Raw genomic sequence first — 115,343 nt, 5'->3', positions numbered from 1 at the left:
GAATTTATACTTCATCCAGCTATCGACATTGTGACAGTTTGCACATTGATTCTGTCCCATAAATTTATTGGAGATCTCCTGTCCGTGGATGTTCTGGTGACAGCTCGCACATTCAATACTCTCTTTTTTAAACTTCCACTCTTTGTTTGTGTAGTGGCAGCTCTGACACGATTGTGCCCTGTGTGAGCCGAGGAGCGGGAATCTGGTTTCCTGGTGCTGTGAAAAAGTGTAGAGTGACGGAGCGAAGCCATCAACGGTGTGACAGTTTGTGCAATCCTTCGGTTTCCCTTCCACAGCAAACTCGCCCTTGTGATAATCTTTGTGGCAACTGGTGCAGTTTTCGTGAGCAGGTTTGGAATTAAGGTCGGTACCGTGACAACCACCACACTTAACCACCCGGTGCTGTCCGAGAAGTTTATAGCCGGTCTTGTCATGGTCAAATCCGTTTAGTTTTATATTTTTGAAGTTGTCGGTCGAGTGGCAATCGGTACAGTTGTTCCCGAATTTTCCGTCATGAACATCCTTGTGGCAGTTTGTGCAAGAAGCGAATTGAATTCCTTTGAAGACCTTGAATTCCTTGCCGTTTCTTACCGTCGTGGTGTGGCATCTGTAACAGTCAACCCTTGTGTGAGCTCCCGTCAATTTAAATTGTGCGGATGCATGGTTGAATCCCGAGGCGGGTTTAAAAGCATATTGCGAGTGACAACCGGTACAACTGTTTCCAAGAGTACCCTGATGATAATCTGTGTGACAGCCGAGGCAGTTTTGTTCGAGACCGAGAAAGGTTCTTCCCGCTCTTTTTGCAGCTTTTCCTTTAATAAATTTTGCCTGATGACAGCCGGCACAAGAGAGTTGTTTGTGTTTCCCTTGCAATTCGTATCCTGCACGGGAGTGGTCAAAACCGTTTTGAACGAAGTTGATTATTTTGTAGCCTCTGCCATGGTGTTCGCTGTGGCATGCATAACACATCTTTCCTCTGGCTTCACGGGCATGGAGACCCCTGCCGGCATTTCCGAGTGCGGAAATCTCTGTGTGGCATGTCAGACACTTGGTGTTCGTGACCTCGTCTCCTGAAGTGTGGCAACTGTTACAGTTGCTCATTCCTTCAAGATTTGAATGGGCTGTGGTGAGGTCACCCGGTGAAAACTGTGCGTACCCCGTGGATACGAGCAGAAATATTAAAATACAATAACGGGACAAGGCAGTCCCTTTCACATAGATCGCTTAATCGTGACTTAGAATAGCTTCGCCAAATTTCTTGGTTATCTTTACTCCGGCTTTTTCCAGGAATTTCGTCGGAAGTTCACCTCCGGCAAATATGTAAACAAGATCGTTTTCAATTTCGAAAAGATCTTCCGGATTTCCTCCCCGGTTCAATACCACGGAGGAGTCTTTGATTTCAACAACATTGGTACTGAAAAGCATCGTTATCTTTCCATTGCCAGTGTATGTATTTATGTTATCAAGATTTTTTGGTTTGATCCTCGAAAAAGAATCAGACCGGTATGACAAGCTGACTTTATTTGTGCCTTGGGCGAGGAGTATTGCTGACTCAATGGCTGAGTCGCCACCACCTACTACAAGTATTTTTTTGTTCTCAATATGCTCGGGTTCAAGGAGTCTGTAGAAAACCTTTTCCTTGTTTTCACCTGCAACCCCGAGTTTTCTGGGAGAACCTCTTCTTCCAATTGCCAAAATTACGGAAAAAGAAGTATACTCGCCCCTGACGGTTGTCACTTTAAATATCTCTCCCTCTTTCGAGATCGATTCCACCTTCTCATTTTCATCTATTTTTATATTATTTTTTTTGATCACATCGTGCCAAAGGGTTATCAACTGATCCTTGTTTGTCTCGGTCAGTTTTACTTTTCCTTTCAAAGGGAGATCCATCGGCGAGGTCATCACTATTTTAGCTCTGGGGAAACTGTAAACTGTGCCACCAACGGTATCCTGCTCGAGGGTTTTATATTTTAACCCCAGTTCGGCACTCCTGAGGGTTGCGGAAATGCCGGCAGGACCGGATCCGATAACAATTACATCAAATTCTGCTTTATGGTCTTTTTTCATCTTCTTGCCAAGATACGAAACCGCCTGTTTTCCCTGTTCAACTGCATTTCTTATCAGTCCCATGCCTCCCAGTTCGCCGGCTATAAAAAGCATCGGTACATTGGTTTCAAATTCCTGACTGACATGAGGAAGGTCAACACCCCGTTTTTCGGTTCCGATGTAAAGGGCAATAGCCTGAACAGGACATGCATGAAAACAGGCACCGTGACCTACACACCGTGAAGCATTTACCGTGGTTGCCTGGCCGTTAACAATGCAAAGGATATCTTTCTCGGGACATGCCTCGATGCAGGCACCACTTCCGATGCAGATGTTGGAATTTACAAAAGGATGGAGTGAGACGGGCTCATAAAGACCGAGGTTTTTTGCATCCTCAATCTTTTTAACATTTTTCTTTGAGGTTTTGCTTTTACTTCTGAGGTAAAAGAAAGTAACGAAAAAGATAAGAAGAAGGGCGAAAAGGTATCCGCCCGTTTCTTCGAGAAATACTTCGTTCAACTTACTTTTTAAGTTCTTCGGTTGCCAGAGCCGCGCCCGAACTTCCGGGGAAATCTTTTATCAGTTTTTCCCAGATCTGTTTGGCTTTGGCTTTGTTACCTGTCCCGTTTTCAACAAATCCCAGGTAAAAAATCGCTTCTGTGTTCTTAGGATCGAGAGCAACCGCCTTGTTGATTGTCGCAAGGGAGTTTGTAAAATCCTTCTTTTGGAAGTAGAGACTGCTTAGGGCAACCAGCACTTCAACATTTTTCGGATTTATTTTCAGGTACCGGGTGTAACCGTCAATGGCTTTGTCAGGCTTGTGTGCCATTCCCATGAACTCTGCATACTCGAGAAGTTTTGTTGTGTCATTCGGGTTCTCATTGGCAGCTTTTTCGAGATCAGCCATTTTCTGCTTAATCTCGTCTTTTACATTTCCTGCACCCGGGTTACCTGCACTGCCATCACCCATCCCCTTGTGGAGATCATCTCCGGGAACAGGGGTTCCTTCCGAAAGGGCGGGTGCCTCTTTTGTTTTTTTACCCGACAGTGAGGAAAAAATAACGACTCCTGCAACTGCAAAAACCAAAAGTAAAATGTAAACATACATCTTGTTAAATTTCATACCATTCTCCTAAAATATCCAGGTGGCACCATAATATATGGTGACACCGACATGGATCAACATGATTACAAACATTGCTATCGCAAAGGGCAAATGAAAAATATGCCAGTATCTAAAAAGCCTGTGCATCGATCTGAGAACTCTGGTCTTCCTGTCGAGCGCTATCTTTTCTTTTGCCGTTGCCAGAATTTGTTTCACCAATCCGGGATCTGTAACACCCGAATTTTTCAATCTTTGTTTCAACAAAGTTAGTGATTTTTTTATAATGAAATAATCTTTCATTACGGTAATTATGCTTGACCAGGTACCCGGTTCCTCTTTTTTACCCTCAAAACCATATTTCTCTATCTCATCAATAAGGTCTTCATTCAGATTATGTTCTTCTTTGAGCTTGAGACTGTACTCTTTTTGCAGCCTGGCAATTTCCATCGAATCGAGTTCGTTGCCTTTTATTGAACGGGGTATCTTTGTATAAATGAACCTTCCGGCAACTCCGGAGAGTACCACTGCAGTCATCGACCAAAATGAGATTGAGACTATTCCCCCGAATTTAAATGCGGTATGATACAGCACGAAGACCGGACCCACTACGCATAGAAAAATGTGAAACTCGAGCCAGTGTTTCAGCAGACCCCAACGGAAGAATGCCCTGACTCTTTTCCGAATCATATAAATCGAAACTCCGAATATCATCATCAATGTGCCCGCTATTCCAAGGGCGTGACCCAGATATCCCTTCGGCTCCAGAACGATGTGAGCATCACTGTGATAGCCGACCTTCTTTTTGTACTTCGGAATTTCGTCAATTGCCGACGGCCTCCACAACAGCTTTGCATCCGTCTGCGGTCGCAACTCCTGAGGAGAGGAGTAGTAATCCTTGCCGTTAAAATACAAAAGTGTGGTCGAAGTGATCCCGATTATGAAAAACAGGGCTATGTAAACAGAATGTGTGAGTTTGCTCATTATTCAGACAATTTATTAACTGTTAAATTTCGACTTCCGTTAAAGTTCTTGATTTTGTCGATTTTGCTATCTTCAGCGATTCCAGTTTCCTGTTCAAAATGCTGATTCTTTCATCACCGGCATCATCAAATTCATCGAATGCCTCCTCTGATGCAAATTCGAATATTTCACGGAATTTATTCGCTTTTCCCTTTTCCTCGAGCAATGTGTACTTCGACAGTCCTGCTCCTGAAATCAGTGATTTATACTCTTTTATTGAATCGAGATACTCTTCCCTCTTCTTTGGATCGATATCATAGGAAACATAAAAAACTATTTTTGCCATCTTTTCTCCTTGTTTATTTAAGTTCAACTGTACCGTGAAAATTGATTTCCGCGGGACCCGTCAAACTCAGGTTTTCTAATTTGTTATCAATTATTTCAAAATTTATTGTGAGTGTGTCGCCGCTTTTAGTCTTCAGATTCACGGGCGGTTCACACTTTCCGAGAGCATAAAAGACAATTGCTGCCGCTGTGGAACCGGTGCCGCATGCGTCTGTCTCATCTTCCACGCCCCGTTCGAATGTCCTGATCTCAAGCGAATTTTTATCGATGTACCTGACAAAATTTACATTTACACCACCCGGTGCAAAATCGTTGTGATGCCTGATTTCTCTTCCAAGGTCTAAAACAGGAAAACTGTCGAGTTCCGAAAACCCTGTAAATGGATTTTTTGGGTCGAGTGGTACATCTTCAATATTTATTATCACATGAGGTGAGCCGGTATCACAATAATGAGAGGTTATCAGACTGCCACGGGCTTTTATCCTGAAACCGGTTTTTAATTTTGCAGGTCGTGCCATAAAAAACACAGGCTGTCCGCTTTCATCGATTCTGCCCGAATAGACCTTTTCACCAAACTTGAAACGGAGCTCTCCTCCAGAAAAAAGGTCCTTCCCGCTACAGTAACGGATTACACACCGGGCACCATTTCCACAGAGTGATCCTCTTTTCCCGTCGGAATTGTAAAAATCGACTGAAACCGGGGTTTCTTCTCCTCTGTTAAGGATCAATATACCGTCTGCTCCCACCCCTTTTTTTCGGTCGCAAAGTGATATAATATCCTCGGAAGAAAGAGCAGGCAGGTTACCTTCAAGAGCATCGACAACTATAAAATCGTTGCCGGCACCGTCCATTTTGGAAAAATTAAAAAATCTCATTGCTTTAATTTATAATTAATGTGAATGATAGACAATAAATCCGGACAATTTTAAGCTTAAAATTTAATTGAACTTTTTTAATAATTGGAAATGTTTTTAATTAGAGATTGTTTATTGCCCTTTTTTTAATAGATTTACGCTTCATTTCGATACGATTTTAAAAAATACATTTATTTAACAACTAAACAGAGGTAGACCATGAGGAAAGCAACTCTCATGTTGGTCTTGTTGGCAATTGTTTTTGCCGGCTCAGCAGCTCAGGCTCAGAGCTTAAGTACAAAAGTACATTTTGGTATTGAAGGCAATGCCATCTTGCCACAGAATGAATTCACAGAAAAATCGATCAACGGAGGCTTCAGAGGCTTCTTCAGATACGGTTTTAACGACACATGGCGTGTGGAATTCGGTGCCGGATATCTTAAGTATGCCGGTAAGGATTTCGTTTCCGCCGACTATGAAACCGATGTCATTCCGATAGACCTGAGACTTCTTTGGTTCCCCTTCGGATTTGAAAGACTTTCACCTTATGCCTATGTAGGTGCAGGTGCTCTTCATTTCAACAACATCAAAGTTCCAAGATCGTTCAGCATCCAGTTCCCGCAAAAAGGTGTTGAAAAAACTGGTTGGACAGGTGTTTTCCCTGCCGGTCTCGGTGTTGATTATGCTGTGAGTGAAAATATTCAGATCGGTGCAACTGCCGGTTTCAACTACACACTCTCCGATGATTTGAACCACTATATCGATGGCAGCCCGAAAGATGTTTACTTCAATGGCGGTCTCCACCTGATCTTCGGCGGAACTAACATCAATAAAGATTCCGACGGCGACGGACTCCTCGACAAAGATGAAATCTACATCTACAAAACCGACCCGATGAAAGCTGACACCGATGGTGACGGACTTAATGACGGCGATGAAGTTCTTAAACATAAAACCAATCCGCTCGTAGCTGATACTGATGGTGACGGATTAAAAGATGGTGAAGAAGTTCTTAAATACAACACCAACCCTCTGAAAGCTGACACCGATGGTGACGGATTAAAAGATGGTGAAGAAGTTCTTAAACACAAAACCGATCCATTAAAAGCTGATACAGATGGTGACAAACTGAATGACTTCGACGAAGTTACCAAATACAACACCAATCCGCTTAAAGTTGATACCGATGGCGATACCCTCTCAGATTATGATGAGGTTATGACACACAAAACCAATCCGCTTAAAGCTGATACCGACGGTGATGGTCTCAATGACGCTGAAGAACTCAATCAGTACAAAACCAATCCACTTAAAGCTGACACAGACGGTGACAAACTTGAAGACGGCAAGGAAATCAGCCAGTTCAAAACCGATCCTCTTAAGATGGATACCGATGGTGACGGACTCAACGACTTCGACGAGTTGATGACATACAAAACCAATCCATTAAAAGCTGACACCGATGGTGGAACAGTTAATGATAAAGTTGAAGTTGACAGAGGAACAGATCCTCTCGATGCCAGCGATGATATCATCAAAATGAATGTTCCTATGGTTCTTGAAGGAATCGTTTTTGAAACCGGAAGTGCCAAGATTTCACCTGCATCAGAAACAACCCTCAACAAAGCTCTCAAAACTTTGACTGCTTACCAGGACATTTCTGTTGAAATCCAGGGACATACTGATAATGTTGGTTCGAAACCTTTCAACCAGAAACTTTCTCAGGACAGAGCAGAGTCAGTTATGAACTGGCTTATCTCCAAAGGCGTTGACGCCAAGAGAATGACTGCAAAAGGCTTCGGTCCCGACAAACCACTCGTTCCAAACGATTCTGATGCCAACAGACAGAAAAACAGAAGAATTGAGTTCGTAAGAACCAAGTAGGTATTAGGTATGAGTTATGAGTTATAACTTATCCTGATAAAATTGAAAAGGCTGCTCAAATCGGGCAGCCTTTTTTTATGTTTGAAGTTTGATGGTTTGAAGTCAGAAGTTTGAAAAACCCGTAAGGGCGACATATGGGTAGAAATGTGGCACCCAAGATTAAAGAGCCCTTGCGGCGACATATGGGTGAGCCAGTACTACAACTGTGGATTTTAAAAAATCATAACTAATAACTCATAACTCACAACTAAAACCTAGCCCCTTCTTTTCTGAATCGCGTGCTCATACATCTTTTCATACTGGCGGGCTGACTGTTTCCACGAATAATTGCTGATCATACCATTGTGGACTATCTGATTCCAGATCGATTTTTGGTGGTAGCACTTCAGGGCTCTTTCCACACTGGAGACGAGAGCCTGACCGGTGTAGTCGTAGAAGCTGAATCCGTTCCCCGCAAATGAACCGTGATGCCTGCTTTCGTCCCAGTCGAAAACGGTGTCTGCAAGTCCTCCCGTTCTTCTCACGATGGGAACCGTTCCATATTTCAGACTGTAAATCTGGTTCAATCCGCAAGGCTCATACTTTGAGGGCATCAGAAATATATCGCTTGCAGCTTCGATGAGATGTGCCGCCCTCTCGTCTTTTGCATTCAGGAATGAGAATTTGTGCGGATATGTCTGTGCCAAAAACCTGAAAAGCTCTTCAAAGCGGTATTCTCCATTTCCGAGTACCACCCACTGGGCGTTGAATGACATAAGCTCATTTATAGAGTCCGCAATAAGATCAAATCCTTTCTGACTGACGAGACGGGAGATAATTCCAATCAGCGGGACATTGGGGTGATATTCCTGTCCGAGTTTCGAGAGGAGATATTTTTTGTTCTCATATTTCCCCGAAAGATCGTCTTTTGTAAATTCATATGGGATCAGATCGTCTTTTTCCGGGTTCCACACACTGTAGTCTACACCATTGAGGATTCCCCAGAAATCATTGATTCTGTAGTGAAGCACTCCCTCCAGACCCTCGCCGTATTCTGAAGTGGTGATTTCCATTGCGTATGTGGGGCTTACGGTATTTATCGAATCAGCATACATCAGTCCGGCTTTCAGAAAACAGATGGAGCCCCATACTTCTATCGGACTGTTGTCGAAGAAAAGGTCTTTTCTAATTTCCGCTTTGTGCATCGTCTCTTTTGGGAACCGCCCCTGATATCCAATATTATGGATTGAAATAACGGTGGCGACACGATCATAAAAACGATCCCAACTGTAATTATCTTTCATGAGAAGGGGCAAAAGTGCTGTGGGCCAGTCGTTTACATTTATTACATCAGGCGCCCACTGCATCCTTTGAAGAGCTTCGATTACAGATTTTGTAAAATGGATGAATCTCTCGTCTTCATCAGGATGATCAGTATAGATTACCGGCTTCCCCTCGTGGTTCTTTCTGTCGTAGTACCATGGGCAGTCAACAAAATATACTTCCACACGGGAGCCCTCCATAATCGTTTTGAAAAGCCTCGTATTATATACTTTGCCGGCAACTCTTATCGGCATTTCGCCAACCTGTTCGGTATATTCGAGGTCAATCCCGTCGAAATTTATCGCGGAGTAGCGGGGAAGGAAAACTTTAACCGAGTGACCAAGTTTTTGAAGTGCCTTCGGAAGTGCACCCGATACATCACCAAGTCCGCCAACTTTTGCGTAAGGAAAAACTTCAGGTGAGACAAAAGCTATTCGCATATTTTAATCCGTTGAATTTTAGGGTTATTGCAAAATGCGGGAGACCCGCTCTGCTGTTCTGTAAGAATGGAGGATTGAATCGCCAATGGATACACCACCTGTAAAATTGCCCGAAATAAACAAACCCCTGTGCTCATTTTCGAATTCTGTAATACTTTTCATCAGACTCAAATGATCCGTATTATATTGTGGAACCGCCTTTTTCCAGCTTTTTACCGAGATAAAAACGGGTTTGTCCTTCGCCTTAAAAATCTCCGACACCATTGTGATCGCCTTTTTCTTCACTTCCACAGGGTCAAGATTTAAGATATCCTTCCCGCGGCTTCCGCCCATCATCACCGAAAAAAGCCTTCTCTCTTCGGGACACCTGCCGGGCAGAAGATCGGAAACAAGCGCAATATTCAAAACATCTTTCTTTTCAGTAGCCGGAATCAGAACTGTGTAACCTTTTGTGGTCATCTCGAGGTCCTGTTTCAGAAATGCCATATAAACCTGAGTCAGGGGGACATATTCAACCCTGTCGAGAATACCGGCGAGTTTTTCCGACATCTCTTTTACTGAATCCGAGACCACAAAAGCCGGAAGTGCCGTCACCACAACATCAAACTTCTGGTTCTTTATATCCCCTTTTTTGTTGATTACCAGATTAAAGGAATCTTCAGACTTCTCAATTTTTAATATGTCATGCAGGTAATTGATTCTGATCCCAAGAGACTTAGCCAGGGCATCAGTAAGCTGTCCCATCCCTTTTTCGAATCCGAAAAGCTTGCCGCTTCCTGCGAATTCATCTTTCTCATCTTTTTGAAATGGTGCCTTCCTGAATCCCTTGATTATGCTGCCATATTTCTGTTCCAGATCGAAAAGTTTAGGATATGCGGCTTCAATACTCAATCTCTCCGGATCACCGGCATACACTTCCGAAGAAAAAGGCTCAATAACATATTTCAGGAATTCCTCTCCCAGCCGCCTCCTGATGAAGGGGGCAACTGCCAGTCCCGCCCCCCTTTTTGACCGGGGAATAAACGGCTCCAGAAAAAACTTCAATTTAGTTTTGAAACTGAAAAGGGGGAATTTCAGCAAATTGTTTGGATTCATCGAGAGGTCATACAACTCACTGCCGATATATGCCTGCTTCAGGTTCCCTTTTTCCCCTGCATAAAAAAAGGAATCCTCCAGCTTCAGTTCCTTCACAAGTTCAGGTATCAGGCTGTTGGTCTCGATACCGGCGATGGTTCCCTTGTCAAGAAGATAATCACCTTTTAGCTCCGTCTCGATTTGACCGCCGGGTCTGTCGGTTTTTTCGTAAATTGTTACATCATATCCCTTTTTTTTCAGGTACCAGGCTGTTGTTAATCCGGAAATTCCGGCTCCTAAAATCGCAATTTTTTTGTCGTGCATCAGTTTCGGGGATTTTATCGATGAAATTAAAACTTAAATAGTTCTTTTTTCTCTTGTTTAAAAAAATTTATATTTCTAATTTAGAAAACTTAATCCATAATATTTTTACATCGTTCTTTAAAAATAAAGAAAAGTGGAATGCCTTACCATAATAATGAAAACATTGGCGAACAATGGCTGACACGCTTTGAAAAAAGCGACTATACGGCCACCCCGTCCTACGCCGAGACGGTTGAATATTTCCGCATGTTGGCGGATAAATCCCCCTACGCTAAAATTCTGAATTTTGGCGTTTCTCACCAGAACAGAAACATCATCTGTCTGGTTGTTTCTGAAACAAAGGAGTTTACTCCAAAGAGGACCCGCAAGAGCCCGAAATCGATTGTGCTCATCAACAACGGTCTCCACCCGGGTGAAATTGATGGCAAGGATGCCTCAATGATGCTCCTAAGGGATGTCCTCATCACTCAGGAGAAAGAGTACCTTCTCGAAAACATCACTTTCCTCGTTGTCCCCGTGCTTAATGTCGATGGTCACGAACGGATGAGCCCGTTTAACAGGCCCAACCAGAACGGACCGATCACTCAAGGCTGGAGAACCAATGCCCTGAACCTCAATCTGAACCGTGACTTTATGAAAGCCGACAGTGCTGAAATAAAATCATTCCTCAGATTATACGCTGCATGGGCTCCCGATCTCCTCATAGATACACATGTTACCAACGGCATGGACTATCAGTATCACCTGACCTATGGGCTGGAAAAGCATCAAAACCTCGAAAGACGACTCTCGATCTGGGGTAATGAAGTTTTCCTTCCCAATGTTATCGATGCTGTTGAAAGAGAAGGTTACCTCACTGCACCATACATCGAAACCGTAACTGACAATATAGAAGACGGCATCAAAACCTGGTCATACGAACCAAGATACTCTACAGGATATGCTGCTCTTCAAAACAGACTTGCACTTCTTGTCGAATCTCACTCCCTCAAACCATACAAAGAGAGAGTTTTCGCGACCAAAACGATGATCCTCGAGTCCCTCGAGTTCATCAACAACAACCATAAAGAATTAAAAGATCTGAGCCGCTTCGCAGACAGAAGAACCATTCAGAAATTCTTCATTGAAAAGAAAAGATATCCCATTCTGCTCGCAGGAAACGAGGAATCGGAACCATTTACATTTAAAGGTTTTAAAACCGAAGTTCGTGAAAGCGAAATCACCGGCAGCGAGATAATCACATATACTGATGAAAAAGTTGAAATTGAAATTCAACACTTCAACAAAATGGAGATTGCAAAAACCGTTAAGGTTCCCGATGCATATCTGATTCCAGCAGAACATAAATGGCTGCCGAGAATTCTGAAGCTCCATGGAATTATCTTCAAGCACCTCGACAAAGGTCTTGAACTCGAAGTCGAGAAGTATAAATTCTCTAATGTGAAGTTTGCTGACAGTGTCTATGAGGGCAAGTTCAGAGCCTCTTTCGATGTTACTCCGTTTATCGAGACCGTTACCGTTCCCCCCGGAACTTTCTTCATCCCCGTTAACCAGAGAACTCTTAGAGTAATACTGAACCTCCTTGAACCGCTCGCTCCCGATTCAATAGCAAGCTGGGGCTATTTCAATGCTCTCTTCGAGACCAAGGAATACATCGAAGACTTCGTTTTTGAGCCAATAGCTGCAAAAATGATGGAAGAAGACCCCCGTCTTAGAGAAGATTTCTACTTCAACCTCGAAGAAGATGAAGAATTCAGAAACGACCCTCAAGCCAGACTTGAGTTCTTCTACAAGAAATCACCCTATTACGAAAACAACGAAATGATCTATCCCGTCATGAAAGTTTATGACGGAAAAAGATACTTCAACTACTTCGACCGGTTCAAATAACTGTTGCTCCCCTTATTGTAAAAAAGCTGCTCCCGGAGATGGGGGCAGCTTTTTTTTATAAAGTCAATAAGTCTCACTACCTCTTTACCCCACCAACCTCTTTATTTTCTCTGAATTAACTTTGTCCGCCCGGTACTTTACGACAATTCTGTCATCTTCGTACTTCAGGTCGTTTACTTTTGCAAGATTGTGGATGGATGAAACGAGCCCCGACTGTGCATAATCGAGTTCGATCACCTCATCGCCAAATTTTTCCTCGATGATATTTGTCACCATCGATTTTAACTCCTCAATCTGGAATCCCCGTTTTGCGGAAACAATTACGGTGTTTTCATATTTCCTGTTCACATACTCAATTCGGTCGCGTTCTTCAAGAATATCCACCTTGTTGAATACATGAATCAGTACCTTGTCTTCGAAGTGGAGGTCTTTAAGCGTCTGATTGACCACACTTATATGATCTTCGTAAAACGGATGAGTTATATCAATGATGTGCAGCAAAATATCTGCATCCCGCACTTCATTAAGCGTACTCTTAAAAGATGCAACAAGATGTGCAGGCAGTTTTCTGATGAAACCAACCGTATCACTCAAAAGTGTGGTATGGGTTTTATCCACCTGAAACACTCTCGTGGTTGAATCGAGCGTGGCGAACAGCTTATCCTCTGCAAAAACATCCGACTCTGTCAGGAGATTAAAAATTGTTGATTTTCCCGCATTTGTATAACCAACAAGCGAGACTTTCACCATTTCCTTCCGGTTTTTGGTTTGGGTTTCACGATTCGACTCAATTTCTTTCAACTTGTCGGTCAGCATCGCAATACGGTCACGGATAATACGGCGGTCAGTCTCAATCTGTGTTTCACCCGGTCCTTTGGTACCAATTCCACCATACTGCTTCGAAAGGTGAGTCCATGCCCTTGTCAGCCGGGGGAGCATATACTTCAATTGTGCAAGCTCCACCTGCGTTTTGGCTTCCTTTGTACGGGCTCTCGAGGCAAAAATATCCAGGATGAGTCCGCTTCTGTCCACAACTTTTTTATTGAACAGATTACTCAGATTTCTTACCTGAACAGTCGAAAGATCATCATCGAAAATGATCAGATCAATCTCGTTTGGCTCGATCAAGTCAAGTATTTCATATGCTTTTCCTTTGCCGACATAGTAAGCCACATCGAGCCGTTGCCGCTCCTGTGTTATCTTGATGATTGCATCACCACCGGCTGTTGCGAGAAGCTCTTCAAGTTCATCTATGTGCTCCTGAACCGTCTCGCGGGGTGTCTGACCGACCCGGACACCGACTAATATGGCCCGTTCAGTCTTTTTTACTTTTATATCTATCAATTTCTTCTTTCTTAATTCTTTTTATGAACCACAGAGGCTTTTGAGGGGACGCAGATGAACGCAGATTTCACAGAGTTTCGCGGATAAATTTTAAAATCCTCTCTGCGTTAATCCGTTTAATCTGCGTGTATCTGCGTCCTCTTCCCATATATCGCCGCAAGGATTATTTCGGGGTCAGCTCATAGTTCATAGATCATAGTTAATCGCTATTTTATGAGCACCATTTTTCCTGTTGCCGTCTTTCCCATTCCCTGAAGCCTGTAGAAATAGACTCCAGAAGTGTATCCATTCCCTGAAAACTGAGCGGAACATTTTCCCGGCCCAAATTCTCCGTTCAAAAGGGTTGCCACTTCTTCACCATTGGCGTTAAAAACGGTAAGAGTGTAGTTCCCCCGTGATGCCACAGAAAATTCAATCTTTGTGGATGGATTAAAGGGATTGGGGTAGTTCCCTTTCAACTCAAAACTGACAGGGTTTGTTCCTTTTTCTTCAATACCGGTAAGAACCGAAACATCCAGAGCGAAAATAGACCTGCCGTGTGTTCCCGCGTATAACATTTGAGTCGGTGCATGATACACAATATCAAAAACAGGGGAATTGGGCAAACCCGTTCCCGCAACATACCAGTTTGCACCAAGATTCTTTGTAAAAAACACACCGACATCGGTACCGATAAACAAAACGGAATCCCTCTGCTGATCTATTATCAGTGAATTCACCGGCACATCGGGGAGATTTCCCGAGATATCCGTCCAGGTTTCTCCAAAATTTGTTGACATAAAAACATGCGGGTTGGTCAAATCCCTGTTGTAACCGCTGAGTGTAACGAATATTCTTTTCGGTTGCACTTTATCAACCACAACATCTGTAACATATCTGTTGGGAAGTGTACCTGTTCTGTCAGTCCATGTACCTCCATCATTGGTGGAAACAGAAACTTTTCCGTCGTTCGCACCTGTGACGAGTACCCTCGAACCGATATAAGGGGCTGCAGAAACCGCTGTGATCGTTCCGAGGACACCATTTGCACCTTTAGTCAGGTCAGGACTGATCGTAGTCCAGGTGTCTCCCTTGTTGGTCGATTTGTGCAGTTTGTAGCTTCCGAAATAAACTGTCTGCGGTGTCACTGGATCGAGAATATAAGGTGAAGACCAGTTGCTCCTGCTAAGATCGAGTCCACTCGTAATTCCCGAGAAGAAATTCCCGCCATCGTCACTTCTGCCCAAACCGCCATTCTGGTAGCATGCATAAATCACCATCGAGTTCGTGGGGTCAACTTTACAGTGGAAACCGTCACCACCGTAAATCTCTTCCCAGTTGTCGATGCCACCACTTCGGGTCATGATAGTGCCATTATCCTGAGTACCACCAAGAACTCTGGCGGGATTCAGATAATCAACTTCTATCGCATAAAACTGCGAAATCGGCAGGTCCTTAAGCTTATACCATCTGTCTCTTCCTTGCCAGGTCTTGAATACTCCGCCGTCATTTCCCACAATGATGTTGTTTGAATTGAAGGGATTGATCCAAAGTGTGTGGTGATCGGGATGCTGTTCGTCCCAGGTTGTAGATGAATAAGAGTTTGTAATGTTCTCCCACGACGATCCACCGTTTGCAGTATAGAGCACATCAACCTCACCAAGATATACTTTGTTCGGATCAACCGGTGAGACATCAAGCTGACCAAAATACCAGCCGAAACCGGAAAATTCACCCGGAAGTATACCGTCGGGCATCCTGCTGAAAGATACCCCGCGGTTGGTCGATTTGTAGAATCCGTAAAAATTGTGGTCGTTTCCGTTGGGATTGGTCGACGATTTATAAAGGGCATATACAAAATTTGGGTCGGATGGTGCAACAGCGATGCTTATCCGCCCCAGCCTGTTGTTATTGACTGGCAAACCGGTAATACTCTTTGTCCATGTGGCACCACCGTCACTTGACCTGTAAAGTGCGGTGCTTGCTCCCGCTGCTTTTCTATATGAAGGGCTTCTCAATCTCTCCCACATGGCTGCGTAAACTATATTTACATCGTCGGGATCGACCTCAACATCTATTGCAGAAGTGGAGTCGGAGACATAAAGCACTTTCTCCCAGCTTGCGCCTGCATTGGTCGAGCGGTAAACCCCTCTGTCCGGCGATTTTGAATAAAGCCCGCCACTGACTGCCGCAAAAACAAGATTCGAATTGGATGGGTGCACCTTGATTTCACCAATATGCCTTGAGTTTTCGAGACCCGACATAAACCAGGTATCCCCTTTGTCAGTCGATTTCAGCATCCCGAATCCTGCATATGAATCGGTACTGATATTCGCTTCGCCCGTTCCGCAGTATATGATGTTTGGATTGTTCGGATCCATCGCCATCGCACCGATTGAAAGCGATTTCCACTGGTCGGTCTTCGGAGTCCAACTCGCTCCTCCATTTGTACTCTTAAATATCCCGCCCGCTGCAGCACCCAAAACTATCGTGTTTGTGTCTGCCGGATCGATTACCAAAGCGGTGATTCTGCCTCCAATATTGGATGGTCCCACCGCTTCCCACGCAGCAGAGGAAATGGCGTCAGACGACACTTCCATACTCTCTTTTGCCTGCAGAGCCTTATGGTAACTTTCAAGAGGGAAATCAGCATTTGGATAAGATCTTTGGCTGTGAAACCACTCGGATGGTCTAAAATCAAAATTTTTCTTGAACCTGGGACTCAAATCCTGTAAAATTGTGATCACAGGAAGCAGAATTATAGCGGAAAAAACAAAAGTTTTTATATTTTTCATTGACTTTTTAATTTATTTGTTATCAAACAGCAATTTAGCTTTTTTCTCACTCACCGGGAACGGCAAAATGAATACTCAAATTGATGATTTATTCAATGACCTCAAAGAATTATTGAACGATTCGATTAAGATCGTGAATGAACATTTTATCGGCTTAAGCGAAACTCAAATCAACTGGAAGCCCGAGAAAAAGAAGTGGAGCATTGCTGAATGTCTCGACCATATCGCTATTGCCTACAGAAGCTATGGTAAAGAACTAGACCGGGTTTTTGCCGACCCGAAACCCTCGACGGGGCATCTGATGTTCCGGACTTCCCTCACCGGTGGAATTTTTATTAAAACAATGCACCCCGAATCACCCGTAAAGGTGCCAAATCCTTCAGCTTCCAACCCCACACAAGGAACACTTACACGAAAAGTCTTCGATGATTTCCTCACCGCTCACAACGGTCTCGCAGAACTGGTGGAAAAAAGCAAAACCCTCGACCTCCATGGCAATAAAATCACTTCACCATTCTCATCTCTGATGAAATTCTCTCTCGGCGAAGTGCTGCTCGTTCTCACCTATCACGAGAAGCGGCATATACTCCAGGCAAAAAGAGTAATGGCGAATCCGGGGTTCCCGATTTAAACCAAGGCTGAATCTCCGAAGGCTGAAGGCTGAATTTTCCAAGTTTGAAGTCAGAAGTTTGAAGTTTGAATCTGTGAAATCTGTGGAACTATAACCACACCTTTGCGATCTTTGCGGCTTTTGCGGTTTCAAAACTCTACAAGAAAACTTCAACAACTCTGGAGGCAGCGCGACCATCCCACAAATCCGGGATTTGCCCTCGCTTTATCTTCCCTGCCATCAAGTCATCCAAAGTCGAGAAGACATTTTTGAAATCTGTCCCTGCAAGTATATTCGTTCCAACTTCCACAGTTATGGGCCGTTCCGTATTATCCCTGACAGTAATACAAGGCACACCGAGATAAGTTGTCTCTTCCTGTACGCCACCGCTGTCGGTAATCACTGCCTTTGCATGTCGCATCATATGAAGAAACTCAAGATATCCGAGCGGTTCGGTTAAAATCAAATTTGGATTGTCGATGGTGATACCAAACTTCTCCATGTTTGTTCTTGTTCGGGGATGAATCGGGAAGACAATCCTGTTATCCGCTCCGTATCGCTCAACAAACTCTTTCAGGCTGATAAAAAACTCTTTAGTATCAACATTCGCAGGACGGTGGAAAGTCAGGAGGAGATATTCGCCCGTCACTACACCAAGTTTTGCAGAGGTGGCGGCTTTTTCAACCTCGGGAAGAAAACTTACCAGTGTATCGATCATGCAATTTCCAGTAAAAAATATTTTCTCTTCAGGAACTCCCTCATTTCTGAGGTTCTCCATACCGCTTTTTTCGGTTACAAAGAGATAATCGGATATAGCATCTGTAAGAAGGCGATTCACCTCCTCGGGCATAGCGCGGTCGAAACTCCTCAGACCTGCTTCAATATGTCCAAGTTTTATGCCAAGCTTTACGGCAACAAGTCCGCATGCAATCGTTGAGTTCACATCACCTGCAACCAGCACCACATCAGGCACCATTTCCAAACAAACTTTTTCAAATTCTATCATGATATTCGCGGTCTGAACCGCATGGGACCCACTTCCAACACCCAGATAATAATCGGGTTCGGGTATCCCCAACTGCTGAAAAAAGACATCCGACATTTTCACATCATAATGCTGACCCGTATGACACAGCCGCACATCAATTTTCTCAGGATGCTTCTTAAATTCTTTATATACGGGCGCCACCTTCATAAAATTCGGTCTGGCACCAACAACAAGCAGTATCTTCTTCATTTAGTCCTTTGTTAAATTTTTACCACAAACAATACCTCACCCCTAACCCCTCTCCTACAAGGAGAGGGGAACTTAGGCAATGATTATCCAACACCTACAAACAGTTTAGGAAACTGCTGCTTTCGCCACCGGGGAAATTGCACATTGATTAACCAACCCTTCCCTCTCATTGTAAGAATGGGGAACCTGCAAAAACATTCACTATTCTCCCCTCTCCTTGTAGGAGAGGGGCCGGGGGTGAGGTACTTCGTGGTTTATTCCATTTTCAAAAACTGCAGCAAACTCCCATCCCCCACAAGATGCCCGGCACCCACCACAACAAGAAATTTTTTCTTTTGCTTCGAAAGTTCCTCTATCTTTATTGCCCAGTCCCTGTTCCGATTCACCAGGAAAACGCGGTTAAACAAGTCCTCTCCCTCGCCAAAACCCGTTTTCAGGTACTTTTCGAGCTCTTTTGGATCACCTCCCTGAAATGCCGCCAGAAGTGCCGAAAGATCCCCCTTCAATGAATCCAGTTGATCCAAAGTGGAAATGGCAATCTCGTATTGCATATCGTAACTGACACTGTCGAACAACCCCATCTGAAACCGCATCGTCTCAAATCCCGAAGTCGGTTTCGAGAACTTCTGAGAATACTCATACACCAGGTTTTCCGTCCCCTTGTCAGCCTGAATTCCCTGTTTCATAGCCGCATATCCAATTGCAGTAATCGCACCAAACAACGGCTTCTGCTTCTCAACAATCATCCACGCTACACCCGCTTTTGTATATTTTGTTCGAAGTGTTGCAATCCTTTCAACCGGGAAGATATCCTCAAGCGTTTTACCATCCGGCAGCATCATCAACGGCATCAACTTAATTGCAGCAGTCTGATCCGTCATCTCCTTCATGTCAATCTCAAATATCACCTGATCAACCGATTCAATAATCTTTTTCACACTATCCGACAAAACAAATCCCTTCCCCAAATGCATACTCCCCAAAATATGGAATGTGCTCCCGTTCCTCTCAACCGTATGCAGAATGTCAGTGGTCGGCGTCTGCGGACGGCAACCCGAAGTAAGGGAAACCACAAAGAACGCAAAGAGCGCAAAGGAACCTCGGACCTCACCCCTGACCCCTCTCCTAAAAGGAGAGGGGAAGAAGAATGAAAAAAATGTGCGGTTCGACAAGGAATTTGTTTCGTTTTTAAACATTTTTACTTTTTAATCCTTTTATCGTTAATTTTATTGTCAAGATAATAGTTTCGCGATCGTCAAGTATCTGATGATTTGTAAAATGGAGTATGCTATATCCCATTGCTTCTAAAACATTATCACGCAAATGATCTTTTTCTTCAATCTCCTCGTGATATCCTCCATCAGCTTCGATGATTAGTTTTAACTCATCAGCACAAAAATCTACAATAAAAAAGTATATTTTATCATTAACTAAATAATATACCGGTCTTTGCCTGTAAAACTTGATGCCAATGATCTTCCTGTCTCTGAGGATATTCCAAAGAATTTCTTCCGACTCAGTAGCATTTTTTCGAAGCTCTCTTGCACATGAAGTGGCTTCATTAAAAATTTTAGGTGGTACTTTCATAAAATGATATTCTTAATTTTCATCCTCCCCTCGCCTTTTAGGAGAGGGGTCGGGGGTGAGGTCTAAGCGGTTTAATAATCAACCTTGTCCCCCTCAACCACCCCGTGGCGGTCACAAAACCCGCCCGTAACCTCAAGCACATATTTCGCCGGCTTGGTACTCGCATAACTCTGATCGCTCAGAGTTTTGGTGTTTTTATGAATCGTCACAATCTTCTTGTTGGCATCGATGAAAATCATATCGAGGGAGATATAGGTATTCCTCATCCAGAATGACTGCATTTCCTCAACCGGGAAAACAAACAGCATCCCCTGCGTTTCAAGCATCGATTTCCGGAACATCAATCCGCGCTGACGGTCATACTCGGTATCGGCAAACTCGGCATCTATCGTAATTTTCTTTTTACCCGTTGAGTCGCTCAGGGTTACACTTCCCTCTTTTGTAAATGGTACTTCCACAATCTCATCTGCGGAAGTGGTGCGTTTGCTCTTCATCAGGTTCGGCACAACCAGCAATGCCGCCACGGCAACAATCAACACACCAACACCAATCTTCACAAGAAGGCTTTTGTTGCCCGCACTTCCCGCGGAATTTGTTACATTTTTGTTCTTGATATTTTGTTTTTTCAACGCTTAAACCAAATTTTTATGAGTCCAAATATAATCCAAAGAGAGATAATAGACCTTCCCGAAAAGCAGTTGCAGATGCTCCGCTCCGGCTGGGGTTCCGCCGCCATCGATGATACAATAGTAGAAGCCATCGTGTATCTGTCTGACGGGTATGAAGTGCAGGGATATATTGCGTATCCGAAGGAAGTAGCGGAGAATCGAAGTAGCGAAGTAGCGACCGGAGAAGTCACAGAGCCACGAAGTCACGAAGTCACGACCTCACCCCTGACCCCTCTCCTAAAAGGAGAGGGGAAGAAGAACAAATTGACTGACCAAGATTCCTTAACTTCGTTGCCACCCGACCAAAATTCTGTTTCGGCTTCTGATGAATCTCCCATAGCCTCTTTACTCTCTAATAAATCTTCTTACATAAACCTCCCCTCTCCTCTTAGGAGAGGGGTCGGGGGTGAGGTCCTCCCTTGTATCATCTGGAATCGCGGTGGCTCAAAGGAACGGGGTGCCATCGACAGATTTACGGCGAAGGGAATGTTTGGACAACTTGCATCATGGGGATTTGTTGTCTTCGCATCCTCCTACCGTGCATCATTTAATGATGATTTAAACGATGAATTTGGCGGAAGTGATGTGGATGATATCCTCAATCTTATGGAAATTGCGAAAGATATCCCGTTTGCCGACACTTCCCGCTGGGCGATGGAAGGATGGAGTCGCGGTGGAATGATGACATACCTCGCCCTCCGGAAAAGGCACGATATAAAAGCTGCGATTATCTCGGGTGGAATAACAGATGTAGCCGAATGTTGTACACATGTCCCAAGAATCAAGGTGACACTTCAACAACTCGCGGAAACAGAAGGAATGGATGCATATGAAAAGCGCTCCGCAATAAACTTCGCCGATGAACTTCCCAAAGACTGCAAATACCTCCTCCTGCACGGCACAAAAGATGATACCATCCCGCCAACCCAGGCAATAAAAATATCAGAAAAATTCCTGGAACTGGGGGTTTTCTTCCGCCTCGTCCTCCTCGAAGAAACCGATCACTTCCTCAAAGGCAAAAAGAAAGAAGTAGATGCTCTCCGCCGGGAATGGTTGCTAAAATATGTTAAATAGGACACGGATGAGACGGATTTAGCTGATGACCACGGATTCTATTAATCGATTTTTCTGCCCTTACGGTCGTTAGTATAATATTTCCTTCTGAACTCTGCATTGGTACCAAAATTCAAAAGTAAACCCACTTCAATATCGGTTGCTCGTAGATAGTTAAGTAATTGGGCTTCATGCTCACGGAGTATTTTATCAACAACCTTGAGCTCAAGAATCACCAAATCATTTACAATAATATCTGCAAAATATTCACCCACAATCTGTTTTTTGTAATACACTTTAATTGGTTTCTGTTGCTCAATAATCATTCCAACACTTCGTAGCTCAAGCGCCAATGCATTTTCATAAACTCTCTCCAAGAAACCATGTCCGAGCGAATTATTCACATCATAAAAAGCGCCAATAATATCTTCTGTTAAGTCTCCATACAACATAAAATAAATCCGTGTTTATTCATTAAATCCGTCTTATCCGTGTTCTAATTAAAATCCGTGTTTATTCGTTAAATCCGTCTTATCCGTGTTGTAATTAAAATCCGTGTTTATTCGTTAAATCCGTCTCATCCGTGTTCTAATTAAAATCCGTGTTTATTCGTTAAATCCGTCTCATCCGTGTTGTAATTAAAATCCGTGTTTATTCGTTAAATCCGTCTTATCCGTGTTCTAATTAAAACCCATAGCTCGCAATAAGCCCGAAAGAATGCTGCGTGCCCTTCAGGTATTTGGGAGTGCGGACAGGGTCTTCATCCGAGATAATCGAAAGCTCGTAGTAGCCTCTAAGCTTGGCATCGTGGTATGGCTCCCAGGTAGTTTCGAGACCTAAGCGGAAATCTTTCCTTAGCGGACCCTGCAGGAACGAAATGGTGCCGTACTTATTGGTGTTATACGCAATGGCGATGTCGGCTTCAATTCCCTTTCTTACCCATTCGAAATAAGCGAAGTGGCGCAGACCCCTGATATGGCTGTAATTCACCTGAAAGCGGAGCTGGTCGGCATTCTGTCCAATCCAGTGACCCAACTGATAACCGAGATGTTTGTAGCTTGCAAGGTCGTTCCGGTTCTCGTAGTTCCATGGATTCACCCGGGTATATTCGAGCGACACATCGAGATTTGGAATGAAAAGATTAAACCGTTTCGCACCAATCGTAAAAGCGAGCCACTGATTATCGAATCTGCCGTTGAGGAGGTCGCGGAAATTGATCACATCTATATAAGTGGAGCCATAGAAGAGATAATCTTTTGGGAAGCGCACCTTGAAATCGGAAAAGATCATCCCGTTCCCGTCATCGGCTGCAATTCTCCCCGTGTTATGATCCATTACCTTGTAATAGAGGAAAGGAATCAGCGTTTCGAAACGGAAATTGGGACCGTAAACAAATGCGTTGCCGAGGGAGATATCGAGTTCATCCATCACACTGACTGTAGCCAGATTTGCAACAATGTATTTATCCTTATACGGAACGATGCGACTTGGATTCAAGCTCTCTGTATGACTCCAAAATGCTGCGGAAGAATCATATATAAGGGAATTCACCCACCCCTGGAAATAGTTGAACCTGAACCAGCTTACGGGATTTGCATGAAACCGTATCTGCGTGAACGACGGAGCCTTTGTGGACATAATAATCTGCCCAAACTGTCCATGTCCCCATGTCTGATAATCCTTAATAATCGAAATGCTGCCCCACTTCCAGCTTGCGGAAACGGAACCCTTTACATCGCTGTACTCAAATGAACTACCCGATTGATTATTGACATAAGCACCCGTAACCGGCGAGAATTTTTTATTCCTGTCGGTGTTGCTGCCCGTTTCACCAAAATCCACATACTCAAACGATGCACCAAACCAGTCGCCACCATACCCAAAAAACTTCACTCCGGGCCAGCGAATTGTATTTGTCTTCCCTGCCACCGAGCGAACGCCATATCCCGCCAAAGGTGATACCCGCAATGCAAACTGTTCGTCTGTATATTTGAAGAGCCAAAATCGCTCCGCTAAGGTATTAGGTATGAGGTATGAGGTATTATTTCCGACCTCACCCCCGGCCCCTCTCCTAAAAGTAGAGGGGAGGATAATGGAAGCGACCTCTTGGGTGTTCCCCTCTCCTCTTAGGAGAGGGGTTAGGGGTGAGGTACCTGCTACTTCGCTACTCTGATACTTCGCTACTTCCAACGCGAATTCCTGCTGGAAAAACCGGAGTTCCTGAACCTCGAGGGGGTTAAGCTTATCGCGGTAGGACTCTATCTGCAGGAGGAGACGGGCAATCTCCATACGCGAGAGGGGCAACACTTCAGAATTAAACCGGATAATCTGCCGGGCATCAAGACGGGAGAGCAAACCATACACCGGATGATCCACACGAGTGAAAACTGTCTGAGCAAACAAACCACCCGCCAACACAACAAATACAACAAAAATTCTCTTTAACGACATATTCTACCACTTTTATGACAAATAATTGACGATTTTCAAAACGCAATGTACCAATTCATGTCGTAACGACATCTATCGACACCTTTTGTGTCGTATGATTTTTTGCGAAGTTATTGTTTTTATTGAGGTTAGAGGTATTGGATGGCGGAAAGTGACGGATATTGGGGGGGGGTACCGACCTATTTCAAGATTCCCAATTTCTTCAAATCGTCAACAAGAATTTCGGTGAATAATTTTGCTCCGTCTTCATAAAGATGGATTCTGTCTTTAAATAATTCTTTTTTTCCTCTGAATCTCGGGTCAAGGCTATAGTCAAGTACAGTGGCTCCATTGTCTTTTGCCAAATTGATTAGCCACAAATAATTTTTATCATTTTTATACCAATGAGGTTCATAAATTGGTGAAACAACGACTAGAAATGAAACTTTGGATTTTTTTAATTCAATCAAAGTATTTTTATACCCCAATATTTCTCTTTCACTATTCTCAGTAAATTCGACCGGATTTCTTTTTTGACCGAACGAAGGCTGATCCATTATTTTCTTTAAAGGTGCAAAGCCGTGAAGAGTGGTGTCCCTACTTTTCAGAACAAAGACTCCATCCAATAAATCGTATAATGCAGAATTAAAATAATATGTACTCATTAGAGTTTTGAACTGTAGTTTATCGTCATTTCTTTGAAGTACATCACGAACGATTGCATTGTTATAGGCAAAAGGCATTAAAATTTTTGTTTTGTCAAAATCACCTGCATCTGTGAAAAGATTAACAGATAAGTCTAAAATTACAAGCTCGGGTTTATGTGTTTTTAAACTTGATCTGACGATTATCTCTGTATAGGTATAACCCTGTCCCCCAAGGCCGGCATTGTATGTAAATAACCCGCTACTTTTTTTAATAACTCTTGAGTCATAATGGGAATTGGCCCGCGAACTGCCCAAGATTAGAATATCTGATTTTTGTTTGTTCAGCACAAGATCAATGTCAGAATACAATCCGGATTCTACAGCCTTAAGCATCAGATTCAATCCATAACTTAGTAGTCTATCGATCGAAATCAGAATAACAACAAAAGTTAAAATCAGAAATATTTTTTTATACATTTTAAAAATCAAAATTGAAAATAAATGAATTGACTACCATCAAATACACCAAATAAGATTATGATGAATATAAGTGTAGTATAAAAGACAAATCCACTTAAAACTGATTTTTCCTCATCAAATTTCAGACATTTTAGCATTTCATAAATAACAATCAAAAATACGGCAATTAATGAGTAGACGACCTGTGATCGACTACCGAGGAAAAAGGAAGTGGGCGTGGAAGCAATTTTTCCAATTATTTCAAACCCCATCACTATCGAATCAGATCGAAAAAATATCCACATGATATTTAACAAAATAAATGTGAATAACCAGGGTATTATCGCTGAAAATACAAGATTATTTACTATCCCATATTTTTCTTTTAATTTTCTTCTAAACTTTAGTGATTTTATTCCAAAGGCGATAAACAACCCGTTTAAAAGTCCCCAAAAAATAAAATTCCAATTTGCACCATGCCAAAGTCCACTTACCAAAAAAGTAATAATTACGCTTAATTCAACTCTGTACTTGTCAAATCTCTCGCCTAATAATCTATTGTAAGTAAGAGGTGTAAAGACATAATCTCTTAACCAAGTCGAGAGAGAGATATGCCACCGATTCCAAAATTCTGAAATTGATCTCGACACGTATGGGTTATTAAAGTTATTAATTAGATCAAAACCTAATACTTTTGCAGTGCCCATCGCCATTAATGAATAACCTGCAAAATCACCATATATTTGAATAGTAAAGAAAAAGGATGCAACGATAAACGAACCACCACCGTGCAAATCTGAATTATTATATATAGTATTCACATAAATTGATAGCCGATCTGCAACAACAACTTTATAGAACATACCAATTAAAAAAAGTTTGGCACCCTTGAGTAAATTATCACTTTCAAATGAGGCAGGTTCATTAATTTGTGGAAGGATTCTAAAGGCTCTTTCTATAGGACCTGCAAGCAATTGAGGGAAAAAAGAAATAAAAACAGCAAATTTGCCTAAATGGGTTTCCGGTTCAATTTGTTCCCAATAAACATCTGTTAAATATGCGATAATTTGAAAAGTATAAAATGATATCCCAATGGGTAGCACAATGCCAAGAGAAATTTCATTTGTTGAGGGCTTAAAGACTTGTAATAAATTTGAGAATGACTTTAAGATAAAATCGGTATATTTGAAGAATACCAAGGTTACGACATTAAACATGAGCGCAAACAAATACAAACGGAATTTTATTCGCCGGTCCTCTTGCTTTTTAACAGCTAATGCACCATAATAGGTGATTAAAGTCTGTGTGACGATTATCGCCAGATACTCGAACTTTAATAGAGAATAAAATAAATAGTTCCCCACCAGCAATGGCAGCCATCTCTGTTTCTTTGGTGTAAGGTAAAACAGCGATATTACCACTACAAAAAATAAAAGGAAATCAAATGAGTTGAAGGACATAATTTATACTTTATTCAAGGAAAGAATACCTCTTTGTGGATTTTATCACCATGTTTACTGATTAGATAGCTATCAATACATTTGATATTTCAGATTTAGCACTAAATAAAACTGACTTCCATCCATTCCTTTTATGTGCTGTTCATTCTGTATTTTGCTGTAACTCAGAAGGATGTCGCCAATAAACACGCTACTAAAGAAATAACTCCCTTTTGCTTCCAAATTTATAATTTTCTCAACAACTCCCATTGGGAAAGGTTCGAATGTTGCTCTGAAGGGATTATTTAGGGAGTTGTCACCTTTTTCAGAGTAGGATACCTTACCCGAGATAATCATCGGTTGAATACCAAAATAATCGAAAAAGAGTTCGAACTTTTGAAAACTATTAAATGGATATCCGATGCTTCTCTCATGGATATTGTAGTTTGCCCAGGTATAGAATGAATTATATGTCCAGTTCTCAACCCAGGTTGCAGCAACTCCTAACTGTGATAAAGGTAAAACTAAATCAGTTAATGTTAAACTCCCAAAGATTGCTTTTCTCTCCGGGAATTTTTCTCTGTTTTCTGATTTGAAGTCGATATCATCAATAAAAATCTGTGTGAAGAGAGTCACTGATTTTACCGGCTTATACCAAATATCCAAAGCGAGATAAATATTGGCTTCGCCTTCATCAGTACTGCTTCTTTCATTGTTTTTGGAGATGTAGAAAGGAATAAACGGATTTTGGTAATAGGAAAGCCATTGTTGATTTTTACCACCATAGATAACAGCCTCAGTCAATGCAACTTTAAGATTCTCAAAAACATTAATATCCAACCTGTGAAGCGAATAGAACCTTTTGTACCAACCATAACTCAATGAGTCTTTTGTCCGGACATCAAACCCATATTTATCTTCGAGTTTTGCTGAGAGAAAAGAAAAACTAAAGAGATCATTTTTGTATTGCAGCCAAAGGTGGTCAAATGAATAAGGGTTATCCGATAATATTAGACTATTTGACGAGTATGATCCGAGATTTCGGTTCACTCTCCCAAAAGAAGCATTGAATTTCCCTAAGACATCACGATACACCAAATAAGCCTCATCAAATCTACCATAGTACCACTCCCCTAGTTCTCCAAAATATGTGGAATCTTCCTTAAAATTCTGATCAAATTGAAATGATGTCTTAAATGCGAAATTATCCGCCGGGTAATTAAGTGAGAGTCTAAAGGAATTGCGAGACCTGGCAATAACTGATTGCGTAAAGTTTAACTTTATATCGCCTTTGACTATACCTGAAGGGGATTTTTCGGGATCAAAATTGTAGGACAATATCTCATTTTCAAGATATTGACCAATTTTTAAACCATTATTAAATGATGCCTTCTTTGATTCGATATCTGCCATACTATAGGGTTTTATCAATGGATACGTCAGATTCAAAGACCCATTATTTATCGAATATTCAATATATTTCGCGTATGAATCGTTTGTATAATAAAAGCTGCTTTGTGCTTGGGTTAAACAACTGCAGACGATAAATAACAGGAATAATCTGGTTAACATAATCGAGCACTAATAATTTTTTGGAATTGAGTTGACAACTTTTACCACAGGCTCGAAATCAAGCCCAACAATTTCAAGATACCACTTAAGGGTTTCATATCTGGGACGGTTTTCAATATTAACAAGTTCCAGTGCCCGCTCTCTTGTAATCATCCCTTCCCGGACCTGATTACTTCTAAAAGTATCATATTCGGAAAACCCTCCTACGGTGTAGTAAACATAATTGTAAAAGCTTGCCGTCCCATCTCCGATTCTCCAGGTTGTCGGTGTGTCAATAGCCTTTTCCCAACCGTATTCATTATGTAACAACTGTTCGAGTTGATCTTCATCCCATCTGTAGTAATCAAACATGTGGAAATAATCTGTACGCCTTGCAAAATACCGCGAAGCGAAAGAACCAAATGTATCAATCAGAGAGGAATTGAGATATCCTGTGTTCAATAAAAAATTGGATCCTACGAACTTAAAAAGATTAAGCTGATTCTTAAGTGAAATAGAATAAATCATTTTTTTGTCGAATTCGGGAGCCAAGCCTGCATACCCAACCTTAAAGTCAGTATTTTCCAAAGGGTTAATACCCCATATATTCAGCAGGATATCATTTTGTTTACGAACTTTATCACAATAATAGAAGAAATATTTGTCTCCCGCCATAAAAAGTGGAATCATACCAAGATGTGGTTTTTTCATCCACGCGAGTATGTTTTTCCGGATATTGTTTCTTTTCCACTTTATGTCAGCCGAAACTATAATGTGCTCAACACCAAGTTGACCGCAAGCCCGAGCGATATTTCTCCTTGCCAGATCTGTAACCATCCCCCAATCATATGTAAATGCAATCGGGTTTAATCCCAATTCCTTTTTAACCAAATGCAGAGTCAAAGTACTATCTCGTCCACCACTAAAGGGAATTAGTACATCTGGGATCCCGTCTTTCTTACGATATGGTTCAACAAGTTTGAACAATTCCTCCATCGGTTTTGGTTGATTTTTTATTTTGTAATTTTTGCAGTAATTACAAACTCCTTGTTCATCAAAGTGAATAAAAGGAAATGTCTCAGGAAGAATACATTTTGTACATCTTTTTAATTTTGAAATTCGATCAAAGTTAAACTCGAGCAGATCTCTTTCTTTTTCAAAAACGGGATTCATTCTGAACTTTTCAGGATCAACCACAGCATCAATCTGATCCTTTTCAGAATGAATATTTTTTATCGCAATTTCCAGTTTTTGATTAGATTCAGTCAAACTAAAATAATCATTAGAGTTTAGATCAAAATGGTTTACTTGAAAATCCCTAACATTAATCAAATAACCAGTTAAGGGGGTTATTTGTTTTAAGGAAAAAACATCTTCGTTGCTTAAAACTGTAAATCTTTTTTTAAGACGATTTAGAATGTTTTTTTCTGAGGCAAGAATGAACAGTGTTTTGTAATCTGTAAGTACATAAAAAGAACCATAATTTGAATAGACAAGGAATTCGTTTTTGTCATCGAATAACAAGGCAATGGACAAAGTGCCAACAACTGCTTTTTCAACATCTCTCAAAGCATGACTTATAGGTTCCCCGGCATCAAGTTTTTTATTAAGGAGTGAGATCAGTACTTCTGTATCAATTTCAAATTGCCTTTCTAAATCCGGGTTCTGATTCCATATCTCATTATCGTTAACGATAATACCATTATGTACTCCAACGATCCCATTCTTGATAACGGGTTGATTATTCACATCCAGTAGCTGCGATCCATTTGTTACTAACCGGGTATGCCCAAAAGTAAAATAGACATTATCATTAATCGGCAATATCTCAGAGGCTACGCCGGTTGCTTTTAGCAAATCACTAATTTTTACGGGACCTTTAGTAACACTAATTTGTTTTTTCTGCTCGACAATATAACATATGCCGGAGGAGTCAACTCCTCTAACTTCTGAGAACTGCGAGACAGTTTCAAGAACATCTTTTAGAAATTTTGGACTGTAAGTATTCGAATTCGCGATGACACTAAATATTCCGCACATTTATCTAAATTCCTCAATTATTATGTCTCGCATTTTCATTGCTACATTCGATCCATAGATTAGTGGCCTGTCTTTAGGTACTTCGAATTTTTCTATCATTTCGACAACATCATTAGAGTAATAATCGACCAATTTATTCCAACCTACTTCGATGGTCTCAACCCACTCGGTTTCACTTCTAAAAGTTAAACAAGGCACTCCAAGAATATAAGCTTCCTTTTGAATCCCACCAGAATCAGTTAAAAGTTTTGAAGCCCCTCTAATCAAGCTAATAAAGTCAAAGTAACCCTGAGGTTCAATTAAGAACACATTCTGACCAACCTCTATCTTGTTCAAAACCAAAACATTTTTTGTCCTGGGATGAACCGGGAAAATTACATTTGTTCTAATATCTCCCAATATTTCAACTATTTTCCTTAAATTGTCCGGATTGTCAACGTTGTAGGGTCTATGAAAAGTCGCCAAATAATATTTATCGCATTGGTCAAGAATATCTTTAAGCAACGAATTCTGCATCGCTTTTGAAGAGGCAAAATTGAGAGAGTCAGTCATAATATCTCCCGTCAAAAAACTCTTTGTAGCCAGATTTTCATTTTTCAGATTCTTCATAGCCAATTTTGTGGGGGCAAAGAGTAAGTCAGAAGTATGATCTGCAACAATTCTATTTATTTCTTCAGGCATACTCCTATTAAAGCTTCTTAAGCCCGCCTCAATATGAATTAGTTTTATCCCAAGTTTACTCGCCGCCACTGCACCCGCAAGAGTTGTATTTGTATCTCCAAAAACCACTACAAAGTCAGGCTTTTCCAGAAGTAAAATCTTTTCGATTTCAATAAGCATTGTTCCGGTTTGTGCACCATGTGGCCCTCCTCCTAATGTGAGGTGGTAGTCAGGTATGGATAATTCGAGCTCCTCAAAAAAGGTATCAGACATATTGGAGTCGAAATGCTGACCGGTATGTATTATTTTTTGCTCACATTCTCCTCTGAGCACATGGGATAGAGGGCCCAATTTAATGAACTGTGGTCTGGCACCAACTATTGAGATAATCTTCATTTAAATCTATTCTGAATGTTAGGATTTTTGCGAAATTCTGTGATGCTCTCAGGATATTGATCAAATAACCAAGTCATAAAACCCGAGAGATCTATTTTTTCTGAGAGCATTACTTTTTTTCGTGTATCAAATTCGTTTTTTAAATTATCAAGAACCAATAATTCCGATAATTTATTTAACATCTCATCAAACTGTTCCACTCGAAAATTGAATGAGAGACCATATTTTGACTGTTTTTCCTCCATAACACTAATTTTCCCAACGAAATTATTTATTCTTATTGAAGGCGTTCCAAGCACCGCAGCTTCAGAAGTCATTGTTTGACTATCTCCTATAAAAATATCTGCAAAATAAATTACATGCAAAATATTCCTCGGCTCTATTTTAAGTCTGTATTTCTCCAACTTATCGGGCAAAGACCTTTCCGATGATATATAAACTTTACCATACCTTTCTAACAATGTTATCAAGCGAATTACATTCTTGTCGGTAAGTCCCTTCATCCCGACATCATGGTAGGCCCTTAATGATACTAATCTAATTAAGAAATACCGTTCTGCCCCACCATTAAATTTTTTAATTATTTCAATATCCGGGATGAATCTGCCCGGATATAAGTATGCAAGTTCTTTGTACCCCTCAAATCCAATTTTTTTCGAATTAAATTTTCCTAAATCAGTTATCATTGGCGCGATAACATAATCCGCCCTTGCCAAAATAATCGAAAAAAGTTTTGTCACTGCCAAGTCATCATCCGTGAAAACGAAAGATGGAGTTTTGAACCATTTTGATAAATAAACGAGAAGATCGTCTGTGATGAATAAATCATATTTCTTCTTCTTAACGAATTTGTGAAGTCGATAAATTGTTCTGAAGAAGTTTATTGCTGAACTAATTAACGGAGAAATACCCTTTAGCTTACGTCCCTCCGGGAAGATGTTTGTATACTCCCATCCTTGACTAACCAGCAAATCTTCGAGTACATCTTTAGAAGTGATTACAATGTCAACAATGTGTCCATTTTGGCGAAGTTGGGTTATTGTATCTCTAAAAACGTGGAACTTTGAAGGATGAACAAAAAAGAACAGCATTTTAGCGGGAAGGGACATCCTAATACCTAAGTCGAAATACTAAACTGACTGAATGTCTCATTTCCCTCTCATCTCCATCTGAAAGAAACTAATTGGTTTGTAAGGATAGACCTTCTTAAGAAACCACATTGAAGGCTTAGCGAATTTTTCAAGGAGAGGGGAATAGCTCGGATAATCAATATATGATTTATTTTCAGAAAGCATCAACTTTGAAAATTCCTCTTTCGAAATATCCAATTTCTTCAATACAAAATTTAGCTCCTCGTCTAATTTAGAACTGTTGTATGGTTTTTTATTCAGTGCCTCAACTGCTTCATTATATCCAATTGCTCCGCTCATTACTTGGGCAGACAAGGTGATTATCCGTTTGTCTATCCCAAACTTCTCATATAGCCAATAAGAAATAGCAAACTTAGTAAAAAGATTCTCATGATGATGTCCGCCATAATACTCCCACCCAAAATTATCAATTAGAAACTTCTGTGCTTCCTGCTTGCTATAGTCAAGATAATAGAAAGGGAAATAACTCTTAATCTTACTAATAAACGCATTAGTAATTACATCAGCGATTGTATAGTTTGGGAAAGTTGATAACTTTGTTCGGCCAAAAAGTTTATGAATGTGCAGTAGCTGTTTCCCGTCACCATATGTCCATTCTTGAGGTTGAAAACCTTCAGATCTAAAATCGTTGCCCCTTAAAATATATTTGATGCCCTCCTTGCGGGATACCCTAAACATAATACTTTTGATAGCTAAATCAGTTGGTAAATCAATCCACGGTAAACCCGCAAACATATATGCTCGAAGAAGATCTTTAATTTCTTCATAATCAATTACATATGTTTCCAAATCAATATTTAGAGATTCGGTAACTTTCTTAATATTTTTAACTGCAATATCTGAACTCCAACCATTGTCCAGATTGACGGCAAGGGGCCGTAGTCCATAGATGTTTTTTGCTATGTGCAAGAGATAAGAACTATCTGTTCCTCCACTTACGCCTATAATACAGTCGTATCGTTTCCCTTCCCCGTCTTTCTTTATTTTATCAACAATAGATTCCCAGTCTTTTTGCCCTTTTTCACCTCGGGGGTAAGTTTCACAAAGTTGCGTAAACATCTTAGCATAATTTGATATCCCCTTCTGATCGAATTCAATACCCGGCACTGTACTATCCCACATACCTTTAGAACATCTTTTAAATTCCAACATTTATTTCCTTATTTTTAAAAACATCCTTAATTTGCTCTTTTGAAGGGTAATTAATTAAAACTGCTTTTCTTGGACCGTGGTAAACAAACATGCTGCCGGCTGCGACGGCATGTGCTCCACCAACCTCTGTGGCAAGAAGAAAGTCTTTCATCGACCCAGCTCCGCCACATGCAACAGTAGGACATTTTGCGATGCTGGTGACACTTTTGATTAATTTTAGATCATATCCGGTCATTTGGCCATCATTATCGATTGAATTTATTATTATTTCACCAACGCCAAGATCATTCGCTCGAGAAACCACATCGTTTAGAACATGTTTTTGTTTTTTACTTCCCGAATGCGAGAAAATTTCATAATTACCCCAGAAATTTTTTTTCACATCTATTGAAAGTACAAGACTTTGAGAACCAAAGTTAGATACAATTTGAGGTATCAAATTAGTGTTACCATAAAAAGACGAATTTATCACTACCTTTTCGCACCCCAGGTTCAGGATTTTTTCAACCGTTAGAATATCTGATATTCCTCCTCCTACAGCGAAAGGCATAAACGCTTCATCAGCAATATCCTTAACAATCTCTAAATCAATTTGTCGATTTTCTTTTGTTGCTGAAATATCCAAGAATACCAACTCATCCGCTTTTAAGTCGTTAAAAATTCTTACGGCGTTAATGGGGTCACCTATATACGTAGGATCACCGAATTTAAGGGTTTTGACCAATCCCTTTCCACGAAGCAACAAAATTGGTATGATTCTAGGTATGTACATTTTTCATCCCCTTAAAATCTTGAGCTGCACAGAAATTCCGCAATAATTTGAGACCAGCATCATGACTCTTTTCGGGATGAAACTGACAGCCTATGATGTTTTCTTTTGCAAATGAGGACACAAAACCCAGTCCATATTCTGTTTCAGAGATTTTATACTTAGGTTCGACACCTGTAACATAATATGAATGAACAAAATAGAAAAAATCCTGCTCTGAGATTTCATTATAAATTGTATGATGATTCTCAAACCTTAAAGTATTCCAGCCCATGTGTGGAATTTTTAAGTTATCACTGTCGGGAAATCTTTGGGTGAAACCACCAACCCAGTTGAGCCCTTCGCAGTGACCCTCCTCACTGGAAGAGGTCATAAGTTGCATCCCAAGGCAAATCCCAAGAATTGGTTTCTTTTTTTCAAGAACTTCTTCCTCCAATATTTTCACAAGATTTTTACTTTTTAGATTCTCAATTCCCACTTTAAAGTTACCCACACCAGGTAAAATGAGTTTATCAGCTGATTTAATTTCGTCCGGGTTATTCGCTACTAAGCAATCATAACCAACTCTGTTAATGGCCTTCTTTACTGAGCCAAGATTTCCCAAACCGTAATCAACAATAACAATCATACATTTAATACCTTGTGATAAACATTAATTAACTTTCGTGCAACAATGTTCTCGTCCAAAAATGCTATAAATTCTCTCCCGTTAGTCCTGTCATTTTTAATCGCATAATCAATGGCAAGTTCAAGTTTCACAGCCACATCGCTTGGTGTAAAATCCGACACATAACAACCGTTCACACCTGAAATCAATTCTGATATATCTCCAACATTAGTTGCAACTATGGGACATCCACACGCGAGTGCCTCCTTGATTACATTAGGACTTCCTTCCCACTTGCTGGTTAACACCAGGACATCGGCGGCCGACATCCAAAACGGGACTTCTGAATTATTAACATTAAACAAGTGCTTTATGGTAATATTTTCATTGTTGGTAATTTGGAGTGCCCGGTCGAAGAGATCATAATTTTTCTCAGACCTTTGAGGGTCAGCTCCAAACAATATTATTTTCCCTTGTGTCCACCCCAATCGTTTTCGGGCTTCGCTTTTCTCAATCGTCCTGAACTTGGTAAGGTTTATCCCATTCGGGATTATTTTGATTGACTTCAGGCCAAAATCCACGGCAGATCTTTCTGATTTAACGATTGTTGCTGACCAGCAAATATGACTGAATATTTTCAAGAACCATCTACCTAACCTGCTTGAATAAATATCGCTTCCCATCAGCGAACAAACAACTTTTTTGGTGCAGGTTAATGAAGCAATGATTCCACTAAAAGAATAGTGGGCATGTATCAGGTCACAATTTGATTCCCGAATATACTTTCTGAGCTCTGGGATGTTCCTGAGATAACCGATAACTCCTTTTCCAACTATATCAAAGTAAGTCACCTTCAAGCCATTTTCAAAAAGCGATAGCCCCTGATTTGTGGAGATCGGATCGACCCCATTATTCCCGCTTCTAACGAACAAAACATGTAACTGAGTTCTATTTGCCAAAATACTTCGCTATGCTATGGATATGAACATCTTCAACGGTCATTTTGCCTTCAAGATACTTCCAGCTGCCGTCCTTATATTCGTAATGTCCCGTCGATTTGATGACCCCGACAGTTCCAAAATAAAGTGCCTGAAATTCTAACAAATGAAAAATTCCATCATAATCCACTATATCAAGCGAAACAAAAGGAAGCTTTAATAAATCAACAACTTCTCTGGTATAGTCCAGAAGTTCATTTGCGACACCAGAATCTTCTCCGTAGCTGTAATTTCGGTTACCGCTTCCACTGGCACGGAAGTCATTTTTTCGAGTGGGTCGCTTAAAGCAAAAATACTTTTCTCCGAAGTTAAGAACTTTGAAGTCAGCCTTCAAACCATGAACAAACTCTTGGAGAATAAATTTCTCCCTAAACTTAGATTGTTTGACGTACCCGTGGTACTTCCTCGAACGGATAAACTCTCTGGCATCTTCTTTAACCGAAGAAGTCTTTGTCATCGATGAAACTTTTTTAAGGAGTTCATGCCTTGAATAGGCGATATCCACAGTCTCACTCATTGCTCCTTCAGACAATTTGATCACGATGGGGTAGATCCAATCTTCCTCTGTAGAAGTTAATTCTTCAATACAACCAAAAACATGTGACTTTAGAGAGAGAGGTAAGCCCGCAACTTTACGAAGTAATTCCATGAACACTTTGTTGTTATTTGCACGAAGGAATCGATATGATGGAACAACCACAGCTCCGATCGCTTCAAGATAGCAGATAACATCCTCTATAAAACTTTTGTAATGATATCCAACATCTTCAGACGAAGTATATAATACCGGGATATCCTTCCAATAATCAATGGGTTGCCGGTAAACCTCAGTGAAACTGAAGAATCTTGGTTCGATTCCTATCCGACGCAAACCTGAGCTTAAAAAGTTTAAATCCAAACCCGAATTATAGGGTACTGCATCGTATTTCGATCCATAATGACCTTTGTAATCGGTCAAAAAAATAATTGTGTCCATTTTTTAATTATCTAATCCTTTTAAAAAGAGACCTGATGAATCTTTTCATTTTGATTCCAAATGACAGATCCTCACGTCTAAAAAAATTAGCTATCGGGTCTATATAAGAATGTTTAAAAAAATAAACCATCCAGAGCACTCTGCTCTTGGCTATGGCCTTATAAATAAAGTTCCTTTTTCTAAATTGATGCACAAATTCAGGAATAGGATTTATCATGAGTCCTTCATTTCTTATGAAAACCTCTGATGATGTTAGTCCTGATTCGAGTAACTCAAGTTTAACCATCATTCCGATTCTACGATCAGGTGTTAACGGGATCACCTCGCCATCGGAAACAATATCATCAAAACAAAAATTGCCCAAACTGTAGTAAACAGGTTTTGATTTATAAATTTCCATGGGTTGAATCACATGGGGATGATGCCCAATGATGATATCTGCACCTGCATCTATGATGGAATGGGCGATTTTATTCTGCCCCCAGTCCGGATACCTCCCCCCTTCTACCCTACCCCCCCAATGAAGATAAACAATGATAAAATCATATTTGTTTCTAATCGATTTGATCTTATAGTTTACATCCTCAAGGTTAAATTTACTGACTTCATAACGAAAATCATCAGGAAGCGAAGGATGAGTGTCTTCAGTAACATAATTTAAAATGGCAATCTGCTTTCCCTCAAATGTGATCGGGTAACAATCAAAATTCTCATCGAAGTCTTTTATTCTGACACCAAAAGCCCCAATCCCATTCGCAGAGAGAAATTGCAGCGTACGCTCAACCCCATCTTCAAGGTTATCAGCAATATGGTTGTTAGCCAAAGCAACATGGTCAATTTGTAATTTGTTTAATAATTTTAGTGCCGAAGCTTCGGTTTTAAGCCGAGGCTTCTTTTTATGGTTTTCACCATGTGGGCTACAAAGAAGACATTCAAGGTTCCCAATTACCACATCTGAACCCTGTAAATAGGTTTTAACCCCGAAAAATGGATCAATCCCTGACTCTGCCAGCTTGATATAACCGTTGTTTAAACTTATGTCGCCTAAGAAAAAGATACTTCTGCTCAATTTACAGCGCAGCCTTCATATATCTTCCTAAAATCGTCGATCATTCTCTCAATACTAAATTTTGATTTAATTACTTCCCTGGCATTGTTACCTATCTCGACCCTTTTGCTACTGTCACGAAGTAATGATTCGATGAGGTCAGAAACTGAATCTGCATTATTACCAACTAAAAAACCGGAGACACCGTTTTCTATTATTTCAGGTGAACCACCACAATTTGTGGCAATAACACATTTCCCTAGCGCACAAAGTTCAAGAATTGAATTTGATATGCCTTCACCATGACCGTGAGTGTTCGTTAATTGCAAACCGATATCACAAATAGACATAAGTTGCTCCACCTCATCAGATGGACCCATAACTCTAAATCTTAATCTTGCAGTTTCAGAGAGATCGGCAAATAAACCTGTGAAATCACCTTTTCCTGCACATACAAAGGTTACATTCTCCATCTTTTCAAGTATTTTTTGCGCAATCGCAAAAAACAAAGGATAATCTTTCGCTGGCGTAAAATTTGAGAACATCCCGACGACGAATTCAGAAGTAATCCCCAGTTCTACCTTTATATTATCTGATGACAACAAGTTTGCCGTTCTATTGAAATCAAACCCGTTATATATCACTTGGGATTTATTTTTAGGTGGACAATATGCCAACAAACCAGCCTTACTGTTAGCCGTAATCACTTCTGAAAAGGTAAAGGGTATTGTGTGAAAAAGAAACGATCTTTTAACAACTGCAGGTGCCGCTGTAATCTGGCTATTGACAAGTGAGTAAGCAAAAAATGGTTTCAGTAACACCGCAATTAATGAATTTATGTCACCCCATGTATGTACAATACCAGGTTTGAACCTTAGGATAGCTCTGAAACATTTAAAAAGCACCATTAGCCAGTTCTTAGAAGGACCATTTCCGATAAAAGAATGATTAATCACAACATTTTGCAATTCAGGGAAATCACTATCCGGTCGGAGTGTTAGAAGGAAGATCTCAAATTCTTTTTTATCTCTTAAATTTCTAATCAATTCAAAGAGTCTCCTTTCCTTTCCTCCCTTGCTCATACATTCGATAAAATATAGTATCCGCATCAATCAGGCTTCCGAATTACCCAAATGTCTAATAATTTCCTGTCGTCTCTGATCAGCATTCATTGAAGTAATAAAGATTGCTCTTTTTAATGACGATTCTTTATACTCTTCTAATGATTTAATCACTTTAGCGGGGATACCAACAGCAACGGAATTGGATGGGATATCTTTAGTTACAAGACTCTTTGCGCCTATGACCACATTATCACCGATTGTAACACCATACATAATCATTACTTCTTCACCAATAAAAACATTATTTCCAACCTTGATTCTTCCAAAAACATTCATTCCGGGGTGCTCTTTTCTTAGAACACCTACACCGCCATCGTGGGTTTGAAACCTTACACCATGTGTGATAGTAACATTATCTCCTATCTCGACGAGGTAAGGTTCTGAGCCAAACGAGACATCGCTCCCGGTGAATCGACTGTTTACACCTATTTTTACTCCATAATATTTCCTGAATAATGCACCTAATTCATATGCATTACTAAAAAACACTCTAATTTTAAACTTAATTCGACTTATCATTCCAATCTCATATTTAGGGACTGTTGCCTTTCATATCATAACTCCACATTTACCTTAAGAAAAGTTCATTTATGATAATTGACCGGCAACTAATCCTGGTTCTGGTCCAAGTGAAGAAAATCTATCAAACCTTCGGCAAAAACGCCAGGGTTAAACTCTTTAAACACTAATTCCCTCCCGCACAAACCAATTTGTGAGGCTTTCTCATTATTGGAAATAATATCAACTATGGCCCCAGCAGCAGCCTCAAAATCACCCGGTTTGACTAAATATGAATTTGTACCATTTAAATATAAGGGGATTTCACTTACTGCCGTGCAGATCACAGGGCGACCGGATGCCAGGAACTCTCCAAGTTTAGTAGGAAAGCCCCCGGAGGGGAAATCTGATTGTGGTAACATTATAATCCCTTTTGAGCCCATCAAAAGATCAGGAACATTCGAAGGATGCTGAGCACCCAAAAATAGAATGTAATCCGTCAAACTATTTTCATCAATATATTCAGTTATTTGCCGAAATAACAGCGCTGAAGTTTCAAATTCACCACCAATAAAAAGTTTTACTCCATTTAAATATACCTTCGACAAATGAAATACTCTTACAATATCAAGGACGCCATCCCTTTTAAGGCCTCCATCCCCACCAATATAAATTAAGTAGTCTGAATCGCCCTTTTTATGAATTGATTTCTGATTAAACCGGCTGTGATCTACAGTCATAGGTAGAAGAAAAATATCCTTCACTCCAAGTGATTTGTAATAACGAAATAATTCCTGAGTCATTACAATCATTCCATGAGCGAGGCAATATTGGCGAAGATATTTTTTCTTCTGTTGGGGTGAAACTTCTCTTTTAAGAACTTTTGGGTATTCTGTCTCTTCAATAAAGAGATCAAATTTATACAGTTTTGACAAACTCAGTATCAATTCTCTCAGATAATAATCACCTGAATATGTGATCACCGATTTGGGTGACGATGCCTTCAACTCAAGAATTAAGAGCAAAAGTCCGTAAATGTAAACAAATGCCTTACGCATTTTTGATTTCCCAAAGGGGAAGACTGTGGAATAACTTAGAAATTTATAATCGATTCCCTCTATTGTGCCGGATGTATGTGTATTCATTATTCTAGCATCCGATTCGGTCGGACGGGAGATTAAGACCAAACAGCGAATACCAGCCGAAACAATGGACTTCAAATACGACAATATCCTGTTAGTTGCGGCAATTCCGACAGGAAATGGGAAATCAATGACAACGACCAAACCATACTTAATCTTGGAAGCCATCATTCCTGCTTATTGTTGACCTTTTCGAAGAAAGTATCTGAATTCTCCGGATCAAAAGGTTCATTTATCCAAAAAAGGGTTAATAACGGGTCTTCGCCAATGTTCGTTATATTATGAGTAAACCAAACCGGCATATCGATGAACGCAGGTTGCCGTCCATCGACCTCAAAACTTTGAACAAATTCGGTACCAATTTTACGAAGTTGAACTCTTGCCTTTCCGGACAATACCATAAAACGTTCTATTTTTCTAGTGTGGAAATGTTCTCCTCGCGTAACACCCGGGACGGTAGATGAAAAAGATACCTGTCCACCAGACTCTAACCGCATTAGTTCTGTAAAAGCTCCACGACTATCTGTATTAGAGCGAAGCATAAATGGAAAAAACTTATCAATATTTACATACGTTAAAAAGGTGTTAAATAGATTGATTGTAAAGCTATCACCAAATTTGGGATAACTGCCAAATTTTAAATAATCAAATGAAATTTGATTGATTTTATTAAGCAACTCAGAGACATAAATAGTCCTGGAACCTGGTACACAAATCGACTGAACTATTTTTTCATCGAGAGGCGCATTTTTCTCATTTTTTATGAGTTCTACAATAAAATTCACCAACTCACTCACAAAAATTAGATTTAATTCGACATCATCAAGAACCTTACATTCAACTTGATTTGCTAACTGATAACAGAATGTTGCGACCACCGAGTTATAGAATGGTTTACAAAATGGTCCATACACGTTAGGGATAAGGAGTGCGGTGAAGGAGTTCCCGCGGTTAGTAGACCAATCTTCGAACTCTTTTCTGATTTCATATTTTGCTTTACCATATGCATTATCCAGATTCTCTTGAATAGAAGATGAATAAATTATGTGTGGTTTAGCATTCATTTTATCACAGACATCCATAAGTTTGCCGGCAAGTATCTTATTCATAGAATATAGATATTCCGGATCGGGATGTCTATTTATTGCAGCTAAATGAATTATAATGTCACATGAAGCTACAAAATCACCTAATTGTTCCATGTCGGAAAAGTATGAATCATGAAACTCAACCAATTCGTGACCTGAATCATATCGAATTTTGTTTACTAAATGAGTTCCTATAAAACCAGACTGTCCGGTAATACCAATCTTAAACACTTTGTTGTCTATCAATTAAATAAGTGAAATCAAATCTGAATATTCCGGAATACTCTCACCGGTTAAATCATGCCTTATGAACTTAAGTTTCAATAACAAGGTCTTCATTTCCTCAATATTCAATCTGTGGGTATTGTGAGAGTGGTACTCATCAACCTTAGAAACATCAGGCAACCCCTCGGTAAAAAAAGAGTTGTAATTTAAATCGCGATTATCAGCAGGAATTCTAAAATAGTCTCCGAGATCAATAGCCTTAACCATTTCTTCCCTGTTCACAAGTACTTCAAAAAGTTTTTCACCATGACGTGTACCAATAATATTGACAGGATTATCGACTTTGTAAAGTTCTTTAAGAGCATCAGTGAGATTATCGACCGTGGAAGCTGGAGATTTTTGGACAAAAATATCACCGTTCTGTCCATGATTGAAAGCATAAAGCACCAAATCTACAGCTTCTTCCAATGTCATCATAAAGCGCGTCATTTTCGGATCAGTCAAAGTAATGGGCTTCTTTTCTTTGATCTGCTTGACAATCAAAGGTATTACAGATCCTCTGGATGCCATAACATTGCCGTAACGTGTTCCACAGATAACAGTCTTGGAACCATCTCCGAGCATTCTCGATCTTGCAACCATAACCTTTTCCATTAACGCTTTGGACATTCCCATTGCATTAATTGGATATACTGCCTTATCGGTGCTTAAAACAACCACTTTATCAACTTTGGAACGAATTGCAACCTCAAGAACATTATCTGTACCAAGAACATTTGTTTTCACAGCTTCAACCGGGAAAAACTCACAAGATGGGACTTGTTTAAGAGCAGCTGCATGAAAAATATAATTTACATCTCTTATAACATTTTCGAGGCTGCTTCTATCCCGTACGTCTCCAATGAAAAACTTAATTTTGCTATTATTGTATTTTCGACGCATATCATCTTGTTTTTTTTCATCTCTGCTAAAGATACGTATTTCTTTTAAATCATTTTCTGATAAAAAACGGTCCAGGACAGCATTACCAAATGAGCCTGTCCCACCTGTTATTAGCAAAATTTTATCTTTCATGGTGTTCTCCAAGTAACCTATTTTTTCGATTCCTAAATTCAGGAAGTGCAATTGTTGACATTATAATAAAATAAAATAGTAAGTTGCGAGCAATTGGATTTGAAAAAAACAAAATAACCAGAGCGAGAAAAAAACAAATCGCTGAGATAGCATTAATCCCTCCGTTCGAAATGACTCTAAAGTAGTTTTTAAATAGAAACATCAGGAAAATAAAACCCAAAACCCCCCACATTTCAAGAAGCATTCCCAATCCATTTGTTCCATATAAAACTGTCTGACCTCCTGCCTGCTCTTCCAAGGAAGATAATCCATGCCCGAATGGATATTTTATGGTTCGCAAGACAGAGTATTCTATTCCTTGAAATCGGTTGCCTTTCACTATGAGATTATCCTGGTTGTACACAAGTGAGCCTCTGCTGAAAGTAGAAAAATACCCCTCAATTTTACCGGAAAGAAACTCTAACTCGTAAAGATAAAAAGTAAAAACCAACAGTGTCAATACTGCATAAAGGAAATTCACAGGATTTGCTCGCCTAAAATTAAATCCAAGAAAAAGAAATAACATCGCTAAATAACCAGCAGTGGAAAAAGTAGTTAGTAAGGCAATAATGTAAACTAATGTCTTTCTATTGAATTTTAGACCATTTTTATACCAATTATAAATAATACCCCAAACGATGATCATGGCGAATGCTCCCGGCTCCCACATAAAACCACAGTTTCTGGTGACTCCGATTCCACTTTCGGCTGTCGAGTTAACATAAATCAAAGCTGACCAATAATTTTCGTTTACCAACAATGATGGAGTTGTTGTTACTGAAAAAATAGAAACCAAGCTATTAAAAAAACCCGGAAAAAGTATGTTTGCGAAAAACAGAGGTAGAGAAATCAATGTGAGAAGATATACGATTGATTCAAAATATGGCCAAAATTTATCACGCATTTGAACTATTAACAAATAGGGCAAAAAAAGTAAATTTATTGTGTTAATTATTAATCGTTCAATATAAAAGCTGGTGTCAAAATACAAAATAGACGACACATTTATTAATACCCATAATATCAACAAAGCAATAAATTTGACTGAAAAAACTCTTCTCAGAACGATATGCTGAGTGAGTAAAAAAATACCTATAACAAATGGAATATATCGTGAGTCAAAAATGGAAGCACTTGCAATGTTTAATACTAAAATAAATACCAACATAAAATAAAAATTCTTCTGCTCTCCTGAAGTGTTGATGATGAGAACTGCGGGTAATTTGTTGTTCAAATCTTACATTCCGTTTTTAGATAAAAAAGCTACTTTTCTGTTCAAATAATAATTAACGATAAACATTGATGCACTTACAAAGATTGCTGATAGAGTACTCACCATCAGGATGTCATCACTAAATATGTAGAATAATGTACAAAGGGAAATTATTTGAGCAACTCCATAAATTAACACATATGTTGTCATAAATGAATATTTTTTAAGGATAATATTAATCAAATTTCCTAACTTAACCAACACAAATGGACCCACAAAAATTGCTGTTTTCATGTAAGGAAGCGATTGTTGATATTTTGGAAAAAAAAGTATAACATAGTCAAGAAGCAAATAACCGATAAATACGAAAGGGATGATTGAAATAAGAGAAATCAAGTATATTTTTTTTATTTTCTGCCATATTTGAATAGGATCAGAATTCTTTCCATATTCAAAAGATAGTTTAGGATAAAAATATGTCCCCAGTGAATTAGGTAGTATCCCCAATGTCGAAATAATCATTATTACAGGTGCGTACAACCCTAGTAATGTTTCATTCCCAAAATAAAGAATGAATAATCGCGGCAAAGTATCAATAAAACTTAAAATGTAAGAAACCAAAAATAGGGGAAAGCCTGTTTTAAATAAAGTAACAAATACATCTTTATCGAATTTAGGTTTTACTTTTATTGGTCTATATCTATGTAAAAGTAGAGAATTTGCAATAGTCAAGACTAATTGCATAAATAAGTAACCATAAAATCCGTAAAAATAAATACATGGTATTAGAATAATATTTAGCGCTAAATTAAAATATTGAATGTTTGCTAAATGATTAAAATTATCACTTGTCCTAAAAGTTCCTGAAAGATAAGTTGTATATTGAGAAAGACTTACTCTAATGAGTCCAACTCCAAAACAAATGAGATAATCGGTCGATAATTCATATTGAGAAACAAGAATCGGTGAAATTATCCAAAGAATAACTATGCCCCAAATATTTATGGAAAGAGTAGTTTGAGCATATTTCTTAGCTAAATTTAGATTGCCTGACCCAAGAGCATGAGGAAACTCACGATTCATTCCGTTAACGATTCCGAGTCGCATTACATTTGCATAAACTTCAAACATAGCAATCGTGGCCCATATGCCCATAAAATATGGATCGATAACACGATATGTGACAAATGCAACAACCAAACTCACCGGCACCTGAAGATAAGATGAAGAAGTCATCTTTAATAGTGCCTTTTTCCCTTTCAACAAAGCTAGAAATTGACTGAACAGATAAGTCAAAACATAGTCCTAAACTGACTTATATGTAAGAGGAATATCAATGCGCGCACCATCTTTGCTGACATAAAAAGTTCCATTATTAATGTATTTATTTTAAGTAACGAGGAGAATGCTTGTGATTGCTCACGCTCCGAAAATATTTCGATATGTTAGATCAAACACTAATCTCTTCTTGAAGTTGATATTAATTCTATAAACCCTGGGTGACACAAACAGCTGTTGAATTTTAGATATTCTACCATTCAGGTCGTGTTTAAGCTTTGATTTTTGTATTAACTCATCTGTAAGTGGATTTTTCGGAAAATCAATAAAGGATACTTGACAGTTTTTGTTAACAAGTTTTCAATCCACAAAAGAAATAGACTGATTTTAATCTTGATTTCATCTGCTGAGTCTGATTATATTTCTTCAAATTTTGATAAAAGTTCTTGATGAGTAATGGTATCACGATATTGATATACTTTCATGCTATCAAGAATATTGGCTTTGGTATCATATTTTACCCCTATTGTTGGCTATAAATCATTATTTCAATTATTTACTAACTCAAACATAGTAGCAAAAAAGATACCCAATTTATTTTTTTCTTTTTGACACAAGTGCAAAATTCGAAATGGAGAAAATGGGTCTTGAGTCGGATGGTACATCTTCAATAAACACCAAAAAATCATAGACTCCAGAACCACTGACTGCGCCGGACTAAACCTTTTATTTGTCAATTTGGAAATCAATTGTAAATCGAGTCCTGTCTACTGCAATCATTGGAAGCCTAACCAAGAGTACTTCAGTCCCCCCCAATGGTATTGGACGAAGTAAACAATGAATTCATAAAGATTCTCGATGTATAAATAAAAGGGTTTTTTACTGCTTCTGATCGAAAAGACGCCCAAGTAAACATGACAATGGAAAAGGTTACCAATAGCTTCGAAACTTGAATTACACCTCCTAATTTAATGGATATTCTGCCTTTACTTTTTGTGTCTCCTTTTTTACACAACGCAGACCGGTAAAAAAACAAAGGCTATTTACCTTCCCCCAATATACCTAGGGTAATATTGCAACTAATATCAAATATGCCCTCTTCTCCTGTCAACTGTTAATTTATCAGACTCAATCCAACAAAAAAACCAATTAAAGTGTTAAATATCAGTAGGAGTAAAAACCTCCAATCCCATAGTCCATAGAAATAATAGCTTGCAAACAATAAAAAAATATTTTGTTTCGCGACATTTTTTTACCTTATAGCCAATATATACCAAAAACTATTGGAAGATAAATCGCAAAACCAACAGAATTGAAAAGCATATTTAATCTAATTTCCGGATGAGTTGATTTACACTTTCAGCTACCATCGCAGCGTTCGAAGATAAATCAATCTGAAAAACATCTTTCAGATTTCTAAAAAACGCAACAAATCCCTCATGCGAAACATCAAGTATCGAAAAAATAAATCTATATAAATGTTCATCATCTTGATACTCAACATTGTACTTTCTGTATAATTCTTGTCTTAGGTCCCTGACATGACGAATCTTGATTACTCTGTCGCTTGTTTCGAAGAAACTATTCCCCAAAGTAAACACCTGTTTGTTTAAAAGAATACCCTCGTATCCGGATGTTCCATTAATAGTAATTACCCCTCTAGAATGTGTAATCAATTCAACGCTGGGAACCTCCGGGCCAATCAGTTTCAAATTCGGAATAGCCTTTATTCGTTGATAATCAAGAATGTTTCGATTTTTTTTATCGAGAGGGTGCACTTTGACATAAAGGTAACAATTTGGTGGCAGCTGAGCAGCAATATTTTCTATCAACTTGACCTGGTTTTTATATAATCCTTCAGCCCAGTAAAGTATCACTGCTTCCGGTTCAACATGCATGGGATAATAAAAATAGTTATTTGATTTTTCGAAATAATCATAGTTAATACCAATAAAATCATCAACCACTGTCTTGAACTTATTCCATATCCCGGCGTTAGAATCAAAAAGGAATTGTTCCACATGATCTATCGGTCTTTTGACACAACCGCTATTTTGTTCAAACTTTCTAGAAAAGCTACTTAATATTAATTTGACAGTTCTCTTTACTAAAATTCTAAACTGATTTTTATAGTTTTGCTTATTTCGCAATTCAGGGAAAAATAGTCCCAATTCGGCTCTTTGCTTTTGAAGATATTCTCTTACTCTTTCGATATTATCGTGCGTCAATGAGTACTGATTATCAAAAAAAGACAACTCTACAGGATCACCATTTTCACCATCAACAAAAATCCAGCTGTATCTGGACTCCCCCCTTATTTGGATCTGACTCAAGTACCGAGCCCCACACTTTCTTGCCACAATCGCAGACAAGTGCAAAAAAAGTAGTGCGGTAATCTCATGGAATATAATGTCAATCTTATACTCTTCAATAAACTTAATCCAAAATTTGTAATACACTTGTGAAAGAATTAAGCATTCATCGTAATCAAGATTCTCGAGAGTCCTGTCGCTTTGAATTGAAGAGTTAAGACAAAATCGACTCTCAGAAAAATGGATAACATCCTCATCAATTTTATTGCACAATGCCACATCTATTTGCTCCGTCTCATAAATAGCGGACACAAGTTCCTTGAAATTATGCACCTCCGTAATACCATATTCAGAACGTAATATTTCTTCTTCCATAGAAGAATAAGCTAAATGAATGACCCTACTATTATCTGATAATTTCGGAGAAATTGAACCGTAAAGATGAACTAAACTTAGACGACTGAAAAGTAAAATGTTTCGCATTAAGATTTAAAGAGTAAAATATAAATTTAATTCAATATCTAAAATAGATATTATCATACGTTACCGTGCAAAATCTGTTCATATACTGGCATCATAAGAGAGTGATCACCGATTGAAAGAGCTTTCTCGTCACCATTAATAAAATTTTCAACCATTCTATACAGTCCGGGCTTATAGAGAATATCTAATTCATAATCCAACTCAAGTTCTACCGGGTCATTTTCACCAACCTTTTGTACTTTTAATCTCTCGAGAGGTTTAAAAATAAGCCTCCTATATTTCGTGAGGATTTCTACTCCCCAGCCACCAGCTGACTCCCAGTTAGCCGAGTAAGTGAAAAGTGAACCTTTTTTTGAAATTCCACAGCCTGCAAAAATTGATGCTTTTGGATGCCAATCCACCCCCCCCTTTGAGAAAGATCTAATCTCCAGTGGTTGACCCCCTAAAGCAAATGCCATATCTATAACATGAGATGAATTTGCAAAAAACCAATTGTTCTTTGCAGCCTCCGATTTATTTAGAGTCCTAATAAAATGAGACCGCTCGGTAAATTCGAACGAAAATGATTTCACCCCATCATCCTCTTTAATCATTTTTTCAGCCTCCAAAAATGAAGTGTAAAACCGTCTATTATAGGCGACGAAAACCTTACATTTTTTTTCGAAAGCCACTTCATTTAAGCATATTACATCATAAGTTGTTAAACCAGCAGGTTTTTCTACCAAAATGCTTTTTATGCCCTTAACCATAAGGAAAATTGTTGATGAATGTAAACCCTCAACATCGACAGCAACTATGGCATGATTGAATTTACTAAAAAATTCTGTTGGCTGATTTTCTAGTCCACCAGTAACTACTTCAAAACCTGTTTTCTTTTGGAATTTGATCGCGGAAACGGTCCCTCGACCGACAACTGTAAAGTCAATCCCCATAGCCTCAAAAACTTTTGCATACTCAATTGCCATCGGTCCCGCACCAATTAACAGAATTTTAGTGTCCATAATTTTTCATTTCGGTTATTAACAATTAAGTAATGTAACAAGTATCTGTGATCGTTTCAGAGTAGTCTCTCAAATGGTAAAGAAATCCAACCAATAGAGAAGTGTGAAGCTTTGCAGAAATTTCGTATGAAGGCAATTGAATCAAAGAACTATTACTGATTGATTCAGCAAGTAGAGACGAAAGTTTACTTTGAAATTGATTCTCAGCCTTCCAATATTTTGGATCCCATTTTGACTCTGGAAGTATTTCCATGACATCAATTTCCGAAGCCATCCTTATAATGTAATGACCTTTTTCACTTGAAATCCTAAGTAGAATTGGTGTTCTCTCAGCGTTGAATGAAGTCATCCGTAAAGAAGAGTTTGTTTTGGGATCGGACCCGTTAATTGTACCTGTAAATTCGATATAACCCTGTCTTTTACTTTCGATCCATTTTGGGTCTAATCTTTTAAAATCAAGCACAAAATCTTCATTTCCAGTGATAAAGGAAAAGAGGTCTAAATAGTGAATTGAATTACATCCTAAACCCCAACCATTCCCACAAACATCTATGCTGTATTGTTTTGAATTTTTTAATTTAGCCTTAATTTGTTGGAAAAGAGGCCACATTCTTAGTGGACAATTGACAAATGCCAGACTTCCACTCTTCTTTATTAACTCATTTGCTTGTTCATACTCAATCAATGTAGGAAAAAGAAATTTTTCCATAATAAGTATCCCTACAGAACTATATTTTAGCGCACTTGAAAGGACTTCCAACCTCTCTCTGGAATTTGTTGCCACGATCATTAGATCAATTATTGATGGAAGTTTATCAAGAGAATCCACAACAATTAATTTAACATGTTCTTGTTTAACTTCGTTGAATGCATCCACTGCACTATTCACTGCTTCAGAGTTCGGGTCGTAAATAATAATTTCTGAAGATACTGAAGCCGCTGCAAGCCCTTGTAAGTGCCGCTTCCCTAACCCCCCAGTTCCTACTATTACAAATTTATTCATCGCAAAAATCCGATAGATTTTTCATATTGCTGTCCACCCTCCATCAACAACTAAATTCGCCCCGGTCATATAACTCGATGCGTCAGAACACAAAAAAAGGACAGCTGAATTATATTCATCATAATCAGCCATTCGCCCCAACAATGTCCTTGCACTATACTGATCATTAAATTTCTCATCGTGATTGTCAAAAACTCCCCCCGGAGTCAGTGAATTCACTCGAATATTTTTCTCTCGATAATATGAAGCCAGATATCTGGTCAGATTTAGAATCCCAGCCTTAGAAACTGCATAAGAAACAGGAGATGAAAAACGCTCACTTGGAAAGTATATATTTTCCACTCCATCATATAATCTTTGGTCGGCTCCCACATTACCATAAACCGAAGAAACATTGACAATAACACCATACCCTTGAATGACAAATTGTTTGCACGCCTCTCGACAACACAAAACCACACCGCCCAGATTGCCGTCTAAAACCTTCATCAAGGTGCTTTTTGTGTAACTCTCAAAAGGTGCGTAAAAACCTTCCGGTTTTATTTGTGCATTGTTGATTAGAACATCAATTTTGCCATATTTATCTATTACTTTCGTAAATAGACTTAAGATCTCATGTTCGGTTGTCATATCAATTTGGAGTGGCAACGGATCAACTGAATATTTCGTTTTTACTACTTCTGCTAAATTATCACATTTTGCCTGGTCGATATCGGCAATGACAATATTTGCACCCAAGGCGGATAGAAAATCAGTATATCGTGTTCCTAACAAACCTGTTGCACCAATTAGAACTATTACTTTGTTCTTAATATCAAAATATTTATCTAGGTTATGGGTCAATTGTTTAATCCATTCTGTTCAAGTACTGTTAAAGCAATTTTATTAGTTAGTAATCCTTCTTCAACCGATGGCGAAGTGAAGGTTCCACCATTCAAATCTGATATATATGTTCGGAGCATTTGCAAGTACATGTCATTTCTTTCAAAATGTGGATATTTGATTTCTTCTACCAATGAACAATCTTCATTAAAAACACTTAGTTTATTTTTGAACAGGTCAACAATGATATGACCATTAGTTCCAAGAAGTGTGATATCCCTTTTATATCCACGAAACACATAGTCCAAATGTAAAGAAACAAGACACCTTCGTTCAGTGATGTATGCAATCTCTGTAATATCCTCTGTTTCAATCGTTAATGACGAAAATTTGGCAGCGATTGAGACCAACTTTTCTGAAGGTGATCCCAGCAGATGAACCGCCAGGTCAATTTCGTGAATAAGATCCAAAGTAACTCCACCACCCAATTCTCGCTTTGCAGAATAGGATTTCGAATAATCTCGACCGGGTCTCCAATCGGGAAGATACTGCCCGACAAAAAACCTGGCACTAAGAATTTCTCCAATCACTTGATTCTGGATCAAATCCCTGACGGCGATGACACATGGATGATACCTCATGTTCATTGCTACAGCGCCGAGTTTATAATATCCTTTTAATAATTGCTCAAGTTCTGTCAAGTTAACGAAGGAACTTACAAGGGGTTTTTCACACAGAAAACTATTCTCTCGTATTATAACTTCCTTCAGAAAATGAATGTGTTCAGAAGTTGGAACAGCTATGATAACAAAATCAGGATTCTCACAAAAAAAACTCTCTATCGAATAATATTCACTAATACCAAATTTATTGCCTATTCCTTTAAGTCGTAGAAGTAATAAATCTTCAACACCAAGATTTATTAAATTTTGAGCATGACGCTGACCAATTGAACCAAGACCAACAATCCCAACACGCATTTAGGTTAACTTCAGCAATTCAAAATCAAGTAGCTCATTTTCAATTAGATAGGACATAATGGTAAAATCTAATTTTTCATCAAGATCAAAACACATATGTGGCATTTCATATATTATTGACCGTTCCGTATATGCATTCCTGTAATTGAGATCGAAAAAGGATCTCCGATAAAAATAAAAAGAAGCATTTAAATCCCAAACCTTAGGTGCGGACTGCCGGGTTAAAACAGGTGTCTGAGTTTTTTTTACCAGGTCAAAAAAACCATTTTCTTTGATTTCGACCTGATTAAAGTATGGATTGCGATGCGCTTTGTTCACCGAAAACAGATTTAGCGCATCAGAATTGGATTGTAAAAGTGCAAATGCAATGTCAAGATCATCAACTGTTCTTAGAGGTGAAGTAATGTCGAGATCTAATATATAATCATATTTTTTAGAGTTCTTTGACTCTTCATATTTAATCAAATCGTGAATTGTATCAATTTTCCCGGAACTGTCTGTAGCCAGGTGTGCTGGCCGGACATAATCAGTACCAAAACCAACACTCTTGGCCAAATCTAGAATATCAACACTATCTGTTGAAAACCCATAATCAGCATCATATTTTGCACCAAATTCCCTCGCGACCACTGTAGAATAGGAGAGGAGTGGTAAGTTCGCGATTTTACTTAAGTTCTTTCCCGGGATTCCTTTTGAGCCTCCACGGGCACAAATCGTTATTAGTAAATTCAATTTTCTACTCGACATGGCTTAAAGTTAGTTTGTCAGATGAGACAGCATTAAAATTGATGTGCCAAATCATTAAAGAAGGCAGTTGTCTTTTTGTATTCGGACCATTCACCTGTATCAACCCAAGAATTTTCAGATATCGGAAACACACCTATTTTTCCACCTTTGTCTTTTAATTGAGCAATAAGCTGCGTTACATGATAGAATGTGTTTTCTGGAATTATCTCGACTACATCGCGATTTATCAAATACATCCCGGTTGAGGCAAGGAAAGACTGTTCCGGTTTTTCAGAGAATGTCTTAAGATTCCCACCGTTTTCAATTTCGCAAATCCCATATGGTATTTTATGGTTAATTAGGGAGGCAATCAGACTGATTCCATATTTGTTTACATTATGAAAATTAAGAAACTCACTATAGTCACAATCTATCACGATATCACAATTTGTTACCAGGACAGTGTCGTGTATATTGTTTTTAATGAGGGATAAGGCACCAATTGTACCTAAGGGATCACCTTCTTCAATAAAATTCACCTTGTAAGGTGGGTTAAGTTCTTCAAAATAGGATTTTATTATTTTTGCTTTATGTTTAACAGTTATATAAAACTCGTCAATTCCATAAAGCAGAAACTTGTCAATAACTAACTCGATGATTGACTTATCTCCAATTGGGATCAGAGGTTTAGGAAGAATTTTTGTAAAAGGTTCCAGTCTGGTACCTTGCCCCCCAGCCATTATTAATACCGGAAGCTGCAATTGTGTTTTTTTGACATTAGTTTGTTTTACTTCAAAAATATCATCCCAAAATATAATTTCAGCAACTAAATTTTCTGAGTTTACCACAGGCAATGCTGAAATATTATGTTCCACAAAGAGATTTTTTACCACTGTAACTTCGTAATCCAGACCCAATTTGTGCGGATGAGTATTACAAAAGTCACCGACCTTCATATTAAAATCTGCATTTGCTAAAAGGGCTCTTCGGATATCTCCGTCGGAAAGCGAACCGATCAAATGATTCATATCGTTAACAACAAAAAGTACCTTTTTGTGTGTTTTGTCCAACCGAGACATTGCCTCTCTTAGAGTCGCTATTTGAGTGATTAAAAACTCGGTGATTTTTTTAGTCATTCAACACTATTTCCTTAATATAATCTTCAACTGAATGCCTTGCAATGTACTCAGTTAATTCTTTAAATTTACTGGAACTGATGGTTTTAATATTTTCTGACGGTGAAATACTTGAATATTTAACAGAAAACTTGATATTGTGTATTTTGTCAAAAATATCAATGATATCTTTAATAGTATATGCTTTTAACCCACACACATTATATGTACCCGCAAGTCTTTTTTGCGCCATGAGGGAGATTGCTTCAACGCAATCATCAATGTGTAGATAATACCGTAGTAGAGAGCCATCGTTATTAAATTCGAGTGTACGATTACCCTTTGCTGCCTGGACGATGTAGGAAAAGAAACCTTTCTTTTGTTCTGACCCAAAAAGATTGGAGAGCCTAAGAATAGTATAATTCTCTTCCTTTAGACTTTGTCTGACTAAAAATTCTGCAAAGGACTTACAAACAGCATAAGGAGTTTCCGGGTTTAATGCTGAATCTTCATCAACAAAATCTGCAGTACCATAGACCGAAACAGTAGAAATTTGAATAATATGTGTATTACTTCCCTTTAAAGCTGACAATATGTTTGTAATGCCTTGAGTATTCAACTTCCAACAGCCATTAATAGGGGATGTAATCTGGCCTGTTAAGTTAATGACGACATCAAATCTTTTCAGAATCTCAGCAAAATTTGAACCTGATAATATATCCAGTTCTATAAAATTATCAGTGCTCCCCGGCATTTGGTGCATATCTGCTACCACAACATTGTAATTTAGGGTACGCAGTCGCTCAGATAATTTAGAACCAATAAATCCTCCTCCTCCTAACAAAACGACACTAGTCATAAAACATTTTCTGAACAATACCATCAAGTTTGATTGTGCGCAGTATTTCAACTATTCTACGAGCGGAGTGCCCATCTCCATAGGGATTATCGATTGTTTTTACAAAATTCCTAAATGATTCATCAAAAACTGCTTTTTTGATTGCTTCCACTATTTCTGCTTTATTGTAACCGACATCAATCACATTGGGTGCTCTTTCCCTGCCCTGTTGTCGTGTCCCTATGTTTATTGTGGGTATTCTCAATGTTGGGGTCTCATGTATTCCGGAGCTGGAATTACCAATCAAAGCTGATACATTACGATAGAGGTTAACAAAGAGATCGGTTGGCAAACTTGGATACCACCTTAATCCAGATGATTTAATTTTTTCAATTATTTTCGCGTGACCCGCATCATTATTTGGAAGGGAGACAATACAATTAATATTGGACTCAGATATCGCATCAATTGTCTCAGAAATCTGATCAAAAGAGCTTAAACTTTCGGTGGTTACCGGATGTTGAATCATCAGTAGAGTTGGCTTGCTGAGGTCAATTGAGAGTTTATCTTCAATCTCTTTCCTCGGAATAACTGGAGTTTCCAATAAAACATCTATGGAAGGACAGCCGACGACAAAAATTGAATCAGGGTGTTCTCCCATTTTTATCAACCTCTCCTTGGAGAGTTCGGTTGCCGGGAAATGTATGTGAGCAAACTTACTCATGGCATGACGAATACTCTCGTCGATGCTCCCTGTTACTTCACCACCCTGGATATGTGCAACGGGAATATTCATATGAGCTGCCGCAATGGTTACAGCCAAATTGGCACCAATATCAAAACCTGACAATACCAGGTCAGGCTTAGCGATTTCAAGTTCATCAACCAGCCCCTTCATTACACGGCTCAAAGAGCGAACCATCTCAGCCCCGGTATCCTCTGATCCTTCAACAAACATTGGAATTTGAGCATGAATCTCAAAACCATCTTCGGTTATATAATTGATATCTTTTCCATGAGTCTCCAAAAGACAGATTCCGGTAACTACAAGATATATTTCGAAAAAAGGGTCCTTTTTCATTTCTTGTAAAATTGGGCGAAATCTGCTGTAATCCGCTCTCCGTTCCACAACAATAAAAATTCTTCTCATCTTCTATTCGACATCCTTCCACGATAACTGTATATCAATTTCTACATCTCTTTTTGCTTTTTTCCCCAATAGAGTCTCATAAAATTCAGCAAGAATCTCTCCAGTTCCGGGTCTTTTAACCCAGATATTTTCTTTAGTCAATCTCTCACCCTTTTTAATCTCTTTAATTGTAACCACTGATGCATAAGCAAAATCGATTGTAGACTTTTCTTGAACGACCGGTCCCTTACCGCCATCCCTAGCCAGTTTTACAATTCTTGAAGCAACAATCAGTTCCTTACAAGCTTTTGGGTCCATGGAACAAACTATATCCGGGCCCTCTCTATCCATTTTATCGGTAAAATGTCTTTCAAGGATTGATGCTCCTAAGGCAACTGCTGCTATACTGGGATAGTTAGTAATAGTATGGTCAGACAATCCAACAACTGCATCGGGAAATGAGATCCTAAGTTCGTTGATAGCATTCAATCTTACAATTTCCGGAGGAGTGGGGTACACATTTGTGCAATGCAGCAATGCAAAAGGAACCAGTTTGTCTCTAAAAATTTTGACTGCCTTTTGGATACTTTCAATAGAATTCATCCCGGTTGATAAGATGATTGGTTTACCAAAATCAGCTATATGATTAAGTAGAGGGTAATTGTTACATTCACCGGAACCCACCTTAAATGCCGGTACATCCATTGAGATCAAACGATCGGCGGCGGCTCGCGAAAAGGGTGTCGAGATGAAAATTAAGCCTTTAGAATGCACATAATCTTGTAAAGCCCTCTCATCCTTTTCGTCTAATGCACACTTGGCCATGATCTCATAAATTGATTCCTTGGTATGACCGGGAATTACTTTCTTTGCCTCACTGCTCATCTCATCTTCGACGATGTGAGTTTGGTGTTTAATTATTTCTACCCCAACTCTTGCAGCCGCGTCAACCATTTCCTTGGCAACTTCCAAGGATCCACCATGATTAATACCCAGTTCTGCAATGACCAGGGGATCATAATTCATTCCCACAAGTCGTCCGGCGATATTTAATTCCGGTTGATTCTTTGATACTTCGTCAGACATTGTAAACCTCTGGTTTATATCTCTGAAGATTATTCTTCAAAAAATCTATTGTCTCATTTAAACCTGATTCCAACTGATAAGTTGGTGCCCACCCTGTAAGTTTTTTAATCTTAGAATTGTCACACCATAGTCTTTCAACTTCCGATTTTCCTGTTCTAATCCTTTGACCGTCCTGCAATACTGTGATATCTTTACCTAAAAGCCTGGCAATCATTAGAACAAGATTACCCACAGAAATTTCTTCGTTCATTCCAATGTTGGTTGCCTCTCCAAAAGTTCTTTCGGAGCGATAAATCTCATAAAAACCCTCTGCAGTATCTTTCACAAAAGTCAAATCACGAGTTGGATCAAGATTCCCTAAATTGATTTCTGTTTTTCCGGACAAAATCTGAGTAATTATAGTAGGGATAATCGCCCTTGCAGATTGCCTTGGTCCATAAGTATTAAATGGTCTGACGATTTTTACAGGAGTGTTGAAAGACCTAAAGTAGCTATCAGAAAGTTGATCTGCACCAATCTTTGTTGCTGAATATGGCGACTGCCCTACCGATGGATGTTTTTCATCTATAGGTACATATTGAGCCGTACCATAGGTTTCACTCGTTGATGTAACCAGAATCTGTTCCAAACCAAGCTGTCTGCCGGCTTCGAGTATATTGTAAGTACCTTCAATGTTGGTCCTTATATAAGCCAAGGGAGAAACATAAGAATAAGGAATCCCAATTAGGGCAGCAAGATGAAAAACCGATTCACAGCCTTTCGTTGCTGAATAGACTGAATCGTAGTCTCTGATATCACCGGAAATTACTTCAATATTGTTTCTAACTTCGGATGATTCTAACCAGCCCCAATCATTTTTCCCATTATATCTGACAAATGCTTTGACATCAAAACCTTTTTTAACCAATAATTCTGTAAGATGAGATCCAATAAAACCACCGGCACCCGTCACAAGAACCTTACTCATCTCTCAATTCCCTTTGGCAAAATGGTCTATAGTAAATGCCAACCCTTGTGCAAAACGGGCTCCCACTTCAAACCCCAGCTTTTCCTTAATCAACCCAATCGCTGCAAAGGAGTGCTTCACATCCCCCGGTCTGGCGGATTCGTAAACGGGCTTTATGTTTTTGTCGAGGACTTTGTTGAGTTCCTCTATGAGTTCGTTGAGGGAGATTCGTTCGTGGCAGGCGATGTTCATCACGAGCCCGTATTCGTCCAATTGTTTTGTGGCAGCGAGAAGGTTCGCGTTCACTACATTTGAGACGAATGTAAAATCTCTGCTTTGTGTGCCGTCACCATAGATTACGGGTTGACGGTCTTCTTTCATCGCTGTTATGAATTTTGGGATTACTGCCGAATATTGAGATGTGGGATCCTGATTTGGTCCAAACACATTAAAATATCTGAGAGCGATTGTCTCGAGTCCATAGAGGCGGTGAAAGACTTTCATGTAATATTCACCCGTAAGCTTTGATACAGCATAAGGGGACATCGGGTTTGGTGTCATTCCCTCGTGTTTGGGCAATTCTGGTGTATCGCCATAAACTGATGAAGAGGAGGCAAAAACCACTCTTCTTACTCCCGAACCACGAGCTGCGTCGAGGAGATTTAATGTTCCGCCGACATTCACATCGTTTGTTGAGATCGGGTCGTTTATCGATCTGGGAACGGATGGAAGTGCCGCCTGGTGAAGTATAGCTTCAACTCCGCGTACTGCCTGTGCCACTGTGTGGTAGCTGCGGATATCACCTTCTATAAGTTCTATGTCGTTTTCAAGTCCGAGGAGGTTTCTGCGTCGCCCCGTGGAGAAATTATCGAGTACACGGACGCTGTGTCCCTGTTTCAGAAGCTCGAGAACGATGTTTGAGCCGATGAAACCGGCACCACCTGTTACGAGAAACTTCATACTACCACCACTTCCGGTTTAATAGAACACGGATAAAACGGATTTTCAATGGAACACGGATGAAACGGATTTGACGGATAAACTACGGATTCTTTAAAAGTATCCGTGAAAATCAGTTCGATCAGTCTCATCCGTGTTCCATTTTTCTCAATTATCATAAACGCTCATCTACAAGTTCTTTGTCGAAGAAGGATTTGACATCGTAGAGGACTATGTTCCTTGCTTTGAGGGCAGGAACATCTATCGCTCTGAATTCGTCATGGGCAACTGCGAGAATCATTCCGTCGTATTGTACGGTGTTGAAATTTTCGCATGTTGTAAGATCGACTCCGTATTCGTGTCTTACTTCTTCGGCATCTGCGAGGGGGTCACATACCTCGACTGCACATCCGAATTCTTTGAGTTCTGTAATGATGTCTATCACTTTTGAGTTACGAATATCGGGACAATTTTCTTTAAATGTAATACCTAAAACGAGTACCTTGCTCCCCTGTATTTTGTAGCCGCCTTTTATGAGGAGCTTTACGAACTGGGATGCGATGAAGGCGCCCATACCGTCGTTTATTCTTCTGCCCGCGAGGATAATTTCGGGGTGGTAGCCAATATTTACTGCTTTATGGGTGAGATAGTATGGATCTACACCGATACAGTGGCCGCCTACAAGTCCGGGGCGGAAGGGGAGGAAGTTCCACTTTGTTCCGGCAGCTTCCAACACTTCAACAGTATCGATGCCCATTTTGGTAAAGAGCATCGAGAGTTCGTTCACAAATGCGATATTTATGTCGCGTTGTGTGTTTTCAATTACTTTTGCGGCTTCTGCAACCTTTATTGAGGTGGCGAGATGTGTACCGGCAATTATGACGGTTTTATAAAGTTCGTTTACTGCGTGAGCAATTTCAGGTGTGCTGCCGCTAACCACCTTTTTGATAGTGCTTACGCGGTGCTCTTTGTCGCCGGGATTGATTCTTTCAGGGCTGTAGCCTGCGAAGAAATCTTTATTAAATTTTAATCCACTCTGTTTTTCAACCACGGGGATACAATCTTCTTCAGTACATCCGGGGTAAACAGTTGACTCATAGACTACAACAGCACCGGGTTTTATTACACCTCCGACTGTTTCACTCGCCTTTACGAGGGGGGTGAGGTCGGGGATTTTATAATCATCAACCGGTGTGGGAACGGTAACTATGAAGACATCCACATTTCGGAGTTCTTCTTTGTTGTAGGAATAAACCAGATGTTTAGCTTCGGCAAGTTCGTCAGAATCCACTTCGAGGGTTCTGTCCTCACCTTTTTTAAGTTCTTCAACGCGTTTTGTGTTGATATCGAAACCGATTACGGGGTATTGTCTGCCAAACTCGACTGCAAGGGGGAGGCCTACATATCCAAGCCCAATTACACCTATGACGAGTGATCTGTTTTCTATTTTCCGGAGGAGTTCTGTTTTGTAGTCTGACATTTTCAATTAAAATTAAATAATTAGTTTGCCAAGTTATAATATTTCAACATTTTTTCAATACCAATTTCCATGGAAACTTTGGGTTTGAATGTTAAAATATCGTTAATTTGAGAAATTTCACAATAGCTGTGAAGTATATCACCTGATCTGGGGGGGTCATACTTTGGTTTTACTTCCCTTCCAAGCTGCATTGAGATGATTTTTATCAGGTCGTTCAGGGAGGTTTTTTCGCCACTACCTAAATTCAAGGGGGAAGAATGGTTACACGGATTACACGGATTTAACACGGATGACACGGATTGAGAAGAATGGTTACACGGATTTAACACGGATGACACGGATTGTTTTTTAAATTCTTCCTCTGTGATCTCTGTGGGCTCTGTGGTTTTAAACGACTCAATAGCTAGCTCATGGGCATGGACGAGGTCGGAGATATATATAAAATCTCTGGTTTGTTCTCCGTCGCCGAAGATTACGGGGGTGCCGCCGTCTTTTATGATGCTGAGGAATTTGGGGATTACGGCTGAATATTCCGAAAAGGGGTTTTGCCGCGGACCATATACATTAAAAAAACGGAAGATGACGACTGAGAGTCCAAATGCTGTGTTGTAGAACCGGCAGAGTTTTTCGCCGAGAAGTTTGCTTACTCCGTAAGGTGAAAGGGGGTTATCGGGGTTTTCCTCGGTAATGGGGAGGATTTCCGTATCGCCGTATACCGCTGATGAGGAGGCAAATGTTACTCTTTTTACTTTGTGTTGAAGTGCTGCCTCCAGGACATTTTGGGTGCCCATGAAGTTTACTTCGTAAGTTTCAACAGGATTTTTGAACGATGCAGGAACCGATGCCAAAGCAGCGAGGTGAATTACAGCGTCACATCCTGCCATTACTTCGTTTACGATGGAGGCATTACGGATATCACCTTCCACTATTTTAAGATTTCCGGAGATGTGGGAGAGGTTTTCGCGTTTCCCCGTGAGGAAATTGTCGAGTACCACCACTTCCCACCCCTTGTTTGAGAAGTTTTCCGCCATGTGTGAGCCGATGAAGCCCGCTCCGCCTGTTATTAGTAATTTCATAGTTTTTAATGGAACACGGATGATGTGGATTCAGAATAGTTACACGGATTACACGGATGGATCATACAATTTTATATTTAATTCTATTCTTTGCGAACTTTGCGATCTCTGCGGTTTATTCAATATCATTTTCCGGAAAATTTAAGTTTTAGTGTCCTAAAGTTACTACAAAACTGCGAAACTGCAAAGGGTGGAAGTATGACATAAACCACAGTGTAATAAACCACAGAGCACACAGAGAGCACAGAGGGGTTTTCTCGGTGAGCTCTGTGTGCTCTGTGGTTTTAATGGCTATTTCATAAGTATCATTTTTCGGGTTTGGCGATGTTTGCCGGCATCGAGTGTGTATATGTAGAAGCCGGATGCCAGATTATTGCCGTAGAATTTGATGTCATAGTATCTGCCGGCGTCCGCAATTCCTTCAAAAAGGGTTGCAACCAATTCTCCCATTGGATTATAAACTTTGAGTGAGGCTTTTGTATTCTCTTTGAGCACAAATTTTATGGATGTTTCTGGGTTGAAGGGGTTTGGATAGTTTTGTTCGAGTAAATATCCATTCGGGAGATTATCGATCAGCACTACCACTTCGGGACTGTATTCAAATTTGCCATCGTTGTCGATTTGTTTGAGGCGATAGGAATGTTTGCCAGAGCCGGTTGGTTTGTCGGAGAAATTGTAATATTTCGGTGAATTGGAGGTATAGTGTCCCCCAACGAAGCCGATTTTTGTCCAGGAGGTGGAATTATCTTTTCTTTCGATTTCGAATCCGTAGTTGTCGATTTCCGTCGCTGTCTCCCAGTTGAGGTTTACTGTGTTGTTTCTTACAGATGCTGTGAAGGAGGTGAGTTCGACAGGGAGGGGAGCGTTATAGGATTTTAAGACCGTGCCGTTCCCACCACAGAGAAGAGTAGTTGACCCATCAATTAATGCAGCACTCATAAGATTTTTGTCCGTCATCTGCATGGTTCCTGTCCAAGTTAAACCACCATTTGTTGTCTTGAGAGTAAATCCCAGATTACCAACTATTATTCCGTTTTGAGAATCGGAAAAACGAACAGACTGAAGATGGCTGGTTGTACCCGAGGTAACCGGGCTCCAATTTGCACCCGCGTCAGGGGACTTGAATATATTCCCAAAATTTCCTACTGCCCACACATTTACACCATCAATCGAAAATACAGAATTAATTGGTCCCGTGATTGTGTTTGAATTTGTCCATGAAGCACCTTTGTCAGTAGTCTTTAGAATTTTGCCATTATCCCCGGAAGCGAAAGCGGTTGAGGAACCTGAGGTTGTAATTGTATAAATGGTGAATGTCGGGGTATAAACAACATTATTCCATGATGTTCCTGCATTTGTTGTGTATGATGTCTTCCCAGATGTTCCAACAGCGATTCCGTTATTGTCATCGAAGAAGGAAATTTCATAGAAAGTAGTAGAGGCGTATGCATGACTAACATTCCAGGTTCCACCAGCATCAGTTGATTTGTAGATCGATGCCCCCGCGACCAAATATGCAGTTGTTGAATTTGTGAATTTTATATCCTGTATAGTAATTCCACCAGCGACAGTTGCGGAAGTGAAAGAGGTCCCACCGTTAGTTGAGCGAATTACCTGACCGTTATCGCCGGTAGCCAAAATATTAGAACCATTGCAAGTAATAGATCTTAGTGTGCCGGAGGATATGGAGGTTGATGATTTTGTCCAGTTTTCTCCCGAATTTATTGTATTATATTGAATACCGGATGACCCGAGGATAATTCCATTTCCTGAAAGATTTGAGGCAGCGTTTGTGAGAGCGAGTGAACCGGAAGTGGCGATGTTGGACCATGCTTGCCCTGCATCAGAGGAGAATTTAATTTGTTCAATTCCGGTGAAAGCCACGGCATCGGAGGAAGAAAGAAAAATTGCACCGTTGAAATCGAACACATCGTCGGAGGAGTTTGCCCATGTTGCACCTCCATCAGAAGACCAGGCTACACCTCCCCAAGAAGTTGCAATTCCTTTTGAACCGTTAAATGAAACGGAGTTTACTGTTGAGTTAGATTCGATTGTGAAAAGAAGGGAAGGATCCCATGAAGATGATGAAGTCGCTCGAGTAATTTTCCCCAGTGTTGTTCCGATTATAACCTCTGTATCAGACAATGCGTGAATTGCCGAAGCAGTTCCAAATGTCGATCCAAATGTATCAACAAGAAGTGACCAATTAAGCCCGCCATCAGTAGAGCGATAGACCGAAGTTCCCTGTCTGAGAAAGCCTGTTGTGGTTGATACAAAGTGAAGGGAGGCAATCGCCCCCGACACCCCAGATATTGGAACAATATTCCAAGTGATACCTGCGTCTGTGGTTTTAAGTAGAGTAGCGTTATCTCCTGCGATAAAACATGTTGTGGAATTAACAGCAGATATTGTGCCCAGGTTGGCAAACAGATTTGACTGTATATGGCTCCAAGAACTTCCATGATCGGTTGATCGTAGTATCAAACCGTTCGGTCCCACCGCCACAATTGTATTTGTACCGGGGAAATAAGCGGATGCATTTATACCACTCCCCATCGGTTTGGGGTTTAGCCATGTCCAGTTGTCTTGCGAAAATGCAGTTAAGTTAAATAAAAATACTAGTATTGTGCAGTAAGCAGCCTTAAATATGTAGTTTTTCATGTTTTGTCAAGTATTATTGATGGTTATTGATATAGGTCCCACACTATACAAACCATGCTTTCAAAATTATGAAAGTATATTCTAATGACCAAAATTAATTTGCAAAATAGTGAGAAATGATGCGCAGTGTGAGATTCAAATAGAACACATATGAAACTGATTAGACGAAATTTAGCGGATGGGTTTTATAAAATCCCTCTCTTCGCGTTCTCTGCGATCTTTGCGGTTATTATTTGAAGTCTTCTCTGTGTGCTCTGTGTGCTCGGTGGTTTATTCCTGCCTTTGCGGTCTTTGCGTCCTCTGCGGTTTGAACTTTATATCCTTCTAAAAATGATTTTGAAGGCAAATTTGAAACCTTCCCACATCATGGAGATGACGGGGATGAGTAGACGGCGGGGTTCCTGAGCTATGCGATAGAGCCAGGCAAGTCCGAGTTTTTTGATCCATTTGGGGGTTATTTTGGTTTTTCCGGCGATTACATCCACCATTCCGCCGCAGAGGTGGATAATTCTTGCGTTGAGGTGGTGCCTGTGATTATGGGCGAACAGTTCCTTTTTGGGGGTGGAGATTCCGACTAGGAGGATATCGGGGGCATGCCTGTTGATCTTCTCCACTATCGAGTCCTCTTCATCCGGTGTGAAGTAGCCGTTTATTCCCGTGTAAACTGTTTTTACCTGATATTGACTTCGAATGTTTGAAGTGGCGGCGCGGTTTGCATCTTCAGTAGCACCGAGGATCATGACAGAGTAGTTGTTTTTCGCAGCCTTTTTTAATAACTCCAGAGTAAACCAGGAAGTGTAGAGCTCCGATTTCAGCTTCTGACCCATCAATTTCATGAAAAGATAGAGACCCCTGCCATCTATGAGGATGATATCAAAGTCGTTGGTAATTTCGAGGAGTCCGGGTGTCTTCTTCATTAGAAAAGGTGACCCCAATGACTTCCAATGTACAACAATCTGCTTCCCATCCCGGATTGTGGAATCCACTTCGGACCAAAGTTCTTCCCCGGTGAAATCGGAGATGGCGAGGCCGTGGAAGTTGAGTTTAGTCAGCATGTCACGAGGCTTAGGGCTGATGGATGAAGGCTGAATAAACCACAGAGCACACAGAGAGCACAGAGGGGGTCGTTCCCCCACCTTTACAAGGAGGGGGGCAGGGGGGCGGTACCAAGGGAAAGACAGATATTTCGGAGTTCATCCTTCGTCCTTCAGAAATTCAGCCTTCATACCTTCTTCAGTGGTTGCTTTTATCAAAATTTGTAACAAGCCTGAATGAAATTTGTCGATTGTGAATTTTTCCTCAAATGTTTTGCGGTTTTGTTCTCCTAATTTACGGGTTTTATCCGGACTGGTCAAAAGCGAAATCAAATTTTCAGTTGTCGGGAGTGTGCCGGGATCATTTCCGATCATATCCGGAATTGCACCAACGGGATTGGAGAGAATTGCGAGTCCCGCTCTCATGGCTTCAAGAATTACTAACGGCATCGCATCTTTTTTTGTCGGGTAGATGAAGATATCCGATTGATCATACAAGGCGAGAAGGTCATCTCCTTTTACGCTTCCGAGATAATCTACCTTTTCGGTTAGTCCATTATTATCAATAAGTTTTTGAAGGACATCGGCGGTTATATGGTTTTCCTCACCTGCGATTTTACAGGTGAAATCGTGTCCTTGCTGGTGAACCCCGGCAAGCAATTCGATAAGTTCGGGAATCCCCTTATATTCATAAAAATTACTCACAAAGAGTAAATTCGTGAGCATTCCTCCCCCCACCTTTACAAGGAGGGGGGCTGGGGGGGCGGTCACAAGGAGGGGGGATGGGGCGGCGGTCGCAATTCCATTGGGGAGGATATGAATTTTTTTTGGTGTCAGAAAATCAAGATCATGTTCCAGTTTTTCAGAGAGAGTTATTATCTCGCTGTTATTGAAGGAGAATTTGTAGAGTTTTTTATAGAATTTTGATTTAAGTGCGGTCTCTTTTAAACCAGTACCATGCAGGTGAAAAATGGTCATTCTTCTAAAGAATTTCAGGATCAGAATAAACAGGAAGTCTCTTAGAAATGCTGATCCGGTAAGCGATGGGACGAAGTAAACGAGATCGGGTAAGAAAATCACTACTGTAAATATCGTTTTTAAGATACTCTCAAAAAGCTTTTTAAATTTTGAAGCAGTAAGCCCTCCTGTACTTTTCACATCCTTTGCATAGCTTAGACCGATAGCTTTTGTGTTAAACTCCTTGTATAGTCTTTCACTTTCGAGGACAGAGGAACACATTTTGGTTACACCTGTTACAGGTGGTGGAAGTTTCAACAAGAGGAGGAGTTTTTTTTGCTTCATGCGGTGGATCTTTGTTAAATGGGACGCGGATACACGCAGATTTTACGGATTATCACAGAGTTGCTGTGAGTTAAATTTCTAAAGGCAAAAAAATAATCCATATCTCAGACACCAATGCCGGTTAACGATGACAACAGATTTTCAGTGAGTGTTTTGATGTCTGGTGGTGCATCAAACTCAAATTTATGCTTTCCTTCCAGTATCTCAACGGTTTTTTGTGCCCAGAGCTCCACATCAGTTTCAAGTACAAAACCATTCTTGCCCGAGATAATCAAATCATCCGCGGCTCCGGCATTGGGAGATATGACTACAGGCAAGCCGGCGGATAGTGCTTCATTTGCTACAACTCCCCACGGGTCATTTTTTGTCGGGAACAGTAGTAATCCGCTCTTGAAATAGCACGATTGAAGCTCGTTTTGTTCGATATACCCATTAAAAATGTGTTGTATTCCATACTCATGCAGTCTTTTTTCCATGACTTCTCTTTGGGAACCATCTCCCAAAACCAAAACCTTGATCTTTCGTATTTTATTAACCTTTGCAGCAACCTCTACAAAAAATAAAGGAAGTTTTCGAGGGATAATTTGACCGGAAAACACTAAATCAAATTCTTTAGTCACCTCAAAATTTGGCTTAAACGGGAAATGGCAGGCATTCGGAAGAATCGGTAAAACATGAATTATTTGAGCATTTGAGGCATTGGTTGATTCTAGAATGTGAGCTTTGGATTTCAGACCTGGAACAATAAAATGATCTGCATGCCGGTAAAGATATTTTCTAAGATATTGCGAAGGTTTGCTTAGTTGCGAAAAAGGGAGTTGCCACATATCAGTGAAAATGGAAATTTTGATTTTTTCCCGCTTGGCAAAGAAAAAAAGCTTTAATGTATGCATATTCACACCGCCAAGAATCACCACATCGGGACGAAATTTTGACGCGATTTCTATGGCGCGTTCATAATTTCTGATAAAGTGGTGAGAATGTTTAAGATGAGGATGGTGCCATTCATGCCCTTCAACTGAAGAATCAGTATAGATCACGAAAAACTTCTCACCAAGTTGGACTCCGAGTTCATCGTATAAATGTATGCGATATGGAGCCGGAAAATTAGTGACCAGTAAAATTTTCTTCATGGATCGGGAATAATCCGGGTTTGAAGCATGACTGATTTTTGCATTCTCAACGATTTCATCCCCCAAAATTAATATATTGGGGCTCAATAATAAAACTTTTCACTTCACTTACTAAAATTCACTTGCAAAAGCTCAAAGTTCTCTGGTTTACAAACACTCCCTCGCTGTTGACTCCCGAAATCACAGGAGGACAGATATTTGAGGGAAGTTGGATATCTTCTCTGGAGCTGCTGATTCGCGAAAAAACAAGCGAGATAGAGTTGCACATCGCTTTTTTCGGTAATTGCAATAGAATTGAAATGGTAGAACTTGGAAATGTCACTTATTATAAAATCCCTAGACCGGGTAAGATTGAAAGATGGCTAAGGAGATTTCTATTGATTCAGCACACTTCGCGAGATATTAAAAACATTCTTGAAGTTGTTGATACTGTCAAACCCGGACTGATCCATGTATTTGGTACGGAATCAGTTTTTGGGATGATTTCTGACAAGGTGGGAATTCCGGTTTTAATTCAGATTCAGGGCATCGTGAATTCATTCATTCCGGTTTATTTTGGAAATCTTTCATTTTTTCAGGTTGTGGAAAGTGCGGGCATACGGGATTTTCTCTATGCGGGGGTTCTCTTTCGTTATTTGAATGAAAAAAAACGGGCAAAGCGGGAACTTAAAATTCTCAAAAAGCCGAAATATCTCCTTGGCAGAACCGGATTTGACGAATCGTTTTTATTTCAAATAAATCCGGATATTAAATATTTCCACCTCGACGATGTAATCCGCCGGGAGTTTTTTACTGAACGATCGCCAAAACAGAGATCTGCCAGACCTGTTTTCCTGACGGTAATTCACGCCGAATTTTATAAAGGGCTGGACTTGATATTTCAGGTCTGCGACGAATTACAAAGAGCCGGTATCGATTTCGAATGGAGAATCGCAGGGCTTGGCGAATCCGACTCCATGGTCAAGGTAATCAGGAAAGCCACGCGATTTACACTCAGCAATAATAATATTTCCTTTCTCGGAAAAATTGGAGCGGATCATCTGGTTGAGGCGATGACGAACTGCGATATTTACATCCATACCTCATTTATCGAAAATTCTTCAATCGCGATTTGCGAGGCAATGTGCCTTGGGTTACCTGTGATTGCTGCAAATGTTGGGGGTACACCTTCACTAATTGAAAATGGAGTTTCCGGGGTGTTGTTCTCTGCCGGAAACCCGGAAGAACTTATATCTGCAGTCAAAAAAATAATGGAAGACCCTGATTTTGCCGGTTTCCTGGGTGAAAACGCGAGAAAAAGTGCTTTAGTGAGACACAATCCCGAGTCGATTTACCATGAACTTGAAAGAATTTATTCAGAAGTGACGGGCTTCAACTTCTCATCATCGGAATAACATCAGAAACGGAGCGAGTTTCTTCCCTTCAATCACATGATTAAACTTCTCGAGTGCGGCTTTCCTTCCATTTAAACCCATCTCTGTTGCCTCGGATTCATTTTGAAGTAGAAACTCCATTTTAGCTCGAAAATCCTCTTCATCACCCGGGATTGCGAAACAGGCATCCCTCATATCTTTCAGATACAAAACTGCATCACCGACCGAAGTAAGTAAAACCGGATTCCCGGTGAGAAGGTATTCACCAAGTTTTGAGGAAAATCCCCCTTCTGCCTGTTTACTCCAGGGACGCGGAAGCACCAGCAGACGGGCATTCTTCTGATAGAGAGACACTTCGTTCCGGCTTCTCAAACCAAGAAACACCACACTTCCTTCAATCCCAAGTTGTTTCACATGATCGTGGTAAATCGGGTTGTTCTCCCCTATTATTACCAGCAGCAATCCGGGGAACCTGCCGGCAATCTTTGAAAATACGGAAATGAGACCAAGGAGTCCGTCTTTTGAAGAAAACCGGCTTCCCGGGTTGAAATCGAATCCGGTATATAAAATGTAATTATTGTATGTGGTGAAGGAGTTGTCGAGGGAATCGAATCTCCTGGGATCAACTGTCATCGGGAGTAAATAAACCGGTTTTGACACTGAAGTGGCACTTCTTACAAAATCTCTCAGTGCCGTCGAAATCACGATGAATCCGTCAATAAGCTTGAATGCTATTTTTTCTGAGATGAACTTTTCAATCTTTGAGTTTTTACCCGGGAAGAGGATGTAATCAGGGTAGTCATCGAAATTGTAAATGCATTTCAATCCAATGAATTTCACAACCAAAACATATAAAAGGAGTGTGATACCATCGAGGGGTCCCTTAACGATTACAGGACCCAAAGGCGAATCTTCATTTGCTGCTTTAATATAAACAAACAGATTCGCAAGTCCGGCTGTGAAGTTTAGATATCTCCCCGTCAGTGTGGCAGGACGCACCACAGATCTAACCAGATACCTGAATGGAATACCCTGATAGACCCCTTCTTTATTTTGATTTCGGGTGTCGCCTCTCTTTTCTGTCGAACGGGGAATCAAAACTTCAATATCGAAACCTGCTGCCCGAATGGCTTTCGCGTTCTGGAGAGTCATGGCAGTTCCCCCTCCACCCTCGGGAAAAGAGACCGGGAAAATGTACTTTATTTTCACTTTACCCGACAAACCTCCTCACTTCCCGGCTTCCTCGTTTTTGGTAATTGTAATTTTCAAATTGATTCCCAGCATTTTGGCTGTTACTTCCGAGAGGCGGGTGTAGGTCAAGAGTTGCTGATGTGTCAGGTCGTCAAAGGCGAGAGCATCGAGATGTTCCTGAAGTGTATCATAATCTTTCCGGGGAATTACACCCGAAACGGCATTTTCGGGCCCTTTTTCAAGGATGTTTTCTATTGTGGTTTCAATAATCGGACTGAATATTTTAAAATAGTCTTTTTTGTTGCCTCCTGCCAGCTCGAACATCGTCATGGAGTCTGCGACAATTGCCGGAAAGAAATTAGAAGCAAAAACAGCAGCAAGGTGGTAATAAACTTTTAATTCAGCTTTTATGAAGAAGGGCTTCAGTTCGAGTTTTTTTGCAATCTGCTTCATGAATTTTTCTGCCTTATCCGTGGATGCTTCGATGCAAACAGGCAGATCCCACAGAGAAACCCGGCTTCTTGAAGGAAAACTCTGCGGAATGTGGAATGACCCCGTCATCGCTCCTTTCTTCTTTAATGAAGAGAGTTCCCGGGAGGTTTTCGAACCCGAAAGGTGCATAAAGAGACACTTCTTAAAATCCAGAGGAAGTGCAGCGAGTGTATCAGCCACCTCTCTTATGGCAGAATCAGGAACAGCAATTACACACACCTGAAATCTCGAGGCATGTTTTGCTATTTCCTTTATATCGGTGGAGACTTTATCCACCATAAACTCTTCTGCAAATTTCAGAAGCGGTTCTTCCGATCTGTTGGAGGCAAAACGGATAAAATGCCCCACATCAACCAGTGCATCAGCCAAAGACCATGCAGCTCTTCCCGTTCCTAAAAATGCGACATCAAACTCCAATAATCACCTCAAACTGTTTTCTAATCATCAATTGTAAAATGCTGCCGAAAGGTAGCCGACTACTGAAGTATTGTCTCCCGAAACATCACCCGAATCGGAACGGTGCAGCAGAAGGGAATGTTTTACCCCGGCTCTTTTTGTTGCTTTCATGAGTGCGACAACAAGACCGCCACCGCATGCATGTGTTATCTGCCTCTCGAGGTCTTCTTCCAAGGCTTCAGGGTTGTATTCAACAATCCGGTCTGCAATCACAGAGTCCAGTTTATTTGCAACCGGTTTGGTATAAAAATGTGAAAGATCGCTCGAAGCAACCACGAGGGTATCATCATCCATCACTTCGAGAAGGGCTTTCGAGAGTTCGTTGATATTTGCGTGTGACTGATCTCCCATGACCACCGGAACAAACTCAAAATCGTTCCCATAAATTTGCTGCAAAAAAGGGAGATGCACTTCAACTCCATGCTCATCTCTGTGACCGGCTTTGCTTCTCATTATTCTGGGGGAAGTGGCTGCCATTTTTTGTGCAATATTCTGATCAACGCTTATCCTGCCCAATGGAGTTTCGTAAGCGTCGCCATCATAGATTGAAATACCGCCGAAATATTCCCTGTGACTGGGAGAAAGAATAATCACCCTTGAATACTTCTTGTCGGCAATGTTTTTGTAGGCATAAGCGGCTGTCAGACCTGAATACATATAACCGGCATGAGGAGCAATGATTCCCGGTATAAACTCCTCTTTCACGGGAGAATCCGGTACCCCGCTGAACAAACGGGTCATTTGTCTTTCAAGTTTTTCAGGTGTTGCCGGATAAAACATCCCTGCTACTGCGGGTTTTCTTATTTCAGCCATAAATTTCCTCCTCTGAGAAGACTTCCGCTGTAAAAGCCTGCATTTTAAGTTGTTTTTGAGTCCAGAGCCGTGGTGGAAGTCCTGCTTTTTTGCAAAGTTCGGTAAGAAACTCATCTTTATCCATATTGTGCTCGAGGGGTACCTGTGGCAGAAAAAGGGCACTTCTGAATCCTTCACGAATGATAATACCATGGGTACCGAGAACAATACTGTCATAATCCGGCATGTCAAACGGAGGAGAAAGCACCGATATCTCAATCGCAATGTGCCTCCATTCATGTGCGGTAACGGGAGGGAATCTCGGGTCTTCCCTTGCTGCCAGAAGTGCGGCTTCCTTGATGGTTTTATGCAAAGGTTCCACTCCTTTAATAAAACCGATACATCCCCGCAAGTCACCATGTTTATGAAGTGTAACAAAGCATCCGCTCATGGTGTCAAAAACACCCTCAGCGGGAAGTTGAATTGTCTCTTTGGTGAGACCGAGCGAGTGTTCTATGGCATTTCTTGCCGCCCTAAGCAGCAGTTTTTTTTCTTCAAGTGTCATGTTTTTATCTCCCGAATCTCGATACTCTTTTTGTTTATAATCAAAAAGAGGAGATTCTTGTAAATAAAGCAACTTTCAGCTATGAGATTCTCCGTTCTGCTGTTGAGAATCTCTTTTTTGATCACTTTCTTTTTTTCACTGTCAATAACAAGCAACTCATTCAGGAAGCCCTTCTCCCGGCTGCCACGATGGGTGTTCAGAAAGATGAGGGAGTCCTTCTCAAATATCTCTGCGACTTCAACAATGGTTCCTTCGTGCATCAGTTTCTCAATGTATCCGCCATCGTTATATTTGGAGAGGTTGAAGTTTTCAGGGTAAATAAACTGATCAAAAGATTCCTTTTCAGCGGCTTCGGCAATCATCTGATTAATCGGGGTGCTGTCCTCACCAAGCTCATCAATAATCTGCCCGGTGTCACTATCCAGCAGGAAATACTCCTGTGACTCAAATTTCTGTTTGAAGGCAAAAACGCCCTGTTCATTTTTCAGTAAATAAGCGAGATCAGGTTCCTGCCACAAATACGATTGTTTTTCGATGTCGTAACAGAAAATCCCTTTATGAAAAGGCAGTCCCTGCGATCTGTAACTGTGAAAAAGTATTCGTTTGTTTTGAAAAGTTTCCACACCGCTCCAGAATTTTTCCGGTGTGGAGAACCTGTGTAGCAAAGTCCTTCCGGTGGATAGTTCAAAGACATGGTAGAAAGCCTCCCGGTTGTCGACATCCCTCTCTTCAACGAGGAGGAAATGAGGTTCCGAAAGCATCAGTCTCCAGACCTTTTTTTCGAAATCGAATTTTTGCCTTAGTTTGAGTTGTTTACTAACCCACATAGTCAAATTTCGCTGTGAAGTGTCTCAACATCGGAGCCTGTTCCGTGATTTTCATCCCGCGAAGTTCCGATCTTCTCTTGTACACATCAATTATTACCTCAATCATGTAGTCGAAATGACTTTGGGTGTAAACTCTTCTGGGAATTGCCATCCTTACAAGTTCCATTGCGGGTGAAATGTGCGTCCCGTCGGGAAGTTCTCTGCCAAACATTACACTTCCAATCTCACATGCTCTGATTCCTCCTTCGAGATACAGTTCGCAGACAATGGATTGTCCCGGAAACTGATGTTGCGGAATGTGTGGTGCAAATCTGATGGCGTCGAGGTAAATTGCGTGTCCTCCCGGTGGTTCGAGTATCGGCACATCATTTTTAACGAGCTTTTCTCCGAGATATTCCACACATCTTATTCTGTACTCGAGGTAATGCTCATCAAGAATTTCAACAAGTCCCTGCGCGATTGCTTCAAGGTCTCTGCCTGCGAGTCCTCCGTAGGTTGTGAATCCTTCGGTAACTATGAGGAGGTTTCTGCACGACATCGCCAGACCGTCATCATTCATTGCGAGGAATCCCCCAATGTTTGCAAATGCGTCTTTTTTCGCACTCATAGTGCAGCCATCGGCATAAGAAAACATCTCCTGTGCAATCTCAAGGGGTGTTTTATTTTCGTAACCTTTTTCACGCTTCTTTATGAAATATGCATTTTCTGCAAACCGGCATGCATCCAGGAAGAAGGGGATGCCGTATTTAGTACAAATAGCCTTTGTCTCTTTGATGTTCTGCATCGAGACAGGCTGACCACCGCCCGAATTGTTGGTTACAGTCATCAATACGAGTGGAATGTTCTCGGCACCTGTTTTTTTGATAAAAGCCTCCAGTGCAACAATATCCATGTTCCCTTTAAAATCGGCTTTCATCTCGGGATGTTTCCCGATTTCCGTCATGAAATCGACAGCCTCGGCACCCGAATATTCAACATTTGCACGGGTAGTGTCAAAATGTGTATTGCTGCAGAAATATTTCCCCTTCCCTCCAAGCACAGTGAAAAGTATCTTTTCAGATGCCCTTCCCTGATGTGTCGGGATCACATTTTTCAGACCGGTAATCTTTTTTACGGCTGCGTCAAACTTGTAAAAACTTTTTGATCCGGCGTATGATTCGTCACCAAGCATTACACCTGCCCATTGTTCCGAACTCATTGCGGAAGTGCCGCTGTCCGTAAGCAGGTCAATCAACACATCATCTGCATGAATTGAAAAGGGGTTATATCCGGCATTTTTCAGGATTTGAGTCCGTTCTTCCTTTGTTGTAAATCTGATCGGCTCAACTGCTTTTATTTTAAATGGTTCTATTATTGTTCTCATTTGCATTTTCTTCTTAAGATGTAAAAATATGTGATCAAAAATGATGAAAATTTCTGAAATCTCAATGCAAAAAAAATTTTGAATTTTGAGGGCTGATGGTTGAAGGCTGAAGATTGAAAGGTGAGGGCTGAGGGTTGAAGGCTGAAAAGTACAATAAATGTTGTCAGATTAAATTTCAAGTGCTAAATTGGCAATGCTAAATATTGACAAATTTCCTCAGGAGTTTTGGGATGCCGGAGAGCGTTGAAGAATTACGGGATTTAAAAGACCGGTTAAAAAACGGTGGACGAACTTCTCAGTCTTAGAAACAGACTGGCAGAATATGATTCGGAATTTATTTCAAAATTTGATGAACTCGAGCTGGACATAAACAGGCTCTCCTATTTACGAGGCGAAGAGAAAGAGCCTCTAAAGAAAAAACTCCTTTTTGACATAGATCAGTTCAATTTAAGAATTGCCGGCGTTGTCGAGGGTCTCGATGCATTTCTAACGCGACATGAATCGGAATTCGGAGGTGTCGCCGCAATTTTGACCGAGTCAAAACTAATCTGTCCCGCTGATCTTGGATATACCTTCAAAACCCTGGAATCCGTTTACAGGGAACATCTCGATATTTTCGCCGGGATGAAGGCAATCTACGAAAGATACATCCGTACACTTCAGGAAAAAAAGACCGTGGTAAAGGGGAAATAACCCTCTACGGCAGGCAGATCATCTTCCCGGTCAGTGTCAGGTTGTTCCAGCTTAATTTGTAGATGTAATTCCCCGCAGGTAAATTTTGCGGATTAAATTTCACAGTGTGTTTTCCCGCTTCAAAAGATTTATCGAGAAGTGTCGTCACTTCCCTTCCGAGAATATCGTAAATTGTCAGAACCACATTCCCTGCTGACGGTATTTCGAATTCAATATTCGTTTGAGCATCGTTGCTCCCTGAGGAAAAGGGATTGGGGTAATTTTGATTGAGGGAGAATCCTGCGGGCACGCTGGCGGATATCTCAACCACATTCGAAAACTCTATTGTACCGTCGTTGTCGTTTTGTCTCAATCTGTAATACAAATTTCCATTGTGTCTTGTCCGGTCCGTAAACTCATAATATTTTGGTGAACTGCTCGTATTGTGCCCTTCAACAAAACCAAGGTTGTGCCACTCCTTATTATTCTCCGACCTCTGCACATCGAAACCGAGATTATTAGTTTCCGTGGAGGTCTGCCATTCCAATTTTACTCCGTCATTCGATCTTTTGCCTGTAAACGATACAAGTTCAACAGGTAATGGAGTGTCAAAAAGGAAACTTGCAATTACCGGAATATGATCAGAGGCATAATGAATACCGTCAGCAACGATCTGACCCACTGCGGTATTTGGCGGACTGTTTAATGAGTCATTATAATGGTTTCCGTCATTTCCGTATGCGATATATGAACCCGGTACAAAACTGACGCCCCCAAAATCTTTTGCGTTTTGACTCATTAATATAAGGTCAAATCTGTCGTCCATCCCTCCGGTCGCACCTCCTCCAAAAGACCTTGTTCTTGGCGATTGTGTATGATATCTTGAAAACGCAGCACTGTTCCATGTACCCGACATCGAGTCCTTCAAATAATCGATAAAATAACCGCTCGTCGCAGTATTTAGTAATTTAATATAGGCAGGTTCAGTTGAGCCATAAAAATTAAAATCTCCCAGTACAATAAAATTTGCTCCCGCATGAAGTTTGTCAGTCACTTTTCGGAGACTGTCCACCTCTCTCGCCCGTTGTTCCCTGTCTGCTGTTGTATTGCTTGCTTTCAAATGCACTGCATAAATAATCAGTGTATCAAGTGTGGAAGTAGTGGTCACAACAAATTGACTGATATCTCTCAGTTCAGTTGCAATCGGGGTATTGGAAATAAAGTTAAATTTCGAGGATTTGAAAAATATTGCATGATCCGAATCAGGACCATCGATAAATGCACCTGCCTGATATTCGGTTGAAACTTTTTTTATCACCGAATCGCGGAAAGTGTTAAAATCAGTTGTGGAACCCAGTTCCCCCGCGACAAAAATGTCGGGATCTGCGGCTGCAATTACAGTTCTGAAGTAGGGGTTTCTTATCGTTCCTGTTGAACCCGGGTAATTGAGAGTGTTCCATGTCATAATTTTTGCTGTTAACTGTGGGAATGCGGTAGCCGTCAGGCAAAAAACCAGAAGAAGTAAAAGGTGCTTCAGAAAAACTCCGTGGAAAAGATCGAAAAAAAGTTCGTAAACTTACTAATTTTCTACGAATAAAAGAGAGCCATACCCCCTTCTGAAGTTTCCTTGTATATCGAGGGGATATCATGTCCCGTCTGCTTCATGGTCTTAACAATTTTGTCGAACGAAACGAGGTGCTGCCCGTCGGAAAGAAGTGAAAAAGTCGCAGTGTTAAACGCCCTTTCTGCAGCGAAGGCATTTCGTTCAATGCATGGCACCTGAACAAGCCCCATTATCGGGTCGCAGGTAAGCCCGAGGTGGTGCTCAATCCCCATTTCTGCTGCATACTCTATCTGAAGCGGTGTCCCGCCAAGAAGCTGGGTGGCAGCCGCACTCGCCATCGCACATGCGGTTCCAACCTCCCCCTGGCAACCAACTTTTGCTCCCGAAATGGATGCATTGTGCTTTACAAGATTGCCCACAAGTCCTGCAGTAGCAAGTGCCCTGAGTATTTTCTGATCCGAAAACTCAAAACTGTCTTTCAGTCTCTTAAGAACTGCCGGCATCGTTCCGCATGACCCGCAGGTGGGAGCCGTAACTATTTCTCCACCGGCAGCATTTTCCTCACCCACAGCAAGCGCATAAGAGAAAATGAGGGTTTTCTCCTTAAGAGTTCCCGAATAATTTTTTGCCTTTACGAAATACGAGGAGGCCTTTCTTCTCAAATTAAGAGGACCCGGTAAAACTCCTTCGGCTTCAAGACCGTTTTTGATAGCCACCTGCATCACTTCCCAGACATTTGCCAGGTGGTCATAGATATCATGTCCTTCCACTTCCTCAACATATTCCCAGAATGACCGTCCGGTCTGCTTCGTCCACTTCAGAATTTCGTTCATCGTGTTGTGTGGATAAATCGAATCTTCCTTGGGGTCATGATCATCATCAATGATTTTGCCACCGCCGACCGAATAGACCCGCCAGGAATCGATAATTTTACCATCAGAATCAAATGCCTCAAGAGTCAATGCATTCGGATGTTTCGCAAGAATATCTTCCGGTTTCCACAGAATTTCGGTCTTTTCGGGAGATAACACCTCCATAATCGCCTTATCAGTCAGGTGTCCTCTTCCCGTGGCTGCAAGAGAGCCGTGAAGCGCTACCCTGAAACGGAAAGCCTCCACATTTTTCTCTCTGAAAATCTCTGCAGCTTTTCTCGGACCCATCGTGTGGCTGCTCGAGGGACCAAATCCAATCCGGTAAATTTCTTTTATCGATTCCATATTTCACATTTTAATTATTGGGAAGTGTAATTTAAGGGTTGGAGCGTTCTCCTGAAAGGGGAATTCACCATACATAACCAATACTTGCATATATATCAATAAGGTTAACACAACTGTGCAATCCGTGATGAATCTGTGCAATCCGTGGAACATTTACTTGTAAATTCCCGCAATCGATAATCCAAATCAACCATTAATCAAAAAATATCAAACCTCCATCTATCTACAATTTTAAAATTGCAGGAATTTCTGCAAATTCGCATTCATAATTATTCATCTTTATGATTTTACTGGAAAGCGACCAATCTATGCAAACGATTTTAGGCGGTGGTGGTGCAATTGGAATTCCACTGGCAAAGGAACTGACGAAATACACAGATAAAATTAAAATTGTAAGCAGAAATGCTAAAAAAGTCAATTCTACTGATATTACCTTTAATGCTGACATCACAAAAAAAGAGGAAATATTTCAGGCGATCAAGGGATCGGAGATTGTTTATCTCACCGCCGGACTGAAGTACACAACCAAAACCTGGCAGGAACACTGGCCCGCCATTATGGAGAATGTTATCGAAGGTTGTAAAAGAGAAAGTGCAAAACTCGTCTTTTTTGACAATGTTTATATGTACGGCAGGGTAGAAGGAGAGATGACTGAAGAAACGCCTTTTCATCCTTGCAGTAAAAAAGGAGAAATCAGGGCGAAACTCGATCTGCGTTTCATGGATGAGTACAAAAAGGGAGATTTGCAAGGGGTGATTGTGCGAGGTGCCGATTTCTATGGACCGGGTGTAGGGAGTTCGATGTTTAATCTGCTTGTCATCGACAATTTGATTAAAGGAAAAAAGGCAAACTGGATGAATAATCCAAAGGCTTTTCACACTTTTACCTACACTCCTGATGCAGCTTACGCCACAGCACTTATCGGGAATACTCCCTCGACTTACAATCAGGTTTGGCACGCTCCTTCTGAGAAAAAACCAATTACGGGAGAGGAAATGATCAGGATTGCCGGCGAGTATATGGGTATTAAACCAAAAATCCAGGTCTTTAGCAACGGGATGCTGTTTATGGCGGGGCTTTTCAATCCAACTATTATGTCGATGATCGAGATGAGCTACCAGTTCAAATACGACTACATTTTCAACAGCGACAAATTCAAAAAAGCTTTTAACTTTACACCGACTTCTTACAAAGCCGGTATAAAAGCCTGCGTAGAAGCAGCAAAGAAGTAAATATTATTGAGCCGGCAGTTGTTGATTGAACGCCTGCCGGTTTCATCTTAAAGTCATATAAACCTCCTCTTCGGGAGAATATCTAAACCAGTTTATCCTCCTTAAATGCAATCCCCCACTGACGCAAAGAAGTAATTAAGGGAATTGTAGTCAATCCCTTCTCAGTGATCGAATACTCCACTTTCGGTGGAATCACCTGATAAACCTTTCTGTTTACAAGTCCATCCGCTTCCAGTTCCCGCAGTTGCTGAGCAAGCATTTTGTGTGTAATGCCGGGAATAAAATTTTTTAGTTCGCCGTATCTCCAAACCTTGTCTTTTAATCTCCAGAGTATCGGCATCTTCCATTTTCCACCAATTACATCGAGAGCAAGCTCCACCGGATTATTATATTTTTTCTCTCTAAACTCGAAAACGGGCATTTTCCGCATTTCTTTCTATTTAGTTAGTATATTACTTTATTGTACATACTTGATTTTAGATATTATATAGTACTAATTTAACATATTAGCTTGAAAAAATTATACAAAAAGGAGAAAAAATTTATGAGCGCTAACCTCAATGTAAAGGATTCCAACAGCCCGAAAAGAGTTGCACTTATTGCTGCCAATTCCTCTGTCAGTTCCCAAACCGGCTGGCAAATCGGTTTCTGGTGGGCAGAACTTACCCACCCTTACCACGCCTTTACCGAAAAGGGCTACAAAGTCGATATCTATTCACCCGAAGGTGGTGAGCTGATGGCAGACAGTTTTAGTGATCCCGAAGATGCGAGCGGTTACTCGGCGCATGACATCCTGAGCCTTGGCTTTAAGAAGTCACCTCCACATTCAGCATTGTTGAAGGACACTCCGTCAATAGATAAGCTCAATGTAAGCGATTATGATGCAGTTTTCCTTACAGGGGGACAGTCACCGATGTACACATTCATAAATAATGAAAAACTCCACAAACTGGTAGTCGATTTCCATGAGGCGGGTAGAGTTGTCGGCATTGTCTGCCATGCCACTTGTGTACTCCTCAAAGCCAAAACCTCTGACGGTAAACTTCTAGTCGAGGGAAAAACCTGGACGGGCTTTGCAAATGCTGAAGAGCAGTTTGCTGACAGCTATGTGGGAATGAAAATTCAGCCGTTCTGGATAGAGGAAGAAGCTAAAAAGATTGAGAACACAAACTTCATTACAGGCGGGTTATTCAAACCTTTTGCGGTCAGGGACGGCAGACTTGTCACCGGACAACAGCAATATTCGGGAGCCGAAGCAGCAAGACTTGTAATTGAAGCTCTCGGTGTTTAACGAATCCACATAAGCTTAAATTATGGTTAACCATTAATTTCTTAACGAAAAACAATCGAGGATTAAAATGAAAATAGCAATTATTGGAGCAGGAAATGTCGGCGGCGCACTTGGTCTCAACTTTGCAAAGAAGGGGCACAAAGTCATTCTTGGAACACGGGATGTGAACTCGGAAGACATCAAAAGTCTTACAGCCTCCAATTCCGATATTTCGGCATCTTCAGTTGCGGATGCAATCGCGAGTGCAGAAGTGGTGCTGTTCGCAACACCTCCACAGGTCGCTGTCGATATTGCGGGTCAAAACCCCTCACTGAAAGAGAAGATCGTGATCGATGCAACCAATTCGGTATTTATGAAACCGGCACCTTATAAAAATGCATTTGAAGGCATCAAAGCGGTAACAGGTTGCGAAGATGTTGTAAAATGCTTCAACAGCACAGGATTTGAAAACATGAAAGACCCCGTCTATAACGGCGTTGGAATCGACATGTTCTGTGCAGGAACAAGCACAAAGGCGAAGGATGTGGCTTCAACTCTTGCAAAAGAAATCGGATTTGCGGAATGCTATGACTTCGGAGGTGATGACAAAGTTGAGCTCTTGGAGCAATTCGCTTTCAGTTGGATAAACCTTGCGATCATTCAACAGCACGGAAGAGGCATGGCATTTAAGCTGATTAAGAGGTAGTCTGCCTTTTCTTTCTTAACAGGACGCCGGGGAAGACTTCTTTGTCAAGTTTGATGAAGATATCTCCGGCTCCACCGTGTGCCACTTCGACAATCTCATCGAGAGGATTTTTCATCAGTCCGACAGTCTGGATAAAATCCATGCCAAAATCGGGAAAGAAAACCTCGAGTTCCTCACCCTTTTCAAATCTGTTTCTCACTTCAACCCGTGCCAGTCCGTCAGGCATCACTTCCCTGACAACCCCTGCAAATTCGTGAGTCTGCAACTGGACATTTTTCTCATACCACTGGGCTTTTTCCTTCGGATTTGATACGAGAAATCCCGGAATAAAACCTCTGTTTGCTGTTTTTGCAAGCTCGGATACATAATCGAATGTCGGCTTTATTCCCTGTTCCATCTCGTCAATCGCTTTGCGGTAGGTTCTGGCAACGGATGCTACATAGTAAATCGATTTTGATCTCCCCTCGACCTTGAAGCTCGAAACACCGGCATCCTTCAGTTCCTGAAGATATTCTGCGGCACAGAGATCCCTCGAATTCATTATGTAGGTGCCATATTCGTCCTCATCAGCCTCCAGAAACTCTCCCGGTCTCTGCTGCTCTTCAAGGTAGAAATTCCCTTCGAGGGGTTTATAAACAGGATCATACACACCGTCCATCGTAAGTTCATCCTCTGATGCCACCACTTCATATTCCGGATTGTGCTCCTGCTCGTGTCCCTTATACACTTTGTACTGCCAGCGGCAACTGTGGGCGCATGTCCCCTGATTTGCATCACGGTAAGACATGTAGTTTGAAAGGAGACACCTCCCCGAATAAGCCATGCAGATGGAACCATGAACAAAAAATTCCAGCTCCACATCAGGTACTTTTTCATGAATTGTCTTCACTTCCCGGAGAGAAAGCTCTCTGGAAAGGATGATTCTCGATATCCCTTGCTCCCTCCAGAACTTTGCGGATGCCCAGTTGATATTGTTCGCCTGAGTCGAAAGGTGTATCGGGATATCGGGACATATTTCTTTTGCAAAATAAATAACTCCCGGATCCGCCATAATAAAAGCGTCAGGTTTCAGTTCAGCCATTGCGGTAATTGCACGACGCATCGGTTCAAGTTTGCTGTTGTGAGGGAAAATATTCACCGTCAGATAAATCTTTTTCCCAAGGGAGTGTGTGTAGTCAATCGCTTCTTTTACGCCGTCAATCTTAAAATCATTTTCCCGTGCCCTCAGCGAAAATGCAGGAACCCCCGCATAAACAGCGTCAGCCCCGTATTGAAATGCAAATTTAAGTTTTTCAAAGTCTCCTGCAGGGAGGAGAAGTTCAGGTTTTGTCATGATTTGTTTATAGTCTTAATCGTAAAATTGTATTTCGAGTCTGTTTGTCATTTCCTCACAAAAAGATCGAACAACGGTTTATTCACATAATATAAGTTTCTGCCGAGTTTGTTTTTTTTCAGAAGACCTTTTTCAGTCAACTCGTTTAAGTATTTTGTGACAGTTAATCTTGACACCCCAAGATCATTCATTCCAATATCAATATTAATGTAGGGATGCCTGAATAACAGGTAGAGCAGATCCTGGCTGTAAATTTTGGGCAACTCGTTCCAGATTTTGAATTTAAATTCGTTCATTAGCTCTTTTATTTCCATAATAAGGGCAATGCCGTCTTCCGCTGTATATTGAACAGCCTTAAGGATAAATATAATCCAATTTTCCCAATTGTTTCTTGTACGCACCTCATTGAGCAACCTGTAATAATCTGATTTCTTTTCCATAAAGTAGTTACTCAGGCATATTACGGGCATATCCAGAAGGTTATTCATCACGAGATATAAAACATTTATGATCCTCCCTGTCCTCCAATTATCGTCGTAAAAAGGCTGGATTGCCTCGAATTGATAATGAATCACTGCCATTTTGATAAGGGGATCGACATTCTGGAAATCCTGGTCATTAATGTATTTTTCGAGATTGCGGAGTGCATTCAGGATCACATTCGGATCGTCAGGGGGTGTATAGGCCGTCTCACCAGTCCTGATATTTTTCAGGACAGTTCCCGGAACCTTTCGGACTTCCGCATCATTATCTTCCAGGATCTGCTTTATCGACAATATTTTACTGATTGAGAGTTTTTTATCTTTTTTTATAAGATTATATCCATAAATCAGAGCTTTTGAATACCTGAGCACCTGGTTTGAGGCTGGACTTTCGACCTGGTCTGAAAAAAGATCGTACTTATACAATTCATCATATACCGTAAAAATATTTTCAATCGCAGAACTGCTTTTTGCCTCCCGGAGGGCGAGAGTATTGAGTAAGACTGAATTGTTGGCGATTGTCCGGGAATTTATTTTAAGCTCTGCAAGATACCGGTGGGAAATATCAAGTTGCTCCAGAACCTTTTCTGTCTCGAGTTCAAAATCCGGAGGTAAAAGAGGAATTGAATTAAATGGCTTTGTTGGATCAAAAAACATATTTATATTTTATCTGAGAATATTTCGATGACCATGGTTCATTCAAATAATGGTTTAATGATATGTTCAGATTTTCCGGTTTTTTATGCATGACTGATGCAATATGTATAATTTTTTCAATTCTCTATACATATCGGCTGTGATATGTATAGATTTTTCGATTTTCTATACATGTCACAGACCACTCCGTTGAAAGGATGGAGAATGATTCGTGCAATTGTGTGCCGGTTCTACCCACATGCCGCCGCAAGGGCTCTGGTTAAGGTTGTCGCCAAATTCTACCCGCATATCGCCACAAGGGCTTTGGACAACTTATAAATCATAACTCAAAACTAATAACTGTTACTCTTGTCTGTGTACTGTATAGGGCGAAAACGCAGGCAAACAGACAGCAATATATTCGGCATCCTCATCGTTCGGGGTGCTGTACCTAACCCACTCCCCTTTGGGGGTGTGGATTGCCTGACCGGCAGAGACATCAATAAATCCCGTTTCGCTCTCCACGCGGAGGACGCCTTTCAATACTACAGTATATTCATCAAATTCAGGGATCTGAGCCGGCTCCGTCCATCCTGCAGGTGATTGCATTCTCGCGATACTCACGACATCGGTACCCGAGTTAACTCTTCCGACATATTCCTCGATTATTTTGGGCTTGTTTCCTGCTGCCTGAACAATTGCAGGCTTTTCGATTAATTTATGCATGCTTGCGGAATTTCCTTTGTTCTAAAAGGTTAATTATTTAGTATTCTTTCAATTAAAAGTTCCTGGATATTCCTTCTACCATCAAGAACCGCATGAATGTAAACTGTATTTTCAACTGTCTCATAAATGATTCTAAAATGTTTGAAGTGGATTTCCAAATAGCCACCAGCACTCAGAAATTGCAACTCATGAAGGAGATGGCCTCTTGACGGGAAAGATTGCAAAGTTTCACATGCCAATTTTATTTCAGTTAACAATTTTTTTGCTGCCGCTTTACAATCATTGTAATAAACATATTTGTAAATACTTCGAAGGTCGTTTTGGGCTGCTTCAACGAACTTAACAGTATAAGACACTTTATTCCAACTCATCTAACTCTTTATACAGTTCATCAAAAACTTCGGTCATTTCCTTTGCGCCAGATTGACCATTGCTTGACATCGAAAGCAGTTTTAACATTGCCAGGGTATCTTGCATCTGTTCGTACACTTTAATATCCTGAACAACGACTTTTGCCTCCCCGTTTTGGGTAATTACAAAAGTCTTGCCGTTCTTGTATATATCTTCTACCAATGCCGCTGCATTTGCTTTTAGATAACTGATTGATTTAACTGAATCGCTAAGTTTCATAATAACAGTCCTTTTAAAGACCAAATATAGTCATCACATAATAACTTTCCAAACACCAAAAATAATACCTGATACCTGATACCTCCCTAATCCTCACTTTTGGTCTTAAATCCTTTTACCATCCAGTTTTTGGCGAGGATCAAGCCGATTGGACTGATAATGGCGATAAATCCATAAAGCAGCCACATCATTTCTGTGTTCATTTTTTCCGGTGGAACCCCTTCAGGAGCATAATTCATAAGGAACCATCCTGAATAAAGGGAGGTGACGACTTTCGTCAGGAACCATGGGAACTGCCCGATACCCATATATATTCCCGTCATCCCTTTGGGGGCAATTTCAGCCACCCACTGCAGAAATCTCGGTTGCCACATCGCTTCACCAATGGTCATGATTATCAGATAACCGAAAAGTGTGTAGATATTGGGACCTAAAGCCAGGATAAAAGTCGGCGAAGCCATCACAAATGTTCCCCAAATCATCATTTTATATGCATTTTTCTGGGCGGTCAGAGCTGCCACGGCAGGAGTAAGAATAAAAATAAGTATGGGATTGAAATTTGTGAAAAACTCAAAATTCTAGCTTACCACACCGGTGAAAGCCCGGTAGCAATAAGTCGGCAGCGTCAACCAGTTATGAGCAAAAAGTGTCTGAACGGGAATCAGAATAAAAATGAAGAAGAGGAATCTCATATCCTTAAGGGGGAAATTCTTCATGTAATATTTCATTTTTTCAGCAAAAGGCATTTCATTTTCGGCTTTCACTTCCGCCTTCTTCTCATCACTGAGATTCGCCTCTGCCATTTTTACCGTCTTTTTGGTAAGAATGAAAAGCACGGAAATAATCCCGACGACAGTAAGCACAACATAAACCCAGAACACTCCTGTGATTCCAAAGCTCTTTCTGACAGGTGGGGAGATTAAACCGGGAAGGAATCCTCCGAGATTCATCAAAGCATAGAGCATTGCATACCCCATCGCAGAGGTTTTCTCATCTGTAAATCGCTTCACTCCCGCATAACACGCAGGCTGGTAGATTCCGTAACCTATGATGATGCCAAGGATACCAAGCATCGCTGTGATGTGTGCCGAACCCCAAAGTCCGGTCCCCGGGAAAAGTGTCGGACTGACTGCAAGCAATACCCTGCCAACCAGCATAGCCATCAGTGAAATGAGCAATGACATCCTCACACCGATTATATCGACCGCGGCACCGAGAAACAGCATACTCAGGGTGATACCCGCTGTAAGAACACCCACCATCTGCCCCGATTCAATGTCATTGAGTTTTATATTCTCGGTAAAAAAGATAGTGAGGAGCCCAACAACACCAAAATAAGTGAGTCCCTCGAGAAGATAGGAGATATTAATCCCCCAAAGTGCCCTTGGTGAATGCACCAGATCTTTGAAGGGCTGAGTTACTTCAATAATCGTCTGTTTTACGATTCCCGGTTTTACTGATTCGTTCTTCGACATTTGATATCCAATAAAATGAAAAGTTCGCTGTCCAAATATCCTAATAAAATTTGTTAATGTGGTCTGCCGCAATAAAATTTAAACTCTCCCTTTTACAGAGAACGATTTATTTTGTTAATAGGCAGGTTATTCCTTATTTTACCGTTCTAAAAGCAGGATTATTATTTATAATGTAAAATTGATATACAACCATGGAAAAGAATAATTCATCAATTGAAATACTGATAGTTGAAGATAATCCCAACGACGCGACTCTAATGATGAGGGCACTGAAAAAGAATCATCTCGCAAATAATATCAAGATTTGCGAAGACGGCGAAGATGCCTTAAACTACCTTTTCAATAAAGAGAAATATGAAGGAACCGTTGATCACACTGAGTTAAGGGTTGTGTTTCTTGACCTCAAATTACCAAAAATAAACGGTCTTGAAGTACTGAAAGAGATACGGAGTAATGAGATTACGCGCAAATTGCCGGTTGTGATATTAACCTCTTCGAAGGAAGATCCTGATATAAAATCAGCTTACGATCTGGGAGCGAACAGTTATGTGGTCAAGCCGGTGCAGTTTGAGGATTTCGTAAAAGCAGTTTCCCAACTGGGTATGTACTGGCTAATTCTTAATGAAGCATCCAAATAACAAAATTTCCCCGGAATCTCTATGGAACAAGAATATAAAATCCTTATAGTTGAAGACTTTCTCCCCGATTGCGAACTTACCAAAAGAGAAGTAAAAAAAGTCCTTCCCAACGCAATATTTCGAAATGTCGAAACAGAAGGAGACTTCCTTAGGGAATTGAAGGAGTTTGAGCCGCATATTATACTTTCCGACTATTCGATGCCCGAGTTTGACGGGCTTTCCGCACTCAGGCTTACTATAGAGCATTCACCGATTACTCCCGTAATTATTGTTACCGGTTCTGTAAATGAAGAGACTGCAGTGGAATGTATGAGAGCCGGAGCTGCAAACTATGTGATAAAAGAACAGATAGTAAGACTCGGAACAGCAATTTTGAAGGCTCTGGAGGAGCGCAAAAATAACATAGAGCGACTGAAGGCAAGGGAAGCCCTCATTGAAAGCGAGGCAAGATACCGGGCTCTGTTTAACCTCTCTCCCGTAGGAATTATCCTTCAAAATGAGAGTGGAGAAGTAATCGATGTGAACAGGGAATTCTCCGTAATTCTTGGATATACAAGAGAAGAAATGCTCGGACAACACATCAGCATGATTACTCCCCCTGAAAACATTCAAGACATTTCTGATGACATCGAGACAATCATTACTGAAGGTTCCTATAAACATGAAGCAGAGGGACTGAGGAAGGATGGAGAAGTCGTCAATGTGGAACTGACTGAGGCAAGAGTGGTTCTCCCCGACGGGTCTGCCGGTATCATGACCATCCTCGCCGATATTACCGCCAGGAAAAAATACGAGAAGGAATTGATTCTCGCCAAAGAGGAAGCAGAGGAAATGAACCGGTTGAAATCGAGTTTCCTTGCCAATATGAGCCACGAGCTCCGCACTCCAATGATTGGTATTCTTGGGTATTCCGACCTCCTGACCGAAGAGGGAAACCCCCCGCAGGTGGTCGAATATGCAGATATTATTTACAAAAGCGGTTCCCGTTTAATGAACACTCTCAACCTGATTCTCGATCTGTCGAGAATTGAAGCCGGCAAGCTTGAGATGGTTAAAAGTGAAATTGACGCAGTAGAAACAGTCAGAGAGAATTTCCGACTGCATATTAACGAGGCAAAGAAAAAGGGTCTCGATTTCGAACTGGTGGCACCTGAAGTGAAACTCCCCTTCGTAACTGATGAAAGGATCTTTTCCCAGATCTGCGCAAACCTCATCAACAATGCAATAAAATTTACAAAAACAGGACTGGTAAAAGTCGAGGTGTCTTCAAAAAATCTGTCAGGGAACGGTTATCTGCTTCTGAAAGTTCGTGACACAGGAATCGGTATCGCAAAAGAGGAACAGGCATTTATATTCGACGATTTCAGGCAGGCAAGTGAAGGTTTCGGCAGAAACTTTGAAGGAACGGGGCTCGGTCTGGCTGTGACCAAAAAATTTGTTGAAAAACTAAACGGCACTATACAACTTGACAGTGAGGTTGGTACCGGAACGACATTTACCGTTTCTCTCCCGATACAAAATCCCCGTGCAGGTGAAGTTTTTGAGAGTGTAGCGGCACCGGTTCAAACCGGAGAAGCAGAACTTCCAACCATCCTCTATGTCGAAGACGATCCCATTGCAATAGAAATGATAGCAAGAATGCTGAGAAAAATATGTAAAATAGAGTCTGCAATCTCCAGCAAAGAGGCACTCGAAAAAGCAACTTCGAACCATTATCCTCTTATTCTGATGGATGTAAATCTTGGCAGAGGTCTCGACGGCTATCAGACAACAGTGGAGTTGAGAAAATTGCCGCAATACAAAGAGACTCCCGTGATAGCCCTTACCGCCTTTGCTATGCTAAAGGACAAGGAAGATGCCATGCGGGCAGGATGCACTCACTACATGTCAAAACCGTTCAAAAGAGAGGCTTTTGTGACACTTGTAAGAGATTCACTTTCGAAAAGGTAAATCAATATTTTAGCTGAATTTCATTTCAGTAAATTCATGGATGTGAAATCAGATTTTGGCATATTTGTGTATTACAACAGCAAAAATTGATGAAGCCATGAGTCACAGATTATTAGCCCTGTTTATCATTCTCACTCTTCCGGTTTATTCACAGATTTTTGAGTTCGCCGGTGAAAAACTGTTCATCAGTAGAGAATCTGATCTTTTCAGACAGACCTCTTCTCCCCACCAGTTCGAAAAATTAAATTTTGGACCGGACAATAAAAACATCTCGTTGCTCTATTTTGTGTCGGAATCTGTTGGCTTTGCAGCCAAAGAGAATGAGTTGTACCGTACAACCGACGGAGGCTCTGTCTGGACAAAAATCTTTGAATCGGGAAATACCATAAATGCCTCCGGTTTTGAATCCGATGGAGCGACAATTCTTATTCTGGGTGGTAATTTAAGCGTTTACAGGTCATTTAATGGCGGCGTATCGTTTGACACGGTCAGTTTTCAACTTCCTCTTCAGAATTACAACTACATCAAATTTGCAGGCATGCCTCATGCCGGAAAAATTTTCCTCTACGCCCCCAACTTTAACCCTTTTGCACAAAGTTTTAACTACTTGAGTTCTGCAGATTCATGCAGAAGCTGGCAGATTATTGAATCCCTTGGTGAGAAAGGGGTGTCGAAATTCATTTCAGCTAAACACGGATTCGTGACAACAATGTCGAGGCTGTGGTTCAGCTCAAACGCCGGTCAAAACTGGAACATCATCCTGCAGGATGCAGGTGTTCTTTCAGGTCTCGCTGCATTTGGTGATTCACTAACCGGCTACCAGGGGGTCTGGAGTGTCAATTCTTTGCTAAGAACCACAAACGGCGGAGCTTCGTGGGATGAGGTTTACAGAGGGAATTCCGGAATCGATAATCTTGCCGCCGGGAAGTCGAATGTCGCAATAAGAGAGACAGGTTCTGAGGCGATTAAATATTCATCCGATAAAGGAGCGACCTGGACATCAGTTACGCTCCCGTCAGGCATCGAATCCGCCGATGCAGAAAACCCGGGTTCATTTCGACTCCTGAACAACTATCCCAATCCCTTCAACGGTTCCACACAAATAACTTTTACAGTCCCTTTTGAAATGGAAGCAGTACTGAAAATTTACGACCTGAGAGGCTCAATTATACAGGAAAAACTCCCCGTGAGATGCCAAAAAGGGGTAAATGTGATAAATTACAATTCGGGTAACCTCCCGTCAGGAGTCTGGTTCTACAGGCTGGAACCTGTTGGCACGGGACTCAATCCTGTGACCGGCAAGATGGTGATCTTAAAATAGCGGGAGGAGACTCCCGTTTACTTCAGCAACATCATCTTGCGGGATTCCACCCGGTTGCCGGAAACCAGTCTGTAGAGATAAAGCCCGCTTGGAAGACCGGTGGCATCAAAATAGATTTGATGTCTCCCTGCTGCCATGTCACCATCAATTAAATCCAAAACCTTTTCGCCGATGGCATTGTAAATTTCGAGTTTAACTTTCGTCTCTGAAGGCAGAGAAAAATTTATGTTTGTGTATGGGTTGAAAGGATTAGGGAAATTCTGTTCAAGTGCAAAAGTGTGCGGAATTGTCTCATCCGGCACATCAGTTTGAATATCCAGAATCTCACTCATCGAAACACCCGAGACGACGGGAGTCGGGAAATTCAGAATAGCCCCTATGGTTGGTACAATATCAGGGATGTATCGTTTGGTATTTGTATGAACGCCCTTCTTTACATTGGCGCCAATTCCGAAAAGCATAATTCTTCTGCACCCTGCACAGCCGTCGCCATGTCCCGTGAACCCTGTAGAAACCCCGTCGGAATGCCGTCCGTGGTCATTTGTCACGAGAATCGTGGTTTTATCCTTTAAAACCGGATCATTTTTTACAAACTCCCAAAGTTGATTGATCAGACTGTCGGCAATGGTAACGGCACGCGTATAATCATTCCAAACACCCAAATGTCCGTAATGATCGACATCAGAAAAATAGAGAACCGAAAGTCGCGGACGCCATGTCTGGAGCATGTTTTTTGCCTTTTGCCACACGGAGACATCGTTGCTCCCCTGAAGGATATACCAGGGCCAGTAGGCAGGTCCATAATCGGGACGAAAACTCTGCAGCCAGGGAGAAGAAAGATATTTCATTATATACATTGCCTCCGTGGAATCCTGCTGATGGGCTTTTCTGAAATATTCCCAAAGAGTGGGCACGGTGGCATATTGAGTTTGAAAACCGTTATAAAAAGTATCGAGCGGAGTTGACCATGAACCCGACCAGATTGCTGGTACTCCCCTGTTTGTTACCGTCCAGCCATTGTTGAAGAATGAATCTATAACCACCCCCTCTGTTGCCAGTCTCTTAAGATTTGGAGCGAATCTTCCGGATGTGTCGCCAAGGGTTTCGCTGTACCTTGCACCGTCAACTATTACCAGAATAACATACCTGTCCGGCATTTGGGCATGGATTGAAACAATGAGTATTAACAAAAACAGAGAAGTTCGAAAACAGTTATGCATTAGATCACAATTTTTTTTCTTTTGAACTTAATTTATTCATGAAAAATGGATTTTTTACTATATTAATTTGGAGATTACAATTTTATTCCGGCGGAAAAACATGGACAATGAGAAGCAGTTTTTTAGTATGCTCGAAATTTATCCTGCACCCACAATCGTGCATGATACTCGAAAGTTTGTATTTGTAAATTCCGCCTTCCTGAAAATGATCGGAGCATCTGCAAAGGAAGAACTGCTCGGTCACGACATACTCGATATAGTACATCCATCCAGCCTCAATCAGTCACTTGAAAGTCTAAGCACCCCGGGGAGACTCGATGTATTCGAGTTGAGGGATCTGTGTCTCGTCAGAATGGATGGCAGTATTATCTATGTTGATGTGTCAGGTACTCATATCCTTATGGAGGGGCACGACTATATCAATATAATCTTTAACGACATCACAACTCTTAGAATGAACGAGGAACGCTACCACTCCCTGTTCGAATTGTCACCTGAAGGAATAATTCTGCAGGATGAAAGAGGGAATATCATTGATGCAAATCCAAAAGCTGTTGAGCTGACAGGATTCTCACTGGAAGAACTGACCGGTAACAACATCTCGGTAATAGCCTCTCACGCAGACAAGTCTCTCATCGATCTAAACCTCAAGAAGATCCTCTCAGGGGAAATTCTCCGTCAGGAATCTTTCGCCTCGAGAAGAGACGGCACCCGGTTTAATGTTCAACTGACCGAAACAAGGGTGCCTCTTCCGGGAGGGAAAACCGGCATTCTTACCCTCATTGCCGATATCACTGAAAGGAAAGCCAACGAACAACTCCTCATTAAAGCCAAAAAAGAAGCTGAAGAAATGAGTGCACTAAAATCGAGCTTTCTGCTGAACATGAGTCACGAGTTGCGAACTCCGATGATAGGTGTCATTGGATTTGCCGAGATACTCGGTGAATATAAAAATGATCCCGAAATAAGGAGTATCGGAAACAGGATATTTGCAAGTTCCACAAGGCTGCTCGATACATTAAAAAAGATTATGGACTTCAGCAGAATCGAAGCCGGAAGATCGAATCCTGTTGCAAAAGAGTTTGAACTCATCGACACAGTGATCGAGGTTTGCAAAACTTTCGATTATCAGATCGACAATTCGAATCTTTATCTCAGATTCGGGAGCCACATCTCCGGGTGCCGGTGCATTCTCGACAAGAGCATGTTTGTTCAGGCGCTCGAAAATCTTATCTCGAACGCCATCAAATTCACTTTTCACGGTGGAATAACGGTAAATCTTTGGCATCAGACCAGGGGTGATAAAAAGAATATCCTGATCTCAGTAACAGACACAGGTATCGGGATCGATAACAACGAGTTTGAGATAATATTCCAGGCGTTCCGACAGGCAAGTGAAGAGATGGGACGCCATTTCGAAGGGACCGGACTCGGGCTTACCATAGCTAAAAGTCACATAGAGAAAATGGGGGGTACAATATCAGTAAACAGCACTCCGGGAAAAGGGTCGATCTTTACGATCTCCCTCCCCCTCGAAAACAACGGAATCACTCTTTCTGACAGGGAACTGATTCTGTATGACTGCGCAGGTGGTGTCAACCGGCTTGGGAATTCATAATCCTGTTCTGATGATTGATGCTTTCCATGTGAACCACCTCGAGGAAACCGGCGACAAATTCGTTGCTTAAACCAAGTTTCACACCCAGATTGATCCCCTTCTCAAGAATTTCATTCCATCTGTTGGTCTGAAGTATGGTAATCTTCTTTTCCTTCTTGTATTCACCAATCTTTGCAGCAAGGTTCATTCTTTTAGCGAGCAACTGCATCAGTTCATCATCTATCTGATCGATTACCTCTCTGTACTCTTCAAGCGGGGAATCCTGTGAAATATTTTCGCTGGTTGAATCCCTCCAGACCAGTTGATCGAGCAGTATTTTCAGATCAGCGGGTGTCACCTGTTGCTTCGCATCGCTCCACGCTTTATCAGGATCGCGGTGGCTTTCTATCATCAAACCGTCAAAGTCGAGATCAATTGCTTTTTGCGACACATCTTTAAGTATGTCTCTTCTGCCACAGATATGAGCAGGATCGCAGATCATCATCAGATCGCTGTATCTTCTTTTCATCTCGATTGCCAGATGCCAGATGGGGGCATTTCTGTATTCAAGATTTCCGTAGGTGCTGAATCCCCGGTGTATCAGTCCGATATTTGTAACACCTGCATTACCGATTCTCTCCACTGCACCGCTCCACAACTCGATATCGGGGTTCATCGGATTTTTTATAAACACAGGGACATTGGTGCCTCTCAAGGCATTCGCTATCTCCTGAACACTCATCGGATTGACGACAGACCGGGCACCAATCCAAAGAATATCAACATCGAAATGAAGTGCGTCCTCAACCTGCTTTGTGGTTGCAACCTCGACCGCAAGGGGGAAGCCGGTTATCTTTTTCGCCTGCTGAAGCCAGGGCAGCCCTTTGGTTCCAACACCCTCAAATGTACCCGGTCTCGTTCTCGGTTTCCAGATTCCGGCACGCATTACATCCACAACACCAAGCTTTGCAAGTTGTGTGGCAGTCTCCAAAACCTGCTCCTCTGTTTCAGCACTGCATGGACCCGAAATTATAAGGGGCCTCTTTTTCAACAATGTTTCCATCTTATTTCTGCATCTGTTAATGGTTTAAAAACGAAAAAACCCGGCTGTTTAGTCCGGGTGATTTATAAATTTCTTATGATAACATTCAAATTTTACAAAAGCCACCCGCGACCGGTAAAGTAAAACCAGTAAAAGTAAAAGGAGGTATTTGTGGCTTTTTTCAGATTTATCATGGACAAATATATATTATCTCAAATTCAGATGCAAGAGATTTTTTTGTGGCGGTAAAAAAATATTGCCCTCTTTTTTTGTCCAACTCTTTTTTACCCCTTTTCCAAAGGCGTTGTACATCAGACAGCGGTTTCCGCAACAGGAAGCGTAAAGGTTACTGTGGTCCCTTTTCCAACTGTGCTTTCAACACTTATTGACCCTGAGTGTCTCTCAACAAAATCGGCACTGATGCTCATTCCAAGTCCTGTTCCGCCTTCATTTTTTGTTCCTCTGCCGGGTGTCACACCGGCGGTTCCGAACAGACTCCCGGCAGTCTCCTTGGACATACCGGTTCCATTATCGGAGATCGAGATTCGAATCATGTTTCCCTCAAGATGTCCCCTCACCCTTATTTCACTCCCGTCCCCGGAAAATTTAATTGCATTCTGGATAATATTCTGAAATATCGAGTTTACCATTGTCCGGTCACCCATGATTACTGTATCATGAGGTATTTCCACTTCCAGATTGATATTCTTGCTTCTGAATGCAAAGCTAAGATTTCGCCTGACATCTGCTATCAATTCCGCAAGGTGGAGATTCTCAGGATTAAACTGAATCCTGCCGGTCTGTGTTCTCGCCCAGTCGAGTAAATTGCTAATCAGAAAGTAATTGGTTGCTGCGGCACTGTTGATATCCGACGACATCTGAGCAATTTCATCCCTGCTTAGATTGTCAACATTTGCTGCAAGTTCCTCGGAATAAAGAAGAATGGGTGTGAAAGGACCCCTTATGTCATGCGAGATCAATGAAAACAATTTATCTTTGGTTGCATTTAATTCTTTGAGCTCTTCCGAGAATTTTTCAATCTCTTTGGCATGCCTTGCTGCTTTTATTTCCGCCTCTTCCGCTTTTTTTCTCTTGTACCTGAAGAAAAAGATGATGGAAATGGATGCTGCTGCAACAGCAATGAGACTTATAATAATCAGCAATTGATTTGAAGAAAGCTGTTCCAACCGTGCAATTTCGGCAGCCTGTTTCTCTGTTTGATACTTCTTGTCCAGCTCAACTATCTTTGCGGCAGTCTCACCACCCTTGACACTGTCGGAGTAATCATGGAACAGTCTGAGATATTTGTAAGCCTGCTTGTAATCTCCTGCTTTTGCCAGAACCACCGCAAGTTTTCCATGGATGTCGTTGATGTCTGATCTGCTCTCCAGCTTTTCCGCATATTTCAAGGCACTGTCGTAATGTGCAATAGCCTTCATGGTCTGACCGGATTTATCATAAAGACCTCCGAGTGCTGACATGTTGACCATCAAGCCGTAGATTATCCCCTCACTGTAACATATTTCGATCGATTTTTTAAACCACAGCTCAGCATTTGCCGGATCTTTTTTCGACTCATAAATACTTCCTGCGTTCATATAACTTTGTGCCAGGGTAAAATTAAATCCCCGTTTCAAAGCAATCTCTATCGCCTTTTTGCAGTACACAAGAGCGGTGTCGAGTAAACCAAGACTTCTGAGAGAACTGGCTGCGTTCGAGTAGCACAGAGCAAGATCATGATAGTTTTGGATCTTTTCATTAATTTCGATAGCCCTGTCGTAATAGTCTACAGCATCGCGGTATCTGCCAAGTCTTCCCAGTTCGAGTGCAATATTATTTAGAGTTATTGCCAGCGACGCCAGCTCACCGGTCTTCTCGAAAATGGTAGCGGCTTCTATATAGTCATGGACTGCCCCCTCACTCTGATCCACTTTGCTTCTGTCGTTTGCTCTGTTAGTGAGGAGAGCTGCATACAGTTTTTGATGTTTACTCGTGTCGATTATGGAAACAGCCTCGTTGTAAACATCGATCGCATCTTTACTTCTCCCTTTTGCGGAGAGAAGAAGCCCTTTTGCAATCATTGCACGACATCTTAATGCCGGTTCACCAAGTCTGTCTCCAAGCTCAATTAATTCTTTTATGAACCGGTCTGCGGAGTCGAGTTGCCGTGTGTACCGGTAGTATTCAGATATTTGGATGGTCGCTTCAAAAACACCTTTTTGATGTTTAAGTTTTTTTGCGATTTCTCTTGTCGTGGAAATGTAGCCGATTGTCCCTTTCAGATTTTTAGAAAGTTCATCAGCGGTGAGCAGGAGTATTTTGTTAACCCAGACAGTGTCATTTTCTTTTGTGGCATAAGCTTTCTCAAGCTCTTCAGAAACCTGGGCAGAGGTGACGGTTACAAGTAAAATCAAAATAGAGAGGATGCGGAACAGAAAAAGCATAAAGTACTCAAATCAGATTAATCAGAGCCAAATATCCATAAAATTTACATCAAAATCAATAGTTGGAGTCAATTATATTCATGCAAAGTCTTTTTATTCACGATTAAGTACTTTTCTGATCTCATTTGCCTTCTCGATAAGTTTGTAAAACTTCCTGTAGTCCTTTTTTTCGAGAAGATTCTTCATCAGACTCAACTGGTCGATCTGTTCTGTTAAAACTTCAAGCAGATTGTCCCGGTTTTGTGCAAAGATAGGAACCCATGTGTCCGGGGAACTTTTCGCCAGTCTGACCGTGCTTTCAAAACCTGCGCCGGCAAGCTGAAAAATGGTATCCACCTCTTTTTCCTTCTCAAGCACCGAGAGTGCAAGTGCAAAGGAAGTGATGTGTGAGATATGACTGACATATGCGGCATGAACATCGTGACTCGTTGCATCCATGTAGATTTTTTTCATCCCGAGCGCATCATACATTGCTTCAACTGTTTGAAGTGCATCTTTGTCACATTTTTCCCTGTCACAGATTACGGTTATCCGCCCGTTAAAACCACCCGGCTGTGCTGCTGAAGGTCCGCTTTTTTCAGTACCCCAAATGGGATGTGCGGCTACGAATCGCCCCCTGTTCGGGAGAGCCACCAGCGATTTAACAATCAGCTCCTTTGTTGACCCGACATCGGTTACCACTTGATGTGTAACGGATTTCATTACTTGCTCAAGCACCGCAATTGAGGCATCCACCGGAACAGCAATAATGATGAGTGATGATTTTAAAACGGCTTCTTCAAGTGACATTATCTCATCTACGAGTCCCAGTTCCATCGCCTCATATGCATGATTCCTGTCTCTTTCCACTCCAATGATATGCCTGCTGAATCCGCTCCTCTTTAAATCAAGGGCAAGCGATCCGCCTATAAGTCCAATTCCAATTACTGCAGTAGTCATTTATTACGATTTTCTTCAGGATAAAAAAATTCTTAATTTCAAAAAATGAAACACAACGGAACAAAATTAATCAATTTGATTCAACAGTTTTCATTTTTTTATTAATAATGAATTTTCAATTCTTATTTTGCTTGTATTGATCTTTTTTTTTATTATTAGAACCGGAATATAGATTCAAGCTATGAAAACATTTTTGAAGCAAGATTCAATCTTTGGTAATTTCCTTTCTGTTATTCTTTTTACAGCTTTTTTAACCGTCTCTCTTCTCGCTTATCCCGGTGGTGAAAGCGGCTACACAAAAAAGGGATCAACTCCGGGTTGTACCTGCCATACAAGCTCCCCAAGCAGCAGTGTTACTTTGACCATCTCGGGACCCGCCACTCTGAACAAGGGTGAAACAGGAAGCTACTCTGTCTTAATGACCTACACTTCCAACATTACCGGCGGAGGAATGGATATAGCTGCTTCCAATGGCACACTTGCCAAGGTTGACACCCGACTTAAAGTTTTAAATGGAGAACTTACTCAACCTTCAAAACAAACCGGCACTACCCAACTTGTCTGGTCTTTCAAATATACAGCCCCCGCAACAGCCGGCACCCAAACTTTATATGCAACCGGATGTGCTGTAAAAAGTAAATGGAATCACGCTCCCAACTTCACCGTGACTGTTACGGATCCTGTTCCGGCTTCTCTCAGTCTCTTGACTCCACTACAGGGAGCGAACCTCCTCAGTGGCTCGACTACAGATATCACCTGGTCTTCTGTCAATGTAGCGAATGTAAAACTTGAATATTCAACTGACTCCGGCACAACATGGATCACGATTATTTCTTCAACCCCTGCGTCTGCAGGTTCATACTCATGGACAGTCCCTGAAGTTTCTTCAGAGACCTGCGTGGTAAAAGTCAGCGACGCCTCAAACGCTTCCCTGAGCAGCATTTCAGGGCTTTTCTCGATTACAGTTCCGATTCCCGAGTACAACATTGCACACCTGCATCAAAATGACGCAAACGGGGTTTCGCTTGATACAGGGAAAGTAGTAACAATCAAGGGAATTGTAACTGTGGGGAATGAATTCAACAGCCCTTCATTTCTGCAGGATTCAACGGGCGGTCTGGCAGTTTTTGGCAGAGGTGTTGGAGGTTTTTCGTCATCCATTGTCAAAGGTGATTATATAAAAGTTACGGGCAAGGTGGTTAGTTACAACGGACTCACAGAAATCAACCCTGTCAGTGAATTCCAAAAACTCGATTCAGGTCTTACAGTCGAACCGGCTGAAATCACCATTTCTGACATTCTGAATCAGAACTGGGGTGGTGATGAGACCTATGAAGGTAAACTGATTAAAATTACAGGACTCTCCCTTGTTTCTCAGGTTACCACATGGGCAGGAAATACAAACTACATCATAACTGATGGAACAGATTCGATTCAGATAAGGATCACCACCGGTACCACCCTCGCTGGTCAGCCGGCTCCTGTTGATGCAATTTTTACCCTGACATCGGTTCTCAGTCAGTACAAAACCACCGCTCCATTCAACAGCGGATATCAGCTTATGCCAAGAGGAGTGGACGACATCGTAATTACTACCGGTGTGAAGGAATCTGAAACGGCAATAACTGATTACCGGCTTGAGCAAAATTACCCGAATCCGTTCAATCCGTCAACGACCATTTCATTTCTTCTCCCTCGTGAAAGCAATGTGAAACTTCAGGTATTCAACGCCCTCGGTGAGGAACTCGAAAGCCTTCTCGATGGCAGCTACTCAACCGGGAGACACTCCGTCAGGTTTGACGCTTCAAACCTTGTTTCCGGAATATATTTTTACAAACTGACCGCAGTACCCGTGGACGGTTCCAAAGGATTTACGGAACTGAAGAAGCTGGTTTTGCTCAAATAACAGATTATTGCCGGGATAAATGAACCGCAAGGTTCTGCTTGACATTAATCAAATATATTAGTATCTTTCAGTGGTGCCGTTAAAAATAATTCGTTATTAATAATGGCTCCTCCGTGGATATCATTTTTATCATGAAATGATTCCAGGTATCGTTCTTTTTTATGATTGGAGGTAAATGTGAAAGTTCTGTTTCACTCGCTGATTCTTGCAGCGTTAATTTCACCTTTGATCCTTGCACAGACCACGCACAGTTTCCTCGAGACATTCGACTCGGGAAATGCAGAGGGCTGGGCTTTTTATACTGATGCAAGCGTTTCCGTCCAAAACGGACAGCTAAATGTGGTTGGAACAGGAACCGGTTTCCAGATCGCCCACATTTATCCCCCGATCGGGGCAACAATCAATGATTTCTCCATTGAGGTAAATTCTGATGCCGCTTCCGTTGCCGACGGAGGATTTATCGGAAGGAACGGTTTCAATTCTCTTATTGGCTTATTGTTCGATGACGACACAGTAAAAGTGGTTCATGCCGAAAACATCACCGACTACATGAACCCCCCGTTCGTTACTCTCGCCCACATTCGTCTTTATGATTATTCTCTGAAAACGAAGTTCTCGGTTCAAAAATCCGGCACTTCATTAATCGTAAATACCTGGATTAACGACACACTCAAACATTCCGGTACAATTCAAAATGCACCCCTGGCTCTGCTTAAAGGACAAATACTCATTAGCGTTGTCGGAGAGCAAATGAACTTCAAACTCGGAAATGTTAATATCCAATATAATCCTTTCATTCAATCACAAACAGGCACATACAACGATTCATTTGATGATCCGGCAACCCCGTGGATTAAAATGGGAACCTGGGAAACTGTCGCTTCCGCAGTTACAATAAGCAACGGTAATATCAATTTTAACCACTCGGGTTCCTCCCTTGCAAGTCTCTATGTTGCCACACCTCTCGGAGCTGTCAGCAATTATGAGCTTTCTCTGACAGGGAGTGGAACGATGGGCGATGGAAACTTTTCTGTCTGGAGAGTTTACAGTTATAAATATTATACTGGAATGTGGACTGAAGATGACCGGATAAAGGTGGGTTATCTCTCCGGAGACGGCATTGTACCGATTGCTGTTAACTCTGCGCCTGTCGTGTTCCAGGGTATTTCATGGTTCAGATTCGTAACCACCAATTCCGGAAATACCATTACCATGTCAGTTTATGGCGACAATAATTTGCTGGTTACCGGCAATCTTATCACAAACGACTCGAGATTGCACTCGGGACATGTAGTCTTCGGAGTGGATGTCTGGGACTCGGTGAATATATACTACTCTGAAATTTCGATGCTCTACAACAGGTTTGTTACAGATATCCACAATGACGGGTTACCTGGTTCATTTGCTTTGATGCAAAACTACCCGAACCCTTTTAACTCTTCCACTATGATAGAATATGAACTTGTCTCGGATGCGCATGTGCAACTTGAAGTATTCGATATTCTGGGAAGAGAATGTGAGACCCTCGTGAGAGAATATCAGTCGAGTGGAAAACACTCCGTGAATTTCGATGCTTCAGGCCTTCTTTCGGGCATCTATTTCTACAAACTGACCACTACTCCGGCAGATGGCTCAAAAGGTCTTACAGAACTGAAAAAACTCGTTTTGCTGAAATAAAAAAATTTCTTCAGGAGGTTGTTAATAAATTTTAACAACCTCTTGACTGGAATATACAGATTCCGTATATTTGTAGCTCATTTTGAAAATGTTTTGTAAAAAACATTCCGCAATAGCTCTCCCGATGGATCGGGACGGCTGTTAAACGAAGATTGAAAGTTTGAAAATTCCGCGATAGCTCAATGGTGGAGCATTCGGCTGTTAACCGAAGGGTTGCAGGTTCGAGTCCTGCTCGCGGAGCCGAAACCGAAAAGCCTGTCTTATGGACAGGTTTTTTCGTTTTAAATCATCTCGCCTGGGCGAGTGACATGTTCGTAGATGAATCGGTATCCCATCCTCCTTTTAACTCGCCTGGGCGAGTGGCATGTTCGTAGATGAATATTTTCCACCCCTAAAAGCAGTCAGGCGGAAATTACATCACCCTTTTTTCTCAAACCGTTTCCCCAATCGTTTTAACAACAAGTACATGATGAGTAATCCGGCAACTCCTGTTGCTATATTTACAGGAGTTGATTGGGTTGTTAATGTTGTATCGTAAAAATAATATATCAGAAAAAAACCGCCGAACCAGAGTATATTACCAATAACCACAGCAACAAATGTCTTTAAAGGTGAATATTTGTTAACACCAACTCCCAGCAGGATAAATTGATTGATCAACTGAAATGCCCTGCTAAACAGTATCCACATAAACGGTTGCTTTTCAAAGACCTCAGCAAACCGGTGCACTTTATAGTTAAAAGTCGACCTGTAAAGAGGTGAATTCACCTGTTTGCGTTCAAAAAAACAGCTTCCTGCCAGATACATAAAGAGATCGCCCACACAACCGGCAATAACACATAGTACTGTAAAAAGAAACGGGCTGTGGCTTTCACTTTTCAACAATACAAGTCCGGACAGATAAGAAACGGGTATCCCGGCTCTGTCAATAATAGAAGTGGCAACCAAAATCAGATGATACAATCCCAAATTAGCAGCAATCAAATATACACTCGAGAACTGTACACAGTAAACATGCTCCTCCGGCAGCCCTGTCCTTCTCGACATAATTCCCGCCAACATTGAAGTATCGCTGCCTCTCTCTGACGAGAGGATGATTCGGGTCGTGTCTGGCAAGAATCTGAATGATTTGATCAGCCTCTGCGGTTCGACCTTGCATAATAAAAATATTGGCTTTGGTCGCAAGAAAAGTCGGTGCAGGTATTCTAATCAATCGGATTGCATTATCAATCGCAAAAAGGGCATCTTCAAAATGGTGGGCACTTGCTGCGTAAACGGCTTTTACATGCTGGAAATCGGCATCATTACGGGCAGCGGGCTCCGCATGTTCAAGATACAAAAGATCCTGATAAGCGTTTGTGAAATCTTCCTGCTCGAAATAAATTCTGCTTCTGAGTTCAAAAATTGCGATTTCCTTTCCATATTTTCTCAACATTCCGTTCACAACATTCAAAGCTTCTGTGAATTGTCGTCTGTCGAGAAATGCCTCTGCCCTTAGATAGTCAGAATTGAAATCATTACCCGCACTTTGTCCGTAATTCTGTCCCGAACTGTTCGAAGTGCTTGAATCTGATTGTGAGGAAAGCAAAAATTCTTTTGCCGCTGTAATCTGTAGAAACTTTTCATGCATCACTTCTTTCACAGCATCATCCGAGGTCTGATACAGATCGGGATGATACTTCATGGATAGTGCCCGGTACGCTTTTAGGATATCCTGTGTGGTTGGATTTGGAGGTAATTTTAAAATACTTAAGGCTTCATCACGCGTCATATTTTTTCCGGCGTTTATGTAGTATTGAATAAATCCCCTTTGAGAGGATGTTAATTAATATTTCCTTGTACGGTTCAGCAACTCCTCTGATCATCATTGAAGTCGCTGAAACTGTGGAATTCAACTGATCTTCGGCCTCCATCAGTTTGTTTTGATCTCGAAGCGGATTAAACTGTCCATTCAGTCTGTCACTTTCAAAATCGCTGATCATGTCGACCAGAAGCATTATATCACTCAGATTTCTTGCAAGCTTTGCAATAAACTCCTGAGACATTCCTGTGTTAAGTCGATTTAGTGCAGCGATCCAAAGCCCTGCAACAAACGGCTCAAAAAGTTCCAGATAATCAGGAAATGTGCTGGCGTCTTTCTCATTAAGGTGTTTCAGAAGACGGGGATCAGGAGGTGTGTCTACCTTGATGCCAAGAATATCAAGAGATTCAGGAAGTGCTTCAAGGTATTTTGCTCTGAAGTGTTTGAGGTAGTTTTTGTTCTCGTCCCTGATTTTATCATCCAAAACCGCAAACATCATCACTGTCGAAAATGCAGCAGCAACTTTGTTCATGTTAAATTGATCCTGAACTAAATTCCTTCTGAGTGGAGGGAACATGGTGCAACCAGCCCTGCCAAAAGAATGATTTGCAATTGCATTTTTAGACTTTTTTAATCCGTATGCCAACAAAAGCAGCAGATCGGTTTCATATGGATAAAAAAGTGTTGATAACCTGCCTCGGTAATTTTTACCGGCAATACAACCTGTGCAGTGTATCGCATTTACGAAATCGAGCGCTTCACGACTTAAATCAGAGCGCAGAGGACGATAAATTCCGATCATGTAACGGTTCTAAAGCGTTTTTGCAGTCTGATAAGCATCAATGGCTGAACCGATGGCAACAAGAAACCAGCCAATTGAAAACGAAAGCATTCCAAGAATGACGGCTCCGCCAAGGTACATGAAACCTTTGCTTATCTGTCCGTTATAAAACTGCCCTCCGCCCACAATAAGAAGAGAAAGCACAAGGGCAAGTCCCGGACTTTTATTTGATCTTTGTTGGGGATAGGGTGTACCGTAAGGTGATGGTTGTCCACCGTTGTGTGGATTAGGTGATTGGTAGGGAGGTCGTGATGAATTAAGCGAGGCACCACAACTGGCACAGAAGCTGCTGCCACCGGAGACTGTTGACCCACAATTAGGACAGAACATGGTTGCTCCAATAATTTTGAAGAGATTGTTAAGTTATCTACTCAGTTTTTTGCAACCTTTACTTCGACAAAATTCAGTCATTGCTTCCATCATACCCAAATAACTGTTCGTAACACATTTAATCTTAAATTAATTATCGTGAAATGCCGAATATGTAAAATCGGTACAAAAGGTACACAAAGATAATTTAAATTATGATAAATGCAAAATATATCTTTCGTCAATCGGGCAGGATGTGATTTTTAAAATAATCACATAATCCCCGCAATCGACAAATGTAAATAATAGCTTTTGATACACTACTGCATAGCGGCTCTAACTACACGAATCTCTCACTCACCCACCGGCTAAACAGGAGCAACCATGTAACCAGCCCGAAATCGAGCGCAAGCCAGAAAATCCGGTGACCGGCTATCTCATCATTTGCGAAGCAGACTGCTGCGAAAAATATTAAAGTGGCGGGGTACAAAACCTTTTGAAGGCGGATGGACGGGTCGGGGGTTTTACTTTCCGTTGAAGGCAGGGTTTCCCCGGGGATGATTTTCCTTTTTTTACTCGAGTTGAACTCATAAATTATTGAGACGAGTGCAGGGATGATTACCATCGCCTGCACCGCCGCAAACAAAACAGTATCACGGGTGATGTAGTTAATCAGATTTTCCAACGGGTCCATAAAACCTTGCTCCTAAATTGTTGAATCATGTTTTGAAACATAATTCTCAATTCATTCAGAAAATATCCCGGAAATGATACATCATTTGGAAACTCCTGTAAAGCCATCACTCTTTTTTCTGTGTTTTCACTGCTTTTCTAAGGAAATATGTGAGAAATGAAATCACAACAACCCACACAGTAACCATTAAAATGAGGGATGATGTTTCCATTTTAAAATCCTATTACTGCTTTTAATAAAAGGAGCACTACTCCAACGCCAAGCACTACAAATAATACCGTGCCATAGATGCCTGAATCATCTTTTTCTTCAGTTTTCATATTAATCTCTCTTAAGTTTAAATTACGGAACGAACGGAATGCGGCATTATGCACCTCAAACGGGATCGTCCGAAAAAAATTAATTAACGATAAGTTCTAAGAGAGAATAAAGGGCGGGGCTTTATTTAATGGAAGTGTAAGAATTGGAGCCTGGAAACGGAGTCCGGACTCTACCTGCCGAAAGATTACCGGGTCTGTATCAGGTGTTTCAATTCCCGTACAAAAATCATGAACATCGATTTCCGTGAAGGAGGCAGGGGCGATGTGAGTCGGAATTTTCGCGGAAGTGAAGTACTGAGTCCGGGGGTTTCCCTTCGTAGTCGAGATGGTAATCTGCGAGGAAGACAACAATAATCCGCTTGCCGAACCCGCCAGGAGTCCGGAAACAAGATATATTACAATCAACAGCGAATTATTAAATTTCTTCATCTGAATTTGGTTGTTTTCCTCCTGCAAATTACTCTTTTCCGGGCAGATATGCAAGAGCATTCAAATCTCAGGATTTTCCGAATTCCTCCCTGAGCGATTCGGAATCCCAACCGGCATCCCTGCTGATATCTGTATCTTTAAAATCTTCCTTTATTATTTCTTCCAGTTCCTCGATAGCCTGTCTCGCAGCGGAGAGATATTCCGACCTGTCCTTTCTGTGGGCAGCCAGTTCCTTCAGATTCTGTTCATCGTGTCTGAAGAAGATGTGGCTCATCCTTTCGGTTTGATACGCCCTGTATCCGAGATATTTTAGTGTATCCGCACCCATCCTTAATGAGGTGTCAAGTGTTTCCCGGTAAACTTTATCAACTCCGGCATCCATCAACTCGTAGGCATCGGATCTGTCGTATGCCCTCGCGAGAATTTTTGCATGAGGAAAGTGTTTTTTAACTGTGTGCACCATTTCAAGCACTTTTTCGGGGATATCGAGTGCAATAATTATAATTTTCGTGTCTTCAGCCCCTGCTGCATGGAGGAGATCGTGGCGGGTGGGTTCTCCGTAATACACCTTGATTCCGAGTTTTCGGAGTGTCTCCACACGATCCGAATCGTTGTCGATAACGGTCGGGAAAATACCGTTAGCCCTGAGGAACCTTCCTGCGGTATTACCGAATCTGCCGAACCCTGCGATTATCACATTACCTTTTTCCTCGATTTTATCCTCATCCCGTTCGGGTTTTATTGTGGAGCGGGAGAGAAACGGCAGAATAACTTTTTCGTTGAGTGTAAAGATAAAAGGTGTAAGTGCCATGCTGATTGCCACAACAGCAGTCAGAATTCCCGTGGTATTGGAGTCAAGAATCCCAAGTGAAGATGAGAAGGAGAAGAGTACAAACGCGAACTCTCCCACCTGAGCAAGGGCGACTGCAAATATTGAACTTTCGCCATTTCCCAGACGGAAAATCTTCCCGATCGCAAAAACAACCGCAGCTTTTGTCAGCATCAAACCGAAAGTAAGGAGCAGAATTGTAACCGGCTGCCCTGTGATCAAACCGAAGTTGATGCTCGCACCCACGGATATAAAAAACAGCCCCAACAGCAATCCCTTAAAAGGATCAATGTCACTCTCGAGTTCGTGCCTGTACTCGCTGTTTGCAAGCACGACCCCCGCAACAAATGCACCAAGCGCGGGACTTAAACCCACAAAGTTCATCAACAACGCAATACCGATGACCAAAAGGAGGACCATCGCCGTAAAAATTTCACGCATCGCGGTTTTTGCGACTATTCTGAAAACATGATTCAAGAGATATTTCCCTGCGAGAACTATCACCCCTACTGCGCCGATAACAAAAAGCGTCTGCAGCCATGCCGGAAGTGTTTCCATGAATGAAGGATGTGCATTTACAGGCGCTGTTGTGTTTGTGGTGGCGAGAAGAGGAAATATCGCAAGTATCGGGATGACTGCGATGTCCTGAAAAAGCAGCACGGAAAAGGAGCTTTGGCCCGCCCCTGATTTAATGAGTCCTTTTTCCTGAAGTGTCTGCATCACTATTGCTGTGGAGGAGAGAGACAGAGTAAATCCGATGGCAAGTGATGCTTGCCAAGACAGTCCGAAGGCAAACGCAACACCACCCGCCAGGAGTGCGGTCAAGCCAATCTGGAGACCACCCATTCCGAGAATGGAAGCACGAAGCCGCCAGAGAAGGGACGGTTCCAGCTCCAATCCGATCACAAAAAGCATCATTACAACCCCGAATTCAGCGAAATGCATAATATCCTGTCCCTCATTTCCAACAAGTCCGAGGAGTGCGGGACCGATAATAATTCCTCCGATGAGATAACCGAGAACCGATCCGAGCCCCAGCCTCTTTGCAATCGGCACTGTGACAACTGCAGTTACAAGGTAAAGAAACGCCTGATAGAAAAATCCTCCTTCGTGCATATTATGCCTCCGCTTCAGGTGTTAGAAGATCGTTTAAATATTGAATTTTTTGTAGTTGTGCCTCATCTAATTTTTCATCCCGCAACATTTCGAGAACCTTGCGATAGTCAGCAGCACTTCTCTCAATTCCCTCTTTATCCAGGCGGTGGGTACCGTAAATTACGAAAGAGGGGAGCGGCACCATTTTGCAAAGTGCAAACGACTGTCTGAACGGGGCGAGGAACTCCCATACGGTGTGCTTGTTCAAACCTTCTTTTGTGTATGCAATCTCTCTGCCACCCGCTGTGATGATATTCAGTCCGGCTTTACCCGCAAGTGCATTACCTTTCGAGCCGTATGCCCAGCCGTGTTCAAGAACGAGATCAATCCACTGTTTCAGCAGAGGCGGGCAACTGTACCAGTAAAAAGGATGGTGGAAAATGATGATATCGTGTTCGAGCAACAGCTTTTGCTCTCTTTTTACATCAATATCGAAACGGGGATAAATTTCATAAAGATCACGAAAGGTGATTCCTTCGGTTTTCTTTGCAATTGAGACGAGTTTTTTATTCACCCGTGACTTCTCAAGTGCAGGGTGTGCAAAAAGTATCAGGATTTTTTTCATGTGCGGTTAAAATATGTGTTAAAAAGTTGAACAAATAATTGGCTGAAGTTTTATTTAGAGAACAATATCCCTTTCAGCTCCTCCACCGTGGCCGCATAGTATGTTGGCTTTAAATCCAGTAATGATTTCTCATCCCTGTACCCGAATCCAAGTGCAATGGTGTCCACTCCTGCGTTTTGTCCACATCCGATGTCGAATTCCGTGTCACCAATCATAACGGTACCCGATTTTTCAGCTCCAAAATGTGAGATAATCAGTTCGAGCGGCTCCGGATCGGGCTTTATCTTTATTCCAGGTTTCCGTCCCATCAACACTTCAAACCACTGATGAAGATTGAAATGGTCTGCTATTCTTTCAGTCTGATGCTGATTTTTTGTTGTCAAAAGTCCAAGCTTTACTCCTGAATCCTTCAGGGAGTCGAGAAGTTCCGGAATACCGGGATAAAATTTTGTATCATCTATAAAATCGAAATAAATTCCTTTATAGACATCGATATAATGCTCTATATCGGGGACTTCAATTCCAAATTCGACAAAGATATCTGCAAAATGGGCACCGATCTGTGTTTCGAACCTGTCACGCGGGAAATTGACATTTTTCATGCCGAGTGCATCGAAAGTTTTTATCGCAGCATGATAAATTGTATCGGCTGAATCGAAGAGAGTTCCGTCCATATCAAAGACGGCGAGATCATATTTTTTCATTCTGTTCTGTGTCATTTTAAGAGCGTCATTTTCCGGCTTTGCGTTCCTGTACCTGTTTTAAGTGTGTAGAAATAAACTCCCGAATTCAGTCCGGAGGCATCAAATATTATACTGTGTTTCCCTGCGGACTTGTAACCTGCGAAAGGAGTCGCAACTTCATTTCCCATCACATCATATACTCGTATCAACACTTCAGAACCGTTTTTAAGTTCAAACGATATGTTCGTAACGGGATTGAAGGGATTGGGATAGTTCTGATTCAGCACCATTTCCGAGGGGAAACCCTGCTCCTGATCTGCGATTGAGGAAAGTTCCTGTGGCTGAAAGGTCACTTTGAATTTTCCACCCATGTTTGAAGAGAGATACAGCTCGAGGGTACTTGGATTAAATGAAGCAAATGGAGCTCCATCAAGCGTAACATCCGAAATGATCAACTTCCCTGTTGAGGTAAGAAGTGGTGATACTTTCATTGCTCTCGGAGTAATCGATGGAGAAAATTTGTAATAGAGAGAGAATGGCTGTTTTGCGAGATATATTTTTGAGTACAGATATGTGAGGTAACCGAGTTCAACCGAATGATATGCCGCTTTGAAACCGTTTCCTTTATGCTCGCCCCATACTCTGCCCCCCCTTCGCATTGTATTCTCGTAAACTTCTCCATAGGTGCGATCAACAAAGTAATTCATAAAGAAACTTATACTCTCATCAGCTGCTTTAAGGTATTCATCATCTTTTGTTATGTCCCAAAGTTCCAATCCACCTGTTATTGCCTGCTCAACCTGCCACCATGCCTTTGCGGAATCCTGAATCCCCCAAAGAAGCATCTGACCTGTTGTTCTGTTGTAATCCTTGTAGGGTGCGCCGTAAATGTGATCATATCCTTTCAGCAGGACATTATTAAAAAGCTTCCTTGCGGCTGTTATATACTCCGGTTTGGGGTCAAGTCTGTACGCCCTTCCGAGCACCCATGCAGTTTTGAGAACATGTCCCATTATCGTCATGGTTTCAGACTGGTTTATGCTCCAGTCATTATTATACAACTCTGCAAACCCGATTTGCTGGCTGTCCATCGTAGGCACAAGCCTGTTGAGGATGTTCAAAACAACCGAGTCGACTTTGGTGATGTACTTTGTTTCTCCCGTCAGTCTGCTCATCAAGAGGAGATGTGTAGTCAGGGCATCCACAGTTGCGTTAAAACTTTTGCCTGACAGGGTGGAAAAATTCGCTGTTGCCTGATCGAAATATCCGAAAGCAGAGCCTCTGTCCCAGTACCTGTTTTCGAGGAGGTCGTATCCCTTTTTGAACCATGACTCGGCAAGCGGATCGCGGGTAGCCTCATACATGGAAGCGATTCCCAAAAGTGCGTAATGTGCGTCAAAAGCCGTTTTGGCGGAGGATGATGATACTGGAGAGCCTTGCCGTGTCAGATCGCCATACCAGCCGCCGTTTGTGTTATCCCATGCCTTACCGTATAAAAACGAGAGAGCGTCCTGAGCTTTTTGCAGATACACTTCATTTCCAGTAAGCATAAAAGCCTTTGAAAAAGCATAGGCGTGACGGGTTTGCGTCAGCGGTTTCTTGTTTGTCCCCCAAGATGTGATAACATTCCCCATCCTGTCCACATTTGTGTAAAATCCGCCATAAGTCGCATCGTATGAGTTAAACCAGAATTTCGCACAACTGTCAACATATCCAATGAGCCTGTCGGGATCATTCAGGTAAGGTGAGGTTGGTGAATATTGAGAAAATGAAGCTGTCGTAAAAAGTATAAATGCCGGGAAGAAAGAGGCAAACCGTCGTCCAAAATTCGTCATTGGATCCTTTTCAAAAAAGAATGATTGTTTTTTACAAAAATACTGAAATTAAATGACTTCGATTTTTGTTACTATTGGAAACCGAAAAATCAGGATTATCGTAATGGCAAAACGAATTGTACTCACTGGTGCTACTGGCTTAATCGGCAAGCACCTTTGCAAAAAAATATACGAACGGGGCGATGTCCCTGTTGTGATAACGCGGGATCCAGTTCAAGCCCGCGGAATGGCTTATATAAATGAATTTGTGAAGTGGGACTACCGCGATCCCAAGCCCGTCCTCTCAAAACTTGAGGGAGCCGCAGCTTTTGTAAACCTTGCGGGAGCTTCAGTTGCTGAAAGATGGAGCGAGCCTTATAAAATGGTCATTCTCAACAGCCGTGTCCAAACCACCGATGCACTCATTCACGCCATCTCACTTTTGGAGAAAAAACCGGAAGTGCTGATTTCCTCCTCTGCAACAGGATTCTACGGAAATACAGGAGACGAAGAAGTGGATGAAACCTCCCGCAAAGGGGAAGGATTCCTCTCTGATGTGTGCGATGCCTGGGAAAAACAGGCACTCCTTGCGGAACAATACAGAGTGAAAGTTTCGATTGTGAGAACAGGTGTGGTACTTTCACCCGAAGGCGGTGCACTAAAAAAGATGATCCCTGCATATAGATTTATGGTGGGCGGTCCCATCGGTAGCGGCACCCAGTGGATGTCATGGATACACATCGACGACATAGTCAATTTTTATCTTCACCTGATCGACAATCCGCAGGATGGTGTGTTCAACGGCGTTTCCCCCACTCCCATAACGATGGATGTATTCGCATTTCAGTTGGGTAAGGCACTCAAGAAACCGTCGCTGATGAAAGTCCCTTCATTTGCGGTGAAACTCATGTTTGGTGAAATGTCGGCTACCATCCTCGAAAGCCAGAAGGTTGTCCCCGCATACACCGAAAAAACAGGGTTCAAGTTTACATTCCCCGAAATAGATGATGCTCTGGCAGATTTGTTGAAATAGGGGGTTGAATAGAGATAGTTCCACGGATGTCACGGATTTTACACGGAAGGATTTTTAGGGGACGCGGATACACGCAGATTAAACGGAATTTCGCAGAAGGGTAGTTAGTTATGATTTATGAGTTATCAGGTATGAATGTTTTGCCGAAAAACCCGGGAAATCTGAAGAGGAGTGACAATCGTCCCGATTGTCCAACCGACAAAATTTAAGATGATAAGGATAAAAAGCGACGATCTGTTTAATCTGCGTGTATCTGCGTCCCCTACACACATGTCGCCACAAGGGCTCAAAATCCATCTGTGTCCATCTGTGTTAAATCCGTGATATCCGTGGAACCATCTCTACCCATACATGACCCCATCCGGAGCCAAAATCACATCCGTGGAACCATCTCTACCCATACATGACCCCATCCGGGGCCAAAATCACATCCGTGGAACCATCTCTACCCATACATGACCCCATCCGGGGCCAAAATCACATCCGTGGAACCATCTCTACCCATACATGACCCCATCCGGGGCCAAAATCGCATCCGTGGAACCATCTCTACCCATACATGACCCCATCCGGGGCCAAAATCGCATCTGCGTAATTCCGTCTAATCTGCGTGTATCAGCGTCCCCTGACCACATGTAGCCACAAGGGCTCAAAATCCCATCCGTGAAATCTGTGCTAAATCCGTGATATCCGTGGAACCATTCTTCAAATATTCAGCCTTCGTATTTCAGCCTTCAAATATTCATCATTATTTCATAAACAGTGCCTTGATGGTTTGGGTTTCTATTCCTTTGCCATCGGTGGCGGAGGCGGTCATTCTGATAAGGTAGGTACCTGATGCGAGTCGATTCGGTTCCCAGCCGAAGACAAATTCACCGGCGTTATAAACCCCTTTTTTGATCTCTTCAATAAGTGATCCGAAAATGTCATACACTTCGAGTTTTACGCTGCTTTCTTTTGCAAGGGAGAATGATATTGAAGTGGAGGGATTGAAAGGATTCGGGTAATTCTGTTTGAGTGCTGCAAAATCTCCACCTGTAAACTGTGGAATTGCATCAACAGCATCCACCTGCGGTTCGAACATATAAATCTTGCCTGAATAATCGAGGATATAAAGGTTTTTGAAGTTGTCTTCACCAAAAGAGACTATTGAAAGTCCTGAATTATTAAGCAGTACTTCATTTTGAACGGGCTGTCCGGGAGTATATTTCAGAGCCCAAATCCTTTTTGAGACATAATCGGCATAGATATACTTACCAGTAAGCTTCGGGTTTTTGTTCCCTCTGTAAACGAAGCCACCCGTGATCGAATATCCGCCTGTGGAATTGTGGGCATATTCCCAAATCGGGAGCTTTAAACCTGTGGTGTCACAGCTTGTCGACGGACTGTAGCAATGGAACGACTCCATGATTTTCCAGCCATAGTTACCCCCTTTTTCTACGATATTTATCTCTTCCCACATGTTTTGCCCCACATCTGCAACCCAGAGTTTGTTGGTTGCAAGATCGAAACTGAACCGCCAGGGATTCCTCATTCCGTAAGCGTAAACCTCCTCTGCCCATCCCTGTGTGTTGCCTGCAAATGGATTATCGGGAGGGATTGCGTAATTTTTTCCGGGGGAAGTGCCGTTCACATCAATTCTTAAAATCTTTCCCAGAAGTGCAGCCTTGTTTTGTCCGTTTCCCTGAGGATCACCCGAGGAGCCGCCATCTCCTGCAGCAATATAGAGATAACCATCAGGACCAAAACTCACCTGACCGCCATTGTGGTTTGAAAAGGGCTGGTTGTAGGTCATTAAAATATATTCTGATGCTTTTACAGCGGAGTCGCCATTCACATTTGAAACCTGAAAACGGGAAATTATCGTTCTTCGGGGATTGCTTGCGGTATAATTGACATAAAAGAAGCCGTTTTTTATGAAGTTGGGGTGAAATGCAAGTCCGAGTAACCCCTGTTCACCACCGTAAAGAACACGGTCGGTCAGATCGAGAAAAGTTTTAGGATTCGAGGCATCACTTCTGTTCGGGAAGACGAATATTCGCCCCTGCTGAGAGACAACAAAAATTCTGTTCGTCTCATCCATTGGTGACTGAAGGTCAACAGGATTGGGAATTGTGATGTTTGGGAAGGCATTTTTAAGTGTTTGCGACTGTACAGGGGTCACCATCAACACCACGGTGAACACCAGCACAACAAACGCCACTGCTGCAATTGATCTCTTCATTAATGGGCTCATATCTGAATAATAATTGATTAAAATAATAACACAATATAATTAAAACCAATTTAGAAATTAAACAGTTCTACCCCTCAAATTCTTTCCCGTCGCATGGAATAAAATCGGGTCTCGGGTGGCTTTCATACTTTTTGCAGAGAACTGCGGATTCATCAAAGTGGCGGCATTTCGAACAGATGGAGTTTTCAATTATCTCCCTGTTACTTTTGTAAAAACCGGTGTACGAATTGTAAGCAGGGAGAACTACACCCCCAATAACAGCAGTTATGGCCAGGATCAGCCAAAATTTGTCATCGGGAAATGCCATTCTTATAAAATATACCGCCGTTAATACAATTACGAGGCGTATAAGGGTCTCTGTTACTATTTTTCCCATGTTACTCCAACAATTTCTGAAAAACTTACAGGGTAATTTAACAATATTAATCTCTACATTTTGTTATATTGCCACTTTAGTTTTTAATAAACTTAATCAGGAAGATCATGAACAAGAAGAATATATTTATTGTTGCCGCTGCCTTAATGATATTTTCATCACAGGCTATTGCTCAAAGTTTTGGCATAAATTTTACTCTCGGTTTCCCACAGGGTGAATTCAAAGACAACCTCTCAAGAACCGGTATCGGTATCGGTGGTGAAATTCTTTTCCCCACAGCACCCGGTGTACCTGTCGAATGGGGTTTCGATCTTGCGTTTGTTAATTATGGAAATGAAACAAGAAGAGCACCTCTCAGCAACACTATCCCTGACCTGACTGTTGATGTTACCAGATCAAACAACATTGTTTTGGGACATGCTCTGATTCGTATTGCTCCACCCAGCACCCTCTTCAAGCCATATGTTGAGTTGATCGCAGGTGGTTCGTACATGTACACCCAGACTTCACTTCTTGAAAGATTTTCCGGAAAAGAAACCATATCTGATCAGAATTTCAGCGACTGGGCTTTCAGCTACGGAGGTGGTGCCGGATTGATGTTCACAGTGTACGATCAAATGGGCACAAGAGTGATGGTTGATATAAAGGCGAGATACCTCATGGGTACAAAAGCTGAATACCTCACCGAGGGTGATGTCATAATAAACACCCAAAATGCAACAGTTTCATACAACACAAGAAAATCAAAAACTGATATCCTGCTCGCTCAGATCGGTGTAAACCTTTCGTTCAGCTCGATGTTCCTCTAAAACCTTTTTAGCTATGAGCTATGAGAAGGTATGTTTAAAAAGTTAATTTAAAATAATAAGGGGCATCCTCGCTGCATATTACTAAAATTCAGTAATTTGTGTATCATTAAACAACCAACACAAACAGTCAAAAGGATGCCCAAAAT

The 115,343-nt window shown here is 41.3% G+C and carries 103 protein-coding genes and 1 tRNA gene (1 of these 104 running past the window's edge); 19 read left to right on the top strand and 85 right to left on the bottom strand.

Annotation, left to right across the window (positions count from 1 at the left end; translation table 11 throughout):
* The 6 genes in view from LCH52_11355 to dapF are tightly spaced (at most 24 nt apart) and all read right to left on the bottom strand, a layout consistent with a single transcriptional unit that may run on beyond the window.
* On the bottom strand, nt 1–1,200 hold the 5' portion of the coding sequence (locus tag LCH52_11355; GenBank protein MCA0389077.1) for a cytochrome C. The gene continues 372 nt to the left of window position 1, outside the view; 1,200 of the gene's 1,572 nt are visible here — the first part of the coding sequence; its start codon is at nt 1,198–1,200; the stop codon falls past the left edge of the window.
* A gap of 24 nt (nt 1,201–1,224) precedes the next feature.
* Nucleotides 1,225–2,565, bottom strand: a complete 1,341-nt coding sequence (locus LCH52_11350; protein MCA0389076.1) for an NAD(P)-binding domain-containing protein — start codon at nt 2,563–2,565, stop codon at nt 1,225–1,227.
* Between the two features lies 1 nt (nt 2,566).
* Nucleotides 2,567–3,169 carry a tetratricopeptide repeat protein gene (locus LCH52_11345; GenBank protein ID MCA0389075.1) on the bottom strand — a complete coding sequence of 201 codons (603 nt, stop codon included), beginning with the start codon at nt 3,167–3,169 and terminating at the stop codon, nt 2,567–2,569.
* A 9-nt stretch (nt 3,170–3,178) separates the two neighbouring features.
* Nucleotides 3,179–4,132: a hypothetical protein gene (locus tag LCH52_11340; GenBank protein ID MCA0389074.1), complete on the bottom strand. Its 954-nt coding sequence runs from the start codon at nt 4,130–4,132 to the stop codon at nt 3,179–3,181.
* 22 nt (nt 4,133–4,154) lie between these two features.
* Nucleotides 4,155–4,457, bottom strand: a complete 303-nt coding sequence (locus LCH52_11335; protein MCA0389073.1) for a hypothetical protein — start codon at nt 4,455–4,457, stop codon at nt 4,155–4,157.
* Between the two features lie 13 nt (nt 4,458–4,470).
* Nucleotides 4,471–5,331: a diaminopimelate epimerase gene (gene dapF, locus LCH52_11330; GenBank protein MCA0389072.1), complete on the bottom strand. Its 861-nt coding sequence runs from the start codon at nt 5,329–5,331 to the stop codon at nt 4,471–4,473.
* Nucleotides 5,332–5,529: 198 nt separating this feature from the next.
* Here dapF and LCH52_11325 point away from each other — a divergent pair, with 198 nt between their 5' ends.
* Complete coding sequence (locus LCH52_11325) at nt 5,530–7,194, top strand: OmpA family protein (GenBank protein ID MCA0389071.1); 1,665 nt, start codon at nt 5,530–5,532, stop codon at nt 7,192–7,194.
* A 254-nt stretch (nt 7,195–7,448) separates the two neighbouring features.
* Here LCH52_11325 and LCH52_11320 read toward each other — a convergent pair whose 3' ends face one another.
* Nucleotides 7,449–8,936, bottom strand: coding sequence for a glycogen synthase (locus tag LCH52_11320; protein MCA0389070.1), 1,488 nt, complete (start codon nt 8,934–8,936; stop codon nt 7,449–7,451).
* Between the two features lie 24 nt (nt 8,937–8,960).
* Nucleotides 8,961–10,334, bottom strand: coding sequence for a protoporphyrinogen oxidase (hemG, locus tag LCH52_11315; GenBank protein MCA0389069.1), 1,374 nt, complete (start codon nt 10,332–10,334; stop codon nt 8,961–8,963).
* A gap of 138 nt (nt 10,335–10,472) precedes the next feature.
* On the opposite strand from hemG, the gene LCH52_11310 reads away from it, so the two are divergent.
* A complete protein-coding gene (locus tag LCH52_11310; protein ID MCA0389068.1) occupies nt 10,473–12,224 on the top strand; it encodes a M14 family metallopeptidase in 1,752 nt (583 codons plus the stop codon).
* A gap of 84 nt (nt 12,225–12,308) precedes the next feature.
* Here the strand turns inward: LCH52_11310 and hflX are convergent, their stop codons facing one another.
* Together hflX and LCH52_11300 are read right to left on the bottom strand one after the other, a co-directional pair.
* Nucleotides 12,309–13,568, bottom strand: coding sequence for a GTPase HflX (hflX, locus tag LCH52_11305; protein MCA0389067.1), 1,260 nt, complete (start codon nt 13,566–13,568; stop codon nt 12,309–12,311).
* A gap of 206 nt (nt 13,569–13,774) precedes the next feature.
* Nucleotides 13,775–16,342, bottom strand: coding sequence for a T9SS type A sorting domain-containing protein (locus LCH52_11300; GenBank protein MCA0389066.1), 2,568 nt, complete (start codon nt 16,340–16,342; stop codon nt 13,775–13,777).
* A 67-nt stretch (nt 16,343–16,409) separates the two neighbouring features.
* On the opposite strand from LCH52_11300, the gene LCH52_11295 reads away from it, so the two are divergent.
* The gene (locus LCH52_11295) at nt 16,410–16,973 is read left to right on the top strand and encodes a DinB family protein (protein MCA0389065.1); all 564 of its coding nucleotides are present in this window, start codon (nt 16,410–16,412) and stop codon (nt 16,971–16,973) included.
* A 136-nt stretch (nt 16,974–17,109) separates the two neighbouring features.
* On the opposite strand, the gene wecB (LCH52_11290) is transcribed toward LCH52_11295, so the two are convergent.
* The 4 genes from wecB (LCH52_11290) to LCH52_11275 all read right to left on the bottom strand — a co-directional run bounded on the left by wecB (LCH52_11290) (nt 17,110) and on the right by LCH52_11275 (nt 20,405).
* Complete coding sequence (gene wecB, locus LCH52_11290; GenBank protein MCA0389064.1) at nt 17,110–18,189, bottom strand: UDP-N-acetylglucosamine 2-epimerase (non-hydrolyzing); 1,080 nt, start codon at nt 18,187–18,189, stop codon at nt 17,110–17,112.
* Nucleotides 18,190–18,443: 254 nt separating this feature from the next.
* A complete protein-coding gene (locus LCH52_11285; protein MCA0389063.1) occupies nt 18,444–19,385 on the bottom strand; it encodes a TraB/GumN family protein in 942 nt (313 codons plus the stop codon).
* Nucleotides 19,378–19,776, bottom strand: a complete 399-nt coding sequence (locus LCH52_11280) for a DUF559 domain-containing protein (GenBank protein MCA0389062.1) — start codon at nt 19,774–19,776, stop codon at nt 19,378–19,380. The genes LCH52_11285 and LCH52_11280 overlap by 8 nt, the downstream gene beginning before the upstream one ends.
* A 71-nt stretch (nt 19,777–19,847) precedes the next feature.
* Nucleotides 19,848–20,405, bottom strand: a complete 558-nt coding sequence (locus tag LCH52_11275) for a DUF192 domain-containing protein (protein ID MCA0389061.1) — start codon at nt 20,403–20,405, stop codon at nt 19,848–19,850.
* A gap of 18 nt (nt 20,406–20,423) precedes the next feature.
* On the opposite strand from LCH52_11275, the gene LCH52_11270 reads away from it, so the two are divergent.
* The gene (locus LCH52_11270; protein ID MCA0389060.1) at nt 20,424–21,518 is read left to right on the top strand and encodes a prolyl oligopeptidase family serine peptidase; all 1,095 of its coding nucleotides are present in this window, start codon (nt 20,424–20,426) and stop codon (nt 21,516–21,518) included.
* 41 nt (nt 21,519–21,559) lie between these two features.
* Here LCH52_11270 and LCH52_11265 read toward each other — a convergent pair whose 3' ends face one another.
* The 39 genes from LCH52_11265 to LCH52_11075 form a co-directional block, all read right to left on the bottom strand.
* A complete protein-coding gene (locus tag LCH52_11265; protein MCA0389059.1) occupies nt 21,560–21,949 on the bottom strand; it encodes a GxxExxY protein in 390 nt (129 codons plus the stop codon).
* 232 nt (nt 21,950–22,181) lie between these two features.
* Nucleotides 22,182–23,948: a capsule assembly Wzi family protein gene (locus LCH52_11260; GenBank protein ID MCA0389058.1), complete on the bottom strand. Its 1,767-nt coding sequence runs from the start codon at nt 23,946–23,948 to the stop codon at nt 22,182–22,184.
* Nucleotides 23,949–24,127: 179 nt separating this feature from the next.
* On the bottom strand, nt 24,128–24,967 hold the full coding sequence (locus tag LCH52_11255) for a DUF1574 domain-containing protein (protein MCA0389057.1): 840 nt from the start codon (nt 24,965–24,967) through the stop codon (nt 24,128–24,130).
* A gap of 92 nt (nt 24,968–25,059) precedes the next feature.
* The gene (locus LCH52_11250; protein MCA0389056.1) at nt 25,060–26,493 is read right to left on the bottom strand and encodes an MBOAT family protein; all 1,434 of its coding nucleotides are present in this window, start codon (nt 26,491–26,493) and stop codon (nt 25,060–25,062) included.
* 72 nt (nt 26,494–26,565) lie between these two features.
* Nucleotides 26,566–27,903: a capsule assembly Wzi family protein gene (locus LCH52_11245; GenBank protein MCA0389055.1), complete on the bottom strand. Its 1,338-nt coding sequence runs from the start codon at nt 27,901–27,903 to the stop codon at nt 26,566–26,568.
* A gap of 150 nt (nt 27,904–28,053) precedes the next feature.
* On the bottom strand, nt 28,054–29,880 hold the full coding sequence (locus tag LCH52_11240; protein ID MCA0389054.1) for a glucosamine 6-phosphate synthetase: 1,827 nt from the start codon (nt 29,878–29,880) through the stop codon (nt 28,054–28,056).
* Nucleotides 29,881–30,063: 183 nt separating this feature from the next.
* Complete coding sequence (wecB, locus tag LCH52_11235) at nt 30,064–31,119, bottom strand: UDP-N-acetylglucosamine 2-epimerase (non-hydrolyzing) (protein MCA0389053.1); 1,056 nt, start codon at nt 31,117–31,119, stop codon at nt 30,064–30,066.
* Complete coding sequence (locus LCH52_11230; protein ID MCA0389052.1) at nt 31,116–32,228, bottom strand: DUF354 domain-containing protein; 1,113 nt, start codon at nt 32,226–32,228, stop codon at nt 31,116–31,118. Before LCH52_11230 ends, wecB (LCH52_11235) begins: the two co-directional genes overlap by 4 nt.
* 39 nt (nt 32,229–32,267) lie before the next feature.
* Entirely contained in the window at nt 32,268–33,422 is a 1,155-nt protein-coding gene (locus tag LCH52_11225) for an N-acetyl sugar amidotransferase (GenBank protein MCA0389051.1), read from the bottom strand.
* Complete coding sequence (locus tag LCH52_11220) at nt 33,409–34,194, bottom strand: AglZ/HisF2 family acetamidino modification protein (protein ID MCA0389050.1); 786 nt, start codon at nt 34,192–34,194, stop codon at nt 33,409–33,411. The genes LCH52_11225 and LCH52_11220 overlap by 14 nt, the downstream gene beginning before the upstream one ends.
* Entirely contained in the window at nt 34,181–34,819 is a 639-nt protein-coding gene (hisH, locus tag LCH52_11215) for an imidazole glycerol phosphate synthase subunit HisH (protein ID MCA0389049.1), read from the bottom strand. The genes LCH52_11220 and hisH overlap by 14 nt, the downstream gene beginning before the upstream one ends.
* On the bottom strand, nt 34,816–35,757 hold the full coding sequence (locus LCH52_11210; GenBank protein ID MCA0389048.1) for a glycosyltransferase: 942 nt from the start codon (nt 35,755–35,757) through the stop codon (nt 34,816–34,818). The genes hisH and LCH52_11210 overlap by 4 nt, the downstream gene beginning before the upstream one ends.
* Nucleotides 35,747–36,667: a hypothetical protein gene (locus LCH52_11205; protein MCA0389047.1), complete on the bottom strand. Its 921-nt coding sequence runs from the start codon at nt 36,665–36,667 to the stop codon at nt 35,747–35,749. Before LCH52_11205 ends, LCH52_11210 begins: the two co-directional genes overlap by 11 nt.
* 112 nt (nt 36,668–36,779) lie before the next feature.
* Entirely contained in the window at nt 36,780–37,841 is a 1,062-nt protein-coding gene (locus LCH52_11200; GenBank protein MCA0389046.1) for a CapA family protein, read from the bottom strand.
* Nucleotides 37,838–38,929, bottom strand: coding sequence for a glycosyltransferase (locus LCH52_11195; GenBank protein ID MCA0389045.1), 1,092 nt, complete (start codon nt 38,927–38,929; stop codon nt 37,838–37,840). The genes LCH52_11200 and LCH52_11195 overlap by 4 nt, the downstream gene beginning before the upstream one ends.
* A 3-nt stretch (nt 38,930–38,932) precedes the next feature.
* Nucleotides 38,933–39,463 (bottom strand): acyltransferase, encoded by a 531-nt coding sequence (locus LCH52_11190; GenBank protein MCA0389044.1) that lies wholly within the window; start codon nt 39,461–39,463, stop codon nt 38,933–38,935.
* Nucleotides 39,464–39,552: 89 nt separating this feature from the next.
* On the bottom strand, nt 39,553–40,377 hold the full coding sequence (locus LCH52_11185) for a glycosyltransferase (GenBank protein ID MCA0389043.1): 825 nt from the start codon (nt 40,375–40,377) through the stop codon (nt 39,553–39,555).
* A 374-nt stretch (nt 40,378–40,751) separates the two neighbouring features.
* Complete coding sequence (locus LCH52_11180; GenBank protein MCA0389042.1) at nt 40,752–41,903, bottom strand: NAD-dependent epimerase/dehydratase family protein; 1,152 nt, start codon at nt 41,901–41,903, stop codon at nt 40,752–40,754.
* A gap of 15 nt (nt 41,904–41,918) precedes the next feature.
* A complete protein-coding gene (locus tag LCH52_11175; protein ID MCA0389041.1) occupies nt 41,919–42,971 on the bottom strand; it encodes a polysaccharide biosynthesis protein in 1,053 nt (350 codons plus the stop codon).
* Nucleotides 42,961–44,244: a hypothetical protein gene (locus LCH52_11170; protein MCA0389040.1), complete on the bottom strand. Its 1,284-nt coding sequence runs from the start codon at nt 44,242–44,244 to the stop codon at nt 42,961–42,963. The genes LCH52_11175 and LCH52_11170 overlap by 11 nt, the downstream gene beginning before the upstream one ends.
* Nucleotides 44,245–44,247: 3 nt before the next feature.
* A complete protein-coding gene (locus LCH52_11165) occupies nt 44,248–45,519 on the bottom strand; it encodes a hypothetical protein (GenBank protein MCA0389039.1) in 1,272 nt (423 codons plus the stop codon).
* Nucleotides 45,520–46,826: 1,307 nt separating this feature from the next.
* Complete coding sequence (locus LCH52_11160; GenBank protein ID MCA0389038.1) at nt 46,827–48,188, bottom strand: hypothetical protein; 1,362 nt, start codon at nt 48,186–48,188, stop codon at nt 46,827–46,829.
* Nucleotides 48,189–48,349: 161 nt separating this feature from the next.
* Complete coding sequence (locus LCH52_11155; GenBank protein ID MCA0389037.1) at nt 48,350–49,297, bottom strand: gfo/Idh/MocA family oxidoreductase; 948 nt, start codon at nt 49,295–49,297, stop codon at nt 48,350–48,352.
* A 25-nt stretch (nt 49,298–49,322) separates the two neighbouring features.
* Nucleotides 49,323–50,300: a Gfo/Idh/MocA family oxidoreductase gene (locus LCH52_11150; protein MCA0389036.1), complete on the bottom strand. Its 978-nt coding sequence runs from the start codon at nt 50,298–50,300 to the stop codon at nt 49,323–49,325.
* 21 nt (nt 50,301–50,321) lie between these two features.
* Complete coding sequence (locus LCH52_11145; GenBank protein ID MCA0389035.1) at nt 50,322–51,143, bottom strand: SDR family oxidoreductase; 822 nt, start codon at nt 51,141–51,143, stop codon at nt 50,322–50,324.
* On the bottom strand, nt 51,140–52,102 hold the full coding sequence (locus LCH52_11140) for a Gfo/Idh/MocA family oxidoreductase (protein MCA0389034.1): 963 nt from the start codon (nt 52,100–52,102) through the stop codon (nt 51,140–51,142). The genes LCH52_11145 and LCH52_11140 overlap by 4 nt, the downstream gene beginning before the upstream one ends.
* The gene (locus LCH52_11135; protein ID MCA0389033.1) at nt 52,103–52,834 is read right to left on the bottom strand and encodes an acylneuraminate cytidylyltransferase family protein; all 732 of its coding nucleotides are present in this window, start codon (nt 52,832–52,834) and stop codon (nt 52,103–52,105) included.
* A gap of 47 nt (nt 52,835–52,881) precedes the next feature.
* A complete protein-coding gene (locus LCH52_11130; protein MCA0389032.1) occupies nt 52,882–53,964 on the bottom strand; it encodes a CBS domain-containing protein in 1,083 nt (360 codons plus the stop codon).
* Complete coding sequence (locus tag LCH52_11125; protein ID MCA0389031.1) at nt 53,957–54,802, bottom strand: NAD(P)-dependent oxidoreductase; 846 nt, start codon at nt 54,800–54,802, stop codon at nt 53,957–53,959. Before LCH52_11125 ends, LCH52_11130 begins: the two co-directional genes overlap by 8 nt.
* On the bottom strand, nt 54,795–55,931 hold the full coding sequence (gene neuC, locus LCH52_11120) for a UDP-N-acetylglucosamine 2-epimerase (GenBank protein ID MCA0389030.1): 1,137 nt from the start codon (nt 55,929–55,931) through the stop codon (nt 54,795–54,797). The genes LCH52_11125 and neuC overlap by 8 nt, the downstream gene beginning before the upstream one ends.
* A gap of 3 nt (nt 55,932–55,934) precedes the next feature.
* Nucleotides 55,935–56,936, bottom strand: coding sequence for an N-acetylneuraminate synthase family protein (locus LCH52_11115; GenBank protein ID MCA0389029.1), 1,002 nt, complete (start codon nt 56,934–56,936; stop codon nt 55,935–55,937).
* Nucleotides 56,937–56,988: 52 nt separating this feature from the next.
* Complete coding sequence (locus LCH52_11110; GenBank protein MCA0389028.1) at nt 56,989–57,963, bottom strand: NAD-dependent 4,6-dehydratase LegB; 975 nt, start codon at nt 57,961–57,963, stop codon at nt 56,989–56,991.
* A gap of 3 nt (nt 57,964–57,966) precedes the next feature.
* Entirely contained in the window at nt 57,967–58,902 is a 936-nt protein-coding gene (locus LCH52_11105) for an SDR family oxidoreductase (protein MCA0389027.1), read from the bottom strand.
* A 154-nt stretch (nt 58,903–59,056) separates the two neighbouring features.
* Nucleotides 59,057–60,361: a nucleotide sugar dehydrogenase gene (locus tag LCH52_11100; protein ID MCA0389026.1), complete on the bottom strand. Its 1,305-nt coding sequence runs from the start codon at nt 60,359–60,361 to the stop codon at nt 59,057–59,059.
* 20 nt (nt 60,362–60,381) lie between these two features.
* Nucleotides 60,382–61,437 carry an NAD-dependent epimerase/dehydratase family protein gene (locus LCH52_11095; GenBank protein MCA0389025.1) on the bottom strand — a complete coding sequence of 352 codons (1,056 nt, stop codon included), beginning with the start codon at nt 61,435–61,437 and terminating at the stop codon, nt 60,382–60,384.
* A 291-nt stretch (nt 61,438–61,728) separates the two neighbouring features.
* Nucleotides 61,729–64,098: a T9SS type A sorting domain-containing protein gene (locus tag LCH52_11090; GenBank protein ID MCA0389024.1), complete on the bottom strand. Its 2,370-nt coding sequence runs from the start codon at nt 64,096–64,098 to the stop codon at nt 61,729–61,731.
* 314 nt (nt 64,099–64,412) lie between these two features.
* A complete protein-coding gene (locus LCH52_11085) occupies nt 64,413–65,153 on the bottom strand; it encodes a WecB/TagA/CpsF family glycosyltransferase (protein ID MCA0389023.1) in 741 nt (246 codons plus the stop codon).
* 138 nt (nt 65,154–65,291) lie between these two features.
* Complete coding sequence (locus LCH52_11080) at nt 65,292–66,434, bottom strand: glycosyltransferase family 4 protein (GenBank protein ID MCA0389022.1); 1,143 nt, start codon at nt 66,432–66,434, stop codon at nt 65,292–65,294.
* A 104-nt stretch (nt 66,435–66,538) separates the two neighbouring features.
* A complete protein-coding gene (locus LCH52_11075; GenBank protein ID MCA0389021.1) occupies nt 66,539–67,567 on the bottom strand; it encodes a glycosyltransferase family 4 protein in 1,029 nt (342 codons plus the stop codon).
* 122 nt (nt 67,568–67,689) lie between these two features.
* Between LCH52_11075 and LCH52_11070 the strand changes: the two genes are divergently transcribed.
* The gene (locus LCH52_11070; protein ID MCA0389020.1) at nt 67,690–68,961 is read left to right on the top strand and encodes a glycosyltransferase family 4 protein; all 1,272 of its coding nucleotides are present in this window, start codon (nt 67,690–67,692) and stop codon (nt 68,959–68,961) included.
* Here the strand turns inward: LCH52_11070 and LCH52_11065 are convergent.
* Genes LCH52_11065 through LCH52_11040 form a run of 6 tightly spaced genes read right to left on the bottom strand, consistent with a single transcriptional unit; the run spans nt 68,950 to nt 74,626 of the window.
* A complete protein-coding gene (locus LCH52_11065) occupies nt 68,950–70,149 on the bottom strand; it encodes a glycosyltransferase (protein ID MCA0389019.1) in 1,200 nt (399 codons plus the stop codon). The two genes, LCH52_11070 and LCH52_11065, sit on opposite strands and share 12 nt — an antisense overlap.
* Before the next feature lie 18 nt (nt 70,150–70,167).
* Nucleotides 70,168–71,040, bottom strand: coding sequence for a DUF2520 domain-containing protein (locus LCH52_11060; protein ID MCA0389018.1), 873 nt, complete (start codon nt 71,038–71,040; stop codon nt 70,168–70,170).
* 27 nt (nt 71,041–71,067) lie between these two features.
* Nucleotides 71,068–71,892: an AmmeMemoRadiSam system protein B gene (gene amrB, locus LCH52_11055; GenBank protein MCA0389017.1), complete on the bottom strand. Its 825-nt coding sequence runs from the start codon at nt 71,890–71,892 to the stop codon at nt 71,068–71,070.
* Nucleotides 71,885–72,436 carry an AmmeMemoRadiSam system protein A gene (gene amrA, locus LCH52_11050; GenBank protein MCA0389016.1) on the bottom strand — a complete coding sequence of 184 codons (552 nt, stop codon included), beginning with the start codon at nt 72,434–72,436 and terminating at the stop codon, nt 71,885–71,887. Before amrA ends, amrB begins: the two co-directional genes overlap by 8 nt.
* A complete protein-coding gene (locus LCH52_11045) occupies nt 72,433–73,197 on the bottom strand; it encodes a DUF4905 domain-containing protein (protein MCA0389015.1) in 765 nt (254 codons plus the stop codon). Before LCH52_11045 ends, amrA begins: the two co-directional genes overlap by 4 nt.
* Nucleotides 73,198–73,252: 55 nt before the next feature.
* Nucleotides 73,253–74,626 (bottom strand): tryptophanase, encoded by a 1,374-nt coding sequence (locus LCH52_11040; GenBank protein ID MCA0389014.1) that lies wholly within the window; start codon nt 74,624–74,626, stop codon nt 73,253–73,255.
* Between the two features lie 282 nt (nt 74,627–74,908).
* Here LCH52_11040 and LCH52_11035 point away from each other — a divergent pair, with 282 nt between their 5' ends.
* Entirely contained in the window at nt 74,909–75,319 is a 411-nt protein-coding gene (locus tag LCH52_11035; GenBank protein MCA0389013.1) for a hypothetical protein, read from the top strand.
* A gap of 4 nt (nt 75,320–75,323) precedes the next feature.
* Here the strand turns inward: LCH52_11035 and LCH52_11030 are convergent, their stop codons facing one another.
* Both LCH52_11030 and LCH52_11025 read right to left on the bottom strand, forming a co-directional pair.
* Nucleotides 75,324–76,763 carry a T9SS type A sorting domain-containing protein gene (locus tag LCH52_11030; GenBank protein ID MCA0389012.1) on the bottom strand — a complete coding sequence of 480 codons (1,440 nt, stop codon included), beginning with the start codon at nt 76,761–76,763 and terminating at the stop codon, nt 75,324–75,326.
* Between the two features lie 122 nt (nt 76,764–76,885).
* Complete coding sequence (locus LCH52_11025; protein MCA0389011.1) at nt 76,886–78,079, bottom strand: L-serine ammonia-lyase; 1,194 nt, start codon at nt 78,077–78,079, stop codon at nt 76,886–76,888.
* A gap of 308 nt (nt 78,080–78,387) precedes the next feature.
* Here LCH52_11025 and LCH52_11020 point away from each other — a divergent pair, with 308 nt between their 5' ends.
* The gene (locus LCH52_11020) at nt 78,388–79,311 is read left to right on the top strand and encodes an NAD-dependent epimerase/dehydratase family protein (GenBank protein ID MCA0389010.1); all 924 of its coding nucleotides are present in this window, start codon (nt 78,388–78,390) and stop codon (nt 79,309–79,311) included.
* Between the two features lie 82 nt (nt 79,312–79,393).
* On the opposite strand, the gene LCH52_11015 is transcribed toward LCH52_11020, so the two are convergent.
* Nucleotides 79,394–79,732 (bottom strand): helix-turn-helix transcriptional regulator, encoded by a 339-nt coding sequence (locus tag LCH52_11015; protein MCA0389009.1) that lies wholly within the window; start codon nt 79,730–79,732, stop codon nt 79,394–79,396.
* Between the two features lie 123 nt (nt 79,733–79,855).
* Between LCH52_11015 and LCH52_11010 the strand changes: the two genes are divergently transcribed.
* Together LCH52_11010 and LCH52_11005 are read left to right on the top strand one after the other, a co-directional pair.
* Nucleotides 79,856–80,602 carry a type 1 glutamine amidotransferase domain-containing protein gene (locus LCH52_11010; protein MCA0389008.1) on the top strand — a complete coding sequence of 249 codons (747 nt, stop codon included), beginning with the start codon at nt 79,856–79,858 and terminating at the stop codon, nt 80,600–80,602.
* 67 nt (nt 80,603–80,669) lie between these two features.
* Nucleotides 80,670–81,287, top strand: a complete 618-nt coding sequence (locus tag LCH52_11005; protein ID MCA0389007.1) for an NAD(P)-binding domain-containing protein — start codon at nt 80,670–80,672, stop codon at nt 81,285–81,287.
* On the opposite strand, the gene LCH52_11000 is transcribed toward LCH52_11005, so the two are convergent.
* A complete protein-coding gene (locus LCH52_11000; GenBank protein MCA0389006.1) occupies nt 81,277–82,620 on the bottom strand; it encodes a U32 family peptidase C-terminal domain-containing protein in 1,344 nt (447 codons plus the stop codon). The genes LCH52_11005 and LCH52_11000 overlap by 11 nt on opposite strands.
* Nucleotides 82,621–82,667: 47 nt before the next feature.
* Nucleotides 82,668–83,759, bottom strand: coding sequence for a Fic family protein (locus LCH52_10995; protein ID MCA0389005.1), 1,092 nt, complete (start codon nt 83,757–83,759; stop codon nt 82,668–82,670).
* A 144-nt stretch (nt 83,760–83,903) separates the two neighbouring features.
* On the opposite strand from LCH52_10995, the gene LCH52_10990 reads away from it, so the two are divergent.
* Nucleotides 83,904–84,077 (top strand): hypothetical protein, encoded by a 174-nt coding sequence (locus LCH52_10990; GenBank protein ID MCA0389004.1) that lies wholly within the window; start codon nt 83,904–83,906, stop codon nt 84,075–84,077.
* 24 nt (nt 84,078–84,101) lie between these two features.
* On the opposite strand, the gene LCH52_10985 is transcribed toward LCH52_10990, so the two are convergent.
* From LCH52_10985 to LCH52_10965, 5 genes are all read right to left on the bottom strand, one after another.
* Nucleotides 84,102–84,464, bottom strand: coding sequence for a cupin domain-containing protein (locus LCH52_10985; protein ID MCA0389003.1), 363 nt, complete (start codon nt 84,462–84,464; stop codon nt 84,102–84,104).
* Between the two features lie 29 nt (nt 84,465–84,493).
* A complete protein-coding gene (locus tag LCH52_10980; protein ID MCA0389002.1) occupies nt 84,494–84,835 on the bottom strand; it encodes a type II toxin-antitoxin system RelE/ParE family toxin in 342 nt (113 codons plus the stop codon).
* Nucleotides 84,822–85,094, bottom strand: coding sequence for a type II toxin-antitoxin system Phd/YefM family antitoxin (locus tag LCH52_10975; GenBank protein ID MCA0389001.1), 273 nt, complete (start codon nt 85,092–85,094; stop codon nt 84,822–84,824). The genes LCH52_10980 and LCH52_10975 overlap by 14 nt, the downstream gene beginning before the upstream one ends.
* Before the next feature lie 86 nt (nt 85,095–85,180).
* Nucleotides 85,181–85,615 (bottom strand): hypothetical protein, encoded by a 435-nt coding sequence (locus LCH52_10970; protein ID MCA0389000.1) that lies wholly within the window; start codon nt 85,613–85,615, stop codon nt 85,181–85,183.
* 57 nt (nt 85,616–85,672) lie between these two features.
* Entirely contained in the window at nt 85,673–86,569 is an 897-nt protein-coding gene (locus LCH52_10965; protein MCA0388999.1) for an MFS transporter, read from the bottom strand.
* Nucleotides 86,570–86,760: 191 nt separating this feature from the next.
* On the opposite strand from LCH52_10965, the gene LCH52_10960 reads away from it, so the two are divergent.
* From LCH52_10960 to LCH52_10950, 3 genes are read left to right on the top strand one after another with little or no spacing between them, the layout of a single operon-like run.
* A complete protein-coding gene (locus LCH52_10960) occupies nt 86,761–87,207 on the top strand; it encodes a response regulator (GenBank protein ID MCA0388998.1) in 447 nt (148 codons plus the stop codon).
* A gap of 21 nt (nt 87,208–87,228) precedes the next feature.
* A complete protein-coding gene (locus LCH52_10955) occupies nt 87,229–89,157 on the top strand; it encodes a response regulator (GenBank protein MCA0388997.1) in 1,929 nt (642 codons plus the stop codon).
* A 55-nt stretch (nt 89,158–89,212) separates the two neighbouring features.
* A complete protein-coding gene (locus tag LCH52_10950) occupies nt 89,213–90,478 on the top strand; it encodes a T9SS type A sorting domain-containing protein (GenBank protein ID MCA0388996.1) in 1,266 nt (421 codons plus the stop codon).
* 17 nt (nt 90,479–90,495) lie between these two features.
* Here the strand turns inward: LCH52_10950 and LCH52_10945 are convergent, their stop codons facing one another.
* Complete coding sequence (locus LCH52_10945; protein ID MCA0388995.1) at nt 90,496–91,668, bottom strand: alkaline phosphatase family protein; 1,173 nt, start codon at nt 91,666–91,668, stop codon at nt 90,496–90,498.
* Nucleotides 91,669–91,798: 130 nt separating this feature from the next.
* On the opposite strand from LCH52_10945, the gene LCH52_10940 reads away from it, so the two are divergent.
* Nucleotides 91,799–93,316, top strand: a complete 1,518-nt coding sequence (locus tag LCH52_10940; GenBank protein ID MCA0388994.1) for a PAS domain S-box protein — start codon at nt 91,799–91,801, stop codon at nt 93,314–93,316.
* On the opposite strand, the gene LCH52_10935 is transcribed toward LCH52_10940, so the two are convergent.
* The 3 genes from LCH52_10935 to LCH52_10925 form a co-directional block, all read right to left on the bottom strand.
* Nucleotides 93,294–94,358, bottom strand: a complete 1,065-nt coding sequence (locus tag LCH52_10935; protein MCA0388993.1) for a bifunctional 3-deoxy-7-phosphoheptulonate synthase/chorismate mutase type II — start codon at nt 94,356–94,358, stop codon at nt 93,294–93,296. The genes LCH52_10940 and LCH52_10935 overlap by 23 nt on opposite strands.
* A gap of 290 nt (nt 94,359–94,648) precedes the next feature.
* Nucleotides 94,649–96,781 (bottom strand): tetratricopeptide repeat-containing sensor histidine kinase, encoded by a 2,133-nt coding sequence (locus LCH52_10930; protein ID MCA0388992.1) that lies wholly within the window; start codon nt 96,779–96,781, stop codon nt 94,649–94,651.
* Nucleotides 96,782–96,874: 93 nt separating this feature from the next.
* A complete protein-coding gene (locus tag LCH52_10925; protein MCA0388991.1) occupies nt 96,875–97,720 on the bottom strand; it encodes a prephenate dehydrogenase in 846 nt (281 codons plus the stop codon).
* A gap of 181 nt (nt 97,721–97,901) precedes the next feature.
* Between LCH52_10925 and LCH52_10920 the strand changes: the two genes are divergently transcribed.
* The 3 genes from LCH52_10920 (at nt 97,902) to LCH52_10910 (ending at nt 101,543) form a co-directional block, all read left to right on the top strand.
* On the top strand, nt 97,902–99,626 hold the full coding sequence (locus LCH52_10920) for a T9SS type A sorting domain-containing protein (protein MCA0388990.1): 1,725 nt from the start codon (nt 97,902–97,904) through the stop codon (nt 99,624–99,626).
* A 177-nt stretch (nt 99,627–99,803) separates the two neighbouring features.
* On the top strand, nt 99,804–101,303 hold the full coding sequence (locus LCH52_10915) for a T9SS type A sorting domain-containing protein (protein MCA0388989.1): 1,500 nt from the start codon (nt 99,804–99,806) through the stop codon (nt 101,301–101,303).
* Nucleotides 101,304–101,471: 168 nt separating this feature from the next.
* A tRNA-Asn gene (locus LCH52_10910) sits at nt 101,472–101,543 on the top strand.
* 177 nt (nt 101,544–101,720) lie between these two features.
* On the opposite strand, the gene LCH52_10905 is transcribed toward LCH52_10910, so the two are convergent.
* The 10 genes from LCH52_10905 to LCH52_10860 all read right to left on the bottom strand — a co-directional run bounded on the left by LCH52_10905 (nt 101,721) and on the right by LCH52_10860 (nt 110,764).
* Nucleotides 101,721–102,287, bottom strand: coding sequence for a hypothetical protein (locus tag LCH52_10905; GenBank protein MCA0388988.1), 567 nt, complete (start codon nt 102,285–102,287; stop codon nt 101,721–101,723).
* Nucleotides 102,274–103,074, bottom strand: a complete 801-nt coding sequence (locus tag LCH52_10900; protein MCA0388987.1) for a J domain-containing protein — start codon at nt 103,072–103,074, stop codon at nt 102,274–102,276. The genes LCH52_10905 and LCH52_10900 overlap by 14 nt, the downstream gene beginning before the upstream one ends.
* Nucleotides 103,064–103,906, bottom strand: a complete 843-nt coding sequence (locus LCH52_10895) for a DUF5685 family protein (GenBank protein ID MCA0388986.1) — start codon at nt 103,904–103,906, stop codon at nt 103,064–103,066. Before LCH52_10895 ends, LCH52_10900 begins: the two co-directional genes overlap by 11 nt.
* A 9-nt stretch (nt 103,907–103,915) precedes the next feature.
* Nucleotides 103,916–104,275, bottom strand: coding sequence for a zinc-ribbon domain-containing protein (locus tag LCH52_10890; GenBank protein MCA0388985.1), 360 nt, complete (start codon nt 104,273–104,275; stop codon nt 103,916–103,918).
* 319 nt (nt 104,276–104,594) lie between these two features.
* Nucleotides 104,595–104,948, bottom strand: a complete 354-nt coding sequence (locus tag LCH52_10885) for a hypothetical protein (GenBank protein MCA0388984.1) — start codon at nt 104,946–104,948, stop codon at nt 104,595–104,597.
* Nucleotides 104,949–105,364: 416 nt separating this feature from the next.
* Nucleotides 105,365–105,697, bottom strand: a complete 333-nt coding sequence (locus LCH52_10880) for a hypothetical protein (GenBank protein ID MCA0388983.1) — start codon at nt 105,695–105,697, stop codon at nt 105,365–105,367.
* A 67-nt stretch (nt 105,698–105,764) separates the two neighbouring features.
* Nucleotides 105,765–107,642 carry a monovalent cation:proton antiporter-2 (CPA2) family protein gene (locus LCH52_10875; GenBank protein MCA0388982.1) on the bottom strand — a complete coding sequence of 626 codons (1,878 nt, stop codon included), beginning with the start codon at nt 107,640–107,642 and terminating at the stop codon, nt 105,765–105,767.
* A 1-nt stretch (nt 107,643) separates the two neighbouring features.
* Complete coding sequence (locus LCH52_10870; GenBank protein ID MCA0388981.1) at nt 107,644–108,246, bottom strand: NAD(P)H-dependent oxidoreductase; 603 nt, start codon at nt 108,244–108,246, stop codon at nt 107,644–107,646.
* 50 nt (nt 108,247–108,296) lie between these two features.
* Nucleotides 108,297–108,950: an HAD family hydrolase gene (locus tag LCH52_10865; GenBank protein MCA0388980.1), complete on the bottom strand. Its 654-nt coding sequence runs from the start codon at nt 108,948–108,950 to the stop codon at nt 108,297–108,299.
* 11 nt (nt 108,951–108,961) lie between these two features.
* Nucleotides 108,962–110,764, bottom strand: a complete 1,803-nt coding sequence (locus LCH52_10860) for an AGE family epimerase/isomerase (protein MCA0388979.1) — start codon at nt 110,762–110,764, stop codon at nt 108,962–108,964.
* Nucleotides 110,765–110,867: 103 nt separating this feature from the next.
* On the opposite strand from LCH52_10860, the gene LCH52_10855 reads away from it, so the two are divergent.
* Nucleotides 110,868–111,776 carry a TIGR01777 family oxidoreductase gene (locus LCH52_10855; GenBank protein MCA0388978.1) on the top strand — a complete coding sequence of 303 codons (909 nt, stop codon included), beginning with the start codon at nt 110,868–110,870 and terminating at the stop codon, nt 111,774–111,776.
* Between the two features lie 748 nt (nt 111,777–112,524).
* Here the strand turns inward: LCH52_10855 and LCH52_10850 are convergent.
* Nucleotides 112,525–114,000 (bottom strand): PQQ-dependent sugar dehydrogenase, encoded by a 1,476-nt coding sequence (locus tag LCH52_10850; GenBank protein MCA0388977.1) that lies wholly within the window; start codon nt 113,998–114,000, stop codon nt 112,525–112,527.
* Nucleotides 114,001–114,079: 79 nt separating this feature from the next.
* On the bottom strand, nt 114,080–114,388 hold the full coding sequence (locus tag LCH52_10845; protein ID MCA0388976.1) for a hypothetical protein: 309 nt from the start codon (nt 114,386–114,388) through the stop codon (nt 114,080–114,082).
* A gap of 107 nt (nt 114,389–114,495) precedes the next feature.
* Here LCH52_10845 and LCH52_10840 point away from each other — a divergent pair, with 107 nt between their 5' ends.
* Nucleotides 114,496–115,197 (top strand): outer membrane beta-barrel protein, encoded by a 702-nt coding sequence (locus LCH52_10840; GenBank protein ID MCA0388975.1) that lies wholly within the window; start codon nt 114,496–114,498, stop codon nt 115,195–115,197.
* Nucleotides 115,198–115,343 lie beyond the last annotated feature (146 nt).

The sequence above is a fragment of the Bacteroidota bacterium genome, assembly GCA_020161395.1.
Classification (GTDB): domain Bacteria; phylum Bacteroidota; class Ignavibacteria; order Ignavibacteriales; family Ignavibacteriaceae; genus UTCHB3.
Note: the sequence above shows the minus strand (reverse complement) of the source record. Positions and strands in the feature narration are given on the sequence as shown.

What these genes read in the sequence shown, in the direction of transcription:
- neuC (MCA0389030.1), bottom strand. Translation starts at nt 55,931, where the DNA reads ATGAGAAGAATTTTTATTGTTGTGGAACGGAGAGCGGATTACAGCAGA.
- wecB (MCA0389053.1), bottom strand. Translation starts at nt 31,119, where the DNA reads ATGAAGATTATCTCAATAGTTGGTGCCAGACCACAGTTCATTAAATTG.
- LCH52_11255 (MCA0389057.1), bottom strand. Translation starts at nt 24,967, where the DNA reads ATGCTTAAGGCTGTAGAATCCGGATTGTATTCTGACATTGATCTTGTG.
- LCH52_11230 (MCA0389052.1), bottom strand. Translation starts at nt 32,228, where the DNA reads ATGTCCCTTCCCGCTAAAATGCTGTTCTTTTTTGTTCATCCTTCAAAG.
- LCH52_11090 (MCA0389024.1), bottom strand. Translation starts at nt 64,098, where the DNA reads ATGAAAAACTACATATTTAAGGCTGCTTACTGCACAATACTAGTATTT.
- LCH52_10920 (MCA0388990.1), top strand. Translation starts at nt 97,902, where the DNA reads ATGAAAACATTTTTGAAGCAAGATTCAATCTTTGGTAATTTCCTTTCT.
- LCH52_10850 (MCA0388977.1), bottom strand. Translation starts at nt 114,000, where the DNA reads ATGAAGAGATCAATTGCAGCAGTGGCGTTTGTTGTGCTGGTGTTCACC.
- LCH52_11285 (MCA0389063.1), bottom strand. Translation starts at nt 19,385, where the DNA reads ATGTTTAAAAACGAAACAAATTCCTTGTCGAACCGCACATTTTTTTCA.
- LCH52_11110 (MCA0389028.1), bottom strand. Translation starts at nt 57,963, where the DNA reads ATGAGTAAGGTTCTTGTGACGGGTGCCGGTGGTTTTATTGGATCTCAT.
- LCH52_10930 (MCA0388992.1), bottom strand. Translation starts at nt 96,781, where the DNA reads ATGCTTTTTCTGTTCCGCATCCTCTCTATTTTGATTTTACTTGTAACC.
- LCH52_11295 (MCA0389065.1), top strand. Translation starts at nt 16,410, where the DNA reads ATGAATACTCAAATTGATGATTTATTCAATGACCTCAAAGAATTATTG.
- LCH52_10985 (MCA0389003.1), bottom strand. Translation starts at nt 84,464, where the DNA reads ATGCATAAATTAATCGAAAAGCCTGCAATTGTTCAGGCAGCAGGAAAC.
- LCH52_10885 (MCA0388984.1), bottom strand. Translation starts at nt 104,948, where the DNA reads ATGGACCCGTTGGAAAATCTGATTAACTACATCACCCGTGATACTGTT.
- LCH52_10890 (MCA0388985.1), bottom strand. Translation starts at nt 104,275, where the DNA reads ATGTTCTGTCCTAATTGTGGGTCAACAGTCTCCGGTGGCAGCAGCTTC.
- amrB (MCA0389017.1), bottom strand. Translation starts at nt 71,892, where the DNA reads ATGGCTGAAATAAGAAAACCCGCAGTAGCAGGGATGTTTTATCCGGCA.
- LCH52_11100 (MCA0389026.1), bottom strand. Translation starts at nt 60,361, where the DNA reads ATGTCAGACTACAAAACAGAACTCCTCCGGAAAATAGAAAACAGATCA.
- LCH52_11015 (MCA0389009.1), bottom strand. Translation starts at nt 79,732, where the DNA reads ATGCCCGTTTTCGAGTTTAGAGAGAAAAAATATAATAATCCGGTGGAG.
- LCH52_11080 (MCA0389022.1), bottom strand. Translation starts at nt 66,434, where the DNA reads ATGAAGCAAAAAAAACTCCTCCTCTTGTTGAAACTTCCACCACCTGTA.
- LCH52_11150 (MCA0389036.1), bottom strand. Translation starts at nt 50,300, where the DNA reads ATGAATAAATTTGTAATAGTAGGAACTGGGGGGTTAGGGAAGCGGCAC.
- LCH52_11270 (MCA0389060.1), top strand. Translation starts at nt 20,424, where the DNA reads ATGAGTCCAAATATAATCCAAAGAGAGATAATAGACCTTCCCGAAAAG.
- LCH52_11175 (MCA0389041.1), bottom strand. Translation starts at nt 42,971, where the DNA reads ATGAAAGATAAAATTTTGCTAATAACAGGTGGGACAGGCTCATTTGGT.
- LCH52_11105 (MCA0389027.1), bottom strand. Translation starts at nt 58,902, where the DNA reads ATGAAGTTTCTCGTAACAGGTGGTGCCGGTTTCATCGGCTCAAACATC.
- LCH52_11325 (MCA0389071.1), top strand. Translation starts at nt 5,530, where the DNA reads ATGAGGAAAGCAACTCTCATGTTGGTCTTGTTGGCAATTGTTTTTGCC.
- LCH52_11095 (MCA0389025.1), bottom strand. Translation starts at nt 61,437, where the DNA reads ATGAAATTACTAATAACAGGCGGAGCGGGCTTCATCGGCTCACACATG.
- LCH52_10960 (MCA0388998.1), top strand. Translation starts at nt 86,761, where the DNA reads ATGGAAAAGAATAATTCATCAATTGAAATACTGATAGTTGAAGATAAT.
- LCH52_11030 (MCA0389012.1), bottom strand. Translation starts at nt 76,763, where the DNA reads ATGACATGGAACACTCTCAATTACCCGGGTTCAACAGGAACGATAAGA.
- LCH52_11250 (MCA0389056.1), bottom strand. Translation starts at nt 26,493, where the DNA reads ATGTCCTTCAACTCATTTGATTTCCTTTTATTTTTTGTAGTGGTAATA.
- LCH52_10995 (MCA0389005.1), bottom strand. Translation starts at nt 83,759, where the DNA reads ATGTTTTTTGATCCAACAAAGCCATTTAATTCAATTCCTCTTTTACCT.
- LCH52_11320 (MCA0389070.1), bottom strand. Translation starts at nt 8,936, where the DNA reads ATGCGAATAGCTTTTGTCTCACCTGAAGTTTTTCCTTACGCAAAAGTT.
- LCH52_11045 (MCA0389015.1), bottom strand. Translation starts at nt 73,197, where the DNA reads ATGCTTTCGGAACCTCATTTCCTCCTCGTTGAAGAGAGGGATGTCGAC.
- LCH52_11195 (MCA0389045.1), bottom strand. Translation starts at nt 38,929, where the DNA reads ATGCGGATACTATATTTTATCGAATGTATGAGCAAGGGAGGAAAGGAA.
- LCH52_11020 (MCA0389010.1), top strand. Translation starts at nt 78,388, where the DNA reads ATGCAAACGATTTTAGGCGGTGGTGGTGCAATTGGAATTCCACTGGCA.
- LCH52_11335 (MCA0389073.1), bottom strand. Translation starts at nt 4,457, where the DNA reads ATGGCAAAAATAGTTTTTTATGTTTCCTATGATATCGATCCAAAGAAG.
- LCH52_11010 (MCA0389008.1), top strand. Translation starts at nt 79,856, where the DNA reads ATGAGCGCTAACCTCAATGTAAAGGATTCCAACAGCCCGAAAAGAGTT.
- LCH52_10880 (MCA0388983.1), bottom strand. Translation starts at nt 105,697, where the DNA reads ATGAAGAAATTTAATAATTCGCTGTTGATTGTAATATATCTTGTTTCC.
- LCH52_10900 (MCA0388987.1), bottom strand. Translation starts at nt 103,074, where the DNA reads ATGACGCGTGATGAAGCCTTAAGTATTTTAAAATTACCTCCAAATCCA.
- LCH52_11265 (MCA0389059.1), bottom strand. Translation starts at nt 21,949, where the DNA reads ATGTTGTATGGAGACTTAACAGAAGATATTATTGGCGCTTTTTATGAT.
- LCH52_11140 (MCA0389034.1), bottom strand. Translation starts at nt 52,102, where the DNA reads ATGCGTGTTGGGATTGTTGGTCTTGGTTCAATTGGTCAGCGTCATGCT.
- LCH52_11310 (MCA0389068.1), top strand. Translation starts at nt 10,473, where the DNA reads ATGCCTTACCATAATAATGAAAACATTGGCGAACAATGGCTGACACGC.
- LCH52_11220 (MCA0389050.1), bottom strand. Translation starts at nt 34,194, where the DNA reads ATGTACATACCTAGAATCATACCAATTTTGTTGCTTCGTGGAAAGGGA.
- LCH52_11190 (MCA0389044.1), bottom strand. Translation starts at nt 39,463, where the DNA reads ATGATAAGTCGAATTAAGTTTAAAATTAGAGTGTTTTTTAGTAATGCA.
- LCH52_10855 (MCA0388978.1), top strand. Translation starts at nt 110,868, where the DNA reads ATGGCAAAACGAATTGTACTCACTGGTGCTACTGGCTTAATCGGCAAG.
- LCH52_10870 (MCA0388981.1), bottom strand. Translation starts at nt 108,246, where the DNA reads ATGAAAAAAATCCTGATACTTTTTGCACACCCTGCACTTGAGAAGTCA.
- LCH52_11260 (MCA0389058.1), bottom strand. Translation starts at nt 23,948, where the DNA reads ATGTCGTTAAAGAGAATTTTTGTTGTATTTGTTGTGTTGGCGGGTGGT.
- LCH52_10895 (MCA0388986.1), bottom strand. Translation starts at nt 103,906, where the DNA reads ATGATCGGAATTTATCGTCCTCTGCGCTCTGATTTAAGTCGTGAAGCG.
- LCH52_10965 (MCA0388999.1), bottom strand. Translation starts at nt 86,569, where the DNA reads ATGTCGAAGAACGAATCAGTAAAACCGGGAATCGTAAAACAGACGATT.
- wecB (MCA0389064.1), bottom strand. Translation starts at nt 18,189, where the DNA reads ATGAAGAAGATACTGCTTGTTGTTGGTGCCAGACCGAATTTTATGAAG.
- LCH52_11340 (MCA0389074.1), bottom strand. Translation starts at nt 4,132, where the DNA reads ATGAGCAAACTCACACATTCTGTTTACATAGCCCTGTTTTTCATAATC.
- LCH52_10935 (MCA0388993.1), bottom strand. Translation starts at nt 94,358, where the DNA reads ATGGAAACATTGTTGAAAAAGAGGCCCCTTATAATTTCGGGTCCATGC.
- LCH52_11115 (MCA0389029.1), bottom strand. Translation starts at nt 56,936, where the DNA reads ATGAATTATGATCCCCTGGTCATTGCAGAACTGGGTATTAATCATGGT.
- LCH52_11155 (MCA0389037.1), bottom strand. Translation starts at nt 49,297, where the DNA reads ATGGACACTAAAATTCTGTTAATTGGTGCGGGACCGATGGCAATTGAG.
- LCH52_11075 (MCA0389021.1), bottom strand. Translation starts at nt 67,567, where the DNA reads ATGAAGAAAATTTTACTGGTCACTAATTTTCCGGCTCCATATCGCATA.
- LCH52_10860 (MCA0388979.1), bottom strand. Translation starts at nt 110,764, where the DNA reads ATGACGAATTTTGGACGACGGTTTGCCTCTTTCTTCCCGGCATTTATA.
- LCH52_11125 (MCA0389031.1), bottom strand. Translation starts at nt 54,802, where the DNA reads ATGACTAGTGTCGTTTTGTTAGGAGGAGGAGGATTTATTGGTTCTAAA.
- LCH52_11160 (MCA0389038.1), bottom strand. Translation starts at nt 48,188, where the DNA reads ATGGAAGAAGAAATATTACGTTCTGAATATGGTATTACGGAGGTGCAT.
- LCH52_10925 (MCA0388991.1), bottom strand. Translation starts at nt 97,720, where the DNA reads ATGACTACTGCAGTAATTGGAATTGGACTTATAGGCGGATCGCTTGCC.
- LCH52_10955 (MCA0388997.1), top strand. Translation starts at nt 87,229, where the DNA reads ATGGAACAAGAATATAAAATCCTTATAGTTGAAGACTTTCTCCCCGAT.
- LCH52_10975 (MCA0389001.1), bottom strand. Translation starts at nt 85,094, where the DNA reads ATGAAACTTAGCGATTCAGTTAAATCAATCAGTTATCTAAAAGCAAAT.
- LCH52_11280 (MCA0389062.1), bottom strand. Translation starts at nt 19,776, where the DNA reads ATGAAAGTACCACCTAAAATTTTTAATGAAGCCACTTCATGTGCAAGA.
- LCH52_10875 (MCA0388982.1), bottom strand. Translation starts at nt 107,642, where the DNA reads ATGCACGAAGGAGGATTTTTCTATCAGGCGTTTCTTTACCTTGTAACT.
- LCH52_10865 (MCA0388980.1), bottom strand. Translation starts at nt 108,950, where the DNA reads ATGAAAAAATATGATCTCGCCGTCTTTGATATGGACGGAACTCTCTTC.
- LCH52_10980 (MCA0389002.1), bottom strand. Translation starts at nt 84,835, where the DNA reads ATGAGTTGGAATAAAGTGTCTTATACTGTTAAGTTCGTTGAAGCAGCC.
- LCH52_11005 (MCA0389007.1), top strand. Translation starts at nt 80,670, where the DNA reads ATGAAAATAGCAATTATTGGAGCAGGAAATGTCGGCGGCGCACTTGGT.
- LCH52_11000 (MCA0389006.1), bottom strand. Translation starts at nt 82,620, where the DNA reads ATGACAAAACCTGAACTTCTCCTCCCTGCAGGAGACTTTGAAAAACTT.
- LCH52_11040 (MCA0389014.1), bottom strand. Translation starts at nt 74,626, where the DNA reads ATGAGAACAATAATAGAACCATTTAAAATAAAAGCAGTTGAGCCGATC.
- LCH52_11345 (MCA0389075.1), bottom strand. Translation starts at nt 3,169, where the DNA reads ATGAAATTTAACAAGATGTATGTTTACATTTTACTTTTGGTTTTTGCA.
- LCH52_10940 (MCA0388994.1), top strand. Translation starts at nt 91,799, where the DNA reads ATGGACAATGAGAAGCAGTTTTTTAGTATGCTCGAAATTTATCCTGCA.
- LCH52_11025 (MCA0389011.1), bottom strand. Translation starts at nt 78,079, where the DNA reads ATGGAATCGATAAAAGAAATTTACCGGATTGGATTTGGTCCCTCGAGC.
- LCH52_10840 (MCA0388975.1), top strand. Translation starts at nt 114,496, where the DNA reads ATGAACAAGAAGAATATATTTATTGTTGCCGCTGCCTTAATGATATTT.
- dapF (MCA0389072.1), bottom strand. Translation starts at nt 5,331, where the DNA reads ATGAGATTTTTTAATTTTTCCAAAATGGACGGTGCCGGCAACGATTTT.
- LCH52_11085 (MCA0389023.1), bottom strand. Translation starts at nt 65,153, where the DNA reads ATGCTGACTAAACTCAACTTCCACGGCCTCGCCATCTCCGATTTCACC.
- hisH (MCA0389049.1), bottom strand. Translation starts at nt 34,819, where the DNA reads ATGATTGTTATTGTTGATTACGGTTTGGGAAATCTTGGCTCAGTAAAG.
- LCH52_11130 (MCA0389032.1), bottom strand. Translation starts at nt 53,964, where the DNA reads ATGACTAAAAAAATCACCGAGTTTTTAATCACTCAAATAGCGACTCTA.
- hemG (MCA0389069.1), bottom strand. Translation starts at nt 10,334, where the DNA reads ATGCACGACAAAAAAATTGCGATTTTAGGAGCCGGAATTTCCGGATTA.
- amrA (MCA0389016.1), bottom strand. Translation starts at nt 72,436, where the DNA reads ATGACACTTGAAGAAAAAAAACTGCTGCTTAGGGCGGCAAGAAATGCC.
- LCH52_10845 (MCA0388976.1), bottom strand. Translation starts at nt 114,388, where the DNA reads ATGGGAAAAATAGTAACAGAGACCCTTATACGCCTCGTAATTGTATTA.
- LCH52_11225 (MCA0389051.1), bottom strand. Translation starts at nt 33,422, where the DNA reads ATGTTGGAATTTAAAAGATGTTCTAAAGGTATGTGGGATAGTACAGTG.
- LCH52_10990 (MCA0389004.1), top strand. Translation starts at nt 83,904, where the DNA reads ATGTATAGATTTTTCGATTTTCTATACATGTCACAGACCACTCCGTTG.
- LCH52_11300 (MCA0389066.1), bottom strand. Translation starts at nt 16,342, where the DNA reads ATGAAAAATATAAAAACTTTTGTTTTTTCCGCTATAATTCTGCTTCCT.